The organism is Streptomyces sp. NPDC051822 (assembly GCF_044452745.1).
Taxonomy (GTDB): Bacteria; Actinomycetota; Actinomycetes; order Streptomycetales; family Streptomycetaceae; genus Streptomyces.
On sequence record NZ_JBITBZ010000006.1, the window covers coordinates 337,528 to 447,910 of the forward strand.

The 110,383-nt window shown below is 73.0% G+C and carries 102 protein-coding genes (2 of these 102 running past the window's edge); 40 read left to right on the plus strand and 62 right to left on the minus strand.

Annotated elements, in window-relative coordinates:
- Positions 1–367, minus strand: partial view of an acyl-CoA dehydrogenase family protein gene (locus ACIA8N_RS21175; protein WP_365783537.1) — the beginning only. It extends 791 nt beyond the left edge of the window; the window shows 367 of its 1,158 coding nt (coding positions 1–367); its start codon is at positions 365–367; its stop codon lies beyond the left edge, outside the window.
- Between the two features lie 70 nt (positions 368–437).
- Between ACIA8N_RS21175 and ACIA8N_RS21180 the strand changes: the two genes are divergently transcribed.
- The 3 genes from ACIA8N_RS21180 (at position 438) to ACIA8N_RS21190 (ending at position 2,859) form a co-directional block, all read left to right on the plus strand.
- On the plus strand, positions 438–1,121 hold the full coding sequence (locus ACIA8N_RS21180; protein ID WP_030551556.1) for a TetR/AcrR family transcriptional regulator: 684 nt from the start codon (positions 438–440) through the stop codon (positions 1,119–1,121).
- An 18-nt stretch (positions 1,122–1,139) separates the two neighbouring features.
- Positions 1,140–1,835 (plus strand): winged helix-turn-helix domain-containing protein, encoded by a 696-nt coding sequence (locus tag ACIA8N_RS21185; protein ID WP_365783540.1) that lies wholly within the window; start codon positions 1,140–1,142, stop codon positions 1,833–1,835.
- A 100-nt stretch (positions 1,836–1,935) separates the two neighbouring features.
- Positions 1,936–2,859, plus strand: coding sequence for a DMT family transporter (locus ACIA8N_RS21190; RefSeq protein WP_365783542.1), 924 nt, complete (start codon positions 1,936–1,938; stop codon positions 2,857–2,859).
- Positions 2,860–2,928: 69 nt separating this feature from the next.
- On the opposite strand, the gene ACIA8N_RS21195 is transcribed toward ACIA8N_RS21190, so the two are convergent.
- Both ACIA8N_RS21195 and ACIA8N_RS21200 read right to left on the minus strand, forming a co-directional pair.
- Positions 2,929–3,795, minus strand: coding sequence for an ABC transporter permease (locus tag ACIA8N_RS21195; RefSeq protein WP_365783544.1), 867 nt, complete (start codon positions 3,793–3,795; stop codon positions 2,929–2,931).
- 26 nt (positions 3,796–3,821) lie between these two features.
- The gene (locus ACIA8N_RS21200; protein WP_365783545.1) at positions 3,822–4,733 is read right to left on the minus strand and encodes an ATP-binding cassette domain-containing protein; all 912 of its coding nucleotides are present in this window, start codon (positions 4,731–4,733) and stop codon (positions 3,822–3,824) included.
- A gap of 158 nt (positions 4,734–4,891) precedes the next feature.
- Between ACIA8N_RS21200 and ACIA8N_RS21205 the strand changes: the two genes are divergently transcribed.
- Together ACIA8N_RS21205 and ACIA8N_RS21210 are read left to right on the plus strand one after the other, a co-directional pair.
- Positions 4,892–6,091, plus strand: a complete 1,200-nt coding sequence (locus ACIA8N_RS21205) for a sensor histidine kinase (protein ID WP_365783547.1) — start codon at positions 4,892–4,894, stop codon at positions 6,089–6,091.
- Complete coding sequence (locus ACIA8N_RS21210) at positions 6,088–6,795, plus strand: response regulator transcription factor (RefSeq protein ID WP_365783549.1); 708 nt, start codon at positions 6,088–6,090, stop codon at positions 6,793–6,795. Before ACIA8N_RS21205 ends, ACIA8N_RS21210 begins: the two co-directional genes overlap by 4 nt.
- Before the next feature lie 82 nt (positions 6,796–6,877).
- On the opposite strand, the gene ACIA8N_RS21215 is transcribed toward ACIA8N_RS21210, so the two are convergent.
- The gene (locus tag ACIA8N_RS21215; protein WP_365783551.1) at positions 6,878–7,540 is read right to left on the minus strand and encodes a helix-turn-helix domain-containing protein; all 663 of its coding nucleotides are present in this window, start codon (positions 7,538–7,540) and stop codon (positions 6,878–6,880) included.
- A gap of 121 nt (positions 7,541–7,661) precedes the next feature.
- Between ACIA8N_RS21215 and ACIA8N_RS21220 the strand changes: the two genes are divergently transcribed.
- Together ACIA8N_RS21220 and ACIA8N_RS21225 are read left to right on the plus strand one after the other, a co-directional pair.
- Entirely contained in the window at positions 7,662–8,600 is a 939-nt protein-coding gene (locus ACIA8N_RS21220; RefSeq protein WP_365783553.1) for a DMT family transporter, read from the plus strand.
- Between the two features lie 19 nt (positions 8,601–8,619).
- The gene (locus ACIA8N_RS21225; RefSeq protein ID WP_365783555.1) at positions 8,620–9,366 is read left to right on the plus strand and encodes a DsbA family protein; all 747 of its coding nucleotides are present in this window, start codon (positions 8,620–8,622) and stop codon (positions 9,364–9,366) included.
- Positions 9,367–9,470: 104 nt separating this feature from the next.
- Here ACIA8N_RS21225 and ACIA8N_RS21230 read toward each other — a convergent pair whose 3' ends face one another.
- Together ACIA8N_RS21230 and ACIA8N_RS21235 are read right to left on the minus strand one after the other, a co-directional pair.
- On the minus strand, positions 9,471–10,553 hold the full coding sequence (locus ACIA8N_RS21230; RefSeq protein ID WP_365783682.1) for a Zn-dependent alcohol dehydrogenase: 1,083 nt from the start codon (positions 10,551–10,553) through the stop codon (positions 9,471–9,473).
- A 121-nt stretch (positions 10,554–10,674) separates the two neighbouring features.
- Positions 10,675–12,066 (minus strand): aldehyde dehydrogenase family protein, encoded by a 1,392-nt coding sequence (locus tag ACIA8N_RS21235; protein WP_365783557.1) that lies wholly within the window; start codon positions 12,064–12,066, stop codon positions 10,675–10,677.
- A gap of 429 nt (positions 12,067–12,495) precedes the next feature.
- Here ACIA8N_RS21235 and ACIA8N_RS21240 point away from each other — a divergent pair, with 429 nt between their 5' ends.
- Entirely contained in the window at positions 12,496–15,882 is a 3,387-nt protein-coding gene (locus tag ACIA8N_RS21240) for an AAA family ATPase (protein ID WP_365783559.1), read from the plus strand.
- Between the two features lie 66 nt (positions 15,883–15,948).
- Here the strand turns inward: ACIA8N_RS21240 and ACIA8N_RS21245 are convergent, their stop codons facing one another.
- From ACIA8N_RS21245 to ACIA8N_RS21280, 8 genes are all read right to left on the minus strand, one after another.
- Positions 15,949–16,695, minus strand: coding sequence for a class F sortase (locus ACIA8N_RS21245; RefSeq protein WP_365783561.1), 747 nt, complete (start codon positions 16,693–16,695; stop codon positions 15,949–15,951).
- Entirely contained in the window at positions 16,682–17,335 is a 654-nt protein-coding gene (locus ACIA8N_RS21250; RefSeq protein WP_365783564.1) for a hypothetical protein, read from the minus strand. Before ACIA8N_RS21250 ends, ACIA8N_RS21245 begins: the two co-directional genes overlap by 14 nt.
- Positions 17,336–17,479: 144 nt before the next feature.
- Complete coding sequence (locus ACIA8N_RS21255) at positions 17,480–18,916, minus strand: citrate:proton symporter (protein ID WP_365783566.1); 1,437 nt, start codon at positions 18,914–18,916, stop codon at positions 17,480–17,482.
- Between the two features lie 167 nt (positions 18,917–19,083).
- On the minus strand, positions 19,084–21,324 hold the full coding sequence (locus ACIA8N_RS21260) for a molybdopterin-dependent oxidoreductase (protein WP_365783568.1): 2,241 nt from the start codon (positions 21,322–21,324) through the stop codon (positions 19,084–19,086).
- A gap of 74 nt (positions 21,325–21,398) precedes the next feature.
- Entirely contained in the window at positions 21,399–22,127 is a 729-nt protein-coding gene (locus ACIA8N_RS21265; RefSeq protein ID WP_365783570.1) for a TetR/AcrR family transcriptional regulator, read from the minus strand.
- A 130-nt stretch (positions 22,128–22,257) separates the two neighbouring features.
- Positions 22,258–23,550, minus strand: coding sequence for a hypothetical protein (locus ACIA8N_RS21270; protein ID WP_365783684.1), 1,293 nt, complete (start codon positions 23,548–23,550; stop codon positions 22,258–22,260).
- A gap of 26 nt (positions 23,551–23,576) precedes the next feature.
- Positions 23,577–24,440, minus strand: a complete 864-nt coding sequence (locus ACIA8N_RS21275; RefSeq protein WP_365783572.1) for a hypothetical protein — start codon at positions 24,438–24,440, stop codon at positions 23,577–23,579.
- Entirely contained in the window at positions 24,437–26,515 is a 2,079-nt protein-coding gene (locus ACIA8N_RS21280) for a right-handed parallel beta-helix repeat-containing protein (protein ID WP_365783574.1), read from the minus strand. The genes ACIA8N_RS21275 and ACIA8N_RS21280 overlap by 4 nt, the downstream gene beginning before the upstream one ends.
- Before the next feature lie 152 nt (positions 26,516–26,667).
- Between ACIA8N_RS21280 and hmgA the strand changes: the two genes are divergently transcribed.
- The 3 genes from hmgA to ACIA8N_RS21295 all read left to right on the plus strand — a co-directional run bounded on the left by hmgA (position 26,668) and on the right by ACIA8N_RS21295 (position 30,087).
- On the plus strand, positions 26,668–28,014 hold the full coding sequence (gene hmgA / locus ACIA8N_RS21285) for a homogentisate 1,2-dioxygenase (protein ID WP_365783576.1): 1,347 nt from the start codon (positions 26,668–26,670) through the stop codon (positions 28,012–28,014).
- Positions 28,015–28,054: 40 nt separating this feature from the next.
- On the plus strand, positions 28,055–28,804 hold the full coding sequence (locus ACIA8N_RS21290; RefSeq protein ID WP_365783578.1) for a GntR family transcriptional regulator: 750 nt from the start codon (positions 28,055–28,057) through the stop codon (positions 28,802–28,804).
- A gap of 68 nt (positions 28,805–28,872) precedes the next feature.
- Positions 28,873–30,087: a type ISP restriction/modification enzyme gene (locus ACIA8N_RS21295; protein ID WP_365783580.1), complete on the plus strand. Its 1,215-nt coding sequence runs from the start codon at positions 28,873–28,875 to the stop codon at positions 30,085–30,087.
- A gap of 15 nt (positions 30,088–30,102) precedes the next feature.
- Here the strand turns inward: ACIA8N_RS21295 and ACIA8N_RS21300 are convergent, their stop codons facing one another.
- Positions 30,103–30,831: a TetR/AcrR family transcriptional regulator gene (locus tag ACIA8N_RS21300; protein ID WP_365783582.1), complete on the minus strand. Its 729-nt coding sequence runs from the start codon at positions 30,829–30,831 to the stop codon at positions 30,103–30,105.
- A gap of 62 nt (positions 30,832–30,893) precedes the next feature.
- On the opposite strand from ACIA8N_RS21300, the gene ACIA8N_RS21305 reads away from it, so the two are divergent.
- The 3 genes from ACIA8N_RS21305 (at position 30,894) to ACIA8N_RS21315 (ending at position 33,863) form a co-directional block, all read left to right on the plus strand.
- On the plus strand, positions 30,894–31,832 hold the full coding sequence (locus tag ACIA8N_RS21305; RefSeq protein WP_365783584.1) for an ATP-binding cassette domain-containing protein: 939 nt from the start codon (positions 30,894–30,896) through the stop codon (positions 31,830–31,832).
- A complete protein-coding gene (locus ACIA8N_RS21310; protein ID WP_365783586.1) occupies positions 31,829–32,605 on the plus strand; it encodes an ABC transporter permease in 777 nt (258 codons plus the stop codon). The genes ACIA8N_RS21305 and ACIA8N_RS21310 overlap by 4 nt, the downstream gene beginning before the upstream one ends.
- Before the next feature lie 61 nt (positions 32,606–32,666).
- Positions 32,667–33,863 (plus strand): CaiB/BaiF CoA-transferase family protein, encoded by a 1,197-nt coding sequence (locus ACIA8N_RS21315; protein WP_365783589.1) that lies wholly within the window; start codon positions 32,667–32,669, stop codon positions 33,861–33,863.
- Positions 33,864–34,017: 154 nt separating this feature from the next.
- Here the strand turns inward: ACIA8N_RS21315 and ACIA8N_RS21320 are convergent, their stop codons facing one another.
- Positions 34,018–34,290, minus strand: coding sequence for a hypothetical protein (locus tag ACIA8N_RS21320; RefSeq protein ID WP_365783591.1), 273 nt, complete (start codon positions 34,288–34,290; stop codon positions 34,018–34,020).
- 312 nt (positions 34,291–34,602) lie between these two features.
- Between ACIA8N_RS21320 and ACIA8N_RS21325 the strand changes: the two genes are divergently transcribed.
- Positions 34,603–35,640, plus strand: a complete 1,038-nt coding sequence (locus tag ACIA8N_RS21325) for a protein kinase (protein ID WP_365783593.1) — start codon at positions 34,603–34,605, stop codon at positions 35,638–35,640.
- On the opposite strand, the gene ACIA8N_RS21330 is transcribed toward ACIA8N_RS21325, so the two are convergent.
- Entirely contained in the window at positions 35,624–36,430 is an 807-nt protein-coding gene (locus ACIA8N_RS21330; RefSeq protein ID WP_365783595.1) for an SGNH/GDSL hydrolase family protein, read from the minus strand. The genes ACIA8N_RS21325 and ACIA8N_RS21330 overlap by 17 nt on opposite strands.
- Positions 36,431–37,069: 639 nt before the next feature.
- Between ACIA8N_RS21330 and ACIA8N_RS21335 the strand changes: the two genes are divergently transcribed.
- From ACIA8N_RS21335 to ACIA8N_RS21350, 4 genes are all read left to right on the plus strand, one after another.
- Positions 37,070–37,900 carry a glycosyltransferase family 2 protein gene (locus ACIA8N_RS21335; RefSeq protein WP_365783597.1) on the plus strand — a complete coding sequence of 277 codons (831 nt, stop codon included), beginning with the start codon at positions 37,070–37,072 and terminating at the stop codon, positions 37,898–37,900.
- Entirely contained in the window at positions 37,897–39,006 is a 1,110-nt protein-coding gene (locus ACIA8N_RS21340; RefSeq protein WP_365783599.1) for a glycosyltransferase family 2 protein, read from the plus strand. The genes ACIA8N_RS21335 and ACIA8N_RS21340 overlap by 4 nt, the downstream gene beginning before the upstream one ends.
- Positions 39,003–39,797 (plus strand): polysaccharide deacetylase family protein, encoded by a 795-nt coding sequence (locus ACIA8N_RS21345; RefSeq protein ID WP_365783601.1) that lies wholly within the window; start codon positions 39,003–39,005, stop codon positions 39,795–39,797. The genes ACIA8N_RS21340 and ACIA8N_RS21345 overlap by 4 nt, the downstream gene beginning before the upstream one ends.
- 73 nt (positions 39,798–39,870) lie before the next feature.
- Positions 39,871–40,989 (plus strand): DUF5925 domain-containing protein, encoded by a 1,119-nt coding sequence (locus ACIA8N_RS21350; protein WP_365783603.1) that lies wholly within the window; start codon positions 39,871–39,873, stop codon positions 40,987–40,989.
- A 23-nt stretch (positions 40,990–41,012) separates the two neighbouring features.
- On the opposite strand, the gene ACIA8N_RS21355 is transcribed toward ACIA8N_RS21350, so the two are convergent.
- Positions 41,013–41,387 carry a GntR family transcriptional regulator gene (locus ACIA8N_RS21355; RefSeq protein ID WP_365783605.1) on the minus strand — a complete coding sequence of 125 codons (375 nt, stop codon included), beginning with the start codon at positions 41,385–41,387 and terminating at the stop codon, positions 41,013–41,015.
- 74 nt (positions 41,388–41,461) lie between these two features.
- Between ACIA8N_RS21355 and ACIA8N_RS21360 the strand changes: the two genes are divergently transcribed.
- Positions 41,462–42,385, plus strand: a complete 924-nt coding sequence (locus tag ACIA8N_RS21360) for a GNAT family N-acetyltransferase (RefSeq protein ID WP_365783607.1) — start codon at positions 41,462–41,464, stop codon at positions 42,383–42,385.
- Entirely contained in the window at positions 42,366–42,848 is a 483-nt protein-coding gene (locus ACIA8N_RS21365; protein WP_359207278.1) for a DUF402 domain-containing protein, read from the plus strand. Before ACIA8N_RS21360 ends, ACIA8N_RS21365 begins: the two co-directional genes overlap by 20 nt.
- Positions 42,849–42,864: 16 nt before the next feature.
- Here the strand turns inward: ACIA8N_RS21365 and ACIA8N_RS21370 are convergent, their stop codons facing one another.
- From ACIA8N_RS21370 to ACIA8N_RS21385, 4 genes are all read right to left on the minus strand, one after another.
- Positions 42,865–43,299: a DUF6299 family protein gene (locus ACIA8N_RS21370; RefSeq protein WP_365783609.1), complete on the minus strand. Its 435-nt coding sequence runs from the start codon at positions 43,297–43,299 to the stop codon at positions 42,865–42,867.
- 140 nt (positions 43,300–43,439) lie between these two features.
- The gene (locus ACIA8N_RS21375; protein ID WP_365783611.1) at positions 43,440–44,933 is read right to left on the minus strand and encodes a tripartite tricarboxylate transporter permease; all 1,494 of its coding nucleotides are present in this window, start codon (positions 44,931–44,933) and stop codon (positions 43,440–43,442) included.
- 3 nt (positions 44,934–44,936) lie between these two features.
- On the minus strand, positions 44,937–45,443 hold the full coding sequence (locus ACIA8N_RS21380; RefSeq protein ID WP_365783613.1) for a tripartite tricarboxylate transporter TctB family protein: 507 nt from the start codon (positions 45,441–45,443) through the stop codon (positions 44,937–44,939).
- Positions 45,440–46,423, minus strand: coding sequence for a tripartite tricarboxylate transporter substrate binding protein (locus tag ACIA8N_RS21385; protein ID WP_365783615.1), 984 nt, complete (start codon positions 46,421–46,423; stop codon positions 45,440–45,442). Before ACIA8N_RS21385 ends, ACIA8N_RS21380 begins: the two co-directional genes overlap by 4 nt.
- 134 nt (positions 46,424–46,557) lie before the next feature.
- Here ACIA8N_RS21385 and ACIA8N_RS21390 point away from each other — a divergent pair, with 134 nt between their 5' ends.
- Positions 46,558–47,226 (plus strand): response regulator, encoded by a 669-nt coding sequence (locus ACIA8N_RS21390; RefSeq protein ID WP_030221275.1) that lies wholly within the window; start codon positions 46,558–46,560, stop codon positions 47,224–47,226.
- 159 nt (positions 47,227–47,385) lie between these two features.
- Complete coding sequence (locus ACIA8N_RS21395; protein WP_365783617.1) at positions 47,386–48,402, plus strand: lytic polysaccharide monooxygenase; 1,017 nt, start codon at positions 47,386–47,388, stop codon at positions 48,400–48,402.
- 3 nt (positions 48,403–48,405) lie between these two features.
- Here ACIA8N_RS21395 and ACIA8N_RS21400 read toward each other — a convergent pair whose 3' ends face one another.
- Positions 48,406–49,287, minus strand: a complete 882-nt coding sequence (locus ACIA8N_RS21400) for an alpha/beta fold hydrolase (RefSeq protein ID WP_365783619.1) — start codon at positions 49,285–49,287, stop codon at positions 48,406–48,408.
- A 189-nt stretch (positions 49,288–49,476) separates the two neighbouring features.
- Positions 49,477–50,403 (minus strand): DNA polymerase thumb domain-containing protein, encoded by a 927-nt coding sequence (locus tag ACIA8N_RS21405; protein WP_365783621.1) that lies wholly within the window; start codon positions 50,401–50,403, stop codon positions 49,477–49,479.
- 99 nt (positions 50,404–50,502) lie between these two features.
- On the opposite strand from ACIA8N_RS21405, the gene ACIA8N_RS21410 reads away from it, so the two are divergent.
- Both ACIA8N_RS21410 and ACIA8N_RS21415 read left to right on the plus strand, forming a co-directional pair.
- A complete protein-coding gene (locus ACIA8N_RS21410; protein ID WP_026058749.1) occupies positions 50,503–50,712 on the plus strand; it encodes a helix-turn-helix domain-containing protein in 210 nt (69 codons plus the stop codon).
- Positions 50,712–51,266 (plus strand): Clp protease N-terminal domain-containing protein, encoded by a 555-nt coding sequence (locus ACIA8N_RS21415; RefSeq protein ID WP_365783624.1) that lies wholly within the window; start codon positions 50,712–50,714, stop codon positions 51,264–51,266. Before ACIA8N_RS21410 ends, ACIA8N_RS21415 begins: the two co-directional genes overlap by 1 nt.
- A gap of 38 nt (positions 51,267–51,304) precedes the next feature.
- Here ACIA8N_RS21415 and ACIA8N_RS21420 read toward each other — a convergent pair whose 3' ends face one another.
- Positions 51,305–54,763, minus strand: a complete 3,459-nt coding sequence (locus ACIA8N_RS21420) for a DNA polymerase III subunit alpha (protein WP_365783626.1) — start codon at positions 54,761–54,763, stop codon at positions 51,305–51,307.
- Positions 54,764–54,955: 192 nt separating this feature from the next.
- Here ACIA8N_RS21420 and ACIA8N_RS21425 point away from each other — a divergent pair, with 192 nt between their 5' ends.
- Entirely contained in the window at positions 54,956–55,993 is a 1,038-nt protein-coding gene (locus ACIA8N_RS21425; RefSeq protein WP_365783628.1) for a DUF3533 domain-containing protein, read from the plus strand.
- A gap of 100 nt (positions 55,994–56,093) precedes the next feature.
- Here ACIA8N_RS21425 and ACIA8N_RS21430 read toward each other — a convergent pair whose 3' ends face one another.
- The 10 genes from ACIA8N_RS21430 to ACIA8N_RS21475 all read right to left on the minus strand — a co-directional run bounded on the left by ACIA8N_RS21430 (position 56,094) and on the right by ACIA8N_RS21475 (position 66,818).
- Positions 56,094–56,990: a S1 family peptidase gene (locus ACIA8N_RS21430; protein WP_365783630.1), complete on the minus strand. Its 897-nt coding sequence runs from the start codon at positions 56,988–56,990 to the stop codon at positions 56,094–56,096.
- Positions 56,991–57,042: 52 nt separating this feature from the next.
- A complete protein-coding gene (locus tag ACIA8N_RS21435; RefSeq protein ID WP_365783686.1) occupies positions 57,043–57,957 on the minus strand; it encodes a S1 family peptidase in 915 nt (304 codons plus the stop codon).
- 151 nt (positions 57,958–58,108) lie between these two features.
- Entirely contained in the window at positions 58,109–58,897 is a 789-nt protein-coding gene (locus ACIA8N_RS21440; RefSeq protein WP_365783632.1) for a DUF1684 domain-containing protein, read from the minus strand.
- Between the two features lie 5 nt (positions 58,898–58,902).
- Entirely contained in the window at positions 58,903–60,183 is a 1,281-nt protein-coding gene (locus tag ACIA8N_RS21445) for an NtaA/DmoA family FMN-dependent monooxygenase (protein WP_365783688.1), read from the minus strand.
- A gap of 23 nt (positions 60,184–60,206) precedes the next feature.
- On the minus strand, positions 60,207–61,223 hold the full coding sequence (locus tag ACIA8N_RS21450; protein ID WP_365783634.1) for an LLM class flavin-dependent oxidoreductase: 1,017 nt from the start codon (positions 61,221–61,223) through the stop codon (positions 60,207–60,209).
- Positions 61,224–61,271: 48 nt separating this feature from the next.
- Positions 61,272–62,249, minus strand: a complete 978-nt coding sequence (locus ACIA8N_RS21455) for an ABC transporter substrate-binding protein (RefSeq protein ID WP_365783636.1) — start codon at positions 62,247–62,249, stop codon at positions 61,272–61,274.
- Positions 62,250–62,328: 79 nt separating this feature from the next.
- Positions 62,329–63,111 carry an amino acid ABC transporter ATP-binding protein gene (locus ACIA8N_RS21460; RefSeq protein ID WP_365783638.1) on the minus strand — a complete coding sequence of 261 codons (783 nt, stop codon included), beginning with the start codon at positions 63,109–63,111 and terminating at the stop codon, positions 62,329–62,331.
- Positions 63,108–64,073 carry an amino acid ABC transporter permease gene (locus ACIA8N_RS21465; protein WP_365783640.1) on the minus strand — a complete coding sequence of 322 codons (966 nt, stop codon included), beginning with the start codon at positions 64,071–64,073 and terminating at the stop codon, positions 63,108–63,110. Before ACIA8N_RS21465 ends, ACIA8N_RS21460 begins: the two co-directional genes overlap by 4 nt.
- 58 nt (positions 64,074–64,131) lie before the next feature.
- Complete coding sequence (locus tag ACIA8N_RS21470; RefSeq protein WP_399416747.1) at positions 64,132–65,973, minus strand: FAD/NAD(P)-binding protein; 1,842 nt, start codon at positions 65,971–65,973, stop codon at positions 64,132–64,134.
- Positions 65,970–66,818 carry an amino acid ABC transporter permease gene (locus ACIA8N_RS21475; RefSeq protein ID WP_365783642.1) on the minus strand — a complete coding sequence of 283 codons (849 nt, stop codon included), beginning with the start codon at positions 66,816–66,818 and terminating at the stop codon, positions 65,970–65,972. Before ACIA8N_RS21475 ends, ACIA8N_RS21470 begins: the two co-directional genes overlap by 4 nt.
- A 488-nt stretch (positions 66,819–67,306) precedes the next feature.
- Here ACIA8N_RS21475 and ACIA8N_RS21480 point away from each other — a divergent pair, with 488 nt between their 5' ends.
- Both ACIA8N_RS21480 and ACIA8N_RS21485 read left to right on the plus strand, forming a co-directional pair.
- Positions 67,307–67,786: a GNAT family N-acetyltransferase gene (locus tag ACIA8N_RS21480; RefSeq protein WP_365783644.1), complete on the plus strand. Its 480-nt coding sequence runs from the start codon at positions 67,307–67,309 to the stop codon at positions 67,784–67,786.
- Complete coding sequence (locus ACIA8N_RS21485) at positions 67,783–68,760, plus strand: ABC transporter substrate-binding protein (protein ID WP_365783646.1); 978 nt, start codon at positions 67,783–67,785, stop codon at positions 68,758–68,760. The genes ACIA8N_RS21480 and ACIA8N_RS21485 overlap by 4 nt, the downstream gene beginning before the upstream one ends.
- A 36-nt stretch (positions 68,761–68,796) precedes the next feature.
- Here the strand turns inward: ACIA8N_RS21485 and ACIA8N_RS21490 are convergent, their stop codons facing one another.
- Complete coding sequence (locus ACIA8N_RS21490) at positions 68,797–70,068, minus strand: DUF5685 family protein (RefSeq protein ID WP_365783648.1); 1,272 nt, start codon at positions 70,066–70,068, stop codon at positions 68,797–68,799.
- 311 nt (positions 70,069–70,379) lie between these two features.
- On the opposite strand from ACIA8N_RS21490, the gene ACIA8N_RS21495 reads away from it, so the two are divergent.
- Positions 70,380–70,814, plus strand: a complete 435-nt coding sequence (locus ACIA8N_RS21495) for a cell division protein SepF (protein ID WP_030221238.1) — start codon at positions 70,380–70,382, stop codon at positions 70,812–70,814.
- Between the two features lie 39 nt (positions 70,815–70,853).
- Here the strand turns inward: ACIA8N_RS21495 and ACIA8N_RS21500 are convergent, their stop codons facing one another.
- The gene (locus ACIA8N_RS21500) at positions 70,854–72,590 is read right to left on the minus strand and encodes an MFS transporter (RefSeq protein ID WP_365783651.1); all 1,737 of its coding nucleotides are present in this window, start codon (positions 72,588–72,590) and stop codon (positions 70,854–70,856) included.
- Between the two features lie 471 nt (positions 72,591–73,061).
- On the opposite strand from ACIA8N_RS21500, the gene ACIA8N_RS21505 reads away from it, so the two are divergent.
- Entirely contained in the window at positions 73,062–73,892 is an 831-nt protein-coding gene (locus ACIA8N_RS21505; protein ID WP_399416748.1) for a phosphatase PAP2 family protein, read from the plus strand.
- Between the two features lie 80 nt (positions 73,893–73,972).
- Here ACIA8N_RS21505 and ACIA8N_RS21510 read toward each other — a convergent pair whose 3' ends face one another.
- The gene (locus tag ACIA8N_RS21510) at positions 73,973–74,188 is read right to left on the minus strand and encodes an I78 family peptidase inhibitor (RefSeq protein ID WP_365783655.1); all 216 of its coding nucleotides are present in this window, start codon (positions 74,186–74,188) and stop codon (positions 73,973–73,975) included.
- A 308-nt stretch (positions 74,189–74,496) separates the two neighbouring features.
- Between ACIA8N_RS21510 and ctaD the strand changes: the two genes are divergently transcribed.
- Positions 74,497–76,209: a cytochrome c oxidase subunit I gene (ctaD, locus tag ACIA8N_RS21515; protein ID WP_365783692.1), complete on the plus strand. Its 1,713-nt coding sequence runs from the start codon at positions 74,497–74,499 to the stop codon at positions 76,207–76,209.
- Here ctaD and ACIA8N_RS21520 read toward each other — a convergent pair.
- The 4 genes from ACIA8N_RS21520 to ACIA8N_RS21535 form a co-directional block, all read right to left on the minus strand.
- On the minus strand, positions 76,148–77,134 hold the full coding sequence (locus ACIA8N_RS21520; protein WP_365783657.1) for a YafY family protein: 987 nt from the start codon (positions 77,132–77,134) through the stop codon (positions 76,148–76,150). The two genes, ctaD and ACIA8N_RS21520, sit on opposite strands and share 62 nt — an antisense overlap.
- A gap of 61 nt (positions 77,135–77,195) precedes the next feature.
- Positions 77,196–78,470: a glycosyltransferase family 4 protein gene (locus ACIA8N_RS21525; protein ID WP_365783659.1), complete on the minus strand. Its 1,275-nt coding sequence runs from the start codon at positions 78,468–78,470 to the stop codon at positions 77,196–77,198.
- A 67-nt stretch (positions 78,471–78,537) separates the two neighbouring features.
- On the minus strand, positions 78,538–79,830 hold the full coding sequence (locus ACIA8N_RS21530; protein WP_365783661.1) for an ABC transporter substrate-binding protein: 1,293 nt from the start codon (positions 79,828–79,830) through the stop codon (positions 78,538–78,540).
- Positions 79,808–80,332: a hypothetical protein gene (locus ACIA8N_RS21535; protein WP_365783663.1), complete on the minus strand. Its 525-nt coding sequence runs from the start codon at positions 80,330–80,332 to the stop codon at positions 79,808–79,810. The genes ACIA8N_RS21530 and ACIA8N_RS21535 overlap by 23 nt, the downstream gene beginning before the upstream one ends.
- 129 nt (positions 80,333–80,461) lie before the next feature.
- On the opposite strand from ACIA8N_RS21535, the gene ACIA8N_RS21540 reads away from it, so the two are divergent.
- Genes ACIA8N_RS21540 through ACIA8N_RS21550 form a run of 3 tightly spaced genes read left to right on the plus strand, consistent with a single transcriptional unit; the run spans position 80,462 to position 84,017 of the window.
- Complete coding sequence (locus ACIA8N_RS21540; RefSeq protein ID WP_365783665.1) at positions 80,462–80,878, plus strand: hypothetical protein; 417 nt, start codon at positions 80,462–80,464, stop codon at positions 80,876–80,878.
- Positions 80,878–83,376: an ATP-binding cassette domain-containing protein gene (locus ACIA8N_RS21545; protein WP_365783668.1), complete on the plus strand. Its 2,499-nt coding sequence runs from the start codon at positions 80,878–80,880 to the stop codon at positions 83,374–83,376. Before ACIA8N_RS21540 ends, ACIA8N_RS21545 begins: the two co-directional genes overlap by 1 nt.
- Positions 83,373–84,017 (plus strand): ATP-binding cassette domain-containing protein, encoded by a 645-nt coding sequence (locus tag ACIA8N_RS21550; RefSeq protein WP_365783671.1) that lies wholly within the window; start codon positions 83,373–83,375, stop codon positions 84,015–84,017. The genes ACIA8N_RS21545 and ACIA8N_RS21550 overlap by 4 nt, the downstream gene beginning before the upstream one ends.
- 7 nt (positions 84,018–84,024) lie before the next feature.
- On the opposite strand, the gene ACIA8N_RS21555 is transcribed toward ACIA8N_RS21550, so the two are convergent.
- Entirely contained in the window at positions 84,025–84,669 is a 645-nt protein-coding gene (locus ACIA8N_RS21555; RefSeq protein WP_365783673.1) for a transglycosylase family protein, read from the minus strand.
- 217 nt (positions 84,670–84,886) lie between these two features.
- Between ACIA8N_RS21555 and ACIA8N_RS21560 the strand changes: the two genes are divergently transcribed.
- Both ACIA8N_RS21560 and ACIA8N_RS21565 read left to right on the plus strand, forming a co-directional pair.
- A complete protein-coding gene (locus ACIA8N_RS21560; RefSeq protein ID WP_030551428.1) occupies positions 84,887–85,669 on the plus strand; it encodes a hypothetical protein in 783 nt (260 codons plus the stop codon).
- A gap of 218 nt (positions 85,670–85,887) precedes the next feature.
- Positions 85,888–86,160: a hypothetical protein gene (locus ACIA8N_RS21565; RefSeq protein ID WP_365783676.1), complete on the plus strand. Its 273-nt coding sequence runs from the start codon at positions 85,888–85,890 to the stop codon at positions 86,158–86,160.
- A gap of 81 nt (positions 86,161–86,241) precedes the next feature.
- On the opposite strand, the gene der is transcribed toward ACIA8N_RS21565, so the two are convergent.
- The 6 genes from der to ACIA8N_RS21595 form a co-directional block, all read right to left on the minus strand.
- Positions 86,242–87,690 (minus strand): ribosome biogenesis GTPase Der, encoded by a 1,449-nt coding sequence (gene der, locus ACIA8N_RS21570; protein ID WP_030221203.1) that lies wholly within the window; start codon positions 87,688–87,690, stop codon positions 86,242–86,244.
- Between the two features lie 70 nt (positions 87,691–87,760).
- Positions 87,761–88,348: a 1-acyl-sn-glycerol-3-phosphate acyltransferase gene (locus tag ACIA8N_RS21575; RefSeq protein WP_051874550.1), complete on the minus strand. Its 588-nt coding sequence runs from the start codon at positions 88,346–88,348 to the stop codon at positions 87,761–87,763.
- A gap of 53 nt (positions 88,349–88,401) precedes the next feature.
- Positions 88,402–89,076 (minus strand): (d)CMP kinase, encoded by a 675-nt coding sequence (gene cmk / locus ACIA8N_RS21580; protein WP_365783678.1) that lies wholly within the window; start codon positions 89,074–89,076, stop codon positions 88,402–88,404.
- Positions 89,077–89,251: 175 nt separating this feature from the next.
- A complete protein-coding gene (locus tag ACIA8N_RS21585; RefSeq protein WP_359207181.1) occupies positions 89,252–90,340 on the minus strand; it encodes a prephenate dehydrogenase in 1,089 nt (362 codons plus the stop codon).
- Positions 90,337–90,699 (minus strand): chorismate mutase, encoded by a 363-nt coding sequence (gene aroH / locus ACIA8N_RS21590; protein WP_030551418.1) that lies wholly within the window; start codon positions 90,697–90,699, stop codon positions 90,337–90,339. Before aroH ends, ACIA8N_RS21585 begins: the two co-directional genes overlap by 4 nt.
- Before the next feature lie 108 nt (positions 90,700–90,807).
- Entirely contained in the window at positions 90,808–91,311 is a 504-nt protein-coding gene (locus ACIA8N_RS21595; protein WP_399416749.1) for a YidB family protein, read from the minus strand.
- Positions 91,312–91,410: 99 nt separating this feature from the next.
- On the opposite strand from ACIA8N_RS21595, the gene ACIA8N_RS21600 reads away from it, so the two are divergent.
- Together ACIA8N_RS21600 and ACIA8N_RS21605 are read left to right on the plus strand one after the other, a co-directional pair.
- Positions 91,411–91,902 carry a Rieske (2Fe-2S) protein gene (locus ACIA8N_RS21600; protein ID WP_365787146.1) on the plus strand — a complete coding sequence of 164 codons (492 nt, stop codon included), beginning with the start codon at positions 91,411–91,413 and terminating at the stop codon, positions 91,900–91,902.
- Positions 91,903–91,912: 10 nt separating this feature from the next.
- Complete coding sequence (locus ACIA8N_RS21605; protein WP_365787144.1) at positions 91,913–92,602, plus strand: DNA polymerase beta superfamily protein; 690 nt, start codon at positions 91,913–91,915, stop codon at positions 92,600–92,602.
- On the opposite strand, the gene ACIA8N_RS21610 is transcribed toward ACIA8N_RS21605, so the two are convergent.
- From ACIA8N_RS21610 to ACIA8N_RS21670, 13 genes are all read right to left on the minus strand, one after another.
- A complete protein-coding gene (locus tag ACIA8N_RS21610; RefSeq protein WP_365787142.1) occupies positions 92,582–93,391 on the minus strand; it encodes a DNA polymerase beta superfamily protein in 810 nt (269 codons plus the stop codon). The genes ACIA8N_RS21605 and ACIA8N_RS21610 overlap by 21 nt on opposite strands.
- A gap of 3 nt (positions 93,392–93,394) precedes the next feature.
- Complete coding sequence (locus tag ACIA8N_RS21615; protein WP_365787140.1) at positions 93,395–94,417, minus strand: ADP-ribosylglycohydrolase family protein; 1,023 nt, start codon at positions 94,415–94,417, stop codon at positions 93,395–93,397.
- Positions 94,414–95,151, minus strand: a complete 738-nt coding sequence (locus ACIA8N_RS21620; protein ID WP_365787138.1) for an NUDIX domain-containing protein — start codon at positions 95,149–95,151, stop codon at positions 94,414–94,416. Before ACIA8N_RS21620 ends, ACIA8N_RS21615 begins: the two co-directional genes overlap by 4 nt.
- A complete protein-coding gene (locus tag ACIA8N_RS21625) occupies positions 95,148–96,212 on the minus strand; it encodes an AAA family ATPase (RefSeq protein WP_365787136.1) in 1,065 nt (354 codons plus the stop codon). Before ACIA8N_RS21625 ends, ACIA8N_RS21620 begins: the two co-directional genes overlap by 4 nt.
- 262 nt (positions 96,213–96,474) lie before the next feature.
- On the minus strand, positions 96,475–97,827 hold the full coding sequence (locus ACIA8N_RS21630) for a pseudouridine synthase (protein WP_365787134.1): 1,353 nt from the start codon (positions 97,825–97,827) through the stop codon (positions 96,475–96,477).
- Entirely contained in the window at positions 97,827–98,396 is a 570-nt protein-coding gene (gene scpB, locus ACIA8N_RS21635) for an SMC-Scp complex subunit ScpB (protein ID WP_051874548.1), read from the minus strand. The genes ACIA8N_RS21630 and scpB overlap by 1 nt, the downstream gene beginning before the upstream one ends.
- Before the next feature lie 32 nt (positions 98,397–98,428).
- Positions 98,429–99,460 carry a segregation/condensation protein A gene (locus ACIA8N_RS21640; RefSeq protein ID WP_365787132.1) on the minus strand — a complete coding sequence of 344 codons (1,032 nt, stop codon included), beginning with the start codon at positions 99,458–99,460 and terminating at the stop codon, positions 98,429–98,431.
- Between the two features lie 46 nt (positions 99,461–99,506).
- The gene (locus ACIA8N_RS21645; protein WP_365787130.1) at positions 99,507–100,013 is read right to left on the minus strand and encodes a hypothetical protein; all 507 of its coding nucleotides are present in this window, start codon (positions 100,011–100,013) and stop codon (positions 99,507–99,509) included.
- Positions 99,998–101,023 carry a ParA family protein gene (locus ACIA8N_RS21650; RefSeq protein WP_037631020.1) on the minus strand — a complete coding sequence of 342 codons (1,026 nt, stop codon included), beginning with the start codon at positions 101,021–101,023 and terminating at the stop codon, positions 99,998–100,000. Before ACIA8N_RS21650 ends, ACIA8N_RS21645 begins: the two co-directional genes overlap by 16 nt.
- 449 nt (positions 101,024–101,472) lie before the next feature.
- Positions 101,473–102,588, minus strand: coding sequence for an alanine dehydrogenase (gene ald, locus ACIA8N_RS21655; RefSeq protein WP_365787128.1), 1,116 nt, complete (start codon positions 102,586–102,588; stop codon positions 101,473–101,475).
- Positions 102,589–102,775: 187 nt separating this feature from the next.
- Positions 102,776–104,722, minus strand: a complete 1,947-nt coding sequence (locus tag ACIA8N_RS21660) for an NB-ARC domain-containing protein (RefSeq protein WP_365787127.1) — start codon at positions 104,720–104,722, stop codon at positions 102,776–102,778.
- Positions 104,723–104,987: 265 nt separating this feature from the next.
- Entirely contained in the window at positions 104,988–105,617 is a 630-nt protein-coding gene (locus tag ACIA8N_RS21665; RefSeq protein WP_365787125.1) for an NUDIX hydrolase, read from the minus strand.
- A gap of 78 nt (positions 105,618–105,695) precedes the next feature.
- Positions 105,696–107,345, minus strand: coding sequence for a CTP synthase (locus tag ACIA8N_RS21670; RefSeq protein WP_030551401.1), 1,650 nt, complete (start codon positions 107,343–107,345; stop codon positions 105,696–105,698).
- Positions 107,346–107,760: 415 nt separating this feature from the next.
- On the opposite strand from ACIA8N_RS21670, the gene ACIA8N_RS21675 reads away from it, so the two are divergent.
- Together ACIA8N_RS21675 and ACIA8N_RS21680 are read left to right on the plus strand one after the other, a co-directional pair.
- The gene (locus ACIA8N_RS21675) at positions 107,761–109,563 is read left to right on the plus strand and encodes a glycoside hydrolase family 15 protein (protein ID WP_030221146.1); all 1,803 of its coding nucleotides are present in this window, start codon (positions 107,761–107,763) and stop codon (positions 109,561–109,563) included.
- 97 nt (positions 109,564–109,660) lie between these two features.
- Positions 109,661–110,383, plus strand: the 5' portion of a protein-coding gene (locus ACIA8N_RS21680; protein WP_365787122.1) for an FAD-binding oxidoreductase. Its footprint extends 666 nt past the window's final position; only the first 723 of its 1,389 coding nucleotides appear in the window; the start codon lies at positions 109,661–109,663; its stop codon lies off the right edge, out of view.

Consider the following 110,383-nt stretch of genomic DNA (forward strand, 5'->3'; position numbering starts at 1 on the left):
AGCAGCCGAGCGCCTCGCCGGAGGCGAGCCGGGGCAGCCACTCCCGCTTCTGCTCCTCGCGGCCCCAGGAGGCGATCGTCTTGGCGACGAGGCCGAGGGAGACGGAGACGATGCCGCGCACGGAGGAGTCGCCGCGTCCGAGCTCCTCGGTCACCAGGCAGTACGTGAGGTGGTCGCCGCCGGAGCCGCCGTACTCCTCCGGGATCGTGAGTCCGAGGAAGCCGACGGCGCCGAGCTTCTTCACGATTCCCCGGTCGACCTCCTCGGCGCGGTCCCATGCCGTGGCGTGCGGGGTGACCTCGCGGGCCACGAAGTCCTCGGCGAGCCGCCGTACGGCTTCCTGTTCCTCGCTCAGCGCCAGATCCACCGTGCATCACCTCGTCCGGTCCCGTTAATTACCACTGCTAGTTTTTGAGCGCAGGCCTACTATGTGCGCCATGGCCCGACCGCGCAAGCCCCTGCTCAGCCGAGACCGCATCGTCGAGACGGCGGGCGCGCTCGTGGACGCGGAGGGCCTGGGCGCGCTCTCCACCCGCCGGCTCGCGGCCGAACTCGGCGTGAGCGGCCCCTCGCTCTACAACCACTTCCGCACGAAGGACGAGATCCTCGACGCCGTCGCCGACGCGGTGAGCGAGAAGATCGACCTGTCGATGTTCACGGAGGACGACGGCCGCGACTGGCTCTCGGCGCTCCACGACTGGGCCGTCTCCTACCGCGCCGCCCTCGCCGACCACCCCCACATCGTCCCGGTCCTCGCCCAGGGCCCCGGCCGCCGCCCGGCCGGCCTGCGGGTCGCGGACGCCGTCTTCGGGGCGATGGTCCGCGCGGGCTGGCCACCGGCCCAGGCCACCTCCATCGGTGCCCTGATGCGGTACTTCATCACCGGCTCCGCGCTCGGCTCCTTCGCCCGCGGGTTCGTCGACGACGAGTCGGCCTACGACCCGGCCGACTACCCCCACCTCGGCCAGGCGCACCTTCTCGCGGAACACCGCCAGAAGGTCGACGAAGGCGCCTTCGACACGGGCCTGCGGGCCCTGCTCGACGGGCTCAGGCTCCAGTACGAGACCCTCGGCCGACGCCCCCCGGCCCGCCCCGACACTTCGGCCGCCGCCGAAGCGTGAGCGCGGGATCCTTGACGCATGGCAGCCAGTGACCTCGCCGCCCTCGCGGCTCTCTTCGCGGACGAGACCCGCGCCGCGTTCCTGCTCGCCCTGCTCGACGGACGGGCCTGGACCGCGGGGGAACTCGCCCGGCACGCGGGTGTGGCGCCGTCCACCGCGAGCGAGCACCTCGGAAAGCTGGTCTCCGGCGGGGTCCTCGCGGAGGAGCGGCAGGGGCGCCACCGGTACGTACGCCTCGCCGACCCCGGGATCGCGCACCTCGTCGAGGACCTGGCCGTCCGGTCCGAACCGGCGGTGGCCGCGCCGCCCCGCTCGCTTCGGGCCGCGAACGCGGGGCGGGCGATGGCCCGGGGGCGGACCTGTTACGACCACCTCGCGGGACGGCTGGGCATCGTCGTCACCGAGGCGATGACCGCGCGCGGACTGCTTCGCCAGGACACCGGCTTCGCGCTCACGGACCGGGGCCTGGCCTGGTTCGACGACCTCGGCGTTCCCCTCGTACGCCGGGGCAGGCGGCCCGTCGCGCGCGGCTGCCTCGACTGGACCGAGCGGAAGCCGCATCTCGCGGGCGTCGCCGGCGCCGCGCTGTGCCGGCACGCGCTGGACGCCGGATGGTGCGTACGCATCGGGTCGGAGCGGGCCGTGAAGGTGACCGAGGAGGGCGAGGGCGCGCTGTACGCGTCCCTGGGCATCGCTCCGGCGGCGCTCCGGTGACGCGGGCGGGCGCACCATCGTGGGCGCGGGGTCGTGGGTCGCACGGGCCCGGGGCGATATTGCGGTGAACGCCGAAGCGTCCGCGCCCTACGGTCGAGCCATGCAGAAGCAATCCTCACGCCTTGCGCTCGCCGCCGCCGGTGTCACCGTGGTCCTCTGGGCCTCCGCCTTCGTCTCCATCCGCAGCGCAGGGACGGCCTACTCGCCCGGCGCTCTCGCGCTCGGGCGGCTGCTCGCGGGGGTCCTGGTCCTGGGGGCCGTCCTCCTGATCCGGCGGGAGGGGCTGCCGCCGCGAGCGGCCTGGCGGGGGATCGCGGTCTCGGGCCTGCTCTGGTTCGGGGTCTACATGGTGGTGCTCAACTGGGGCGAGCAGGAGGTCGACGCGGGCACGGCGGCGATGGTGGTGAACATCGGACCGATCCTGATCGCCCTGCTCGGCGCCCGGTTCCTCGGGGAGTCGCTGCCGCCCCGGCTGCTCGCCGGCATGGCGGTGTCCTTCGCGGGCGCGGTGACCGTGGGCCTGTCCATGTCCGCGGCGGACGACGGCTCCTCCGGCGGACACGCCTCGGTGCTCGGGGTGCTGCTCTGCGTCCTCGCGGCGATGGCGTACGCGGGCGGGGTGGTGGCCCAGAAGCCGGCGCTCGCTCACGGCAGCGCGCTCCAGGTGACCACCTTCGGCTGTCTGGTGGGGGCGGTGGCCTGTCTGCCGTTCGCGGGGCAGCTGGTCGAGGAGGCGGGCCGCGCGCCGCTGTCCGCGACGCTGAACATGATCTATCTGGGCGTGTTCCCGACCGCGCTCGCGTTCACGACCTGGGCCTACGCCCTGGCCCGTACGACCGCCGGACGGATGGGAGCGACGACGTACGCCGTACCCGCCCTCGTCGTGCTGATGGCGTGGATGTTCCTGGGCGAGCTGCCCGGGCTTCTCACCCTCGCCGGGGGCGCGCTGTGCCTGGCCGGTGTGGCCGTCTCCCGCTCGCGGTCCCGGGCGTCCGTCGGTGCCGGAGCGGCCGAATCCCCCTGACGGGCCGGGGCGCCGGGCCGGTGTCGCCCGACCCGACGCCCGCTCCCGTGGGCGCCGGGCCCCTGGCGCTCACACGTCCCGGCGCCGTACCACCAGCACCGCGGCGGCCACCGCGGCGGCGGTCCACGCTCCGTACACGATCCACGCCTCGGTGACGGTCAGCGGATATCTGCCGAGGTCGTGCGCCCGCTCCGGATTCGTCACGAGCCGCTGCCAGGCGCTGAGCGGCATGGCGTTGCCGATCTCCTTGACCCAGCGATAGCGCTCGCCCCCGAAGAGCGCCGGCAGCAGCAACAGCAGGCCGACGACCGTGACGACGGACCCGGCGGCGTGCCGGACCGCCGCACCCACCGCCATACCGACCAGCGCGCAGAGCGGGGCGAGGAGGGCGCCCGCGACCACGGCGCGCAGGGCGCCCGGGTCGCCGAGCGACAGGCCGCCGTGGTCGCGCAGAAGCATCTGGGTCACGCCGAAGGAGGTGGCGGAGACCAGTGTGCCGAGCGCGAGCATGACCGCCGACACCACGGTCAGCTTGGCGGCGACCACTCCCCGCCGGTCGGGGACCGCGGCGAAGGTCGTACGGATCAGCCCGGTGGTGTACTCGCCGAAGACCACGATCGCCCCCACGGCGGCGGCGATGATCACGAACAGCTGCCAGGCGGGATCGACGAACGCCGTGTGCAGCGGATCGAACAGGAAGAGCGGGCCGTCGTCCGGAGCCTCCGTCGGCGGCTCCGCCGACGACTGGCCCTGCCGCCCGAGCCGGTCCGCGTTGGACGCGGCGGAGTTCACGTTGATGCCGATCACGGTCAGCGCTCCGACGCCGAGCACCCATGACGTGGATCGCAGCGACCAGAGCTTGATCCACTCGGCGGCGAGGAGGTGCCGGGAGCGCGCGGGCGCCCCGGCCGGGGCGTCGTCGAGTACGGGGGTCATCGGGCGGCTCCTGCGCAGCACTGAGGTCATCGGGCTGTCCCCGCGGCGTACTCGACGCTCCCGGCGGTGAGTTCCATGAAGGCCTCCTCCAGGGAGGCGGCCCGCGGGCTGAGTTCATGCAGCCGCACCCCGTGCGCGAAGGCCAGCTCGCCGATGCGGTCGGCGGGCAGACCGGTCACCGTGTACGCCCCGCCGGGCTCCGCCCGTACCACCGCACCCTCTTCCGCCAGCACCCCGGACAGGGCGTCCGCGTCGGGCGTACGGAGGCTCACCCGCGGCTCCCCGCCGCGGGTCGCGAAGTCCCGCAGGCTCTCCGCCGCGATCAGTCTGCCGCGGCCGATGACGATCAGCTCCTCCGCGGTCTGCTCCATCTCACGCATCAGATGACTGGAGACGAGCACGGTGCGGCCCTCGCCCGCCAGGCGCCCGAAGAGGTTCCGCACCCAGCCCACGCCCTCCGGGTCGAGGCCGTTGAGCGGCTCGTCGAAGAGCAGGACGGGCGGATCGCCGAGCAGGGCGGCGGCGATGCCGAGCCGCTGCTTCATCCCCAGGGAGAAGCCGCCGATCCTGCGGCCCGCCGCGTCGGCCATGCCCACCTCCGCGAGGACCTCCGCCACCCGTCGGCGCGGCAGCCCGTTGCCGACCGCCAGCGCCGTCAGATGGGCGCGGGCGGTCCGACCGCCGTGCACGTCATGGGCGTCGAGGAGGGCGCCGACGTGGCGCAGGCCACGGGGACGGTCGCCGAACGGCCGCCCGTCGACGGTCACGGTGCCGCCGGTGGGCCGGTTCAGGCCGAGGACCATCCGCAGGGTGGTGGTCTTGCCGGCACCGTTCGGCCCCAGGAACCCGGTGACCACACCCGGGCGGACGGTGAAGGACAGGCGGTCGACGGCGGTGGTCCCGCCGTAGCGCTTGATGAGTTCGGTCGCTTCGATCACGGTGTCCACGCTGCCGGGGCGGACCCCCCGCGGGCATCGGGCCGCCGGCCACCGTCGGGGCGCCGGGGGTAGCCCACGGGATTACGCCCACGGGCCGATGCCCGGGCCGGACCGCCTCCCTATGATCGGCGCATGAAAGCCCCGCAGGTGAGCTGCGCATGAAGGCCCCTCAGGATGCTTCGCGGTCGCTCCTCGCCGAGGTCGCGGCCTGGTGCGCGGGCATCGTCTACGTCGTCCTGCTGTACGTCGTCACGTTGAACACCGGCACCGAACTGACCGGCGTGCGGCTGGTGACGGCCGCCCTGCCCGCCGTACTGCTCCTGCCCCTGATGCGGCGACGGCCGCTGCCCGCCCTGGCGCTCCTGCTCACCGCCTCCTTCACGGCGACCGTCCTGGCGAACTCGATCATGGCCGCGGGGCAGGGCTTCCACGGCGGCACGGCGGGCGCGCGGACACAGGCCTGGCAGATCGCGTATCTGCAGGCCGTGCTCACCGGTCTCGCCGTCGGACGGATCGCCGCCACCCGGTCGCGGCCGACGGCGGCCTGCGCCGCGCTCGTGGCGCTCGGAGCGCAGATCGGGGCAGCCGCCTACTACGCCTCGTCGTTCCTCACCGTCTCGGCCCTCCTGGCCCTGATGACGGTCACCGCCTGGACGCTCGGCCACTCGGCCGGCGAGCGCCGCCGGCACGCGGCCGCCCTGCGGGACCGGGCCTCGGAGCGGGCCGTCATCGCGGAACGGCTGCGGATCGCCCGGGAACTGCACGACATGGTGGCGCACAGCATCGGCGTCATCGCCATCCAGGCCGGGGTGGGGCGGCGCGTCATCGACACCCAGCCGGCGGAGGCCCGCAACTCCCTCGCCGCCATCGAGGAGACCAGCCGCGACACCCTGGCGGGCCTGCGCCGGATGCTCGGCGCGCTGCGGGAGGCGGACCCCGCGGACGGGGGCGCCCCGCTCGGCCCGGCACCGGTGCTCGCCGATCTCGACGGGCTTGCGGAGCGCACCCGCGACGCGGGCGTGCGGGTGCACATCGACTGGCGGGGCGAACTGCGGCCGCTGCCCGCGGAGATCGAGCTGTCCGCGTACCGCATCGTCCAGGAGGCCCTCACCAACGTCGTCCGCCACTCGGGCGCCGACGCCTGCCGGGTGACCGTCGAGCGCCGTGCGGACGACCTGTCCATCGAGGTCACCGACGAGGGCCACGGCCCGGCCGGCCTGCCCGGCGCCGCCGGCTACGGCCTTACGGGCATGCGGGAGCGCGCGGCGCTGCTGCACGGCGAGTTCACGGCCGGGCCGCGCGCCGGGGGCGGTTTCCGCGTGGCGGCCCGGCTCCCCGTACCGGCGGTGACCGGATGACGCGGGTGCCGCCCGACGACCTTCCCGGTGCCGGCGGAGACCGGCTGACCCGGGTGCTGTTGACCGACGACCAGCCGCTGGTCCGGCACGGGTTGCGGGTGCTGATCGCCGATCACCCCAGGCTGGAGGTGGCGGGCGAGGCGGCGAACGGCGAGGAGGCGGTACGGCTCGCGGAACAGCTGGCGCCGGACGTGGTGATGATGGACATCCGGATGCCGGGCATGGACGGCATCGAGGCCACCCGGCGGATCACCGCGAGCCCCGGCACGCCGCCGAAGGTCCTCGTCCTCACCACGTTCGACGACGACGAGTACGTCTACGGCGCGCTGCGGGCCGGTGCGAGCGGCTTCCTCGTCAAGGACATGGACATGGACCAGATCCTCGCCGCGATCGAGACCGTCGCGGCGGGCGACGCCCTCATCGCGCCGAGCGTGACCCGCCGCCTGATCGCGGAGTTCGCGGCCCGCCCCGCCGCCGCCCCGCCGCCGCGGCCCACGGAGGGGATCACCGCGCGCGAGCGGGAGGTGCTCACCCTGGTCGGACGTGGCCTGTCCAACGCGGAGATCGCCTCGCAGCTGCACATCAGCGTGGCCACGGCGAAGGCCCATGTGAGCAGGCTGCTGACGAAACTGGACGCCCGGGACAGGGTGCAGCTGGTCATCACCGCGTACGAGCTGAGGCTGGTCACCGCGCCTCAGGGATGACCCGGGACACGGGCATGAGCCGGGACACGGGCATGGCCCGGAACACGGGCATGGCCCGGAACACGGGGCGCTGCGGCCCCGCTCACTCTCCCGAGCGCAGCAGCTGGCGGGCGAAGTCGGCGAGGGACCGGCCGATGCGCTCGGTCGACAGCCCGAGTTCGTGCCGCTGGAACCGGAACACCTCGGGAGACAGCGGGCTGAGCACGATGTCGATCAGCGGGTCCGGGTCCCGGATCCCGTGGTCGACGAGCAGCGTGCGGACGTGGACGCGCCAGAAGCCGTAGGCGCCCGTCCGGAAGCGCACGGGGCCGGTCTCCGCCCCGAGCGCCAGCGGCAGATGACGTTCGAGCAGGTCGACCATCGCCAGACAGAACGCGGCGAGCCGCTCACCGGCGGGGGCGCCGGGGCCCAGCGGCGGCGGCCCGTAGATCAGCTGCCCCTGAAGCCGGCGCTCGTGTTCGTCGAGCAGGGCGACGGCGACCGACGACGGGTCGGGAAAGCTCCGGTACAGCGTGGCGCGGCCGACCTCTGCCGCCTTGGCGATCTTGTCCATGGTGACCGACCGGGGGTCCTGCTCGGCGAAGAGCCGCTCCGCGGCGGCCAGGATCTGGGCGCGGTTGCGTTCCGCGTCCGCGCGTCGGCGCGGGGCGACCTGCTGGTCGCCGGGCGCCTGGAGATCGCCGAGGAGCCCGCCCATCCGGTGCACGGAGGCGGCTCCACGTCCGCGCTGCTCGTCCTCGCTCATGGACCAGACCCTACTTCCCCGGAGAACAAGTGGACACCTTGTCCGCTTGGACAGGCACATGGCATGCTAAACGGACGCAGTGTCCATTTACAGCTCGCCATCCCGCCCCAGGGAGATCCAGATGCACCCCGCGCTCCTCGTCGCGGCCCTGCTGGTCGGCTGCCTCCTGGCCGTCCAGGCCTCGGTGAACCTCCAGCTCAACTCGGCCGTCGGCACGCCGTACGGCGCCTCGACCATCCAGCTCGGCGTCGCGACCGGTCTCCTCACCGTGCTCGCGGTGGCCGCCGGAGCCCTCGGCGCGCTCGGCAAGCTGCCCGACGTCGAGGTCTGGCAACTGCTCGGCGGACTGGCCAGTCCGCTCTACATCACCAGCGGCATCCTGCTCTTCCCACGCCTGGGCGCGCTCGCGGCCGTCGGACTCTTCGTCACCGGCCAGATGTTCGCCTCGCTCGCGCTCGACCTCTTCGGCCTCCTCGGCCTCGAACAGAAGGACCTGAGCGCCGGGATCGTCGGCGGCGCCGTGGCCGTCCTCGCGGGCATCGTCGTGATCGTCCGGGGCATGAAGGCCGCCGCCCCTCCCGGCGCCCCCAGGACGTCGAGCGCCGGCCGGACCGGCCTGCTCGCCCTCGGCGTCCTCGCCGGTGCCGCGCTTCCCGTACAGGGCGCGGTTAACGCCCAGCTGCGCGCGCAGCTCAAGGAGCCCCTCACCGTCGCCGTGATCAGCTTCGCCGTGGCGACCTTCACCATCGCCGTCGTCCTCCTCGTGCTCTGCGCGACCCGGCGGACGCCCAGGCCCAGGATCGCCCCGCTGAAGAAGATGCCCTGGTGGGGCTGGCTCGGTGGCGCCTGCGCCGCCGCCTACGTCACCGGCACCTTCCTGCTCATCCCCTCCATCGGGGCGGCCGTGACCATCGCGCTCACCGTGACGGGACAGCAGCTCACCTCGGCGCTGATCGACCACAAGGGCCTGTTCGCACTCCCGCGGCGTGCCCTCACGAAGCCGCGCGCCCTGGGTCTCGGCCTGCTGGTCGCCGGTTCCCTGACCATCCAGCTCGTCTGACCGACACCCGAGGAGAAGCATGTCCGGACCGAACAGCACCGCCGCTGACAGCACCACTCCGAGCAGCACCGACGCGAGCGCCGTCGACCTGATCCCACCGCGCGGGATCATCACCGTCTTCGCCGACATCTGGTGCTCCTTCGCGCACATCGCCGTCCACCGGCTGCACACGACCCGGGCCCGTCTGGGCCTGACGGAGCGGGTCTCCTTCGACCTGCGCGCCTTCCCGCTCGAACTGCTCAACGACGCCCCCAGCCCGCGCCCCGGCACGGACAGCGAGGTGGCCAGGATGGCCGTCCTGGAGCCGGACGCCGGATGGCAGCTGTGGCAGGCCAAGGACTGGCTCTACCCCTCGACGACCCTGCCCGCCCTGGAGGCCGTGCTCGCGGCGAAGGAGCAGGGCCTGAACGCGTCGGAGCAGCTGGACCTCGGGCTTCGCCGGGCGTTCTGGGCCGAGTCCCGCTGCGTCGCCAACCGGAGGGTGATCCTCGACGTGGCCGCGGACACCGGCGTGGTCGACGTCGACGCCCTCACCGAGGCGCTGGACGACGGGCGGGCCCGCCGGGCGCTCGCGGACCAGGCCGCGCTCGCCGGGAGCGACCGGATCGACTGCAGCCCGCACCTGTTCCTGCCCGACGGCTCCGACCACGCCAATCCCGGCATCGACGTGGGCTGGGCGGGCGATTACGGCATCGGCTGGCCGGTGATCGTCTCGGACGACCCGAAGGTGTACGAGGACATCCTGCGTCGGGCCGCCGCTGAATAGCCGCATGGCCGAAGGGCCGAAGGGCCGAAGGGCCGAAGGGCCACCGGCGACGGGCCCGCACGGGCCCGCACCGACGCGAGGTCGGTGCGGGCCCCCGGGGTCCGTCAGGGGAAGACGACCAGGGCGCGGCCGCCCTTGCCGGCGAGCATGTTGTCGAAGGCGCCCGGGATGCCGTCCAGGGTGATCCGCTCGGTGACGAGCGCGCCGAGGTCGAACCTCCCGGCCCTGATGTGTTCGGCGAGCACCGGCAGGTCCTCGGCCGGGTTCGAGTTGCCGTACACGCAGCCCGTGAGGGTACGGCCCCAGTGGAAGATCTCCAGGGCGTTGAAGGTGACCTGCTGGTCCTTGCCGCCGATGCCGACGACCGTGGTCCGACCGCCGCGCCGGGTGGACTCCCAGGCGGTCCTGATGGTGACGGCGCGGCCGACGCATTCGACGGCCACGTCGACGCCCTGGCCTCCCGTCAGCTTCCGGATCTCCCTCGCCGTGGTCTCCGAGGCGACGACGTACTCGGTCGCCCCCGCGGCCCGTGCGAGCGCCTCCTTCTCCGGGGAGACGTCGACGGCGACGATCGTGGACGCGCCCGCGATCCGGGCGGCCTGGAGGGTGGCCAGGCCCACCCCGCCGACACCGAACACCGCGACGGACTCGCCCTCCCGTACCCGGGCGGAGTGGTGGACGGCGCCCCAGCCGGTGAGGACGGCGCAGCCGAGCAGGGCGGCGTCGGTGAGCGGGATCCCGTCGGGGACGGGCAGGAGGCACTTCTCGGCGACGACCGTCTCCTCGGCGAAGGCGGCGACGTTGAGGCCCGGGTGGAGTTCGGTGCCGTCCTGGGTACGGGCGTGGACGTTCGCGGCTCCGGCCAGGGCGTCGACGCAGAGCCAGACCTCGCCGAGCGTGCAGGGGTGACAGTTCCCGCAGGACGGGGCCCAGTTGAGGACGACGGCGTCGCCCGGGGCGACCTGGGTGACGCCCTCGCCGACCGAGATGACGGTGCCCGCTCCCTCGTGCCCGAGGACGGCGGGGACCGGCAGACGCATGGTGCCGTTGGTGAGGGACAGGTCGGAGTGGCAGACGCCGGCGGCGGCGAGCCTGACCCGGACCTGTCCGGGGCCGGGCTCGGGCAGCTCGATGCCGGTGATCTCCAGGGGAGAGCCGACGGCGGGCAGGACTGCGGCACGGATCACGCTCACGTGCGGTGCTCCTCGGAACTCGGAACCGGAAGGACGCGGAACTGGAGGGACTCGGGACTGCGGCGATTCAGAACCGCAGGGACTCAGAACCGCAGGGAGTCAGAACTGCAGGGAGTCAGAACTGCAGGGACTTGGTCTGGAGGTACTCGGAGAGGCCGTGTGCGCCGAGTTCCCTGCCCACCCCGGACTGCTTGTACCCGCCGAAGGGGGCCCGCGGGTTGAACCGGCCGCCGTTGATGTCGACCTGGCCGGTCTCCATGCGGCGGGCGAAGGCCACGGCCTCCTCGGGCTCGCCCCAGACGGCCCCGGCGAGGCCGTACACGGTGCCGTTGGCGATGGCGAGCGCGTCGGCCTCGTCCTCGTACCGGAGGAGCGAGACGACGGGCCCGAAGATCTCCTCCTGGGCGATGGTCATCTCCGGGGTGACGTCGGCGAAGACGGTCGGGGAAACGTAGTAGCCGGTCTCGCGCGGCGCCTCGGGACCGCCCGCGACGAGCCGGGCGCCCTCCTCGATGCCCTTCTCGATGTACCCGCGTACGCGCTCCCGCTGCTTGGCGTTGACGAGGGGGCCGACGCGCTCGCCGGGGACGTACTTGGCGACGGCCTCGGCGGCGAGGGCCACCGCCTCCTCGTACCGGTCGGCGGGGATCAGCATCCGGGTCCAGGCGCTGCACGTCTGGCCCGAGTTGGACATGACGTTGGCGATGCCGACGGCGACGGCCTTCGGGAGGTCGGCGCTGGGCAGGATGACGTTGGCGGACTTGCCGCCGAGTTCGAGGGCGACCCGCTTGACGGCCCCGCCTGCGAGGGCGCCGATGCGGCGGCCGACGGCGGTGGAGCCGGTGAAGGAGACGAGGTCCACGTCGGGGTGTTCGGCGAGCGCCTGGCCGGCGACCGGGCCGAGCCCGGTGACCAGGTTGAAGACGCCGCCGGGGATCCCCGCCTCGTGCACGGCCTCGGCGAAGAGCTGGGCGGTGAGCGGGGTGTCCTCGGCGGGCTTGAGGACGACGGTGCAGCCGGCCGCGAGGGCCGGGGCGACCTTGGCGACGATCTGGTGGAGCGGGTAGTTCCAGGGGGTGATGGCGGCGACGACGCCCACCGGCTCGGAGTAGACGGTGGAGTTGCCGACCTTCTCCTCGAAGGGATGGGTGGCGGCCAGTTCCGCGTACGTGCCCGCCACGGCGATCGGCAGTCCCGCGTGGACGGCGGCGGCGAGCTGCGGCGGCGCGCCGAGTTCGGCGGTGACGGTGGCGGCGATCTCCTCCGCGCGGGCGGCCAGCGCGTCGCGCAGGGCGGCGATGCGGGCGCCGCGCCCGGCGGGCGGGGTCGCGGCCCAGTCGGGCAGCGCGGCGCGGGCCGCGCGTACGGCGGCGTCGACGTCCTCCGCGGTGCCGGCCGGGACGTGCCCGATGACCTGCTCGTCCGACGGGTTGGTCACGGCGATGGTGTCCGTGGAGGAGGCGGGTCGCCACTCCCCGCCGATGTACATCGCGTCGTGGGCCTTCATCCGCTGTCTCCTCACGTTGCCTGCCGAACCATTGCCTGCCGAGTCGGTGCGGGGCAGGTCGGACGTGCCGACCACTCTGCCGCACGGCCGGTCGCCGGGTCACCGGCCGGTCGCCCGGTCACCGGCTCCCTCGGTCCCGAGCTCCCAAACTAGCGCTGTTAGTTTTCTGGCGCCAGGGTCTGTCGGAGTGCCCCCGGTCTCACCCCGCGGCGCGTCCCCACGCCACCCGGTCGTGCCGCCCCGGCGCTCCAGGACGGCTCGACGCACGGCACGGTGACGGGCGGGCCCGCCGGCCGACCCCCGGGGGAACGGCTGACGGGTGGCCGGCCCGCGCGTGCGACCCGTCCGGACCGCCGGGCGAAGGTCTCCCGCCTACACCGGACGGCGCCGTTCCGCTGCACAGGGCATCCAATTACAGTGGGCGCACTCATGAGCGCAGACATACCAGCGAGCGGCGCACCTCCGGTGCTGCGGATCCATCTCCTCGGCGGGTTCCGGGTCGACCGGCACGGCGGGCCGCCCCTCGCGGAGCGCTGGCCGCGTCCGAGCGCCCGGACGCTGGTGAAACTGCTCGCGGTCTCCCCCGGCCACAGTCTCCACCGTGAGCAGGCGCTGGAGATCTGCTGGCCGGACGCGGATCCGCAGGCCGCGCTCGGCAGTCTGCGCGTGGCGCTCCACGCGGCCCGCCGGGCGATCGAACCCGAGCTGGCACCCCGGGCGGCGTCCTCCTATCTGACGGGTGAGGGTGCGCTGCTGCGCCTCGATCCGCGGACGGTACGGATCGACGCCGACGAGGCGGAGTCCCTGGCGGAGGCGGCGCTCGCCGGAGGCGGGCGCGCCGGACTGGCCGCCGCCCTGGAGGCGTTCACGGGCGAACTGCTGCCCGAGGACCGGTACGCGCCCTGGGCCGCGGCCCGCCGCGAGCGCCTCACCGCCCTGCGTGAACGCACCCTGGTGGCGCTCGCGGCAGCCCATCTGGCGGCCGGCTCCCCCGAGGAGGCGGTCGCCGCGGCCGAGCAGGTCCTCGTGGCGGCCCCCGCCGAGGAGGAGGCGCACCGGATCCTGATCGGGGCGTACGTCCGGCAAGGCCTGCGGCGCCGGGCCGTCGCCCAGTACCACCTGTGCCGGGAGGCACTGGACGCGGAGTTCGGCATGCGGCCCGGTCCGGAGACCGAGCGCCTCCACCGGGCGGCGCTCGCGGCCGCGTCCTCGCCCCCACCGGCCTCCCGGTCGGTGGGGCCCACGCTGCCTGCCGTGGTGCGTCAGCCGCCCGGCACTCCGCTGCGCGGCCGGGACGAGCTCCTCGCCCGGCTCCTCGCCGACGGCTCTCCGCCCGTTCTGCTGCTCACGGGGGAGGCCGGGCTCGGCAAGACCCGGCTGGCCGGTGAGGCGGCGCGGCGGGCAGCGGCGGAGGGCACCGTCGTGCTGTGGGGCGCGGGTCACGACGCGGAGGGCCACACGCCGTACGGTCCGTTCGCCGAGGCGCTGGACGGCTGGCTCGCCGGCCGGTCTACGGCGGAACTGGCCAGGACGGGGACGGAGTATCCCGAACTGGCGGCGCTTCTGCCGTCCTTGGGGCGGGTGCCTGTCGGGGGCGGGCGCAGTCCCGAGGAGGAGCGGGACCGGCTGTTCCGGGCGACGGCGGGGCTGCTCGGAGAACTGGCGGCGGAGCGGCCCGTGATGGTGGTGCTGGACGACCTCCACGCGGGGGACACGGGCTCGTTCCAGCTCCTCGGCCATCTTGCCCGCCGGGCCCGGGAGGGGGGAAGGGCTTGGCGATTTCTCGCCACCCTCCGCCCGGAGGAACTTCCCGCCGCCGACCCGCGCCGCCACGTGCTCGACCTGCTGCTCCGCCAGTCCCTCGCCGGCGCGATCGAGCTGCCCCGGCTCTCCCGCGAGGCGTGTCTGGCGCTGACGGCCGACGCGCTGGGCACCGGGAGCGCCGTTCCCGAGCGGGTGTGGGAGCTGTCCCTCGGCAATCCGCTGTTCGCGCTCGAACTCGCGCGCGCGGTAGGGACCGAGGACGGCCGGTCCTGCGCCCCGGAGGGCGTCCGCCAGCTCGTGGCCGAACGCCTGGGCCGACTGGGCCCCGCGGCCCGCCGGGTGGTCGACGCCGTCGCGGTCGCCGGCCAGGACGCGGCCCTCACCGAGGTCCTCGACGTCGCCAGGCGCGCGGGTCATCCACGGCTGTCGGCGGCCCAGGCGACGGAGGCCGTGGAGGCGGCCGTCGCCGCCTCGGTGGTCGAGGAGCGGCAGGTCGTCTCCGAGGGCCGGCCGGTCGCCGGTCTCGCCTTCCGTCACCCGCTGGTACGGCTGACCTGCTACGAGAGCCTGTCCGCGGTCCGGCGCCGGCTGCTGCACTCGGCGTACGCGGAGGCGGTGCTGCGCCGCCGCCCGGCGGCCGTGGACACGCTCGCCACCCATCTGACCCGGGCGGACGACCCCCGCGCCACCGCCTATCTGCGGCAGGCGGCCGAGCGGGCGGCGGCGCTCTACGCCAACGACACCGCGGACCGCTACTACGCCGAACTCACCGGCCGGCTCGACGCGCTGGCCGCCGACGCCGCGCGCGCCCGGATCGACCGCAGCGCCGTGCTGCGCCGCCTCGGCCGTTTCGACGAGGCGGCACGGCTGCTCGGCGAGGCGCTGGAGGAGCTGGGCCGGCGCGGGGACGCGGACGGCCGTGTCCTGGCCGCCGCGCGGCTCGCGGAGCTCGCGCCGAAGACCCGCGGGGCGGAGGACGGATTCCGGCTGCTCGACGCCTGCCCGCCCGGTCCGGACACCCCGGCGGCGGTGGCGAGCGCCCACCACCTGGCCCGCGGGGTGCTGTGTTTCGTCGCGGGCCGTTACGAGGAGGGTGTCGCCGCCGCGCGGACCGCGCAGGAGGCGGCGCAGGCGGTGACGGGGCCGGAGCGGCGCGGGCTGCTTGCCAGGGCGCTGGCCGCGCAGGCGACCTCGCTGGGTCTCGCCGGCCGGTTCGGTCAGGCGGGGCCGGTCGCGGACCGGGCGCTGCCGCACGCGGAGGCGTACGGCGACCCGCAGTTGCTGGCCTCGGTGCTCTCGGTGCTGCGCGAGACGGCCCGGCGGGCGGGGCGGCTGCGGGAGGCGATCGACACGGGCCGCCGGGCGCTCGCACTCGCGGAGCGCTCGGGCGACCCGACGGCGACGGTCTTCGAGCGGGCGAACCTCGCGGAGCTCCATCTCCTGGTGGAGGAGGTGTCCGAGGCGCGCCGGCTCGCCGAGACGGCGGTGCGGGACATCGGGTCGCACGCCGAGTGGTGCGCGCCGTACGCCCTGGTGGCGCTCGCCCGCGTACGGATGCGGACGGCCGAATCGGGCGGCGGCGGCGAGCCGGGCGGAGCCGAGCTGCTCGATCCCGCCGAGCGGACGGCCCTGGCCCAGGGGGACCACCAGGCGGGTTACGAGGTGCGGTCGGCGCGGGCCGAGCTCGCCGTCCGGGAGGGCAGGCCGGAGGAGGCGCTGCGGCTCCTCGCGGGGTACCGGGAGACCGGTGCCGCGCATCTGACGGCCTGGGCGCTCCTCGCGTGCGGCCGGGCCGGGGAGGCCGCAGATGCGGCGGGGGCGGAGGCGGCGCGCGCGGAGCGGGCCGGGGAGCGGCTCGCCGAGACCGAGGCCCGTACGGCGCACGCCGCCGCGCTCGCGGAACTCGGCCGGACCCGGGAGTCCGCCGCCGAGTTCGACCGGGCGACCGCCCTGGCGGAGGGGCTGCCGTACCCGGCGGGCGTCCGCCGGGTGGCGTGCGCCCGTGGGCCGGCCGCTCCGGACGGGAGCAGGGGTCGGCCCTGTACGAAGTGACGCCCGGCCGACGGAGCGGCTGGCTTCCGTCGGTCGGGGCGTGGTGCTGCGGGCCCGGGTGGCCGGTCAGATCTTCCGGGCGATGTCGGTGAGATGGGCGAAGACGACGATGTTCGATTCGTAACCCGCTTTGCGGTCGAAGGCTCCGCCGCAGGTCAGCAGCCTCAGTTCGGGCCGCCCCGTGGAGCCGTACACCTCCTTGTCGGGGAATTCGGTCTTGGCGTACGTGCGGACCCGGTCGACCGTGAAGACGGCGACCCTGCCGTCGGCGCGGGCGACCCGGACGGTGTTGCCGGGGCTGAGCGAGTCGAGGTTCAGGAAGACGGCGGGTCCGGTGCGGGTGTCACGGTGGCCGACGACCACCGCGGTGCCCCGCTCACCGGGCGTGGCACCGTTCGCGTACCAGCCGACGACCTGCGGGTTGTCGACCGGCGGCGTGGCGAGCCGGCCCGCCCCGTCGAGACCGAGATCGATCACGGGCGCCTCGATCGTGATGGCCGGTACGGCCAGGGCGGTGGGACGCGAACGGGCCAGCGGCGCGGGCGGCGGCGCCGGCCTGGGCGGCGGCGTGGCCTTCGGCCGCGCCTTGGGCTTGGCCTTGTGGTCGAGGGCGGCCGGCGCTCCGGCCGCCGCGACCGCCCCGGCCCCACCCGCGGCGCCCGGGGCGGCGGCGCGCGCCTGGTGGGCCGGCTCCTCGCCGCCGGCCCACCAGACCCCTCCGCCCACCAGGACCACGGTGACCGTGACGGTCCTGGCGAGCCGGAGCAGGCGCCGCCGCTTGCGCGTGAGGCGGGACGGCCTACGCGGCGCCATCGTTGCGGCGGCGCGAGCGGCGGATCATGACGAGTCCGGCCGTACCGGCGACGCCGGCGGCGATGGCCGCCCCGATGCCGAAGCTGGAGGTGTCCTCGGCGGCGATCTGCGCGCTGCCGCCACCGCCCGCGCCGACCGGGCCGTGCGGGGGCTTGCCGTGGCCGCCGGGGCCGCCCCCGGGGCCGCCGTTGCCGCCGGTGGTGGGTCCGTTGATCGGCAGGCAGGTGACCCGGAAGACCTTCTGCTTGGCCGCGCCTTGCTGGCCCTCCCACGTCCATTCGACCTTGTACATGCCGGTCTTCAGGAAGATGGGACCCGTGGCTCCGTCGCCGTTCGCGTTGACGGAGATGTCGCCGTCCCTCACCGAGTCGTCCTGGTTACCAGGCTCGCCCGGCTGCGGGAAGATCTCGTAGTGGAGGCTCTGCAGGCCGTCGAAGTTGAAGGCGGCGAGGCGGAACGGGCACCCGACGTGCGGCTCGTTGACCTGGCTGCTGTTGGGGGTGGTGAACTTGTGCACCTTGACGTCACCGTTGTCACCGGGGGCGGCGACGGCCGACTGGGCCCCGGCGAGGGTCACTCCGCCGAGCGCCAGCGTGGCGAGTGTGGCGCGGAGCAGGGTGCGGGTGGTGGGAGTGGTCATGGTGGAAGGTCCTCCAGTCGTGAGCAGATCGGACACTTACTGCGATAATCCGACTATCTGTCACGACATGGACACAGAGGGTGGCGACCCGGCCGCGTCGTTCCCTGTGTCCACCCGTCCGGCCCACTCACCCCTCACCAGGGGTCAGATGATCCCGAAGAGGATCCCGGCCGCGAGCACGACCAGCGAGGTCAGGGCGGCCCACTTCACCGTGAACCGGGTGTGGTCGCCGAACTCCACCTTCGCCATCCCGACGAGGACGTACACGGCGGGAACCAGCGGGCTCGACATGTGCAGGGCCTGACCGACCAGCGAGGCCCTGGCGATCTCCAGGGGGGACACGCCGTGGGCGGCACCCGCCTCCGCGAGGACCGGCAGGACACCGAAGTAGAAGCCGTCGTTCGACATGAAGTAGGTGAGCGGGAGGCTGAGCACACCGGTGACCAGGGCCATGTACGGCCCCATGCCCTCGGGGATGGCGCCGACGAGCCAGTCGGCCATGTGCTTGACCATGCCCGTACCGGTCAGGACACCGGTGAAGACGGCGGCGGCGAAGACCATGCCCGCGACGTTGAGGACGTTGTCGGCGTGGGCGGCGATGCGGGCCTTCTGCTCGGCCATGTTCGGGTAGTTGACGGTGAGCGCGAGCGCGGCGCCGAGGAGGAACAGGACCGGGATCGGCATCAGTTCGAGGATCATCGCGGTGAGCAGTGCGACGGTCAGGCCGGCGTTGAACCAGTACAGCTTGGGCCGGAGCGTCGCACGGTTCGGGTCGAGGCCCTGGAACCCCTCGTCCGCGCCGTCGTCCGCTGCCTTCACTGCTCCCGCTCCCGAGGGGGTGGGCGCGCCCGGGGCGTCACCGGAACCGCCGGCCGCCTTCCTGGCCGGGTCGGCACCCCCGCCGCCCGCCGCGACCAGCACGGTCCCGGTCCCGGGCTCCGGCACCAGGACCTGGTCGAGCGTGAGGTAGCCGATGCGCTTGCGCTCCCGGCGCCCGAGGACGTACGCGAGGGCGAAGACGAAGAGCAGGCCCGCGCCGAGCGCGGGGATCATCGGTACGAAGATGTCGGCGGCGTCCAGCTTCAGCGCGGTCGCGGCGCGGGCCGTCGGACCACCCCAGGGCAGGGTGTTCATCACGCCGTTGGCAGTGGCGGCGACACCCGTCATGACCACCAGGCTCATACCGAGCCTCTTGTACAGCGGATACATCGCCGAGACGGTGATCATGAAGGTCGTGGAGCCGTCACCGTCCAGCGAGACGATCGCGGCGAGCACGGCCGTGCCCACGACGACCCGGACGGGGTCGGCCTTGCAGAAGCGCAGGATGCCCCGGACGATCGGGTCGAAGAGGCCCACGTCGATCATGACGCCGAAGTACACGATGGCGAACATCAGCATCGCGGCCGTCGGCGCCAGCTTGCCGACGCCTTCGATCACGTAGTCGCCGAGCTGGGCCCCCTGCCCGACCGCGACGCAGAAGAGCGCCGGGATCAGCACGAGCGCCGCGATCGGCGACATCTTTTTCATCATGATCAGAACCAGAAAGGTCGCGATCATGGCGAAGCCGAGGACGGTCAGCATGGAGGACACCTCACGTTCACCGTTGAACTGCCGCCGAGCGGCGGTCCGGATGACGGTAGGTGTCCTCTTCTGCCGTTAACAAGATGTTGACGCGTGAGCAATACGAGCAAAACCCCAGGTCAGCGAAGGGGTCGCGATTGAGGGCGCGCCGATGGCCGCCCTGGGGGTCACGGCAGGGGCGACACCTCGACGGGGAAGCCGTTCAGAACGGCGGTCCCCGACAGCGGGTCGATCAGTGACCCGTCGAGCAGCTGGTTGACGTTGACGCCGGGGCGGGCGGACGCCACGGACAGCCGGGTGCCCGGCCGGTCGTGGCCCCAGCCGTGCGGAATGCTCACCACGCCCTCACGTACACCGTCGGTCACCTCCACCGGCACGTCGAGCTCGCCGCCCGCGCCCTTGACCCGGGCGAGGCCGCCGTCGGTCAGCCGCAGCCGGGCCGCGTCCTCGGGGTGCACCTGGAGGGTGCAGCGGTTCGAGCCGCCGCCGAGGGCCGGAACGTTGTGCAGCCAGCTGTTGTTCGAGCGCAGGTGCCGGCGCCCGACGAGCTGGAGGGTGCCCTCGTCGGGTACGGCGTCGAGCGCGGCGCGCAGCCGCGGCAGGTCGGCGGCGAGGGGTGCGGGCAACAGCTCGATCCGCCCGCTGCGGGTCTTGAGCACCTGGGGGAGGCGCGGCTTCAGCGGGCCGAGGTCGATGCCGTGCGGGTGCGCCCGCAGCTCGTCGAGGGTGAGCCCGTACGGTCCGAGGCGGAGCATCAGGTCGAGCCGGCGCTCGGCCCCGGTCTCCCCGGTGAGCCGGGCGGCGAACTCCTTGGGGTCGGCGCCGTACGCCGGCGAGTGCTCCTGGGTCACGGCCTTGGCGAGGGTGGTGTCGACGGCGAGGTCGTCCACGGCCGACGGCGGCGCGCCGTGCTCCCCCGAGCTCTCGGCTTCGCTCGACCAGGGGGCACCCCCATCGGAGACGGCGAGGATCAGCCGGGCGTGGATCTCGCACTCGTCCATGCCGTCCGCTTCGAGGGGGACGACCGCCGGGGTGTAGCGGACCTGGTCGCGGACGGCGAACCCGTTGAAGGCGAAGTCGAAGTGGGCGCTGCGGGACGGCGGGGGCGGCGGCAGCAGGACGTCGGCGTGGCGGGTGGTCTCGTTGAGGTAGGGGTCGACGGCGACCATGAGGTCGAGGGAGTCGAGGGCCCGGTCCAGGCGGTTGCCGTCGGGGGCGGAGAGCACGGGGTTGGCGGCGACGGTGATCAGGGCCCGGATCCGCCCCTCCCCCGGCGTCTCGATCTCCTCGGCGAGCGCGACGAGGGGCAACTCGCCCTTCACCTCCGGGTGGTGGGAGACCCGGCTGTGCCGGCGGCCGAGGTCGAAGCCCCTGCCGGGGCCCGCGGGGCGGGGGGCGGGCGTGGTGGCGGAGAGCGGGAAGAGGGCGCCGCCGGGCCGGTCGAGGTTGCCGGTGAGGATGTTGAGCACGTCGACGAGCCAGTTGGCGAGGGTGCCGTACGCCACGGTGGAGCTGCCCATCCGCCCGTAGACGGCGGCGGTGGGCGCGGCGGCCAGTTCCCGGGCGAGGGCGCGGATGGTGTCCGCGTCCACGTCGCAGGCGGCGGCGACGGCCTCGGGGCTGAACTCCGCGGTCGCCGCCCGTACTTCCTCGACCCCCTCCACCTGGTCGGCGAGCTGGCCTAGGTCGGCGAGTCCCTCCTCGAAGAGGGTGTGGACGAGCGCGGCGAGGAGTAGCGCGTCGGCGCCGGGACGGATGGCGACGTGCCGGTCGGCGAGGCGGGCGGTGCGGGTCCGTCGGGGGTCGACGACGGTGAGGGTGCCGCCGCGCCGGCGCAGTGCCTTGAGCCTGCCGGGGAAGTCGGGGGCCGTGCACAGGCTTCCGTTGGAGTCCAGGGGGTTGGCTCCGAGGATCAGCAGGTGGTCGGTGCGGTCCAGGTCCGGTACGGGGATGGCGAAAGGGTCCCCGTACAGCAGGCCGCTGGAGACGTGCTTGGGCATCTGGTCGATCGTGGACGCCGTGAAGAGGTTCCTGGTGCGCAACGCGCCGAGCAGCAGGGGCGGGTAGAGGGCGCCGGCCATCGTGTGCACATTGGGGTTGCCCAGGACGATACCCACGGCATCCGGCCCGTACTCCTCGACGAGCGGACGGATCCTGGCGGCGATCGTGTCGAACGCCTCCTCCCAGGTGGCCTCCTGGAGACGCCCGTCCTTCCGGACCATGGGGCCGCGGAGCCGTTCCGGGTCGGCGTCGACCTCGGGGAAGGCCGCGCCCTTGGGGCAGAGGAACCCCTGGCTGAAGATGTCGTCGCGGTCGCCGCGCGCACCGGTGACGCGGGTCCCCTCGATGGTCAGGGTCAGTCCGCAGGTCGCTTCGCAGAGGGGACAGATGCGCAGGGCGGTGGACATGGGGTCTCCCTGGGGCGAGGTCGGGTCGCCGAGCATACCGACCGGTAGGCACGTTCGGGAGGGGGTGCGGCAGGTTACGCGAGCCAGTGCGCCAGATAGGCGTGGAGCAGTTGGCGGGTCTCGTCGATCAGCGCCGGATCCCCGGCGGGATCCGTACGGAAGGCGAGCCGGACGAGGGCGTCGGCCGTCTCGACCCCGACCAGGACCTTCCGCCTCAGGTCGTCGTCGGCGGGACGGTTCAGGTGGGTGGCGAGGAGGGCGCAGAGGCGTTCGGCGACCTGCCGGTTGGGGTCCTCGGCGAGGCTCCCCGCGGAAGCCCCGGCGCCCTCCTCTCCGCCCGCTTCTCCGCCATCCCCTCCGGCACGGCCTCCATCCCCCTCGCCCTCGCCCGCGCCCTCGCCGGACGCGGTGGCCGGGACCCCGAAGTCGACGAGCGCGAAGCCGGGGACGGTCCGCTTCATCGCGATGAACTCGTCCAGGACGCTGTCGATGGCCCCGTAGGCGTCGAGGAGCGGCGCGGCGGCCAGGCGGTCCGAGACCCGCCGGGCGTACTCGTCGAGGTTGCGGTGCGCGAGGGCGGCGACCATCGCCCGCTTGTTGCCGAAGAAGCGGTAGACGGAGCCGATGGGAACGCCGGCGCGGCTCGCGACGGCTCGGGTGCTCAGCTGCTCGTAGCCGGTCTCGTCGAGCAGTTCGGCACAGGCGTCGAGGATGCGGGCGAGCCGCTCGGCGCTGCGCTGCTGGACGGGGGTCCGGCGGAGCGAGGGCGGGGTCTGCGGGCGGGTCTGGGGCACGGGAACCATGATGCCGCTCCGGTCGGGCTCGGGGCGATCGGCGGGCGAGGGCGACCGGGCCCGCCTCGGGTGTCGGGGTGACAGGCGGCGGGCGGCGGGCGGCGCGGCAGCGGGGCAGGGGGGCAGGGGGGCAGGGGGCTCAGGCGATCAGCAGGCCGATGCCCCCGAGGGTGTACGCGATCATCAGCGCGAACAGCGGGAGTTGGCCCGCGACGGCCCGGTCGGGCGGGAAGAGGCGCACGGACCGGTCGTGGGCGGCGACGACACCGAGAACGTGACCCGTGACGATCGCGGCGACCTGGAGGGTCGCGAGGCCGCCGGGACCCGGGAACGGGGCGGGCGCGGAGGCGTTGTCAGTGCCCCCTGCCATCATGACTGTGCGTGGTCCTTCGGTGACGAAGAGCGAGAAGTAGTGGGCGGCGAGATAGCCGACGGCGATGGGCAGGAGCGAGTGCGCGAAGGAGGTGAGAGGCGTGGTGAGTGTGCGGTTCACGAGGCGCAGGGCGCCCGCGCAGAGTCCGTAGCAGGCGGCGGCGAGGGCGACGACGGCGAGGAGGCCGAGTGTGGCGGTGGGGGTCGGGCCGAGGGGTGAGGTCTGGAGGGTGGTGATCCAGCGGGGGTTGTCGGAGAGGCCGTCGTAGGCGGTGGAGCCGAGCAGGACACAGACGGTGGCGACCAGGCCGGGGGTCTGCGGGGTGGCGTCGAGGCCGTGGAAGGGGGAGCGCAGGACGAGTCGGCCGTCGGAGCGGCGGCCGAGCGGTGAGAGGCGGGCGAGAAGGGAGGAGTACACCTCGAAGGGGTCGGCGTGGGCGAACCACCGGTCGCCGTAGCGGGCGGCGCCGAGGAGCTGGACGCCGACATGGAAGGCGAGCGCGGTCAGGAGGGTGGAGGAGGAGGTGTTGTCGGGGACGACGAGTTCGAGCCAGGTGAAGAGGAGGAGCCCGGCGGCGGCGGGACGGATGCCGAGTGCGGCGGGCACGGGGCGGGGGCTCCGGGGCGGGTGCAGGGAGAGGAGGGCGCGCAGGGGGTTGAGGAGGCGCCAGACGGGGCCGAGGAGGAGGGAGGCGGGCACGAGCCCGACCCAGAGCAGGACGTAGAGGGCGCCGGGCGCGGGGTTGCGGTCCGGGTCATCGGGGCCGAGGAGGAGGTGAAGGAGGAAGAGCAGGGCGGCGGCTGCACCGAGGAGGCGCAGGGCGGTACGGAGGGCCGGGGAGTCGGCCGTCCGCTGGAGGGCGGCGGGCAGCGGGCGCCCGGCCAGGTCGCCCCTGAAGCGGGAGGAGGACCAGAGCAGGCCGAGGGCGAGGAAGGAGACGAGGAGCGCGGCGAAGGCGCCGGCGTAGGCGTAGAAGGGAGAGAGGGGGAGGTCGTGCCGGGAGCCCACGCCGTGGGCGAGCGGAAGTCCGGGGGTGGGCGCGGGGGCGGCGGCGTGGATGGCGGCGTAGGCGGCGTGGATGGCGGTCACCGGACGACGAGTTGGGTCAGCACGAGGCCCGATTCATGGGTCTCCACCTCGAAGAGGCCGGTGCGGTCCGCGGTGAGGGTGAGGGTCGCGGGCGTTCCGGGAGAGAGCGGCAGCTCACGGTCGTAGCCGTGCACGTGGAGGGTGTCGGCGCGGTCGCTGGTGACACGGAGGGTGAGGTGCTCACCCTTCTTCAACTCGATGCGGGAAGGGGGTGGCGAGACGGTCTTTCCGGTGAGGGCGAGGGTGACGGTCCGGCCGGGACCGGGACCGGGACCGGGTGCGCGGGACCCGGTCGGACGCGGACTCACGGAGGTGGAGGGTGCGGGCGCCGTGGAGGCGGGGGCCGGCGAGGTGGGTGGGGACGAGGCGGGGGTGGTGTCCAGGCGGACGGTGGTCTGGACGGGGGCGCCGGCGGCGGCCCAGACCGTGTGGTCGTCCGCGTGGAGCCGGACGGTCAGGGTGCGGCCACCCGCCGGCACGTACCCCCAGGGGCCGTACAGGCGGGCGGTCTCCCGGCCGTCGACCAGGAGACGGGCGTGGCCACGGCCCGGGAGGGCCGCGCCGCCGGTGCTCTCGGGGGTGAACCGGAACCTCTCCACGGTGAGGTGGATGTTCCAGCCGCCCTCGCTGTCGGGGCGGGCCTCGGCCCGGACAGCGGGCGCGTCCGCCGCCGGGAGTTCCCGGAGCCGGTGCCCGCCCTCGTCCCGGGCCGGGAGCAGGGTGCCGCTGCTGCCGGTGGCCTCCTCGTGGCTGGTCCCGGGCTTGTGATGGGTGGTGGCCCGGCCGCCGCAGCCCACAAGGGCGAGTGCGGCGACGACCAGGACCACCATCAGCGGCGCGACGTCGCGAGGCCGCGTCATGCCGTTTCCTCCCCGTGTGCGGACACCGCATCGGTACGCGGGGCTGCCGGCGGCTCCTGTTCCGGGGAACCGGGTCCGCGGCCTCCCGCCGCCACCACCGCCCACAGGACCCAGACCACGCCGAGCAGGAGGCGGAGCCAGGCCGGGCTCACCGGGATGCCCGGGATCATCAGGATCGCCTTGTCGAAGGCGTCGAGCAGGGTGAGGGCGCCGAGGGTCACGGTGACCCGGGCGAGGACGGGGCGGCCGGAGCGCAGGGCGAGGCCGAGGAGGGTCCACCAGGCGCCGGTGAGGAGGAGCGCGAGGGCCGGGACGGCGGTGGGCGTGAGGGCGAGGGTGGAGCCGGCGACGTCGAGGGCCAGGCCCGCGAGGCCGAGGAGGGTGGCCGCTCCCGCGAGCCGGCTGTCGCGCAGTCGGCGCCACCAGAGGGCGAGGCCTGCCAGGGCCAGGACGAGGGCGCCCCCGAGGGCGAGTTGGGTCTCGACGCGCTGGAGGCCGCGGGAGCCGTACCAGTCGCAGCCGGTGGGGAGGCGGCGCGCCTGGACGCTGTAGTCGGCGCAGACGAGGAGCTGGGCGAGTTTGACGGGTTCGCCGATGAGCCGGTCGGTGTTCCCTGAGACGTCGCCGCGGTTCGGGCCGCAGGCGGGGAGGGCGCCGGGGGTGGCGGCGCCGGTGTCGGTCTGCCAGCAGTTGCCGCTGCCCTGGCCGTCCCACCACACGTCGCTGCGGTTGGGGCGGGCGGCGCCTGCCCTGTCGACGCCGAGGTGGTTGCCGGCGTAGCGGTTGCGGTGGGAGGTATCGGTCTGCTTGCCCCAGGCGGATTCGCCGCGGATGAAGGCGGGGACGGCGCTGAGGAAGAAGGCGGAGCGCTGGTGGCCGTAGATCCAGTTGTCCTCGTAGAGGTTCCAGTTGCCGCCCGCGGTGATGATGCCGGTGCCGGGGGGCATGGAGATCTGGGGACAGACGACGCCCTGTTCGTAGCCGCGCTCGACGGGCGGTCTGGCACAGGTGCCGTCGGCGACGTACGGGTAGTAGTTCTGGTTGTTGTCGTGGATGAGGTTGCGCTCGAACTTCGCGTGGTTCTGCGGGAGTCCGGGGTGGCCGGGGAAGGCGGAGTCCATGGAGGCGCCGCCCATGTTGTGGTCGAACTCGTTGTCGTGGACCCAGACGGAGTCTCCGGCGGTGCCGGAGTAGCCGACCATGTTGTGGTGGCTGCGGCAGCCGGTGATCTCGATGGAGTAGCGGGGGACGTCGTAGCCGCGGCCGTCGTTGATGTTCGAGGCCGAGCCGGGGTAGATGCCGGAGTCGCCGTTGCCGTAGGACTCGCAGTTCTTGTAGAGGCCGTGGTCGGAGGCGAAGGTGAGGAAGCCGTACTCGTCGTTCCAGCGGGTGAGGACGTCGTCGATGACGAAGCCGTCGGCGGCCAGGACGTACAGCGAGTTGAAGGTGGTGCGCTGGGCTGTGAAGTTGCGGAAGTAGACGCCGTCGGAGCCGTCGGCGCGCAGCGCGTTGAGTTTCCGGTACCCGGCGTCGATGACGACGTCGAGGCGGGAGGCTCCGGTGCCTTCGATCTGGAGGTTCTTCTTGCCGAGGATGGCGACGAGGTTCTGGTTGTGGGGGCACTGCCGCTGCTGCTCGTAGCTGAGGATCTGGTAGCCGAGGGCGGACTTCGGGGCCTTGAGGGTGGCGCAGGCGCCGGTGGGCGGGGGCTGTGAGGGCTCCTCCTCGTAGAGGCCGGGGAGGATCGCGATGGTGAGGCCGGGCCGGTCGACGGCGTCGACGGCCTGCTGGAGGTGGCGGTAGCCGCTCCGGGCGCAGCGCTCGTAGAGGGTGAGGTTGCGGGCCCTTAGGGCGGCGGGGTAGCCGGAGATCCGGCGCTCGAAGGCGGCGCGGTCGGTCTTGCAGACGAGCAGATCAGGTTCTCCCGTGCGGAGCTTCGGCACGCTGCCGGAGCCGTCGGGGAAGGAGACGGGCCGTTCCTCGTGGGCTTGGGCCACGGGGGCGGTGAGCAGGGCCGCGGCGAGTGCCGCGAGCACGACCGTGAGCGCGAGGACGAGCCTTCGGGTCCAGGACATGCGCGTGAGAGTAGAGCAATGTTCACCTTTTTTGACCCCCTCGCGCCGTGATCGATCGGAGGGGCTCGGGCCGGCACCCCGTTGACGTGAGCCGCGCGGAATCCTACGGTCACCCATAGGATTCCCTTTGAGGGCTAGGACAGGAGCGGTCGATGACCACGGAGCAGGCCAGGAAGACGGCCGAGGCGCTCAGCTACAGCACCGGTTTCGGCAACGAGCACAGCTCGGAAGCGGTCCCCGGCGCGCTGCCGCACGGCCGTAACTCACCGCAGCGGGCGCCCCTCGGCCTCTACGCCGAGCAGCTCAGCGGCAGCGCCTTCACCGAACCCCGGGCCCACAACCGCCGCTCGTGGCTCTACCGGATCCGCCCGTCGGCCGCGCACCCGCCGTACACCCGGATCGACAACGGCGCGCTGCGCGGCGCCCCCTTCACCGAGACCGTGCCCGACCCGAACCGGCTGCGCTGGGACCCGCTGCCCGACCCGGCTCCGGGCACCGACTGGCTGGCCGGCCTGTGGACCCTCGGCGGCAACGGCGACGCGGCCCAGCGCTCCGGCATGGCCGTGCACCTGTACCACGCGAACGCCTCCATGGAGCGGGTCTTCGGCGACGCGGACGGCGAGCTGCTCATCGTCCCGGAGCGCGGCGGACTCCTCCTGCACACCGAGCTCGGCCTGCTCGCCGCCCACCCCGGCGAGGTCGCGCTGATCCCGCGCGGGGTCCGCTTCCGCGTCGAGCTCCTCGAGGCTGCGTCCGATGGCGGGCAGAGCCCGACGGCCCGCGGCTACGTCTGCGAGAACTACGGCGCCCCGTTCCAGCTCCCGGACCTCGGCCCGATCGGCGCCAACGGTCTCGCCAACGCCCGTGACTTCCGGGCCCCGGTCGCCGCCTACGAGGACGTCGAGGGCCCGGTGGAGGTGGTCAACAAGTACTGCGGCAACCTGTGGTCGGCGACGTACGGCCACTCCCCGCTCGATGTCGTCGCCTGGCACGGCAATCACACGCCGTACGTCTATGACCTGCACCGTTTCAACGTCATCGGGACCATCTCCTACGACCACCCCGACCCGTCGATCTTCACGGTCCTCACCTCGCCCTCGGACACCCCTGGGCTCGCGAGCGTGGACTTCGTGGTCTTCGCGCCGCGCTGGCTGGTCGGCGAGGACACCTTCCGCCCGCCGTACTTCCACCGCAACGTGATGAGCGAGTACATGGGCCTGATCGAGGGCGCGTACGACGCCAAGACGGCCGGAAAGGGCGGTTTCGTGCCGGGCGGCGGCTCACTGCACAACATGATGTCCGCGCACGGTCCCGACCGGGAGACCTTCGACAAGGCCAGCGCGGCCGAGCTGCGGCCGCAGCGGATCGACGACGGCCTGGCGTTCATGTTCGAGACCCGCTGGCCGGTGACCGCCACCCCGCAGGCCGCGGAGGCCGACCATCTGCAGAAGGGGTACGACGACGTATGGCAGGGTCTGGAGCGCCACTTCCGGCCGTAGAGTCCCGGCCGTAAGACCGTAGCCTTCGTACGGAGAAACCGTGACCGCCTTCGCTCCCGACTCGCTGGTCCTGAACCGCAAGCTGCCGCTCTGGTATCAGGTCTCACAGTCGCTGCGCGCCTCGATACTGGGCCGCACGCCCGACGCCTCCCTGCGGCTGCCCACCGAGGAGCAGCTGGCGGCGCACTACGGCGTGAGCGTGCTCACCATGCGCCAGGCCCTCAAGGAGCTGGAGGAGGAGGGCCTGATCAGCCGGCACCGGCGGCGCGGCACCTTCATCGAGCCGGGCGCCCGGCGCTCCACCCCGCGCCGGCTGCTCGGCTCGATCGACGCGATCGTGGCCCAGCAGTCGGGCGAGCGGACGACGGTCCTCGGGCACGGCACCGCGCCGGTGCCGGGCGAGCTCGCGGAGTACTTCCCCGACGTGACGGAGGTCGTGGCGTACCGGCGGCTGCGCCGCGACGGGGAGAGCGGCGAGCCGACGAACTGGGCGGAGAACGCGGTGCGTCCCGAACTCGCCGCGGCCATCGACCCGGCGGATCTGGAGCGCTGGCCGATGACGAAGGTGCTGCGGGACGTCGTCGGGGTGCGGATCAGCCGCATCACGGACACGGTCGAGGCGCGCCTCGCCGACCCGGAGACGGCGGCGCTGCTCCAGGTCCCGCTGCTCTCGCCGATCCTCCACTACACCGGTGTGACCTACGACGAGGACGGCCGGGTCGTGGACGTGGCCCGCATCCGCTACCGCGGCGACCGCTTCTCCTTCACGGTGACGGTGGAGGCCCAGTAGGGACAGGAAGCCCCGTAGGGACGGCGGAAGCCCAGGAGGACGGTGGAGACCTCCTCGCGGTCGTTAGCATGCGGGGCGTGACGGATTCCCCCGGAGCGGACGACGACGACCTGCCCCTCCTCGACGAACTCATGCCGTGGTCCGTCGCGCCGCTGCGCTTCGGCCGCTCGTGGATCGTGGCGCCGGACGCGCGGACGCTGCGGTCCCGCTGGGACCGCGCCCTGGCCGCCGAGGGCGCCGAGCGGGAGGCCCTGTTCCGGCCCAGCCGGGCGCGGACCGCGGCGAGTGCGGTGGCCGCGCTGCCGGGGCAGCGGACCGGGACCGTCCGCTGGTCCCGCGAGTCGGGTCCTTGCCCCGAACCCGTACGGGTCGCGCGGGGGCCGTTCGACGAGCAGTGGCTGCTGCCCGACCACCGGCTGATCGACACCGCGCGCCCCGAGCTGTGGCGGGTGCTCGGGCAGCCGCAGCTCTTCGCCGTCGAGCAGGGGTACGTGCCGGGGGCGGCGGGGCCCGCCCTGCTGGTGACGGCCGTGCTGCCGGAGGGACGTTCGCCGGCGGGCAGGCCGGGCCGGATCCGCCCGCTGTTCCGGCGCCCCGGGGGCCGGGAGCCCAATCTCGCGCCCGGCCTCCTCGACCATCTCGGGGAGCGGTACGGGCACGAGGTCGACGCCCTTGAGTGGCTGGCGTGGACGGTGGCGGCGGCCCGCCCCTCCCCCGCCGGGTGCCGGGTGCCGCTGCCCGTGGATCCGGAGGTGTGGGCGGCGGGCGTGGCGCTCGGCCGGGAGCTGACGGACATCCAGGTGCGGGGCGCCGTGAGCGGCACGAAGCCGCGGCTGCCGGGCGGTCGCCGTCCCTATGTGCGGGCGGCGGTCCCGGCACGGCCGGAGGCGATGACGTACGACGACGGGGACGAGGCGCTGTGTCTGGACGGCGGCCGGATCTCGCCCGTGCCTGAGGAGGCCTGGGAGTACCGGGTGGGCGGGGCGCGGGTCCTCGAGCAGTGGTTCGCGCACCGGACGGCTCCTGCGGAGCCGGGTTCCCTGGAGGCGATCGGCCCTGCGGACTGGCCTCAGGAGTGGACCTCGGAGCTGCTCGACCTGATCACGGTGCTCGCGCTGCTCGGCGCCCGTGAGCCGGAGCGGGCCGCCTTCGCGGCGGGGGCGGCAGGCCGGGAGGAGCTGCGTGCGGCGGGCGTCCTTCCCCCGCCGCCCGGGGCGCGCCGTCCCGCGTCCGTCCTCGACCATCAGGAGGAGGGCCCCGAGGGGCAGTTCATGCTGCTGTGACCGGGGAGGCGCGGTTCACGCCCCCGTGACCGGGGGAGCGAACGAGTCGAGGAGCCGGCCGATGGTCATGTCGAAGATCACGTCCGGGTCGACGGGGGCAGCGGGCGCCTCGGCCAGCAGTCCGGCGAGGTGCGGGTACCGTCCGGTCGCGACCTGCCCCGCGAGGTAGGCGCCGCGCACGGCCTGCTCCTCCTCCTCGGACCAGGGCAGCCCGCGGGCGCGCTCGGCGACGGCGTGCTCGTTGGCGACGGTGGCCATGACGGTGCCGTTGACCATGGCGATCAGCTGCATCTTCAGTCCGGCCGGGATGTCCAGGGGCTCCAGGCAGCCGAGGCACCACTCCAGGAAGCGCAGGGCGTTGGGGCTGAAGCCGTAGGCGGTGGTCATGATGCGGGCGAGCCAGGGGTGCCGGTACATGATCGCGCGGCCCTGGTGGGCGATGGCGTTCATGTCGGCGCGCCAGTCGCCGCTGGGTTCCCCGGGAAACTCGTACTCGCCGCTGACGGCGTCGACCATCAGCTCGTACAGGTCCTCCTTGCGCGGGACGTAGTTGTAGAGCGACATGGTGCCGCAGCCGAGTTCGGCGGCGATGCGGCGCATGGAGACGGCGTCGATGCCGTCCGCGTCCGCGATGCGCACGGCGACGGCCACGATGTCGGTCCTGCTGTACGCCGGCTTGGGGCCTCGGCCCGCGCGCTCGGGGCGCGCCCAGATCACTTCCGGTTCGGCCGTTCGGCCCGTCATGGATCATCACCTCGCCTCCATCCTAGTTACGTACACCGTACGCAGTGGGGTAGGGTCATGCCATGACTACTACGTACGCCGTACTTAGTGAGGGTCTCCAGAAGCGGTACGGCGAGGTCCACGCCCTCCGCGGCCTCGACCTCGCCGTCCCCGAGGGCTCCGTCTGCGGCGTCCTCGGGCCCAACGGCGCCGGCAAGACCACCGCCGTCCGCGTCCTCACGACCCTCGTCACCCCCGACGCGGGAAGCGCGCGGGTCGCCGGACACGACGTGGTGCGCGACGCGGCGGGGGTACGGAAGCGCATCGCGGTCACCGGGCAGTACGCCTCCGTCGACGGCGACCTCACCGGCGCCGAGAATTTGCGGCTCTTCGCCCGGCTGCTGCGCGCCCCCCGCGCCCGGGCCGACGAACTCCTGGAGCGCTTCGGCCTCACCGCCGCGGCCGGACGGCCCGCCCGCACGTACTCCGGCGGCATGCGGCGCCGGCTCGACCTGGCGGCGAGCCTGCTCGTGACGCCGCGGGTCCTCTTCCTCGACGAGCCCACGACCGGGCTCGACCCGCACAGCCGCAACGGGATCTGGGACGCCGTGAGGGAGTTGGCGTCACAGGGCACGACCGTGCTGCTGACCACGCAGTACCTGGAGGAGGCCGACCAGCTCGCCGACGGCATCGTCCTGATCGACGAGGGACGGGTCGCCGAACGCGGCACCCCGGCCGAACTCAAGGCCCTGGTCGGCAGCTACGCCGAGGTCGTGGTGGCGGAACCGTCCGCCCTCGAAGCCGCCGCGGCCGTCCTCGACCGGCTGACCGGCTCGGCCCCCGCCCTGGACGCCGAGCGCCGCACGGTGGGCGCGGTGGCCACGGACACCACGCTCACCCTCCCCCGGATCGTCCGCGAGATCGACGCGGCCGGGGTCCTCATCGTCGACGCCTCGCTGCGTCCGCCCACCCTCGACGAGGTGTTCCTGCGCCTCACCGACCGGAAGGGGCTCGTCGCGTGAACGCCCTCGTCCACGACGGGACCGCCGTCCTCGGCCGCCATCTCCAGCGTGTCCGGCACGCGCCCGCGATCACCGTCATGACGCAGACGATGCCGATCGTGTTCCTGCTGTTCTTCGGGTACGTGTTCGGCAGCGCGCTCGCCATGCCCGGCGCCGAGTACCGGTCCCAGCTGGTGCCCGGCCTGCTCGTCGCGACGGCGGCGGGCGGCCTCATGACCGGCATGTTCCAGGCCGCGCAGGACACCCACCGGGGCGTCGCGGACCGCTTCAGGACCCTGCCCGTGAGCCGGGCCGCCGTCCCCCTCGGACAGGCGCTCGCCGACCTCGCCACGAGCGCCGTCGGCACGGTCCCGCTGATCCTGGTCGGACTCGCGATGGGCTGGCGCATCGAGGGGACGGCGCCGGAGGCTCTCGGCGCCTTCGGCCTGCTGCTCCTCTTCCGGTTCGCGACGACCTGGATGGGCATCCTGTTCGGCCTGGCCTCCGAGAGCGAGGAGGCGGCGGGACAGCTCGGCAGCGCCACGTTCATGCTGCCGCTGCTGTCCAACGCCTACCTCCCGACGGAGAACATGCCCGGCTGGCTGCGCACGGTCGCCGAGTGGAACCCGATCTCGGCGGTCACCACGGCGGTACGGGTCCTCTTCGGCAACGCGCCCGTACCGGCGGACGCCGCCTGGCCGGTGGCCCATCCGGTCGCCGGGGCGCTGCTCTGGTCGCTCGCCCTGATCGCCCTCTTCGCTCCGCTCGCCGTACGCCGCTATGCCCGGGGCTGACCCGGTGGCGTGACCCACGTCCCGATGACAAGGACCGGCCCGCAGGGTAGGCAGGGCTTCCATGAGCACTCAGCCACTCCCCCTCGAAGGGGTCACGGTCGTCGCCGTCGAACAGGCCGTCGCCGCCCCCTTCGCCACCCGGCAGCTCGCCGACCTCGGCGCCCGCGTCGTGAAGATCGAGCGCCCCGACGGCGGGGACTTCGCCCGGGGGTACGACACGGCCGCCCGGGGCCTCGCCTCGCACTTCGTCTGGTGCAACCGCGGCAAGGAGTCCGTGGCGGTCGACCTCAAGGACCCGCGCGGTCTCGCCCTCGTCCGCCGGATGGTGGCCGGCGCCGACGTCTTCGTACAGAACCTGGCGCAGGGCGCGGCGGCCAGGCTCGGTCTCGACGCCGCCACCCTGTGCGCCGCGCACCCGTGGCTGATCGCGGTGGACGTCTCGGGGTACGGGGCCGAGGGCCCGTACGCGCACAGGCGGGCGTACGACATGCTCGTCCAGTGCGAGGCCGGCCTGGTGTCGGTGACCGGCACCCCGGAGCAGCCGGTCAAGTCCGGCATCCCGGCCGCCGACATCGCGGCCGGGATGTACGCCTTCTCGGGCGTCCTCGCCGCCCTCGTGCGGCGCGGCACGACCGGCCGGGGCGGACCGGTCGAGGTCTCGCTGCTCGACTCGCTGGCCGAGTGGATGGGGCATCCGTTGCATCACGGGATGCATGGAGGCACGCCCCCGGCGCGTACGGGGCTCGCGCACGCGGTGATCGCGCCGTACGACGCCTATCCGACGGCGGACGGCGGCATGGTGCTGCTCTCCGTGCAGAACGACCGGGAGTGGCGGCGGCTCGCCGAACAGGTCATCGGCCGGCCGGAACTGGCCGACACCCCGGCGTTCGCGACGAACACGGCGCGGGTGGCCGGGCGCGCGGCGACGGACGCGGTGGTCGCGGCGGCGCTGGCCCCGCTGACGGCGCCCGAGGCGCTCGCCCGGCTCGACGCGGCGGGCGTCGCCTGCGCCCGGCTCAACTCGGTCGCGGAGCTCGCGGACCATCCCCAGCTGACGGCCCGTGACCGCTGGCGGGAGGTGGAGTCGCCGGTCGGGCCGCTGCGCTCACTGCTGCCGCCGATCGTGTTCCCGGACGCGCCGGAGCCACGGCCGGCCCGTATTCCGGCGCTCGGACAGGACACGGACGAGGTACTCGCCGAGCTGGGGGTGCCGAAGGCGGGGGTGGAGGAACTGAGGAGCGCGGGCGTGATCGCCTGACACTTCGGGTGTCCGGCCTGGCACCTTCGGGCGTCATGCCCGCCGTCGGGGATGACTGAACGCCGGACGGGCGGGGACACGTCCGGCGGTGTCGCAGTCGGAGTCGTACGGGCGACCGGGGTCAGCGGGCGGGACCCTCGGGAGGCCCCAAGCCTCAGCGGCGCGTACCGAAGAGGGAGCGGCGCAGTCGGCGGAGCGGGGCGAAGAGCGAGACCCGCGCGCTGCGGCTGCGGTGACCGTGCACCGGCGCCTCCTGCGTACGCGTCGTCAGCTCGCGCATCAGCAGCGTCGCCTCGGCGACCTCACGCTGGGGCACGGCGGGACCGCCGAGCACCGCGAGATGACGGTCGAGCCGCGAACTGGTCGCGCTGCTCCCGCAGGTGATGGCAGGCACTCGAGGCCTGCTGCGCATTGCTATCTGTTCCATGTCACTCCCCACCCGTACAAGGGCACCCGACCCAGGGCAGGTTAACCCTATCGCCCCGCCATGACACCCGTGTATCCCGGCGGCGGGATTCACGCACGCGTACGGGGGTTGACGGTTACCGTGCGAATCCATCTGATTCCAGGGTGAGTTGGACAGGATTTCGAACACCTGCCGAACCGTCACGAACCATCCTGCACTCCGGACCCTCCCCCGCGGACACCCGGGTCGGTGTGATCTCCACCACCAAGATCGTCGCCTCCGCCTCGCCGACGGAGCGGAGCCGCGGGGACGCCCCTCGGCTACCGTGGATCCATGACGGTGATCGCGGGTCGTTACCGGCTTCTGGACGTCCTCGCCGAGGGGACGGCGGGCACCGTCTGGCGTGCCCTGGACGAGACGAGCGGTCACGACGTGGCCCTCAAGGAGTTCCGCGCCCCGGCCGGACTCCCCGCGGACGAGCTGCCGCTGCTGTACGCGCGGCGCGAGCGCGAGGCGCGGGCCGCGGGCCGGATCACCCACCCCTCCGTCGTACGGGTCCTCGGGGTGGCCACCGAGGACGGCCGACCCTGGGTCGTGACGGAGCTGGTACGCGGCCTCACCCTCGCCGAGACGCTGGAGGCCGGTCCGCTGCCGCCGCGCGAGGCCGCCCGCGTCGGCGCCGAGGTCCTCGCCGCGCTCCGGGCGGGCCGGGAGGCGGGCGCCCCGCACCGGGGGGTGGGACCGGAGCACGTCCTCCTCGCGAACGACGGACGGGTCGTCACGACCGGCTTCGGAGCGGCGCCGGAGGACGATCCGGGGCCGGAGGCGGAGCTGCGCTCCCTGGGAGCGCTGCTGGGTGCGGCGGCCTCGTCACTGCCGTCGGCGGACGGCCGGACGGAGGTGCTCCGGGCGGTGATCGACGAGCTGTCGCACCAGGAGCCGTCCGGGACCCCGGCGGACGGGGACACCGAGCGGGCCCCGATCACCGAGCGGGCCGGGCGGGCCGAGCGGGAGCTGCGGCGGATCGCCACGGGCGGGGCGCGCCCGGTGCGGAGGGAGGTCTCCTCCACCCCGCCAGGTGCCGGGCAGGACCGACGGGAACTGCCCGGCGACGACCATCACCAGGGAAACGCCCCTACCGGCGGCGGGAGTTCGGCCGCTCCGGCGCGCGGGACGCGACCGCCGCGCCGGGGTCATGTCCTGCTCGCCGGCGCGATCGGCGCGCTGCTGATCGCGGGCGCGCTGACGTATCAGGCGGTACGGGACGACGAGCGTGGCCCCGGTCCCGGCCCGGGCGGTGTCACGAGCACCGCTCCGACCGGTCCCGGCGCCACGGGCACGGGCATCGGCGCGGTTACACCACGTTCCTGAAGGAGGGCAGGTACCCGCCGGACTGGCCGGCGGCGGTCGGGTGGTAGGACTCCCCGATGTTGAGCCAGTTGACGCTGTGCAGCCAGGCGGAGCCGGAGCAGATCTCGTGTCCGGTGAAGGCCGGGACGACACTGGAGTAGGTGTAGCCGTGGTCGGCGGCGCGTTTGGCGACGGCCGCGTTGAGGTAGTCGGAGGCGTCGTTGATGGCCCTGCGCTCGTTCTCGCTGAGGCCGGCGACGCAGCTGCCGCCCAGCTGGTAGAAGCGCGGGTAGCCGAGGACGACGACGCGGGCGGCGGGAGCCTTGCTCCTGATGGCCGTGTAGACGGAGTCGAGCTTGCCGGGCAGCGTGGTGTCCACGTAGCTCTTGGCCTGATTCACACGGCTGATGCAGGTGGACTCGGACTGCAGCACACAGGTCGTCATGACGTCGGCGAAACCGGCGTCATTTCCCCCGATCGTGACGGAGATCAGATCGGTGGCGGCGGAGAGCGGGCCGAGCTGATTGGCGGTCACATCACCCGTTCGGGCGCCCGAGCAGGCGGTGAACGCGAAGGAGGAAGGGGCGTTCGCGTTCTTCCAGAGCACCGGAAAGGCCTTCGTGGAGCGCTTGCAGTCGCCGCTCGCGCTGTCGTAACTGCCTGCGCCGACACCGGAGGAGTACGAGTCCCCCAGGGCCACGTAGTCGAGGGCGGCGGTTTCGGCCGCCTGGGCGGCGCCCGCCCCGGTGAGGGCGAGGACGGCACCGAGCAGGAGCGAGGACGAAAGCGCGGTGAAGCGGGACAGTCTCATGGAACCTCCCTGTAGCAGGATCTCTGCGTTACCAGGTAGTAGCATCGGATCCGCTCCGCCGGAAGTGTTCATGTCAAAACTGGGGGTGAACGTCTCCCGATCCTCCGTCAGGAACCGTCGATATCCGGCCACCACAGGAACCGGAGGCTCCGGTCCCGCTCGGCGGTCGAACGCGGTCGCGACACATTCACACAACAATGCACAGAAGCGTGATCCTGTCCCACCGCCCCCCGGGTTCAAACGGATTGATCGAATCCGATCGGGACGGTTACGCATCTGACCGTCGAAGCTTCGCCAAACTACGGAAAACCGGGTCACACAAGCGGGACTTGCCATACAGTCCCATTCATCAATACCGTCGTACATCTCACCCGCACCGGTCCATCACGCAAAGCGGCTCAGGGGAGGGCTCTAGCGTCGCTGATGGTCCCCGGAGCGGGGCGCGGTAGGGGGGTGCCGTGCTCGGTGTTCGAACCTGCGCCGAGGCGTGGGTACCGCGCGGCCGGATATGCCAACTCGCCGATCCCGCAAGGAGATCATCTCCGTGCGGGCGGGGCGTGAACCCCCCTTTCGAACCGGACACACCATCGGGCCGCCCAAGGGGTGGGCGGCCCACCGGACGAGAGGGAAACCAGACCCATGAGCTCGTTCCTGCGCCCGACCGCCACGGGCCGAGAATTGACCGAGCCGAGTCGAATAGCCGCCCAATACCGGGCCATCACCTCGCATCTGGCGATCACACCGCCGGTAAGTGTCGTGATTCCCGCGATGAACGAAGCCGAAAACCTTCCGTACGTCTTCAAGACGCTGCCGGAATGGATTCACGAAGTCGTTCTCGTGGACGGAAATTCCACCGACAACACGGTGGAGGTCGCCCGGGAACTCCGACCTGACGTCAAGGTCGTCAAACAGGTCGGCAAGGGCAAGGGCGACGCCCTGATCAGCGGCTTCGCCGCATGCACCGGCGACATCATCGTCATGGTCGACGCCGACGGATCGGCCGACGGCCAGGAGATCGTCTCCTACGTCTCCGCCCTGGTCGGCGGCGCCGACTTCGCCAAGGGCTCCCGCTTCGCCAACGGCGGCGGCACGGACGACATGACGACCATTCGCAGACTCGGCAACTGGGCCCTCTGCACCCTCGTCAACCGCAAGTTCGGCGCCCGGTACACCGACCTCTGCTACGGCTACAACGCCTTCTGGCGCCACTGCCTCGACAAGATCACCCTCGACTGCACCGGATTCGAGATCGAGACCCTGATCAACATCCGGGTCGTCAAGGCCGGCCTCAAGGTGCAGGAGGTGCCGAGCCACGAATACAACCGCATTCACGGCGTCAGCAACCTCAACGCCGTACGCGACGGCATCCGCGTCCTGAAGGTCATCCTCAGGGAGAAGTCCCCCGCCAAGGCGTCCCGCCGCCGGCCCGCCCCGTTCTCCGTCAACGTCCCCCGGGGAGAGGTGTCTTGAACCACCGCACGTCCCCGGACGGCTTCTCGGTGGTGATCTGCGTCTACACGGAGGAGCGGTGGGAGGACATCCTCGCCGCCGTCGACTCCGTTCGGAAGCAGTCGCTGCCGCCGCTGGAGACGCTGCTCGTCGTCGACCACAACGAGCGGCTCCTCTCCCGGCTCACCGAGGAGTACGCGGAGCGGCAGCCGCCCGGACAAGGGGCGGAGGTGCGGGTGCTCGCCAACGCGGGCCCCCGCGGCCTCTCCGCCGGCCGCAACACCGGAATCGCCGCCGCGCGTGGCCGGTTCGTGGCCTTCCTCGACGACGACGCGGTCGCCGAGCGGGACTGGCTCCACCACTTCGCCGCCGCCTACGACGACCCGCGTGTCATGGCCGTCGGCGGCCGGACCCTGCCCGTCTGGGCGTCCGGCCGCCGCCCGGCCTGGTTCCCCGAGGAGTTCGACTGGGTCGTCGGCTGTACGTACCGGGGTCTGCCCCCGGGCCGCGTCCCGGTGCGCAACGTGCTCGGCGGCAACGCCTCCTTCCGCCGTACGGCCTTCGACGCGGCGGGCGGCTTCGCCACCGGCATCGGGCGGGACGGCGACCGGCGGCCCCTCGGCGGCGAGGAGACCGAGCTGTGCATCCGGCTCTCCAAGGCGCTGCCCGAGGCGATCCTCCTCATCGACGACCGGGCGGTCATCCACCACAAGGTGCCCGCCGTCCGCGAGCGCTTCGGCTACTTCCGCACCCGGGTCTACGCCGAAGGGCTCTCCAAGGCGCTCGTCGCACGCAGTGTCGGGGCGCAGAAGGGCCTGGAGTCCGAACGGCGCTACTCGACACGGGTGTTGCCCGCCGGGGTCCTGCGCGGAGTCCGCGACGCCCTGCGCGGCCGCTCCGGCGGCGCCGGCCGGGCCGGGGCGATCGTGACCGGGGTGACGGTCGCCGCCGGCGGCTACGCGCTCGGCACGCTCCGGGCCCGCCGGAACGGGACGACCTTCTCGTGGGGTCCGATCGAACGGGACGGGAGCGGGGCGGTGGGCACCGGGGACGAGGGCGGATCCGGGGACGGTGCCGCCGCCGGTCGCGGCAGTGGTTCCCGTACCGCCGAGGGAGCGGACCGATGAGCGCGACCTCCGCCGTGCCGATCCTCATGTACCACGCGGTCGGCCACGACCCCGCCCCCGCGACCCTCGGGCTCTCCGTCACCCCCGAGGCGTTCGCGGCACAGATGGAGGTGGTCGCCGAGCGGGGGTTCACCCCGCTGACCACCGCCGGGCTCGCCACCGCCTGGCGCACCGGCGCTCCGCTGCCCGCCCGGCCGCTGCTCGTCACCTTCGACGACGGCTACGAGGGCGTGCACCGGTACGCGCTGCCGGTGCTCGCCAAGCACTCCTTCGCGAGCACCGTCTTCGTCTCCACCGGCTGGCTGCCCGGCAGGCACACGACCGGCGGCGCCCTCGACACCATGCTCGACTGGGGCCAGGTGCGCGAACTGGCCGACACGGGAACCGAGATCGGCGGGCACAGCCACACCCACCCGCAGCTCGACCAGCTCGACGCGGCACGGCTGCGGTTCGAGACGCTGCGCTGCCGCGAGATCGTCGGCGAGGAGCTGGGGGCCGCCCCGGTGTCCTTCGCCTACCCGTACGGGTACTCCAGCCGCCGGGTCCGCCGTACGGTCCGGGAGGCCGGGTTCACCCAGGCGCTCGCCGTCGGCAACGCGCTCGCCAGGCGTCGTCAGGGCCCGTACGCCCTGGAGCGGGTGACCGTCCGCAGGTCGACGGGGATCGGCGAGTTCACCCGCCTCGTGGAAGGCCGGTCCGTCGGTCGCAACTTCGCGGCGGACCGGGCCATGACGAAGGGGTACGCGCTCGCGCGCCGCGCCCGGGGCGCCGTGCGGGGCCACTGGATCTGACGTACCGCGGGACCTGCGACAAGGGGGGCGTCCCGTTCAAAACCCGGTGCACGCCATGCCCGGTTGCCGGATCATGGGCGCCATGGCTGACACCCCAGCGGTACCGTCCGAGCCCCAGCGGTCGCTGCCCATCCGGCTCAACCTCGACGACAGCGACTCGCCGTCGGACGTCGTCGACGCGCTGTTCCTCGGCCGCTTCGCGACCGGGGAGCAGCCGCACTCGCACAGCACCACCCTGGACCGGGTCAAGCCCGAGGCGACGCTGCTCCCGGCGGGCGCCACCGTGCTGCGGGCCGCGAAGGACGACGACCGCAGCGCCCTGCTCGCCGAGGGCGAGGGCTGGACGCTGCTCGTCTCCCGCTGGAGCCGGGGCGCGGACGTCACCGTCACGGCCGCCGACGCGGAGCTCGCCGAGCGCGTCCTCAAGGAGGCGACCGACGGGGCGAAGGACGAGCCCGAGCCGCAGCCGGAGAACGTGACGATGGGGTTCTGGTACGTGTCGCCCCGGCGCGGCCCGCACCGGACGACCCGGCAGATCAGCGCCGGGACGTGGGACGAGGTCCGGGCCAACTACAGCGCGCCGGTGGCCGAGTCCATGGACCGGCTGATGAAGGTGACGCCCGACACGATCGCCGGCCGGCTCCTGCTGCTGCACGGCCCGCCGGGGACGGGCAAGACGTCCGCGCTGCGGACCCTTGCGAGGTCCTGGCGGGACTGGTGCCAGGTGGACTGCGTACTGGACCCGGAGCGGCTCTTCAACGACGTCGGCTATCTGATGGACATCGCCATCGGGGAGGACGAGGGCACGGCGAAGGGGCGCTGGCGGCTGCTGCTCCTGGAGGACTGCGACGAGCTGATCAGGGGCGAGGCGAAGCACACGGCGGGGCAGGCCCTGTCGCGGCTGCTCAACCTGACGGACGGTCTGCTGGGCCAGGGCCGCAACGTGCTGGTGGGGGTCACCACCAACGAGGACCTGGAACGGCTGCACCCGGCCGTCGTCCGGCCGGGCCGCTGTCTGGCCCGTATCGAGGTGGGGCCGCTGACCCGGGCCGAGTCGGCGGCCTGGCTCGGCCGCGAGGAGGACGTGCCGCGCGAGGGCGCGACGCTGGCGGAGCTGTTCGCCCTGCGCCGCGGCACGCCCCCGACGGGACTTCCCGAACCACGCACGGCGGGGGCCGGCCTCTACCTGTAGCCGGTCGGTCCCGCCCTGAGCCGTCAGCTGTCGTACGCGGCCCGCAGGGCCTCGCTCATCGCCGCCTCCGCGGCCTCCCTGCTGAGACCCAGGCGCCGGGCCTCCTCGGCGTACTGGGCGGCGGCTGTCGCGGCCCTGCGGGTGGCGGCGTCGCCCGCCGCGGCGACGAAGGTCCCGTGCCGCCCGCGGGTCTCGATCACCCCGTCCGCCTCAAGCGCCTTGTACGCCTTGGCGACCGTGTTCGCGGCGAGGCCCAGCTGCTCCGCGAGCCCCCGCACCGTCGGCAGCTTGTACCCGACCGGCAGTTTGCCCGACCGGGCCCGCTCCGAGATCTGGGCGCGCAGCTGTTCGTAGGGAGCGGTGGTTGATTCATGGTTCACGGCGATGGTGAGTGTCACCCCGCCGATTCTGCCCCCACCCCACCGGAAAATGGGAGGCGGCTGCGCCCCCCGCCCCCGTACCGTGCGGCCACATGACTGTGATCGCCCGTGACGTGACGTCCGAGGACGCCGACGGTTTCGCCCGGGTCCGCCGGGCCGCGCTGCCCTTCATGCTCGCGACCGCCGAGCAGCTCACCTTCGACTGGGCGCACGCCCACCCCGAGAGCCACTACCGCCCGCTCGTGGCCGTGACCGAGGACGGCGGGATCATCGGGACCGCCCAGGTGGGGATCGCCCATGACGCCCCGGAGCCCGGCATCGGCTACGTCAACGTGTACGTGGACCCGGCGCACTCGGGCCGCGGTGCGGGGACGCTGCTGCTGCGCGCCGCCGAGGAGCACCTCGCCGAGCGGGGCGCGCGGACGCTGTACAGCTGGGTCCTGGACGCGCCGGAGAACCGCTCGTGGGCCGTGCGCCGTGGGTACGCGCCGAGCCGTTCCGCGCACTTCCTCCGCCTCGACCTGACCACGGCCGAACTGCCGCCGCTCCAGGCGCCGCCCGCCGGGGTGGAACTGCGCACGGCCGAGGACTTCGCGGCCGACCCGCGGCCGCTGTTCGAGCTGGACGCGGTGACGACGGCCGACGAGCCGGGCGACGTGGGCGCGGAGCTCGCCGACTACGCGCACTGGCTGGCGACGACCTGGGAGCATCCGCTGCTCGACCGCGCGCTGACGACGGTCGCGGTGGTCGACGGCGTTCCTGCCGCGTTCACCGCGGCGCAGACGGACGGTCTCGGCCGGTACGCCTCGGGGATGACGGGTACCTCTCCGGCGTACCGGGGGCGCGGTCTCGCCAAGCTCGCCAAGAACACGTCGCTGCACCGGGCGCGGGCCGCGGGCTGCACGGAGGCGTTCACCGGGAACGACGCGGGCAACGGGCCCATGCTGGCGATCAACGAATGGTTCGGTTACGAGATCGGCGCGACGGAGGTGCGGCATGTCCGGACGATCGGTTGAGGTCACCCTGACGAAGGCGGGACGGACGAAGATCCGCTATCCGGCCGAGGTCCTCACGGAGGACGGCGCCCGGCTCTCGGTGCGCGCCCCGTGGGCGGCCGAGGGGGTGCGGGACTTCGGTTTCGTGCGGTTCGAGCCGGGCGACGTCTTCGTGGAGCACTACTGGCGCGACCGCTGGTTCACGGTCAAGGAGGTGTGGTCCGCCGACGGCGCCCTCAAGGGCTGGTACTGCGACATCACCCGGCCGGCCGTCTTCGACGGCTCCGGGGTGGTGATCGAGGACCTGGACCTGGATTTGTGGGTGTCGGCGGACGGCAGCGAGGTGCTGCGGCTCGACGAGGACGAGTTCGCGGCGAGCGGGCTCACCGCCTCGGATCCGGAGGCGGCGGCGCGTGCCGTGGTCGCCCTCGACGAGCTGGAGGTACTGGGCCGCGAGGGCCTGATCGAGCTGCTGGGCCGATGAGCTTCCCGGGCCGGCGTCAGCGGAGTTCGACGGCCGACTCCTCGACCGCGAGGAAGTCGGGCGTCGGCAGTCCCGCCTCGCCCGCGGTGAGCTGCATGAGGGTGGCCTGTACCCGGGCCCTGCCCGGCTGGTAGGCGGGGTCCTTCACGACGGAGGTGTTGACCCACTCGTGGAGGTGTCCGTCGCAGACGGCCCGGGTGCCGCCGATCCCGGCGGAGCGGTCGCCCTGGACGAGCGTGGAGCTGACGAAGACGGGGCCCGCGCTGTCGTCGAGGCAGCGGTACGAGCCGGTCAGGGTCACCGTGCTGTCCTCGCCGACGCTCCCGAACCCGTGGACGGAGAGGTCGTCGACCCCTCCCAGGGGGGCGGGAGGGGTGCCTTCCGCGTGGGCGAGCGGGGCGAGGGCGGAGGCGAGCAGGACGCCTGTGGCGATGACGAGTCGGACGCGCATGAGCGGGGTCCCTTCGGAGTGGGGGGAAGGTACTGCCCGCCAGGGATACCGGATCCGGCCGCCACCTGTCCGAAACTCACTCCTTCGGGGGCGAGTTGGACGGACCGCCGCACATACCGTCGTACGGTCCGTCCGGACCTCTACCTCGTCCCCGCGCGCCGGATGACCACCTTCCTCAGCAGCGGCCAGGCGAGCAGGATCACGACGACCGCGTACACGGTGACGGAGAACGGGGTGTCGACCAGACCGGTCACCGAGCCGTCGCTGATCTGCAGGGCGCGGCGCAGCTGCTGTTCGGCGGCCGGGCCGAGGATGACGCCGATGACGGCCGGCAGCACCGGCAGGCCGTAGCGGCGCATGCCGAGCCCGATCAGGCCGATGACCAGCAGGATGACCAGGTCGAGCGCCTCCCCGCCGACCGCGTACGCGCCGACGGCGGCGAAGAAGAGGATGCCGGCGTAGAGGTACGGGCGCGGGATGCGCAGCAGCTTGGCCCAGACGGGCGCCAGCGGCAGGTTGAGCGCGAGCAGCAGCACCATGCCGACGAACAGCGAGGCGATCAGGCCCCACACCAGGTCGGGCTCCCGCTCGAAGAGGAGCGGGCCGGGCTGGATGCCGTACTGCTGGAACGCGGCCAGCATCACGGCGGCGACGGCCGTCGTGGGGAGCCCGAGGGTCAGCATCGAGACGAGCGTCCCCGCCGCGGAGGCGGAGGCCGCCGACTCCGGTCCGGCCACCCCCTCGATGGCGCCCTTGCCGAACTGCTCCTTGTGCTTCGAGAGCCGCTTCTCCGTCACGTACGAGAGGAACGTCGGGATCTCCGCGCCGCCGGCCGGGATCGCGCCGAACGGGAATCCGATGAGGGGACCGCGCAGCCAGGACTTCCAGGTGCGCTTCACGTCCTCCCCGCCCAGCCAGGGGCGCCCGACCGGGATGGCCTCGCCCGCCGTCCGGCGCAGGTGCGCGGCGACCCACAGCGCCTCGCCGATGGCGAAGAGGCCGACCGCGACGATGACGACGTCGACGCCGTCGGCGAGCTGGAGGGAACCGAAGGTGAGGCGCTGCTGTCCGGTCATCTGGTCGAGGCCGACCAGGCCGATGGTGAGGCCGATGAGCAGGGAGGCGAGGCCCCGGATGCGGGAGGAGCCGAGGACCGAGGTCACCGCGATGAACGCGAGGACCATCAGGGCGAGGTAGTCGGGGGCGCCGATGTCGACGGCGAGCGCGGCGACGGTCGGGGCGAGGACGACGAGCAGGATGGTGCCGATCATGCCGCCGGCGAAGTGGCCGATGGCCGCCGCGGCGAGGGCCTGCGCGCCGCGGCCCGCCTTGGCCATCGGGTTGCCCTCGATGGCGGCGACGACGGCCGCGCTCTCCCCGGGGGTGTTGAGGAGGATCGAGGTGGTCGAGCCGCCGAACATGGCCCCGTAGTAGATGCCGGCGAACATGATGAACGCGCCGGTGGGTTCGAGCCCGTAGGTCACCGGGAGCAGCAGGGCGACGGCCATGGCGGGGCCGATGCCGGGCAGGACGCCGATGGCGGTGCCGAGGAGCACGCCGATCGCGGCCCACAGCAGGTTCATCGGGGTGAGGGCGGTCCCGAAGCCGTCGATGAGGGAGTTCAGGGAATCCATGGGTCAGATCACTCCCATCAGCGGGCCGCCGGGCAGCGGGACGCCGAGCAGCTTGTCGAAGACGACGTAGGTGAGGAGCGAGAGGGCGGCGGCGATCAGCGGGTCGCGGTGGAGATGGCGGCTGCCGAGGGCGTAGGCCGAGCCCCAGAAGAGGAGCGCTCCTGCGACGGGGAAGCCGACGGGGCCGATGAGGACGGCGAAGGCGAGGAAGACGCCCGCGAGGAGCAGGACCGTACGCCAGTCGGCGGGCTCGCTCAGGTCGACGTCCTCGCCGGCCTCGGCCTCGCCCCGGCCGCCGCGCAGGACGTCGACGGAGAGGAGCACGGCGACGAGGACCAGTCCGCAGCCGACGACGAGGGGGACGGTGGCGGGGCCGACGGGGCCGCGGCCCGTGAGGTCGGCGTCGAGGGTGAGGGCGTCGGTGAGGACGAGGACGCCGAGGAGGAAGAGGAGGGCGCCGACGCCGAGTTCGGAGCGCTCACGCAGCCAGGTCTTCACGGTCGTCCTCACAGGCCCAGCTCCTTCAGTACGGAGCCGACGCGCCGGTCCTGCTCCGCGAGGAACGTGCCGAACTCCTCGCCGGGCAGGAAGGCGTCGTTCCAGCCGTGGGTCTTCAGCGACTCGCGCCACTGCGGGGAGTCGTGCAGTTCGGTCACGAGGGTGACGAGCTTCTCGCGCTCGGCGTCGGAGAGGCCCGGCGGGGCGACGATGCCGCGCCAGTTGGTGAACTCGGTGTCGAGGCCGGCCTCGCGGAGCGTGGGGGCGTCGAGCCCGGGAACCCGCTTCGGGCCGGTGACGGCGAGGAGGCGCAGCTGCCCCGCCTTGATCTGGTCGAGGTACTCGCCGACGCCGGAGACGCCGAAGGCGACCTTGTCGCCGAGGATGGAGGCGAGGAGCTCGCCGCCGCCGTCGAAGGGCACGTAGTTGACGTCCTTCGGGGCGATCCCGGCGGCCTGGGCCATCAGCATCGGGGCGAGGTGGTCGGGGCCGCCGGGCGAGGAGCCGCCGCCGACGGGCAGCTTGCCGGGGTTCTCCTTCCAGGCGGTGAGCAGGTCCTGGATGGTCTTGTACGGGGAGTCCTTGCCGACCACGACGATGTCCTGCTCCTCGGTGAGCCGGGCGATCGGGGTGGTGTCGGCGAGGGTCCTGGGCGTCTGGTTGGTGTGGACGGCGCCGACGACACCGAGGCCCATGGACATGGCGAGACGGCCGTTGCCGCGTTCGCCGACGAGCCGGGTGAGGCCGACGGTGCCGCCCGCGCCGGGCAGGTTGAAGACCTCGATGTCGCCGGTGAGACCGGCCTCCTCGGCGTTCTTGGCCGCGGTGCGGGCGGTGATGTCGTATCCGCCGCCGGGTGTGTTGGGGACCATGAAGCGCAGGCCGGGTATCCGGGTGCCGGTGTCGGTGCCGCTGCCGGGGCTGAGCAGCGGCGGACCCACAAGGACGAGCAGCGCGGCCCCGAGGAGGGCGAAGGGGGTGCGCAGACGCACGTGTGCCGCCTCTCAGGTAGGAGGGAAGGGGGATGTGAGGTGGCCCACATGTTGCCCGCGCGTTAAGAAGCTGTCTCCCTTCCGCAACCAACGGACGTTGTGGTCGTTGTGGTCGGGACCTAGCGTGGGTCGTCGTGACGAACGTGCTGGTGGTGGACGACGACTTCATGGTCGCCAAGCTGCACTGCCGCTATGTGTCGGCGGTGGCGGGCTTCTCGGTGTCCGGGGTCGCGCACAGCGGCGCGGAGGCGCTGCGGGCCGCCGAGCGGCTCCGTCCCGACCTGGTGCTCCTCGACGTCTTCCTGCCCGACATGGACGGCATCCAGGTGCTGCGGGAGCTACGCGCGGCGGGCCTGGGCATGGACGCGCTCTTCATCACGGCGGCGCGGGACGTGGGCACGATCCGCGCGGCGCTGCGGGCGGGGGCGCTGCACTATCTGATCAAGCCGTTCAGCCAGGCGGCGCTGCACGAGCAGCTCCGCCACGTGGCCTCGCTGCGCAGCCGCCTCGACGAACTGGACGAGGCCCGCCAGGAGGACGTCGACCAGATCTTCGGCACCCGCCCGCGCGGCTCCCGCGAACTCCCGAAAGGCCTGGCCGCCCACACGGCCGACCTGGTCGACTCGGTGCTGCGCGCCCACCCGGAGGGCCTCTCGGCCACGGAGTGCGCGGAGGCGGGCTCCCTGTCCCGGGTGAGCGCCCGCCGCTACCTGGAGTACTTCGCGGAAACGGGCCGCGCGGAGATCACCCTGCGGTACGGGGGCACGGGACGCCCGGAGCGGCGCTACCGGCGACTGGGATAGGCGGCGGCCGGAGCCTGTTTCTCAGGCGCTTCTTACGTCTGCCTTAAAGCGGTCCTAAGGATCGGCGTTCCGCCTTCTTCACGGGCTCTTTCGCGGACATCGGCGGCTAGCTTCCTTGCAACCCCCCGCGTCCCACCCTCGTGAAGGAGCTGTCCCCCCATGACGTCTCGCCGTACGGCCTCGGCCGTCACCGCCACCGCGGTCCTCGCCCTCTCCGGGCTCGCCTCCGCTCCCGCGTTCGCGCACGGGTCGATGACGGATCCGGTGAGCCGGGTCTCGGCCTGTTACGCGGAGGGGCCGGAGTCCCCGCGGTCGGCGGCGTGCAAGGCGGCGGTGGCGGCGAGCGGGGCGCAGGCGTTCTACGACTGGAACGCGGTGAACATCGCCAACGCCGCTGGTCAGCACCGGCAGTTGATCCCGGACGGCAAGCTGTGCAGCGCGGGCAACGACAAGTACCGGGGGCTCGACCTGGCGCGGGCCGACTGGCCGGCGAGCGGCATGAAGTCCGGTGCGCACACCTTCCGTTACAAGGGGACGGCGCCGCACCGGGGCACGTTCGCGCTGTACGTGACGAAGGACGGGTACGACCCGTCGAAGCCGCTGGCGTGGTCGGACCTGGAGGAGAAGCCGTTCGCGACGGTGACCGACCCGCGGATGGAGAGCGGTGACTACGTCTTCGAGGGCACGGTGCCCAAGAGGTCCGGGCGGCACCTGATCTACTCGATCTGGCAGCGCTCGGACTCCCCCGAGGCGTTCTACACCTGCTCGGACGTGGTGTTCGGTGAGGACGGCGGCGGTACGGCCCCGGCGCCGAGCGCGTCCGCGCCGAGCGACGAGCAGATCGAGGCGGGCCAGGACGAGTCCTCGGTCGAGCACGGCGGGCACGGGGACGGCGACCCGGCGACGGGTGCCGGGGAGACGGCGGCGGCCCCGGCCCCGGCGGCCACCACGGCCGCTCCGGTCCCGTCGGCCACGGCCACGGCCGCCACGGCGCCCGCGCAGGAGACCGCCCCCAACGTGCCCGCGCCCGCCGCCGGTTCGGGCTCCGGTGTGGAGCTGGCCGAGACCGGGGGCGACACCGTCACCCCGTATCTCGCGGTCGGGGGCGCCGCCGTGCTCGCGCTCGGTGCGGCCGTGCTGTTCGGGGCCGTCCGGCGGGGCCGGACGGCCCGATAGGCCCTAGCCGATCACCGAGAGGCAGGTGGTCGGGGTCGCGTGGGCCGGGTCGAGGGCGTTGGCCACCTCGTGGAAGGCGACCCGGTCCACCGTGCCGATCGCCACGTGCTCGGACAGGTCGAGCGCGCACTTGTCCTGGATGAGGACGTTGGTGACGTTGGGTCCTGACAGGTACTGGGAGCGGTACGGGGTGACGACCTCGTCGTACTGGGTGGCGATGACGTGGTAGCGGACGCCGGGCACGGTGTCGCCGCCCTCGTTGAGCTTGGTGAGGAAGGGCGAGCCGGCGATCTGGTCGGCGAGGCCCGGGGTGGCGGCGCTGACGAGGTCCTCGGCGCCGGGGAAGTACGGCAGGAGCTTGGTGAGGCCGAGGAGGGTGGTGCCGTGGTTGTCGGGGGCGATCCCGACGAGCGCGTTCACCTTCTCGGCCCCGCCGAGGAACTTGAGGTACCAGCGGGGCATCATGCCGCCCTGCGAGTGGCCGACGAGGTCGGCCTCGGGGGCGCCGGTGGCGGCGAGGACCCGGTCGACGTAGGTGTCGAGCTGTCCCGCGGAGGCGGAGATGGGGCCGAGCCCGTGGAAGAACGGCACGTTCGGCAGCTGGCCGTAGTCGAGGGAGAAGACGCAGTAGCCGCGGTTGACCAGATACGGCGCGAGGCCGAGCCAGTTGTCGACGGAGTTCCCGAAGGTCCCGTGGACGAGGACGACAGGGCGCGGGTGTGCGGCGGAGGGCTTGCAGGAGAAGTCGTTCCAGCCACGGCTGGCGGCGGTGACGGTCTCGACCTGGGCCGAGGCGGCGGTGGTCGGGGCGAGGGTGGCGGCGGCGGCCAGGAGCAGGACGGACAGCGCTCTGACCGCGTGCTTCCAGGGGTTGCGGGGCAGCATCGGGCGATCTCCTTGCGGCTCAAGGGGAAGGTGGGGTGCTGTGCCCTGCGGTCCGGACCACAAGTGGGGGCGCGCGATGGGGATGCGCTTCAGCCAAGCTACGCACCGGTAGCCTCGGCTGGGAAGTTACGCGTCGGTAAAAAGTGATGTGGCGTCAAGGAGTGTCGGAGGTCTGGCCGTCAGCGGCCGTCAGGCCGCGAGCGATCCCGGGAGGATCGCCCTGGGGCCGAATCTCGCCCGTGCCCGGTCGGCCACCGCCTCGATCCGCCGGGCCTTCTCGTCCGTCGGGTCGAGCGACAGCTGGTGTCCGGCCCCTTCGGCGCCCGTCAGGCCCTCGGCGCGCAGGGCGATGCCCCGGACGCGGGCCCGCTGGAGGCCGAAGGAGTCGTGGACGGCGTACGCGAGGGTGGTGAGCGCCGCCGAGTGGGCGGTGGGTTCGGGCAGGGTGCGGCTCCGGCTGGTCGTGGTCCGGTCGGCGTACCGCACGGTGACGGCGAGCCCGCGGCACACCTGCCCCTCGGTCCGCAGCCGGGCGCCCAGTTCCTCGGCGAGCGAGAGGAGGGCCCTGCGCTGTTCCGTACGGTCGGTCTCGTCGCGCGGGAAGGCGCGTTCGGCGGCCACCGACCGGGAGGCGGCGTGCGGGACGACCGGGGTGCGGTCGATGCCCCGGGCCCGTTCCCACAGGTCGCGGCCGGTCTTCGCGCCGACGAGCCGCTGGAGTACGGCGAGCGGCGCGTCCGCGACGCGGCCGGCGGAGTCGAGCCCGTAGCCGCAGAGGGTGCGGGCGGTGGCGCGGCCGACGCCGTCGAGGGCGGCGACCGGCCGGTCGCGCAGGAAGGCCCTGGGGTCCTCGACGACGAGGGTGACGCCCGGCCGGGCCTCGCGGGCGGCCATCCGGGCCAGCATCGGGTTGGGCCCGGCACCGATGACGCAGTCGACGCCGTACAGGGCGAGCGCCCTGACCCGGATCACCGAGGCGAGTTCGGCCGGGGTCCGGTCGAAGTAGCGCAGCGCGCCCCGGACGTCGGCGAGCGCCTCGCCGGGCGGGGCGGCCTCGACGGTCGGCGTGAAATCGCCCAGGAGGTCGACCAGTTGGGGGAAAAGGGCTTCCCACATCGGTTCGATCCTGAACCGCACGCAGAGGATCACGTCACCCTCCTTCGGGGCACGTCAACCAAGGTTGACACAAGAGGGGCGTCAACGTAAGTTGACAGCATGACCGATGCGACCGATCTCGCCGCACGGGCGGGCGACCGCGACCCACGGGTCGGACTACGGGCCGTCTCCGCCCTGCGGCGACTGCTGGAACAGCTGGAAGCCGTCCAGGTGCGCAGCGCGCGCAACCAGGGGTGGTCGTGGCAGGAGATCGCGGCCGAACTGGGAGTCAGCCGACAGGCCGTCCACAAGAAGTACGGGAGGCAGTGATGTTCGAACGGTTCACGAAGGCCGCACGCGCCGTGGTGAAGGGCGCGGCCGAACACGCGGAGCGGGGCGGGGCGACGGCCGTCACCCAGGAGCACCTGCTGCTCGCCCTGCTCGACGGGGAGGGCACCCGGGCGACGGAGGCCCTGCGCGCCCTGTGCCCGCCCGACCGCAGGTCGTCCCTGGTGGCCACCCTGACCGACGCCCGGCGCCGGGCGGGGCTCTCCCGGGCGGACGCGGAGGCCCTGGCGGACCTCGGCATCGACGTCGGCGCGATCGTGGCCCGGGTGGAGGAGACCCACGGCGAGGGCGCGCTGGCCGGCGACCGCAGGGACTCCGGCCGGCGGTCGGGCCGCCGCCCCTTCTCGCGGGAGGCCAGGAGCATCCTGGAGAAGTCCCTCCGGGTGGCGCTGGCCCGCAAGGACCGGGAGATCGGCGACGAGCACATCCTCCTGGCGCTCACCACGACCGGGGGGGTCGTCGCGGAGGCCCTGGCCGACCACGGCGTGACGTACGCCTCCGTCGAAGCGGCGGTCGCCGGCGCTCCGGCGGCCTGACCGCGACGGCTGCCGGAGGCGGTCACCGGAGAGGGGGCTCATCCCGCGCTCCCGGGGCTGCTGTGCCACAACTTCCGTCCGCTCGGCGCCCCTTCGCCCGCCGGCTTCAGGTCGGCCCAGGGGTTCATCTCGTAGCCGGTGGGCATCGTGATGCGGCGGCCGGAGTCTCCGCTTCCGCCGGACGGCGCGGCTTCGGGTCCAGGTTCGGCGAGGCGCTCCCCCACCGCGTCCAGGCCACCGGACGCCCGCAGTCCGGCCAGTTCGGCGAGGTTCCAGGCGGCGGTGCCGACCACGCTGACGCTGCGGGGGCCGCGCCGCTGCACCACGCCCCTGACCAGCAGCAGCCAGGAGTGGAAGACGGTGTGGGCGCAGCGCTCGTGGGCGTCGTCGAAGAAGGCGAGGTCGACCAGACCCGTGCCGTCGTCGAGGGTGGTGAAGATGACCCGCTTGCCGGAGCGGATCGGCGGAGTCTGGGTGGCGGCCTTGGCGCCCGCGACGAGGACGGTCCTGCCGTGCGGGGTGTCGCGGAGGCGCTGCGCGGAGACAACTCCGAGTTCGTCGAGGAAGGCGCGGTGGTCACTCATCAGGTGGCGGGAGGCGTCCATGCCGAGGATGCCGAGTTCGGCGCTGAGGCGTTCCGTCTCGTCGAGGTCGGGCAGGCCGACGGGGGCGGTCTTCCCGCCCTGGGCGAGCGGGAGCTGTCCGCCGTGGGAGGCGGCTCCGCGCTGGATGCGCCGGAGTTCGGTGAGGTGGAGGAGGAGGTCGCGGCGGTTGGCGCCGAAGGCGTCGAGGGCTCCCACCTGGGCGAGCCGTTCGGCGACGGGGGTGCGGGGGCGGGCCCTTTCCCAGAAGTCGAGGAGGGAGGCGTAGGGCTGTCCGGCCTCGATGCGGGCGCTCTCGGTCTCGCTGATGCCGTGGACGTCGGTGAGGCCGAGGCGGAGTCCCCACCGGGCACCGGAGAATGAATCAGACACCAGTTCGATACGGTGAGCGACCGCCGACCGGTTCACGTCGAGCGGCAGCACCGGCACCCCGCGCCGCCGCGCGTCCGCGAGCAGCAGCCGCTTGGGGTACATGCCGGGGTCGTGGGTGAGCAGCCCGGCGTAGAAGGCCGCCGGGTGGTGCGCCTTGAGCCAGGCGGACTGGTACGTCGGTACGGCGAAGGCCACCGCGTGCGCCTTGCAGAAGCCGTACGAGCCGAAGGCCTCCACGATCTCCCAGGTCCGGGCGACGACCTCGTCCGCGTATCCGCGCGCCGAGGCCTGCCGGGCGAACCAGAGCTTGATCCGGCCCTGCAGTTCGGGGTCCGAGAGCGCGCGCCGCACCTGGTCGGCCTCGTCGCGACGGCAGCCGGTCATGATCCGGACGATCTCGATGATCTGCTCGTGGAAGACGACCACGCCGTACGTCTCCCTCAGCGTCTCCTCCAGGTCGGGGTGCGGGTAGCGGACGGGGGCGCGGCCGTGCCGGGCCTCGATGAAGGGGCGGACCATGTCGGCGGCGACCGGGCCCGGCCGGAAGAGCGAGATGTCGACGACCAGGTCGTGGAAGGTGGCGGGCTGGAGCCGGCCGACCAGGTCGCGCTGGCCCGGCGACTCGATCTGGAAGCAGCCGAGGGTCTCGGTGGAGCGGATGAGCCGGTACGTCTCGGGGTCGCCCTCAGGTACCGCGTCGATGTCCGGACGGGTGCCGGTGGCCCGCTCGACCTCGGCGACGGCGTGGGCCATCGCGGACTGCATCCGCACCCCGAGGACGTCGAGCTTGAGCAGCCCGAGGTCCTCCACGTCCTCCTTGTCGAACTGGGACATGGGGAAGCCCTCCCCGCTGGTCGGGACCACGGGGGTACGGCTGAGCAGCGAGGCGTCCGAGAGCAGCACTCCGCAGGGGTGCATGGCGATGCCGCGCGGGAGGGCGTCGAGCGCCTCGACCAGCTCCCAGAGCCTGCCGTACTTCTGCTTCTCCCCCGCGAGCGCGCGCAGCTCGGGCAGTTCGTCGAGGGCGGCGAGCGCGTCCCTGGCCCGGATGTGCGGAAAGGCCTTGGCGATCCGGTCGGTCTCGGCCGGGTCCAGGGAGAGGGCCGCGCCCACGTCCCGTACCGCGTGGCGGACCCGGTAGGTCTCGGGCATGGAGACGGTGGCGACGCGGGCGGTGCCGAAGCGGTCGATGATCGCCCGGTAGACCTCCAGGCGGCGGGCGGACTCCACGTCGATGTCGATGTCGGGCAGGACGGTGCGGCGCTTGGAGAGGAAGCGTTCCATCAGCAGGCCGTGCTCGACCGGGTCGGCGTGGGCGATGCCGAGCAGGTGGTTGACGAGGGAGCCGGCGCCCGAGCCGCGGGCGGCGACCCGGATGCCCATGCCCCGTACGTCGTCGACGACCTGGGCGACCGTCAGGAAGTAGGCGGCGAAGCCGTGGTGGGCGATGACGTCCAGCTCGCGGTGCATCCGGTCCCAGTAGTCGCGCCGCTTCTCGTACCCCTTCAGGACCATGCCGGCGGCGGCCCGGGAGGCGAGGACGCGCTGGGCGGTGCGGTGCTCGGCGCCGACGAGGTGGGGTTCGGGGAAGTGGGCGGAGCCGATGCCGAGGTCGTCCTCGGGGTCGACCAGGCAGGCGGCGGCGACCGCCGCGGTCTGTTCGAGGAGCCGGTGGGCGGTGTCCCGGCGGAAGCCGGCGGCCTCGACGATCCGCTCGGCGGCGGCCGTCATCCCGTCGGGTCCTTCGGCGCCCTTGAGCCAGGCCTGGCCGCTGTCGAGCTCCCTGCGGGGGTCGATGGGGACAAGCCGGCGGGCGGAGTCGAGGACGTCGGCCACGGGGCCCTGACCGGAATCGGCGTAGCGGACGGCGTTGGTCAGGACGGGCCGGACGCCCTGTTCGGCGGCGAAGCCGACGGTACGGGCGGCGAGCCGCAGGGAGCCGGGGCCCGTGCCGGTGCGGCCGTGGTCGACGGCCGTCAGGCGCAACGCGTCGCCGTACCGCTCGCGCCAGGGGGCGAGCAGCCGGGCGGCCCGGTCGGGGCGGCCCGCGGCGAGGGCGCGGCCGACGTCGGAAGCGGCGCCGAGCAGGACGAACACGTCGTCGCCCAGGGCGGACCAGGGCAGCAGGGGCTGCTGCCCGCCTCCGGCGTGGGCGGCGGTGATCATGGAGCAGAGGGAGGCCCAGCCGGTGCGGGAGCGGGCGAGGAAGAGGGCACGGGGCGCGGACTCGTCGACGAAGGCCCCGCCCCGGACGGGCACCCGCCGTACGTCCTGCGTGCGCCCGGGACCGCCGCGCCCGGACGCCTGCGCCTCGTACGCCAGGTCCACGCCGAACAGGGGGCGGATGCCCTCCTTCGCGCAGGCCTTGGCGAAGCGGATGGTGCCGGAGAGGGTGTCGCGGTCGGTCAGGGCGAGCGCGTCCATGCCGCGTGCGGCGGCGCGGGCGGCGAGGCGTTCGGGGTGGGAGGCGCCGTAGCGCAGGGAGTAGCCCGACGCGGTGTGCAGGTGCGTGAAACCCGGCATGGCGCACCTCCCGCACTCCCGCATCGATTCGTACGCATGTTCCCACCCCCCCGTTCTTCACCTTAACTCATTTCGAACGTCCGTACGATAACCCGTGCGGGCCTGCCTCCGCTCCGGCCCGCGCCCCGCCTCCGTCAGCCATTCGGGCGCCTCCCACCTGCGGGAACACCCCCTGCCCCGGAGCGTGGGGGCATGAGTCTCGTCGATGAACTGAAAAGCGCCGTCACCCCCCGAGCAGCCCTGCTCGTCGTCGGCGTCCTCGCCCTCCAGCTCCTGTTCATCGCCTCGTACGTCGGGGCCCTGCACCACCCGAAGCCGCGGGACGTGCCCTTCGGCGTCGTCGCGCCGCAGCAGGCCTCCGCCCGGCTCGTCGGGCAGCTGGAGAAGCTCCCCGGCGACCCGCTCGACCCCCGCACGGTCACCGACGAGGCCGCGGCACGGCAGCAGATCCTGAACCGGGACATCGACGGCGCCCTGATCGTCGACCCGACCGGCCGCACCGACACCCTGCTCGTCGCCTCCGGCGGCGGCACCGTGCTCTCCTCCGCCCTGCAGACGATCTTCACTCAGGTGGAGGGAGCCCAGCAGCGCACCCTGCGGACGGTCGACGTGGCCCCGGCCTCGGCGGAGGACTTCGACGGACTCTCGGCCTTCTACCTGGTCGTCGGCTGGTGCGTCGGCGGCTACATCTGCGCCGCGATCCTGGCGATCAGCGCGGGCTCGCGGCCCGCGAACCGGGAACGCGCGATCATCCGTCTCGGCGCGCTCGCTGTCTACTCGGTCCTCGGCGGCCTCGGCGGCGCGATCATCGTCGGCCCGATCCTGGGCGCCCTGCCCGGCAGCGTCGCCGCCCTGTGGGGGCTCGGCGCCCTGGTCGTCTTCGCCGTCGGCTGCGCCACCCTCGCGCTTCAGTCGGTCTTCGGGATCGTCGGCATCGGCCTGGCGATCCTGCTGATCGTGATCGCGGGCAACCCCAGCGCGGGCGGCGCCTTCCCGCTGCCGATGCTGCCCCCGTTCTGGAACGCGATCGGCCCGGCCCTGCCGCCGGGAGCGGGCACCTGGGCGGCGCGCTCGATCGCGTACTTCAAGGGCAACGACATGACCGGCTCGATGCTGGTCCTCTCCGCCTGGGCGGTCGTCGGCGCGGCGGTCACCCTGGTGATGTCCTCGCTGAAGCGCAAGCCCGAGGCGGAGCCGATCGCGGGAGAGCTGGACGAGGTCCGCGCGTAGGACACACGAAGACGGCCCCCACCGAAGCGGGGGCCGTCGGTCGGAGGATCAGCAGACGCCGACCCCGTACACGGTCAGCGTCTGCCGACCCCGTACGCGGTCAGTAGACGCTGACCCCGTACGCGCTCAGGGCCTCCGTCACGGGCTGGAAGAACGTCGTCCCGCCCGAGGAGCAGTTGCCGCTGCCGCCGGAGGTGAGGCCGATGGCGCGGCTGCCGGAGTAGAGCGGGCCGCCGGAGTCGCCGGGCTCGGCGCACACGTTCGTGCGGATCATGCCGTAGACGATGTCCCCGCCGCCGTAGTTCACGGTGGCGTTGAGACCGGTCACCGAGCCGCTGTGGGTGCCGGTGGTGGAGCCGCGACGGGTGACCGACATGCCGACCGTCGCGTTGGCGGCGCTGGTGATGTCGACGCTGCCGACGGTGCCGGACTTGGTGACCGTGCTGTTGGTGTAGCGGACGATCCCGTAGTCGTTGACCGGGAAGCTCGATCCGGTCGTGCTGCCGAGGACGGTCGACCGGGAGGAGTTGGAGTACCAGGTCCCCGCGCCGTCGGTGCAGTGGCCGGCGGTGAGGAAGTAGTAGTTGCCCGCGCTGTCCCGGACGTTGAAGCCGAGCGAGCAGCGCCAGCTGGAGGCGTAGATCGCGTCGCCGCCGGAGATCAGCTTGGTGAACTTTCCGGGAGTCCGTTCGACGCGGATCGCGCCGGCGTTGGCCCCCGCCTGCTGTCTGATCTTCGCGATCTCGGCCGGGGAGACGGTGGAGTCGGCGGTGACGACGACCTTCCCGGTGGCGGCGTCGACGTGCCAGGCGGTGCCCGCCACGTCGGCGGCGAGCACGGCGTCGCTCGCGGCGGAGAGCTGGGAGGCGCCGAAGGTCTGCGTCGTGCCCGCGCTCGCCGTGGGGACGGCCAAAGCCGCGGCGGCGGCGAGCCCGGCGGCGACCGCGAGCGTCCGGATCGTACGGGTGCGGGTGCGGGTGGTGCGCTGGTTCCTCACTTCTCGTTCCTCCTGAGTGGGGGGGGGAAAGGTGCGGATCGGTGCGCGGGGATCAGTAGAGGCTGACCCGGTACTTGGCGAGCGCCTCGGGCACCGGCTGGTAGAACGTGGTGCCGCCGGTGGAGCAGTTGCCGCTGCCGCCCGAGGTGAGGCCGAGCGCCTTGGTGCCGTCGTAGAGCGCGCCGCCGGAGTCGCCGGGCTCGGCGCAGACGTTGGTCTGGATCATGCCGCGGACGGTGCCGCCGCCGGAGTAGTGCACGGTGGCGTCGAGGCCGGTGACGGTGCCGCTGCGGGTGCCGGTGGTGGAGCCGGAGCGCTTGACGGACTCCCCCACGTAGGCGTCGGCGGCGGTGAAGCCCCCGGTGTGGGCGAGCGAGGCGTTGTCGTAGCGGACGAGCGCGTAGTCGTTGCCGGGGAAGCTGGACCCGACGGTGGCGCCGATCAGGGTGGACTGCGCCGAGTTGGCGTACCAGGTCTTCACGACGTTGCCGCAGTGGCCGGCGGTGAGGAAGTAGTACGTGCTGCCGCTGCGCACGTTGAAGCCGAGCGAACAGCGGTAGCCGCTGCCGTAGATGGCGTCGCCCGCGCCGAGCAGGGGCTTGAAGACGCCGGGGGTGCGCTGGACGCGGAGGGCTCCGGCGTCGGCACCGGCCGCCGCGCGGATCTTCGCGATCCCCGCGTCGGTGACGGTGGAGTCGGCGGTGACGACGACCCGGCCGGCCGCTCTGTCCACGTACCAGGCGGTGCCGCCGACCCCCGCGGCGTCGACGGCGGCGTCGGCGCGGGCGAGCTGGGCGGCTCCGGCCGGGCCGGGGGCGGGGGCGGCCTGGGCTCCGGGGAGTCCGATGGCCGTCACGGCCGCGATTCCGGCGACGAGGGCGAGCAGACGGGTGCGGGTGTTCCTCACTGTGCTCCTCACGATTCTCCTTCTGGGAAAAGCGGAGGGGCCCGTGGATGGCGGGCCCATGAGCGCTATCAGGTGACGTGTTCCTGACATGCACCGTGAGTGATAGTGGCCCTCCCGGAGCGGACGCACAAGACCGCCGAACGGACGGGTGCCCCCGCCGTCCCGGCCGGGGGGCACCCGTCATCCGTGCCGCATCGGGTCAATGCCCTGCTCAGGCGCGGCTCGGCAGCCGCTCCCCCGCCGGCACCGCGGTGTCGAGCGTGTTCCCGGGCGGCGGGAACGGGCAGATGAAGTGGTCGGCGAAGGCGCACGGCGGCAGCAGCGCACGGTTGAAGTCCACCGTCACCGAACCGTCCTCGGCCGGAGCCGCCGGGCGGAGGAAGCGGAAGCGGTAGCTGTCCCGGCCGCTGGTGGCGTCCGCGAAGACCGCCCACAGGGAGCCGTCGTCCTCGACGGCCACCTGCAGGGTGTGCTCGCCCCCGTGCAGGTCGAAGACCAGCTCCCCGGACAGCCCGAGACCGCGCTCCCTGCCGTCGGCGTTCTCGACCCGCACGCTGCGGGTCTCCTCGTACGGTCGGAACACGCCGGGCACCACCCAGCGGTCGTCGTACGGGGTGGCCTCGATGCCCCGGAACGCGCGGCGCGCCTCCGACTCCGGGTCGAAGTCCCTTACGGCCCACAGCCCTTCGCGCCGGAGCACCACGAGCCGCCGGCCCGCCGACTCGACGCGGGACTCGTGGATCGGGCCGTGGTCGGCGGTGAGCCGGACCGTGCCGATGAGGGGCTTGCCGTCGACGGTGACCGCGTCCTCCGCGCCCGCCGACAGGAGGACCTCGTCGCCGTCCTCCCGCCACTCGCCGGGAACGCCAGGAAGCCGCCCCTCAGGGAAGTCCGCGAGCCAGTGGGTGCCCGTGAGGGAGAGCGGGCCGTACGAGGAGGAGACCGCGGCCTCCCGCTGCTCGTGCCAGTGCTGCCAGTCCTGCTGGGGATCCGTACTCATGGTGCTCAACCCTTCCATACGGGCTCGGGCAGCCCGAGGTGCGCCCTGAGCGTCGTGCCGGCGTACTCCGTACGGAAGACCCCGCGCTCCTGGAGCAGCGGGACGACCCGGTCGACGAAGTCGTCGAGACCGCCGGGAGTGAGGTGCGGGACGAGGATGAAGCCGTCGGCGGCATCCGTGGCCACGAACTCCTCCAGGGCCGCCGCCACCGTCGCCGGACTGCCGACGAAGGACTGCCGCCCGGCGGACTCGATGACCGTCTGCCGGATCGACAGGCCCTTCGCCTCGGAGAGCGCCCGCCACTTCCTGGCCACCGCCACCGGGTCGGCGACCCTCACCCGGCCCTGGACGAGCGCCGAGTCGGGGTCGGGATCGACGTCCGGGAGCGGCCCGTCGGGGTCGTAGCCGGACAGGTCGCGGCCCCAGATCTGCTCCAGGGCGAGGATCGCGTTCTGCGGGGAGACCTGGAGGCGGCGGATCTCGGCGGCCTCTTCCTGCGCCTCGGCGTCGGTGTCCCCGAGGACGTACGTCACCCCCGGCATGATCTTCAGGTCGCCCGGCTCCCTCCCGTACCGGGCCAGCCGCCCCTTCACGTCGGCGTAGAACTCCCGGCCGGCCTCCAGGGTGGAGTGCCGCGTGAAGATCACGTCGGCGGCCGAGGCGGCGAACTCCCGGCCCTCGGCGGAGTCTCCGGCCTGGATGACGACCGGATGCCCCTGCGGGGAGCGCGGGACGGTGAACTCGCCCTCGATCCCGAACTGCGGCCCGTCGTGGGCGAAGGGCCGCGGGCGGCCGTCCGGGGTCCAGGAGTCCCACAGCTCCCGGGCGGTGGCGAGGAACTCGGCGGCCCTGGTGTACCGGTCGGCCCGGTCGAGGTAGCCGCCGCGCCGGAAGTTCTCGCCGGTGAAGGCGTCCGACGAGGTGACGATGTTCCAGGCGGCCCGCCCCGCGCTGAGGTGGTCGAGCGAGGCGAGCCGGCGGGCCAGTTCGTACGGCTCGTTGAAGGTGGCGTTGACCGTGCCGGCCAGGCCGAGCCGGTCGGTGACGGCGGCGAGCGCGCTGAGGACGGTGATCGACTCAGGCCGGCCGACGACGTCGAGGTCGTGGATCCGACCGTTGTGCTCGCGCAGCCGCAGCCCCTCGGCCAGGAAGAAGAAGTCGAAGAGACCGCGCTCCGCGGTTCTCGCGAGGTGCTCGAAGGAGGAGAAGTCGATCTGCGACCCGGAGCGCGGATCGGACCAGACGGTGGTGGAGTTGACGCCGGGGAAGTGGGCGGCGAGATGGATCCGCTTCCGGGCGGGGGATGTGCTCACGCGCCTGCTCCCGTCGTGGCGTACTGGCCTGCGGGGCGGACGAGCCCCAGGTGGTCGCGGAGGGTGGCGCCCTCGTAGGCCGTACGGAGGAGGCCGCGGTCCCGGAGCCGGGTCACGGTGTCCGCGGCGAACCGCGCCAGGTCCCGTTCGGGCACGGCGGGGACGAGGTGGAAGCCGTCGACCGCGCCGCCGCCGTGCCAGCCGGCGATCAGCTCGGCGAGCGCCCCGGGCCCGCCCTCGTACGCGTCGAGGTCGACGGTCGCCGAGAGCAGCACGCGCAGCTGTCCGGGGTCGCGGCCGTGGGCGCGGGCCGCCCGGTGCAGTTCGGCGCGGAGGGCCGCGGCCTCCTCCGCGGAGCCGGCCCGGATCAGGACCACGTCGGCGTGGTGGGCGGCGGTCTCCCTGGCCGCGGGGCGGGTGGCGTCGACGACGGTCACCGGATTGCCCTGCGGGGGCCGGGGGACGATCGAGGGGCCCTTCACGGAGAAGGTCGAGCCCTGGAAGTTCACGTGGTGCAGCTTGCGGCGGTCGACGAACCGGCCGGTCGCCACGTCGCGGATCTCGGCGTCGTCCTCCCAGCTGTCCCACAGCTTGCGGGCGACCTCGGCGACCTCGCCCGCCTCCTGCCAGAGTTCGGCGGCGGGCGGGACGGGGCGGCGGCCGAAGAGCCGGGCCTCCGCCCCGGTCGGGGAGACCGCGATCCGCCAGCCGGCCCGGCCCCTGCTCACCCAGTCGAGGGTGGCGACGGCGGCCTGGACGTGGAACGGCTCGGTGTGGGTGGTGGTCACGGTCGGTACGAGACCGACGGACCGGGTCTCGGGGGCGACTCGGGCGAGGACGGCGAGCGCGTCCAGGCCCGGCCGGGCGAAGGAGTCGTCATGGGTGAGGAAGTCGAGCCCGGCGGCCTCGGCGAGGCGGGCGAGCGCGACCGTACGCGCGGCGGAGGTGGAAGGGGGGCCTTCGGGTCCGGGGGCGAGTTCGGCGGCGAGGTGGAGTGTTCGGATGCTGGTCATGCGGTCTCTCTCGGAACGGGTGCGGTCTCCCGGCACGGACGGGGTGGGTCAGTTCCCGGTGCGCGGCAGGCCCGGCGGGTTGATCTCCGACTTCTTCACGGCCTCGTCGTCGAGGCCCCACCGCTTGAGGACCTGGGCGTAGGTGCCGTTCTCGATGACGTGGTCGAGGGCGGCGGCGTAGGCGGCGACGAGACCGCTGTCCTTCTTCGTGGTGGCCGCGATCTTGCCCTGGAGGCCGGCGCCCGCACCGGAGAACTTCCCGACGATCTCCGTCTGGCCGGCGGAGAGCACGTGGTAGGCGGCGACGGGGTTGGGGCCGAGGTAGCCGTCGATCCGGCCGGACTGGAGCGCCAGGTAGTAGTCCGAGGTGTTCTGGTAGTACGTGATGTCGACCGGCTCGCGGCCGGCCTTCTCGTTCTGCGCGGACCAGTCGACGAGGATCTTCTCCTGGTTGGTGCCGGAGCCGACGGCGATCTTCTTGCCGGCCACGTCCTCGGGTCCCTTCACCGTCCAGCCGGAGCCCTTCTTCGCCTCGAAGGCCAGGTCGTCGAGGCGGTAGGTGGCGAAGTCGTACTTCTCCTTGCGCTCCTCGGTGACGGTGACGTTGGAGAAGACGGCGTCGTACTTGCCGCTGTCGAGGCCGACGAAGAGGTTCTCCCAGGCGACCGGGTTGAACTCGGGCTTCAGACCGAGGGCGTCGGCGACCAGGGTGGCGAGGTCGACCTCGACGCCGATCAGCGTCTTGTCGTCGGTGGCGCGGAAGGCGAGCGGCGCGTTGCTGGTCGCGGAGACGCCGAGGACGAGCGTGCCTCTCTTGCGGACGGCCTCGGGCAGCAGGCCGGCGAGGGCGTCGACCTTGGGGGTGTGGACGCGGTTCTGCTCGTGCCTCAGATTGAGGCCGCCGCTCCGCTTCCCGTCGGCGGGCGCGACGCTGTCGACGGCGGCGTCACCCGAGCCGCAGGCGGTGAGGACCCCGAGGGCGGTGAGCGAGGCAAGGGCGGCGAGGAGGCTACGACGGGTCTTCACGGTGGTGCTCCTGTGGGAGAAGAGAAAGGAGAGGAGAGAGAGGAGAGAGTGGAGAGGAGGAAACGGAAAGGCGGGAGGGTCAGAGGACCTTGGAGAGGAAGGCGCGGGTGCGCTCGTGCCGCGGGGCGTCGAGCACCTGGGCGGGCGGCCCCTGCTCGACGATCCGGCCCTCGTCCATGAAGACCACGGTGTCGGCGACCTCGCGGGCGAAGCCGATCTCGTGGGTGACGACGATCATGGTGGTGCCGGAGGCGGCCAGGTACTTGATGACGTCGAGGACCTCGCCGACCAGTTCGGGGTCGAGCGCGGAGGTCGGCTCGTCGAAGAGGAGCAGGCCCGGTTCGAGGGCGAGCGCGCGGGCGATGGCGACCCGCTGCTGCTGCCCGCCGGAGAGCTGCTTGGGGTACGCCTCCGCCTTGTCGGCGAGTCCGACCCGATCGAGGAGCTGCCGGGCCGCGGCCTCGGCGTCCTTGCGGCGGCGCTTCAGGGCCGAGACGGGCGCCTCGACGATGTTCTCCAGGACGGTCAGGTGCGGGAAGAGGTGGAAGTTCTGGAAGACGAAGCCGATCCTGGTCCGCTGCTTGAGGATCTCCCGCTCGCGCAGCTCGTACAGCTTGTTCCCTGAGCGGCGGTAGCCGACGAGGGTGCCGTCGACGCTGACGGTGCCGCCGTCGACCTTCTCCAGGTGGTTGACGGTCCGCAGCAGGGTGGACTTGCCCGAGCCCGAGGGGCCGAGGACGACGGTGACCTCGCCGGCCCGGACGTCGAGGTCGATGCCGCGCAGGACGTGGAGCGGGCCGAAGTTCTTGTGGACGCCCCGTATCTCGACCTTGGGCCTCGGGTCTGCGGTGACGGAGCTCATCGGACGCTCCCCTTCGCGTAGTGGCGTTCGACGTAGTGCTGGACGACGGAGAGCGCAGTGGTGAGCAGGACGTACCAGGCGGTGGCGACCATCAGGAGCGGGACGACCCGCCCGTTGCGGCCGTAGACGACCTGCACCTGGTAGAAGAGTTCGCCGATCGCCATGACGGAGACGATCGAGGTGCCCTTGAAGAGCGAGATGATCTCGTTGGCGGCGTTGGGCAGGATCGAGCGCATCGCCTGCGGCAGCACGATCCGCCGCACCTGCCGGAGCCTCGGGATGCCGAGCGAGGCCGCGGCCTCCGACTGACCGTGGTCGACGGAGAGCACCCCGCCCCGGACGATCTCCGCCGCGTACGCCGCCTGGTGCAGGGCGAGGCCGAGGACGGCGGCGCTCATCTCGCCGACCAGACCCATGGTGTCGAAGGCGACGAAGCCGGGCCCGAAGGGGATGCCGATGCTCAACTCCTTGTACAGATAGGCCAGGTTGAACCAGAAGAGGAGCTGGACGATGAGCGGGATCGAGCGAAACGCCCAGATGTAGCCGAACGCGACGGACCGCAGGAACGGGCTGGCCGACAGGCGCATGAAGGCGAGCACGATGCCGACGGCGAAGCCGAGGGCGGTGCCGTAGAAGGTGAGCTGGAGGGTGACCCAGACGGCCCGGAGGATCGTCTCCGCGGTGAAGAACGCGGCGAAGACGTCCCATTCCCAGCCGGGGTTGGTGACGAGACCGTGGGCGAACTGGACGAGCAGGACGGCGGTGACGACGACGGCCACCCAGCGCCAGGGGTGACGTACGGGGACGATCACGAGGTCGGCGGGTGCGGGCGCCGCGGTGCGCGGGCCCTTCACGGCACTTTCGGCGGCGGGCGGATCGCTGGTTTCGGTGGTCGGCGGATCACTGGTTTCGGCGGGCGGCGGATCGCTGGTTTCGGCGGGTGGATCGCTGGTGAGAGCCATGGCGGTTCCTCGGAAGGGGCGGGAGGGTGGAGCGGAGGGAGGGGTGGGCGCGCGGGGGTCAGGCGCTCAGCGGGACCGTGGACCGACACGCACGGTCGCGCAGGAAGGTCAGCGCGGCCCGCGCGGTGACGTCGTTCTGCCGGAAGGCGAACCCGCCCGTACGGGGCCGGGTGAAGGCGCCGCCGGCCCGTGCCGTGGTGTGCGGGCCGAGGGCGAAGCGGCGCGGGTGCGGGCGGCCGTCGTGCTCCAGGATCCGGCCGTCGACGGGGTCGACGACGAGAAGGCCCTCGACGGTGGCCCGCGCGCCGTCCTCGTGCAGGGCGCGCAGGAGCGGGCTGCCGGTGTGTTCGAGGGTGGGGTCGGGGAGGCGGGCCTCGACCAGGGCGCGGGCCTCGGTCCACTCCCCCGGTACGGCGGGGGACCGGGCCCGGAAGAGTCCGCGTTCCTCGTCGGCTTCGACGGTGACCTGGGGGCCGAGGAAGCGGACGACGCCGGCGCGGGAGAGCGCGAGGAGCTGGTGCAGCCGGGGGCCGGGCGGCCCGGAGGCGAGGTAGCTGAAGAAGCCGTGCCACCAGCCGTCGGACCCCAGGCGCGTGCCGAGCCGCAGGAGCTGGCCGTAGACGGAGAGCAGCGCGTCGAAGACGGCGGCGTCGGCGCTGTGGGCGGGGTCGTGACGGCGGGTCAGGTCGTCGTGGACGTAGTCGCGCAGGCCTTGCTGGAGGGCTTCGGCGGAGCCGAAGCGGAGGCCGTCGAGGGGGTGGTCGAGGGCGTCGAGGTCGAGCCGGTCGGCGGGGTCGGGGACGGCGGCGGCGACGACCGCGGCGAGTTCGGCCCCGTGCGGCGGTGCCTGCGCGTAGGCCTTCTCGAAGTCGCTCCAGGGGAGCGCGGTCCGCTCGGGGTGGGCGGCGAACAGCCGGTGGTAGTGGGCCCAGCCGAGTTCCTTGTCGACGAGGGGCCACACGTCGCGCCGGAAGTCGAGGGGACCGGTCCGCCTCAGCAGGGCGTCGGTCTGCTCGGGGCCGAGGAAGCGGGGCAGCGGGGGCCGTTCGCCGTCGAGGACGTAGCCGAGCTTCGAGTGGTACGGGACCCCCCGCCGCGACCCGACGTACAGGACGGGTTCCCTGCCCGAGGGTACGTAGACCAGCGCGTCGCCCTCGCCCTCGTACCGTCCGCCGCGGCCCTCGGTGAGCAGCGCCATCAGATCGACGAAGGCGAGTCCGAAACCGCGCACGAGGACGGGTTCGCCGGCGGGCAGTGCGGTGAGGTCGGTGTCGGCGGTGAAGTCGGGCGGCAGGTGGACGAGGCCGTGGCGGGCGGCGAACCCGGCCAGGGCCCGCTGCTCCGCGTCGGGTTCGGCGTCGAGGTGTCCGACGGTGAGGACGACGAGGTCGGCGAGGAGGGGTGCGGCGGCGTCCCGCAGCCAGACCCGCTGGCGTCCCTCGCGGGGGCCGCCGACGCGCAGGGCGGTGGTGCGGTGTTCGTGGACGGTGACGGAGGCGGGCAGGGAGGCGCGGGCCCGCTCGTACGTCCAGCGCAGATAGGCGCCCTGCTCGGGACGGGTGGGGAAGGCGCGTCCCTCGATGCCGGACCATTCGGCGAGGGTGGGGCCCGGGCGGACGGGTCCTTCGAGGACCACGGTCTCGTCGGTGAACATCGTGACGTCCTCGGCACGGGAGTTCATCCAGAGCAGCGGGGACTGGCCGGTGCGCCAGATGCGGCCGGGGCCCGCCGGGTGCGGGTCGACGAGGTGGAGGTCGAGGGGGCGGTCGCCGTACAGCTCGGGCAGGTTGGCGGCGAGGCGTTCGAGGACACCGGTCCCCCGCGGCCCGGCGCCCACGATCACGATCGACGGGGTGGGCGGCACGGCGGGCGAGGGAACGGCCGCCGGATGGCCGCTCATCGCGCACCGGCCGTTCCGCGGGCGTAGTGCCGCTCGATGTAGTGCTGGCCGATGCCGAGGACCGAGGTGACGGCGACGTACCAGAGGGTGGCGACGAGCAGCAGCGGGATGATCTCGTACGTGCGGTGGTAGACGAGCTGCGTCGAGTAGAGCAGGTCCTGGACGGCGATGACGGAGACGATCGAGGTGCCCTTGAGGGTGCCGATCAGCATGTTCCCGGCGGGCGGGACGATCGCCCGCATGGCCTGCGGCAGCACGATCCGGGAGAGCCGGCGCCGACGGCCGAGACCGAGGGACTCGGCGGCCTCGATCTGGCCCCGGTCGACGGAGAGGATGCCGCCGCGCACGACCTCGGCGGCGTAGGCGGCCTCGTGCAGGGTGAGGCCGAGGACGGCGACGGCGACGGGTCCGAGGAGGTTGACGGTGTTCACGCCGAGGATCTGCGGGTAGAGCGCTCCGATGTTGAACCAGAAGAGCAGCTGGACCAGGATCGGAGTGGACCGGAAGAACCAGACGTACCCCCAACTCACGGATCGCAGAACGGGGTTGGCGGAGAGCCTCAGCACCGCGAGCAGGGTCCCCAGGGCGAAGCCGAGGACCATGACGAGGGCCGTGAGCCACAGGGTGAGGCCGAGGCCGCGCAGGACGGACGCGGAGGTGAAGTAGGCGGCGACCACGTCCCACTGGAAGGCCTCGTTGCGGACGACCGAGACGAGACCGAAGGCGAGCAGGACGAGGACGAGACCGGCGGCGGTCCACTGTCCGGCGCGGCGGGCGGGGACGATGCGCGGAGGCGGGTCGGCCGGCGGGGCCGTGGCGGGGGTGGTGGCGAGGGTCGCGGACATGCGAAGGCTCCGTGGATGCCAGGGGGCGGATCGAACACGGGGGTGCGCCTTCACACGCGCTGAGTCGCGGATCCGGGCCCCTCAGCCCGATCCGCCCTTCGAGGCTATGCGGTCAACACGGGCCGCTGTCAAGGCTGTCCGCACTGTGAGCCGTACGTCTCATCGTGGTTGACGGGGGAACGGATGCCTGTTCCACTGGGGCCATGCATCCGCAGCAGCTGGTCACGCGCTCCCACATCGACTTCGGTCGCGTGTGGTCCTCTTCCTGTTGAGCCGACCCGCTGTTCCGCCCCACCCGCGTGCTGTTCTCCGCGGCGCCTTCACATCCAGGCCCCTCGCCGGCGCCTGAGCTCTCCCCTCCCCTCGCCCTGCCCCTGTGTCCTCCTTCGTCCTGAAGGAAGCCGCGGCCTGCCTTCGCTCCGGAGGAGACCGCCGTCCTTCCTCGTCCTGAGGGAAGCCTCCTCCTGCCTTCGCCCCGAAGGACCTTCATGACCTTCGCGTTGTCCGTGCACCGGACCACGACCACCGACGCCCTGGCCCGCCCGCTCCTCGACGAGCTGGCGCACGAGTACACGACCCGGTACGGCTCCGCCCACGACCTGAACCGCTACCCGGCGGAGGAGTTCGCTCCTCCCCACGGCGCCTTCCTGCTCCTCCTGGAGCAGGGCCGGCCCGTGGCCGGGGGCGCCTACCGCCGCTACGACGACCACACCGCCGAACTCAAGAGGATCTGGACCCACTCGGACCACCGCAGGCGCGGCCTCGCCCGCCGCGTCCTGACCGTGCTCGAACGGGAGGCCGCCGCCTGCGGCTACTCCCGGATCTTCCTGACGACCGGCCCTCGCCAGCCCGAGGCCCGAGGCCTCTATCTGGCGAGCGGCTACCGCCCGCTGTTCGACGTGACCGCAGAGCCCGAGTCGATCGGCCCGCTGCCGTTCGAGAAATTCCTGGAGAACCCGAAGCCATGAGCACGCGTACGAGTACCGGCACCGCGCGCACCACCCTCGCCTTCGCCCTGATCACCGCCACCGCGCTCACCCTCACCGCCTGCGCGGGCGGCGAGCCCGCGACGGCCCCCGCCGCGGTCTCCGGCGCACCGGGCGCCTCGAAGAACGCCCTCCCGACCGAGGACGTGGTGTCGGCGGTCGCCAGGAACGAGGCCGCGGCGAAGCTGCTCCCCGCCGACGTACGGCGCCGGGGCAGCCTCACGATCGCCTCCTCGGTCGCGACGCCGCCGAGTTCGGCCTATCTGCCGGACGGCAGGACCGTGGTGGGCGTGGACGCCGACTTCGCCGGCGCCGTGGCGAAGGCCCTCGGTCTTGAGCTGAAGCGCGAGGTGGTCGGCTTCGAGGCGATCCTGCCGGCGCTGGGCAGCGGCAAGTACGACGTCGGCACAGGGAACTTCGGCGTGACGGAGGAGCGGCGCAAGGCCATCGACTTCGTCACGTACATCAACGACGGCCAGGGCTTCGCGAGCCGGGCCGACAGCCCGCTGAAGGCGGTCACGGACCTCACCCGGCTGTGCGGTCTGAAGGTGGCCGTGAACGCGGGCACCACCTTCGAACGGACCCTGGAGCAGAACAAGGGCCGGTGCGCGGAGGCCGGCAAGAAGCCGTACGAGGTGAACGTCTACAGCGAGACGGGGGCGATCTGGATGTCGCTCCAGCAGGGCCGCAGCGATGTCGTGATGAACACGATCAACGGTCTGCGGTACGCGGTGACGCAGCAGCGGAACGTGAAGTTCCTCAACGAGTACCGGCGGCTCGACGTCGGCTTCGCCTTCAAGAAGGGCACCCCGCTCGCGCCCGCCTTCCAGGCGGCGGTGAACGGCCTGAAGGCGGACGGGACGTACGACAGGATCCTGCGGAAGTGGGGGGTCACGGGGTCGGGCATCCCCACGTCGCGGATCTCCCCGCCGGAACTCCCGGCACCGAAGAAGTGAGGGGGTGCCCGGCGGGGGCGTCGGGCCGACGGGACGTCAGCAGCCGTCGCAGGGACAGCAGCAGTCGCAGTTTCCGCAGCCGGAGTCGCAGTTGCAGTCACAGTCGCGGCAGCAGCCCTCGCGCTTCTTGCGGGACCAGGGACCCTCGTACTCCTTGGCGCAGCAGATCTGGCAGGTGCAGAAGAGCCAGGTGAACATGGCACACCCGGCGAGGAAGCCGCGCGGCTTGGGAGCCTGGGGCGCCCCGCCGCCGAACTGCGGCGGCAGCCCCCCGGGCCCACCGGGCCCACCGGCGCCGCCCGGACCGCCCGGACCGCCCGGACCGCCCGGACCCATGGACCCGCCCCCGTAGGGGTTCCCCCCGTACGGGTTGTACGGGCCCGGCGTCCCGCCCGCGTATGGATTGCCCGGCACCGGGCCCTGCCCCGGTCCCGGCGCCCCGTGCGCGCAGGTCGTCGTCCCGAAGGCGCGGTTCACCGAGGTGCGCAGCTCGTGCGCGAGCAGGACGTGGACCAGCTTGTCGTCGGTGAACTCGGCGTCCCGCAGGGCGAGCCGGATGCCGTGGAGCGCGTCGTCGGCGAGCCGGCGGGCCTCCTCCCGGGTGGTGCCGGTGGCGGTGAGCGGGTTCCAGGCGCCGGCCTCGGTGTCGGCGGTCTGGTCCTCGACGGCGTCGAGGAGATGGGCGAGGCGGCCGAAGAGCCGGCCCGCCTCGGCGAGCGGCTCCGCGTTCTCCGGCCGTCCGGCGAGGACGGCGGTGTGCGCGAAGGCGGCCGCGGTCGCGGTCTCGGTCGGTTCGGTGACGGCGAGCAGGGAGGTGCCGGGCCCCGCGAGGGCCTCGATGCCGGTCTGGCGGTCGACGGCGTCGACGAGGACGGCGGTGTCGAAGCCGAGGGAGCGGCCGGTCCTGGCCCCGGCCTTGTCCCAGGAGCGGGCGACGCGGCGGGCCGCGGCGGCGACGGGCCGCCGCGCCAACAGGCCGTCCCGGTCGGCGACGTGGTCGCGTACCTTCGCGGAGGCGAGGACCAGGGAGACGGCGGCGGCGAGCCTGGCACCGTCGCCCCGGGCCACGGGGGCGGTCCGCATCGCGCGCAGCGGGCAGGGTCCCGCGGTGCGCCGTCCGCTTGCCACCGGGCCCGTCTGAGCCTCCGTCAGGACGGAGACGATGAGCCCGTCGTAGTTGGTGACGACCCGGGCGAACTGCCCGTGGTCGGCGCGAAGCGCCAGGCAGAGGCCGCAGAGGTGGGCCATCCACTCGACCTTCAGGCCGTCCGTGAGGCGGTGGGTGCAGGGCCTGACGATTCCGAACAAGAGACTCCCCCGTGGACTGCGCGCGATGCCGCGGAGCGGCCTCGCGGCATCGTAGCGAGCGGGCGCGTTCACCCGTACGCGCCCATCGTCACCCTTCCGGCCCGACTTTCATATTTTCAGCTACATGGCCCTCCCTCAGGCCCCGCATACCGCAAGTTTCCTGACGAATCGCCAGGAAACGGTGCTCACGTTCTGCACCAGTCCCGTCACGAACCCCCTGCGCGCCGTCTATCCACTTGGCGCGCGATCGGCATCATGAAGGACGATAGGGATTGCGGAACCACAAGTGACCGCGCTGAAAGGAGGCGTCCATGGGATCGGTGCGCAAGGCGAGTGCCTGGCTGGGACTCGTCGAGGACAACGACGAGCGTTACTACGACGACGAGTACGCCGACGGTGCCGAGGGCGGCGACGCCTGGGTGACGGACCCCCGGGTCCGGGTCGCCACGGACACCGCCGAGGACCGGGGCCGCCGGATCGCCACCGTCTCGCCCGACGGCTTCCGGGACGCCCGCGGCATCGGCGAGCTCTTCCGGGACGGTGTGCCGGTGATCGTGAACCTGACCGCGATGGAGCCGAACGACGCCAAGCGCGTGGTGGACTTCGCCGCCGGCCTCGCCTTCGGTCTGCGCGGTTCGATCGAGCGCGTGGCGACGCGGGTCTTCCTGCTGACCCCCGCCGACACCCAGATCGTCACCGGTGAGACGGGCCGGCGCCGGCAGGACGGTTTCTTCAACCAGAGCTGAGCGGGTCCGCCGGTCCGGCCGGGCACCCGAAGGATCGGGTCAGTGCGCCGGACGCCCCGAGCCGGCGGGCTCGATCGCTTCCCGGGTCGCGGGCACCCGCGGCTCGGACGGCCGGGCGAGCAGGGACGGCTCCACGGTCGCGACCGCCTCGGGGGACCCCGAGGGCCCCGGGCACTCCGCCCGCTTCGAAAGACCCCTCACCGCGGAATCGGCCGCCACCGGCTCCGCCGACTCCTCCGGGCACTCCATCATCCGGGGCAGCCGCCGGGCCATCACCGCGCCGAGCAGCAGCAGCCCCGCGCTCACGAAGAGCGTGACGTGCAGCCCGTTCACGAAGGCGTGCCGGGCGGCCTGGTGCAGCGCGCCGCCCGCCGCGCCGCCGAGCTGGTCGGCCACCTGATAGGCCTCGCCGAGCGAGTTCGCCGCGGCCCTGCTCGCCTCCGCGGGCACCCCGGGAACGGCGGCGAGCCCGGGGGCGTACGCCGCGTTCATCACACTGCCGAGCAGGGCGATGCCCATGCCGGCGCCGAGCTGGTACGAGGTCTCGCCGATCGCGGCGGCGCCGCCCGCGCTGCGCTGCGGCGCCTCGCTCAGCATCGACTCGTACGCCGAGAAGAGCGTGGTCTGCAGACCGAAGCCGAGCAGCACGAAGCCCACCGTGAGCAGCAGCGGCCGGTCGTGCTGCCCCATGAAGGTCAGCAGCAGCACGGCGGCGGCGGTGAGCACGAAGCCCCAGCCGACCATCCGGCGCGGTCCGATCCTGCGCAGGGTGTACGAGCCGGTGGCGCCGGCGGCCATGGCGGCGAAGGTGAGCGGAAGCAGCCGGAGCCCGGTCTCCAGGGGGCCGAGCCCGAGGACCAGCTGGAGGTACTGGACGGCGATCAGCTCCAGGCCGACCAGGGCCAGCATGCCGATGACGATGCAGCCGACCGAGGTGGTGAAGGCCGCCCGGGAGAAGAGCCCCATGTCGATCAGCGGGTGCGGGCGCCGCCTCTGCCGCCGTACGAAGAGGACGAGGAGCGCGGCTCCGAGCAGCAGCGGCCCCGCGGTCGGCAGGGCGAGGAGCGGGTCGCCGGCACCGGCGCGCTTGACGCCGAGGACGCAGCCGAGGACGCCGGCGGCGGCCATGAGCGCGCCGAGGACGTCCCAGGGTCCGTCGGCGGCTCCCCGGGACTCGGGCAGGAGGCGGCGGCCGAGCGGCAGGATCAGCGCCATCAGGGGGATGTTGATGAGGAAGACGGAGCCCCACCAGTAGTGCTCGACGAGGAAGCCGCCGAGGACGGGTCCTGTGGCGGCGCCGACCGCGGCGACCGCGGTCCAGACGCCGATGGCGGTGGCGCGCTCCCGCCGGTCGGGGAAGACCGCCCGGAGGATGGAGAGCGTGGCGGGCATGATCATGGCGCCGCCGACGCCGAGCAGCGCGCGGGCCGCGATGAGGACGCCGGGTTCGGTGGCGAGCGCGGCGACCGCGGAGGCGACGCCGAAGAGCGCGTATCCGAGGAGGAGGACCCTCCGCCGTCCGACCCGGTCGCCGAGGGTGCCGAAGAGGATGAGGAGCGAGGCGCAGACCAGCGGGTAGGCGTCGACGATCCAGAGCAGCGCGGTGGAGCTCGGGCGCAGGTCCTCGGTGAGCGAGGGCACGGCGACGTGGAGGATGGTCGCGTCGAGGGCGACCAGGAGGAGACTCACGCAGAGGACGAGGAGGACGACCCAGCGGTTGGCTCCGGCGCCGGTGGCGGCGGGCGTTCGCTCTTGGGCCGTGTTCGTCCGCGACATGTGCGTACCTCCCAGTGAAGCTCTCGCGCTCGGCGGCCCCCGACCAGGACTTATGCCCCTGGGGCGGCCCGGCATCGACGGGCGAGTGAGCCGTCAGCGTACGCGAGTCCGAGCCCCGAGCGCGTGGTGCAGCTCTCACACCGGCGGGGCTCCGGGTGTGGCGTACGCCACTCCGGCCGGTGCGCGCGTCGCATGGAATTCCGCACGGACGTCTGTTTGGAGCAATTCCCCGGCACTCAAACACTCTTCCGACAATGCCCCTCCCGCATTAGGGCGGAAGGTCATCGGATTTCCCGACGGACGTCGCGAATAGGCCGGTCACTGAGACCTACTCCACATCACATCAACATCACGAAGGGAGCGGATCGACCGGGTCTGCTTCTCACTCCCTGTAACGTCGATTGGGTGCGTACCGACATCTTTGCCCGGCTGGACCGGGAGCCGGAACCGCCGAAGATAGAGGTCCCGCGGATGACCCGCACGCGTCTCGCCCTCTTCGGCGGGACGTCGGCGTTCTATCTGGCCATCGTCGTGGCCGTGCTGCTGTCGACCTGGCTGGTGACCCTCGACTGGAAGATCATGCTCTTCCGGCCGTACCAGCAGTGGCCCGGGATCCACGGCTTCCTCGACTACTACGTCGTCCTCGGTCAGCGCGGCCCCACGGCCGTCATGGTCGCCGCCTGGCTGGGCTGGCGCTCCTGGCGCCAGCACACGCTGCGGCCCCTGCTCTGCCTCGGCGCCGCCCTCCTGCTGCTCAACGTCACGGTCGGCGCGGTCAAGCTCGGACTGGGCCGCCTCGGGCCCCACTACGCGACGCAGGTCGGCTCGGCCGAGCTCTTCGCGGGCGGTGACATATTCCCCTCGGGTCACACCGCCAACGCGGTGGTGACCTGGGGCATCCTCGCCTATCTGGCGACCACCCCGCGGGCCAGGCGCTATCTGTCGGCGCTCTCCGCCGTGGTCGCGCTCGGCGTCGGCCTCACGACCGTCTACCTGGGTACGCACTGGCTGAGCGACGTCCTCCTGGGCTGGGCCGCCGGGCTGCTCGTCCTCCTCGCGCTCCCCTGGTGCGAGCCGGTCATCGCCGTGGCGGAGGCGTGGATCCTGACTCTCCGCGACCGGCTGCGCGAGCGGCTGCGGGACCGTCGCCGGCTCGTGCCCTCGCTGCCCGTGGCCTCCGGCGGCCCGCGCCCCGGCCTCTTCCCGCCGCGTCCGGCCGGCTCGGAGGAGCCCGCCAGGGAGCCCGCCCGGGAGCCGGTGGGGGTGGCCGGCGGACGGCGCACCCCGGTCGCCCGCGGCTGACCGCCCCCGACCGTCGCACGTACGCGAAAGGCCCCGGCCGTCATCGGCCGGGGCCTTCGCCGTGCCCGGGGACGCGCCCGTCAGCCGACCCAGCAGCGGGTGACCGTACCGTCCTCGACCTCGAAGTTGATGCGTCCCACCAGGTACTCCATCGTGATGATCGAGCCGGGCGGCAGTGCTCTGACGGTGCTCCAGCCCCGCGTCCTCGCGAGCTGGGCGGCGCCTTCCGCGTCGAGGCCCACATAGGACTCGGGGGCGTCGCGGGGCGGTTCGGGAGTGCGCGATGTGGGTGCCATGACCCTCACGTTAGTACCTTGACGGTCACGCTTGTGTCACAAGTTCTCGACATATGTTTGGCATGATCACCTTCACCCGGGGAGACGGTTTCCGGCCGTTTCTCCAGTAATTCCGTAGCACCTCCATCAGTTCACACGAAGGGGCCGGAAGAGCCGATAACCCGCACGCAATTCCCGCTTCCCGCACGTCCGACCCGAATTGGGCCGGCGACGCGCACCCGAGCCGCTCACTGTTCCCTTACACAATGCTTACGCTGTCCCAACGCCCGGAGACGCGGAGCCGGGACGACGGCGAGGCGGAGGAAGCGATGGGCAACGGGACAGCGACCGCGACCGCCGAATCGACCCGGCACCGGCACGGCCGCGTGCTGATCGACTGGCTGACCACGACGGACCACAAGAGGATCGGCCACCTCTACCTGGTGACCTCGTTCGTCTTCTTCCTGGTGGCCGGCCTCATGGCCATGCTGATGCGGGCGGAGCTGGCCCGCCCCGGACTCCAGATCGTCTCGAACCAGGAGTTCAACCAGGCCTTCACCCTGCACGGCACGATCATGCTGCTGCTCTTCGCGACGCCCACCTTCGCCGGCTTCGCCAACGAACTCGTGCCGCTCCAGATCGGCGCGCCCGACGTCGCCTTCCCCCGGCTGAACATGTTCTCGTACTGGCTTTTCCTCTTCGGCAGCCTGATGGTCCTCGCCTCGCTGCTCGTGCCCAGCGGACCGCCCGCCTTCGGCTGGACCGCGTACGCGCCCCTCAACAGCCTCGAACGCTCCCCCGGCGTCGGCGCCGACCTGTGGATCATGGGCCTCGCCCTCTCCGGCTTCGGCACCATCCTCACGTCCGTGAACTTCCTCGCGACGATCATCGGGATGCGGGCGCCCGGCATGACCATGTTCCGCATGCCGATCTTCACCTGGAACGTGCTCTTCACCGCGGTCCTGGTCCTCATGGCCTTCCCGGTGCTCGCCGCGGCCCTGCTCGTCCTGGAGTCGGACCGGCGCCTCGGCTCCGTGGTCTTCCAGCCCGAGAACGGCGGCGCGCTGCTCTGGCAGCACCTCTTCTGGTTCTTCGGACACCCCGAGGTCTACATCATCGCGCTGCCGTTCTTCGGGATCGTCAGCGAGATCATCCCCGTCTTCGCCCGCAAGCCGATCTTCGGCTACGCGACGCTGATCGCCGCCACCATGGGGATCACCGGTCTCTCGGTGGTCGTCTGGGCCCACCACATGTTCGTGACGGGCGCGGTGCTGCTGCCGTTCTTCTCGATGCTGTCGTTCCTCATCGCGGTGCCCACCGGCGTCAAGTTCTTCAACTGGACCGGCACGATGCTGCGGGGCTCGCTCTCCTTCGAGACACCGATGCTGTGGGCCGTCGGCTTCCTGGTGTCCTTCCTCTTCGGCGGACTCACCGGAGTGATCCTCGCCTCGCCGCCGCTGGACTTCCACGTCACCGACTCGTACTTCGTGGTGGCCCACTTCCACTACACGGTGTTCGGCACGGTCGTCTTCGCGACCTTCGCGGGCTTCTACTTCTGGTGGCCGAAGTTCACCGGCCGGATGCTCGACGAACGGCTCGGCAAGGTCCACTTCTGGACGCTGTTCGCCGGCTTCCACCTGACCTTCCTGGTGCAGCACTGGCTCGGCGCCGAGGGCATGCCCCGGCGGTACGCCGACTACCTGGACGCCGACGGCTTCACCGCCCTCAACACGGTGTCGACGATCGGAGCCTTCCTGCTCGGCGCTTCCACTCTGCCGTTCCTCTACAACGTGTGGCGGACCCACCGGGACGGCGCGAAGGTCGACGTCGACGACCCGTGGGGCTTCGGGCGCTCCCTGGAGTGGGCGACCTCCTGCCCGCCGCCCCGGCACAACTTCGTCGAGGTGCCCCGGATCCGCTCCGAGGCGCCCGCCTTCGACCTGCACCACCCGGAGTTCGCCGACTACGAGCGGATGCGGCTCACGAGTCCGCCGCCGGAGCGCCGGCCGGCCGGTCGAGAGAGCGGGACAACAGGTCCCTGAGCGCCCGCACCCGGTCGACCAGCTCCGGCGGGTCGAGCACCTCGAACTCGAAGCCGATCAGCGACACGTGGATCACCATCAGGTCGAGGCTGTGGGCCCCGGTCCGCAGCAGGCAGGCGTCCTCCCCGTCCGCCGTGAGGATGCCGTCGACGGCTCCGACGGCCGCCGCGGCCTCGGCGAGCGGCACGTGCAGCCGGACCGTCGCCTCCGTGGCGTACGCGGCGGTGGACACGCCCTTCGCCACGTAGGCGGCCAGGTCCTCGGCGGGCGGCTCGCGGGGCGTGAAGCGGGGGCCGTGCGGAGGTGTCGGCACGATCCGGTCGGCCCGGAAGGTACGCCAGCCGGCCCGGTCCACGTCCCAGGCGACCAGGTACCAGCGCCGCTCGCTGCACACCAGGCGGTGCGGCTCGACGGTCCTGCGGGTGGCCGCCCCGCCGTGGTCGCGGTACTCGAAGCGCAGCCGCTCGGCGTCCCGGCAGGCGTGGGCGAGTTCGGTGAGCACCGCCGGGTCGATCCGCTCGCGCGGGGTGCGCAGCATCGGGACGGTGAAGGCGTTCAGGGCGCTCACCCGGCGCCGCAGCCGCCCGGGCAGGACCTGTTCCAGCTTGGCCAGGGCCCGTACGGAACTCTCGCCGATGCCCTCGACGCCCTGCCCCGCGGCGGCGCGCAGTCCGACGGCGACCGCCACGGCCTCCTCGTCGTCGAGGAGCAGCGGCGGCAACTCGGCGCCGGCGCCCAGCTGGTACCCGCCGCCGGTCCCGGGGCTGGCGTGGACGGGGTAGCCGAGCACCCGCAGGCGGTCGACGTCCCGCCGTACGGTCCGGGGTGTGACCCCGAGCCGCTCGGCGAGGTCGGCGCCGGACCACTCCCGGTGGGCCTGGAGCAGCGAGAGCAGACGCAAGAGCCGTGCGGAGGTCTCCAACATGGCGCCGAGTCTGCCAGCCCTCGCGGACGGCTTCTGTCCTCGATGGGCGGGATCCGGGGGTTCAGCGGAGGCGGCGGACCAGCCGGCCCGCCTTCGCCTTCAGGGTGTAGACCGCGTCGACGGCCCGGCCGACCTGCCGGTGGCGCGTCTCGCGGCCCTGGGGGTGGGTGCGCCGGCCCGCGCCCCGCTCGACGAGTTCCGTCCAGAGGGCCTCGTGCCGGGCGGCGATCCTGGCCGGATCGAAGCGCTCGGCGGCGGCGAGCGCGGCCCGTGCCGTCTTGGCGCGCAGTTCGTCGTCCTCGACGAGCCGGCGCAGGGCCCGCGCGAACGCGGCCACGTCGTCGACCGGCACCAGGAACCCGTCGACCCCGTCCTCGATGATCTCGCGCGGCCCGTGCGGGCAGTCGGTGGAGACCACCGGGAGTCCACAGCGCATCGCCTCGACGATGGTCATGCCGAAGGACTCGCGCTGCGAGGTCACGGCCGCGATCGAGCCCTTGGCGAGCTCCGGTTCGAGCGGGGTCACCGAGCCCATGAGGAAGACCCGCTCGCCGAGGCCCCGGTCCTTGATCTGGCGGGTCAGCGGTCCCTTGAGGTCCTGGACGGCGTCGCCGGTGCCGTAGATCCGCAGTTTCCAGTCGGGGTGGTCGGCCGCCACCTCGGCGAAGGCGTCGATCAGCAGGTCGTACCGCTTGACCGCGGTCAGCCGGCCCGCCGAGACGACGGTCTTCGCCGCGGGGTCGGCGGACGGTCCCGGGGGCGCGGGCACGCTGTTGGGCACGGCCTCGATCCGTACGCCGGGCAGCCCCAGCTTCCGGTAGGCGCGGGCGTCCGCCTCGGTGACCGTGGTGACGGCGTCGAGGAGCGCGTACTCGTGGCCGATGTCCCGGCGCAGCCGGTAGCTGTGGCCGTCCAGGATCAGGTGCTCCTGGCCGACGAGGACCGGGCCCCGCCGGGCCTGCCGGACGAGGTGCACGTTGAGCCCGGGGCGGGTGCCGACGAGCACGTCGGTCTCGACCCCGCGCAGGTGCTCCCCGATCCGGGCGTCGGTGAGGGCGCTGTACTGCTTCCAGCGTCCGTCGCCGCGCGGGAAGACCTCGGCGGGGCGGTGGAAGTCGGGGTGGTCGCCGTCGTACCCGGGGCTGTCCTTGCGCAGGTCGACGAGGTGGCGCAGGGTCACCCCCGCGGGCAGGCCGAGGAGCGGGCGGTCCCGGTGGCGGAACACCGAGACGACCTCGACCTCATGACGTTCCGCCAGTTCCTCGGCGAGGGTGAACGTCGTCCGGATCGTGCCGCCGTAGTGGTAGCCGTTGTGGAGCAGAAAGGAGATACGCATCGCGCTGCCGGTTCCCCCCGGTCAGTTGATCGGTCGCCCGACTGTACTGCCGGTGAAGCCCCGGTGTTCACGGCCGGTAGCCGAGCTGGGGCACGGTCGCGCAGTTCCGCGTCATCTCGCCCTGGCTCACCCAGCCCCGGCCGTCCTGCCAACGGGCCACGGAGAGACAGGTGTTCCGGGTCGCGGGCGGCCGGTCCAGGTGCTCGAAGCGGACGGGCAGCAGCAGCCCCCGTGCGGTGTACGGCTCGGGGCGGTTCATGTACTTCTCGACGCACGCCCGGGTGAGTCCGTCCCCGGCGAGGCAGGAGCGGGCCGCGTCGGTGAACCACATGGCCGCCGCCCAGCCCTCCAGCTGCCACTGGGACAGCGGCCGGTCCCCCATCGCCGCGCGGAACTCGCGGACGGCCGGGTGCCCGGTGTCCTGGTGGTTGCGGCTGGAGCCGGTCACCCAGAGGGCGTCCCGGCAGCCGGGGGCGCGGGCGAGGTCGCGGGCGACGGACGAGGACCAGTTCTGCACGTGGGTGACCTTGGCGTCGACCCGGACCCCGAGGGTCTCCATCGCCTCGCACAGGCGCACGTTGCCGTGGGTGTCCATGGCGTCGAAGAGGACGTCGACGTGCTGGGCCCTCAGGTCGGCCGCCACGGCGCGGAAGTTGGGCAGGGCGAAGTCCACCTGCTCCTCGACGACCCGGTAGCCCTCGGCACGCAGCCCCCGGGTGACGAGCCGGGCGTACGCGGCGGACGCGGCCTGGTTGTAGGAGACGACGGCGGCGGTCCTGGCGCCCCGCTCCTGTGCGAACCACCGGTAGGCCTCGGTCCCGCCGTACAGGGTCCCGTCCCAGCCGGGCTCCTCGCCGGTACGCGGGGCGGAGCTGCCGTAGATCCCGTAGAGGTGCGGATGGGTGTCGTACGCGGGTGTGAGGGGCTGGCCGCCGATGTCGGGGACGCCGGCGCGGGCGACGAGCGGCGCGCCCTCGTAGTCGAGGGCGGTGGTGGCGACGAGGGCGAAGACCCGGCGTTCGTCGATCAGCCGGTGCACGCACGTGTTGTTGCCGACGCCGCTGCCCCCGTCGTCGCAGGTCTCCACCTCGATCCGGCGCCCGTCGAGACCGCCGCGGGCGTTGAGCGCGTCGAAGTAGGCGCGGGCTCCGTCGCGCGGCCCGGTGAGGGCCTGCCCGCCGACCGGGCTCGTGGCGCTGGTGATGATCCCGACGCGGAGCGGCTCACCGCCGGAGGGGTGGACGGCGGGCCGCGTCTCGAAGGCGCGCTCCGGGAGCCGGCTGCCGCAGGCCGTGAGGAGGAGCAGTGCGAGGGCCAGGAGCAGCCCGGCTGCCGCCTCAGCAGCCCTGGACGGTGACACCGCTCATCTCGACCAGGCCGCACAGGGTCCTCACAGAGACCTTCCAGGTGTCGTCCTGGAGGACCGAGGTGCCCTGGGCGTCGGGCAGGGCCGGGTTTCCGCCGACCAGCAGGTCGTACGTCACGTTCGCCTCGGTGTCGGAGGTGAACTCGACGCCCGTGACCTTCGCCGAGGTCAGGGCCGCGTTCTTGTCACCGGCGAAGGCCCCGAGGACGCCCCGCATCTCCTCCCCGTCCTCCAGGAGCCGCACCTTCTCGTCCACGGGGGTCTTCGGGTCGAAGAACGCCGTCCAGTTCTCGGTGATCTCCGCCTCGGCGGCGGCGGGGTCATCGGGCTCGTCGGCGTCGGGGGGCGTCGTCCCGGGCGGTGCCGAGGTCTCCAGGTCCGCCGAGCGCCCTTCGCCGTCGTCGGAGCAGCTCGCCACGGCGGGCGTGAGCACCAGGACGGCGGCGGCCACGAGTGCCGCGAGCCGGGGACGTCGGCCGGGTCGTTCGAAAACCATCTGGCTCACCACCGGGTGTCCCTCGGGGGCCGTACGGCCGGGATGCTTCCAGGGTGGGACGGATCAGGGCACAACGCAATATACAGGGGCATAGTGCAAGGAGGGAGGGAAGAGGACGAGGGAGGCCCCGTGCCGACATCGCGCATCCTGCTGTGGGCCGGTCTCGCGGCGGCCGCCGGAGGCGCGGTGCTGTGCGTGCTCGGCTGGTACGGGATCTCCGGCGAACGGTTCGCGGAGCGGCAGCTGCCCTATCTGGCCTCGTGCACGGTGCCGGGAGCGGCCCTGATCGTGGCGGGCGCGGTGCTCGTGTCGACGGCGTACGCGCTTCCCGTACGCCCTGCGGAGCGGGGGCGCCCGGAACCCGGGACTCCGCCGGAACCTCCGGCCCCGTCCGCCGACGGGCCGCTGCTCCGGGTCCCCGGCGGAACCCTGGCGCACCGGCCGGACTGCCCCCTGGTGGCGGGCAAGGCGGAGGCGGTGGAAGTGGTGGAGGCGGGAAAGGCGTCCCTGGCCCCCTGCCCGGTGTGTGAACCCCGGCCGTCCTGATGGCCTCCCTGACGTACGAGCTGACGCTCGCCGGTCTCGCGGTCGGCAGCGCGGCCGCGCTCACCGGCATCGGCCTCGTCGTCACCCACCGGGCGACCGGCGTGCTGAACCTGGCGCACGGCGCGGTGGCCATGATCTGCGCGTACGTACTGCGCCAGCTGGTCGTCGTCTGGCACTGGCCGCTGCCCGTGGGCGCCCTCGTCACCCTCCTGGTGATCGCCCCCGGCATCGGGCTCGTCCTGGACCGCGCGGTGTTCCGGCCCCTCGCGCGGCGCGGGGCGAACCCGGCGCGGACCCTGGTGGCCTCGATCGGCGTCTTCGTCCTGCTCGTGGGCGCGGCGGTGCTCCTGTGGGGTCCGGGGGCGCGGGACGACGCTCCGGTGCTCCTCGGCGACGACCCCTGGGCGCAGCTCGGGGCGGTGGTCGCGCTCGCCTGTCTGGTGGGCGCGGTGACCCGGTGGACGCGGTTCGGCCGGGAGCTGCGGGCCGTGATCGACAACCGGCCGCTCGCGGTGCTGTCCGGGATCGACGCGGACCGGGTGGCGGCGGCCGGGTGGGCGTTCGGCTCGTTCACGGCCGGGCTCACCGGAGTGCTGCTCGCCCCGTACGTGCGGCTCGACCCGTACGGGATGCCGCTGCTCGTCGTCGAGGTGATCGCGGTCGCGGTCATCGCCCGGATGCGGTCGCTGCCGGTCGCGGTGGCCGCCGCGCTCGCGATCGGCGTGGCGCAGGCCCAGCTGACCCGGCTGCACCCGGAGGGCTGGGCGGGCCCGCTGCTCCAGGCCGTCGGGGCGAACCTGTTCGTGGTGGCGCTCCTGGTGGCGGCGCTCGTCCTGCCGGGGATCGGCGGCAAGGGCCGGGACGCGCTGCCGCCGCCGGTGCGCTCCGGCCGGGTGCCGGGGGGCGTGTGGCTCGTCGTGGGCGTGCTGCTGCTCCTCCCGCTCGGCTTCGCCGGCTCGGACCTGCACACGGCGGTCCAGGTCCCGGCGCTCGCCGTGATCCTCCTGTCCCTGGTCGTGGTGGCGGGACGGGGAGGCCAGATCGCGCTGGGGCAGGCGGCGTACGCGGGTCTGGGCGCCCTGTTCACCGCCCTCCTGACGTCCCGTGGGGTGCCGGGCCTCGTGGCGCTCGGGCTCGCGGTGCCGCTGGTGGCAGCGGTGGGCCTGCTGACGGGCCGCCCCGCCATCCGCAGGCACGGCCTGGCGCTCGCGCTCGTGACCCTCGCGACGGGGGTGGCGGTGAGCCGCTTCGTCCTCACCCAGCCGTACGCGACGGCCGGCCTGTCCCTGGGCCGCCCGGCGGGCTTCTCCGACGACCGCGCCTTCTACGCCCTCGAACTCGTCGTCCTGGCGGGCTGCCTGGCCCTGGTGGCGGCGCTCCGCCGGGGCCGTACGGGCAGGGCGCTCGCCGCCCTGCGGGACCACGAGCCGGGCGCGGAGGCCTCGGGCGTCCCCGTCCCCCGCCTGAAGCTCCTGGCGTTCGTCCTGGGCGCGGCCCTGGCGGCCCTCGGCGGCGGCCTCCTCGGCATGGGCCTGCGCGCCTTCGAGCCGGAGGCGTACGACCCGGTACGGGGTCTGCTGTGGTTCGCCGCGGTCCTGGTCCTGGGCGCCGACAGCCTGCTGACCCCGCTGGCGGCGGCCACCCTCCTGGTCACCCTGGACGCGGGCCCGCACGCGGGCGCGGCAGCCCTCCTCCTGGGCCTCCTGGCGGCACTGACGGGCAGGATCCCGCCGCTGATGAATCTGCTCCCCCGGAAGGTCCCCTCACGGAAAGCCGCCGACGCCGCCGAGCCCCCCACGGGAAGACCCGCACGTCTGTCGCACCCCCTCCGCGCCGCACCGGCCCGCCCCGCACGGCTCCACGCCCACCACCTCACCGTCACCTACCCCGGAGGGGTCACCGCCCTGAGCGACGTCACCCTCCCCCTCGCCCCCTCCCGCGTCACCGCCCTCGTCGGCCCCAACGGCGCCGGCAAGTCCACCCTGTTCGACTGCCTCGCCGGAACCCTCCGTCCCCATCACGGCCGGGTCACCCTCGACGGCACCGACATCACCTCCCGCCCCGCCCACGCCCGCACAGGACTCGGCATCGCCCGCACGTTCCAGCGGCTCGCCGTCTTCCCCTCGCTCACCGTCGAGGAGAACGTCCGCCTGGGCCAGGAGCGGGGCAGGATCCGTACGGACCCCGCCGCCGTCGAGCGGAGCCTCCGGCTGCTCGGGCTCGCCGGAGCCGTACGGCACGAGCCGGCGGCGGACCTGCCCACCGGGATCCTGCGCCGGGTCGAGCTGGCGCGCGCCCTCGCGGGGCGGCCGCACACCCTGCTCCTCGACGAGCCCGCCGCCGGTCTCGACACCGCCGAGTCGGCCGCGCTCGCCCGGATCCTCGCCGCGCTGGCCGCCGACGGCCTGACGGTCCTGGTCGTCGAGCACGACCTGGACCTGGTCGCCGGGATCGCCCACACGGTGCACACCATGGAAGGCGGCCGGATCGTGTCATGACCCTCGCCATGGCCCTGCGCGGCGCACGGGTCCGCTACGGCCCGCTGGAGGCCCTGCACGGCCTGGACCTGCCCGTGCCGGCCGGCACGGTCACCGTGCTCCTTGGCAGGAACGGCTCAGGGCGTACGACGGCCCTGCGCGCCCTCGCGGGCACGGTGCGCCTCTCCGCGGGCCGGGTCCTGTGGCACGGCGCCGACGTCACCCGGCTGCGGGCCCACGAGCGGGCGCGCCGGGGGCTGTGCTTCGTACCCGACCTGGAGGCGGTCTACGCGGGCCTCACGGTCGCCGAGAACCTCGCGCTCTGCGCGCCCGGCGCCGCTCCCCCGTACCCGGAACTCGTCCCCCTGCTGTCCCGGACCGCCGGCACCCTCTCCGGTGGGGAGCGCCGCATGCTGGCGCTCTCGCGCGCCCTCCTGGCGGCCCACGCGCGCGTGGTGCTCGTCGACGAGCCGTCGCTCGGTCTGGCCCCGCCGGTCGCGGCCCGGACGTACCGGCGCCTGGCGGCTCTCGCCGTGGAGGGCGGGGCCGCGGTGGTGCTCGCGGAGCAGCGCGTACCGGACGGGCTGCCGCCCGGCTCGCTGGTGCACGAGCTGCGGCGCGGCTCACTCGCGTTCAGCGGGGAGCCGGCCGAGCCGAGGTGACGGCGGATCAGAGCGGGGCGATCCGCAGCATGGTCCCGACGACGACCCGGTTCGGGTCGGCCCCGATCAGGTCGCGGTTCGCCTTGTACAGCGCCTGCCAGCCGCCCTTGATCGCGAAGCGGCGGGCGACCGAGCTGAGCGTGTCGCCGGGCCGGACGGTGTGGACGCGCCCGCTCAGCCCGTATCGCTTGGAGCAGACCGGCCAGGCCTCCCAGCCCTGGGTGCGGAGCACCTCCTCCGCGACGGCGATCTGCTGCGGCCGGGTCGCCAGGTCGGCGCGCCCGGCGTACGCGAGGCCGCCGTGCTCGACCCAGGTCGGGTGCCAGAACTGGAGGCCCCCGTAGAAGCCGTTGCCGGTGTTGACGTGCCAGCGGCCGCTGCTCTCGCACTCGGCGACGCAGCCCCACGGCCACTGGTCCTTCGCGCAGGGGTACGAGGGAACGGCCGCGGCGGCCCGCAGCCCGTCGGACAGGTCACGAAGCCCGTCGGAGGCGTCCCGGAGCACGGCGGGTACGTCCCGGAGCACGGTGGAGGTGCTCCCGGGTCCCGTCGGCACGTCCTTGGCCACGGCGGGCGCCGTGGCCAGGGTCAGCAGCGCGGCCGCGGACGCCACCACGAGGGAACCGGTCGTCCAAAATCGGATCTTCGACATCGGGGCAGGCTAGGCAGCCCGCCGGCACCCCCGGCCCGTGCCGCGCGGAACACTGTCAACACCCCACCCGGTCGGAGTCACGGGACCCCGCGCACGAGCCGGAGGCAAGTTGCCTCGCTTCCGCGCGTGACCCCGGCCGAGCCTGACCCGTTGAACTCGGCATGAGACGACCGGGAACGGCCCGGCGTCCCCCCGTACCGAGTCCAGGGAGCCCCCCGTGCCGCGCATGCTCGACGTCAGCGAGGACGTACGCGCCGAGATCGGCGACGAAGAAGCGGACCGGCTGCTCGCCGGCGACAACGCCCCGGGCAGCTACGACTGCACCTCCTGCCGCACGCCGGGGGACTCCGACCAGGAGCGCACCAGCACCGTGCTGTTCGTCGGAGAGGAGACCGCGGTCCTGGCGTTCGCCCACGCCAGCTGCATTCCGTCGCAGGTCGTCCGGGTCGCGGAGGAGCAGCTCCAGGGAGCCGTCGCCTCCATCACGGCCACGGACACCGCCGCCGCACTCACCGCCGCCCACCCCGAGCAGGCCGTGCTCGGCGTCACGAGCGGTCTCGTCCTGATCGAGGGCGAGCTGCACCCGGCGCTCGTCGTGGAGCCGACCGCCCCCGTGGCCCGCCCGGGTTCGGACGGCCTCACCGACGAGTTCCTGCCGCTCCTCGCCGACCAGGGCTTCCAGCAGGTCATGGACCTGAACGAGAAGCCGGCGGCGCTGCCGGGCTGGTCGGTCCTGGTCGCCATGGGCCAGCTGCACTCCGTCCTCCAGCCGGGCCCCGGCGGCGCCGGTCAGGCCGCCTGGTGGCAGGCGCACCAGCCGCTCCAGGTCACCGAGGGCTGGCGCGCGGCGGCCAACAAGTCGCACACCGTGCTGGTCTTCGCCGCCCCGGTGGGCTCGATCGGCCAGCAGCCGCGCGAGGATCTGCTGCGCGACGCGTTGGAGAAGGCGGCGGCGAACGGGCGCCTGGTCGCCGCCGCGATGCCGCTGGCCGGTACCTGATGGACGACGGCCGACCGGGCATAGGGTGGACGCGGGTCCCCGGTGTTCCCGTGGGACCGGCCGGTCCCGGGGGCGTGCCGGGGGCTCCGGCCGTGCCGCGTCCCCGGCGGGCACCCCATTCGGAGAGCCGCCCGCATCCGACGGGCGGCGGGGTCGTTGGCACCTACGTGCACGCATACGACCCCTTCCCCCAGCCGTATCCGAGTCAGATCCCTTCGATGCGCCCCGCGCAGGACGTCACGGCGGGCCCTTCGGCCACGCCGATCTACGACGCCCTGTTCTCGGAGTACCGCAGGTCGTTCCGCACGCTGCCGGGCGACCGCAGCGGCGAGGAGGGGTTGAGCTTCCGGGCCTTCGGTACGGCGGTGAGCACGGGCGTACACGGACACGCGCAGCGGTACGCGGCGGCGTATCCCCCGGCGTGGACGGCGCAGCACTCCCATCCGCCCGCGCAGGCGGCGCTGCCACCGGGACCTCGCAGGGGCCTCTAGGCGGGACCACCGGGGACACGGCTGAGGGCCGGGGCGCTGATCGCCCCGGCCCTCAGCCGTGTCACGCCTCGGAAGGCGGTTCTACTTCTTGCGGCCGCGCTTCTCGCGGACCCGGACCGAGATGTGGATCGGGGTGCCCTCGAAGCCGAACTCCTCACGGAGGCGGCGCTCGATGAAGCGGCGGTAGCCGGCCTCCAGGAAGCCGGAGGCGAAGAGCACGAACCGGGGCGGCTTGGTGCCCGCCTGCGTACCGAAGAGGATGCGGGGCTGCTTGCCGCCGCGGATCGGGTGCGGGTGGGCCGCGACGATCTCACCGAGGAAGGCGTTGAGCCGGCCGGTGGGGACGCGGGTCTCCCAGCCGGCGAGGGCGGTCTCGATGGCCGGGACCAGCTTCTCCATGTGGCGGCCGGTCTTCGCGGAGACGTTGACCCGGGGCGCCCAGGCGACCTGCTGCATCTCGGTCTCGATCTCGCGCTCGAGGTAGTAGCGGCGCTCCTCGTCGAGCTCGTCCCACTTGTTGTAGGCGATGACGATGGCGCGGCCCGACTCGACCGCCATCGTGATGATGCGCTGGTCCTGTACCGAGATGTTGTCGGTGGTGTCGATGAGGATGACGGCCACCTCGGCCTTCTCGACGGCGGCGGCCGTCCGCAGGGAGGCGTAGTAGTCCGCGCCCTCCTGGAGGTGGACCTTCTTGCGGATGCCGGCGGTGTCGACGAACTTCCACGTCACGCCGCCGAGCTCGATCAGCTCGTCGACCGGGTCACGGGTGGTACCCGCGAGCTCGTTGACGACGACGCGGTCCTCGTTCGCCACCTTGTTGAGCAGTGAGGACTTGCCGACGTTCGGGCGGCCGATGAGGGCGATGCGGCGCGGGCCGCCGACGGCGTTTCCGAAGCGCTGCTCGGGAGCCTCGGGCAGCTTCCTCAGGACCTCGTCGAGGAGGTCGCCGGTGCCGCGGCCGTGCAGCGAGGAGACGGGGAAGGGCTCGCCGAGGCCGAGGGACCAGAGCGTGGCCGCGTCGGCCTCGCCGGACTGGCCGTCGACCTTGTTCGCGGCGAGGACGACCGGCTTCCCCGCACGGCGGAGCAGCTTGACGACGGCCTCGTCGGTGTCGGTGGCGCCGACGGTGGCGTCCACGACGAAGAGGCAGGCGTCGGCCGCCTCGATGGCGTACTCGGCCTGGGCGGCGACGGAGGCGTCGATGCCGAGGACGTCCTGCTCCCAGCCGCCGGTGTCGACGACCTTGAAGCGGCGCCCGGCCCATTCGGCCTCGTAGGTGACGCGGTCGCGGGTGACGCCCGGCTTGTCCTCGACGACGGCCTCGCGGCGGCCGATGATGCGGTTCACCAGGGTCGACTTGCCGACGTTCGGGCGGCCGACGACGGCGAGGACGGGAAGGGGGCCGTGGCCGGCCTCCTCGATCGCGCCCTCGACCTCCTCGACGTCGAAGCCTTCTTCCGAAGCGAGCTCCATGAACTCCGCGTACTCGGCGTCGCCAAGTGCTCCGTGGTCGTGCTGGTCGTTCATGAAGTCCGTTCCTTGATCATTCGTGGTCGGTGGGTCCCCGGGCCGCGGGGCCCACTACTCAAAGTCTCGCTCAGCGCCCGGTGAGGCGCCTGGCGTTTTCCAGGTGGTCGGTGAGCTTCCCCTGGATTCGTACGGTGGCCTCGTCGAGGGCCTTGCGGGTGCGGCGGCCCGATCCGTCCCCCGCCTCGAAGGCGTCACCGAAGACGACGTCGACGCGGCCCCTCAGCGGAGGCGCCGCCTTGACCAACCGTCCACGGCGCTCGGTGCTTCCCAGGACGGCCACCGGGACGATCGGGGCACCGCTGCGGACGGCGAAGTAGGCGAGTCCCGCGCGCAGCGAGGCGAAGTCGCCCTCGCCCCGGGTGCCCTCGGGGAAGATCCCGAGGACGCCGCCCTGCTGCAGGACGCCCAGGGCGTTGCCTATCGCGTTCCGGTCGGTGCTCTCGCGGTCCACCTTGACCTGCCCGATGCCCTCCAGGAAGGGCCCGAGGGGCCCGACGAAGGCTTCCTTCTTGACGAGGAAGTGCACGGGCCGCGGTGCGGTGCCCATGACCATGGGGCCGTCGATGTTGTGCGCGTGGTTGACGGCGAGGATGACGGGGCCGGCGGCCGGCACCCGCCAGGCACCGAGGACGCGCGGCTTCCAGAAGCCGTACATCAGCCCGATGCCGATGCGACGGCCGACGGCGGCGCCCTTCAGGGAGGGCAGGGTCACTTGGCCGCCGCCCTCTTCTCGTCCACGAGGGTGACGACGCACTCGATGACCTGGTCCAGGGTGAGGTCGGTGGTGTCGACCTCGACGGCGTCGTCGGCCTTCGCGAGCGGGGAGGTCTTACGGCTGGAGTCGGCCGCGTCCCGCTTGATCAGGGCTTCCTTCGTCGCGTGCACGTCGGCGCCCTTGACCTCGCCGGAGCGGCGGGCGGCACGGGCCTCGGGCGAGGCGGTGAGGAAGATCTTCAGGTCGGCGTCGGGCAGGACGGTGGTGCCGATGTCCCGGCCCTCGACGACGATGCCGTGCTCGGCGCCCTTGGCGATGGTCCGCTGGAGCTCGGTGATGAGCGCCCGCACCTCGGGGACGGCGCTGACGGCGCTGACCTTGGAGGTGACCTCTTCGGTGCGGATGGGGCCCGCCGCGTCGGCGCCGTCGACGGTGATGGTCGGCCGGGCCGGGTCCGTACCGGAGACGATCACCGGCTTGGCGGCGGCGTTGGCCACGGCTTCGGCGTCACTCACGTCGACACCGTTGCTGATCATCCACCAGGTGATCGCCCGGTACTGGGCGCCGGTGTCGAGGTAGCTCAGCCCCAGCTTGGCGGCGACCGCCTTGGAGGTGCTGGACTTGCCCGTGCCGGAGGGCCCGTCGATGGCGACGATCACGGATTCCACGGTGGGAACACCTTCCTGGGGTGAGTGGCGGGACCCGGCGGAGATGCAAGGGACCTCCACAAGGTTACCGAGTCCCCGCACCCGTTCGGCCCAGCCGGTCCCCGGCCCCGCCGGACGGGGCCCGGAGGCCCGCCGGCGCGGGCCCGCGGCCGCGGGCCCGCGCCGGCCGTTCCCGTCAGCCGGTGCGCAGCGCCCAGCCCCGCTCCTGCAGTGCCTTGCCGAGGACCGGGGCCGCCGAGGGCTCCACCATCAGCTGGACGAGACCCGCCTGCTGGCCGGTCGCGTGCTCGATGCGGACGTCCTCGATGTTGACCCCGGCGCGGCCCGCGTCGGCGAAGATCCGGGCCAGCTCGCCCGGCCGGTCGCTGATGAGGACGGCGACGGTCTCGTAGACGGTGGGGGCGGCGCCGTGCTTGCCGGGGACGCGGGCGCGGCCGGCGTTGCCGCGGCGCAGGACGTCCTCGACGCCCGAGGCGCCGTCCCTGCGCTTGTCCTCGTCGGCGGACTGCAGCGAGCGCAGGGCGCGGACGGTCTCGTCGAGGTCGGCGGCGACGCCGGAGAGGACGTCGGCGACGGGGCCGGGGTTGGCGGAGAGGATCTCGATCCACATCCGCGGGTCCGAGGCCGCGATCCGGGTCACGTCGCGGATGCCCTGCCCGCAGAGGCGTACGGCGGACTCGTCGGCCTCCTCCAGGCGGGCGGCGACCATCGACGACACGAGCTGCGGGGTGTGGGAGACGAGGGCGACGGCCCGGTCGTGGGCGTCGGCGTCCATGACGACGGGGACGGCCCGGCAGAGGGCGACGAGTTCCAGGGCGAGGTTGAGGACCTCGGTGTCGGTGTCGCGGGTGGGGGTGAGGACCCAGGGCCGGCCCTCGAAGAGGTCGGCGGTCGCCGCGAGCGGGCCGGAGCGCTCCTTGCCGGACATGGGGTGCGTACCGATGTACGAGGTGAGGTCGAGGCCGAGGGCCTCGAGCTCGCGCTTGGGGCCGCCCTTGACGCTGGCGACGTCCAGGTAGCCGCGGGCGAGCCCGGCGGTCATGGCCTCGGCGAGGGTGGCGGCCACGTGCGCCGGCGGCACGGCGACGATCGCGAGGTCGACGGGCCCTTCGGGCGCCTCGTCGGTGCCTCCGCCGAGCGCGGCGGCCGTGCGGGCCCGCGCGGGGTCGTGGTCGCGCAGATGGACGGTGACGCCCCGGCCCGCGAGGGCGATCGCGGCGGAGGTGCCGATCAGACCGGTTCCGATGACGAGCGCTGTTCTCACTGGGCGATGTCCTTGCGCAGGGCGGCCGCGGCGCCGAGGTAGACGTGCGCGATCCGGGACTTGGGCAGATCGGTCTCGACGTGGGCGAGGAGCCGGACGACCCTCGGCATCGCCCCTTCGATGTCGAGCTCCTGTGCGCAGATCAGCGGTACGTCGACGATGCCGATGCCCCGGGCCGCGGCGGCGGGGAAGTCGCTGTGCAGGTCGGGCGTGGCCGTGAACCAGATGCTGATGAGGTCCTCGGTGGTGAGGTCGTTGCGCGTGAGGACGGCGGTGAGCAGTTCCTCGACCTGTTCGCGCATGTGTCCGGCCTCGTCCCGCTCCAGCTGGACGGCTCCTCGGACCGCTCGTACCGCCACGTCGTGCTCCTTACCTGCGTCAGTGCTCCGTTCAGCCTAGTCAGCGGCAGGGGCGGCGCGCCCCGGCGCCCGCCCTCCGAGACGGGGGGCGGGCGCGCGGGGCGGTCTTCAGAGCTGCTGCTGCCGGATGATGTCCTCAAGGGAACCCTGGGGCACCGAGCCGTTCGGCGTCAGCTTGTCGACGGCCTGCGGCAGCACCTGCGCGATCCGGTCGGCCGCCTCCTCCTCGCTCACGCCCGCGTCCGCGGCGACCTTCCGGAGGGCGTCGCCGGGGAGGGCCTCGGCGATCTGGGGACCGCTGACCGGCTGGTTCCGACCGGTGCCGACCCAGGACTGCGCCTGGTCGGCGAGGCCCGACCTCGTGAGCATGTCGATGAGTCCGCCGAGCGGGTTCGAGCCGTTGCCGCCGACACCCGCGCCACCGCCGGCGCCACCGGCGAGGGCGCCGATCAGGGAGCCGAGGATGCCGCCGGCACCACCGCCGCTGCCGCTCTGTCCGCCGCCTCCGAGGAGGCCTCCGAGGAGACCGCCGAGGTCGTTACCCGCCATGGTCCTGCCTTTCGTCCGGTTCGGAACAGGCCCAATGTCACCCGAACCGGAGTGCTCCGCCACTCGGCGTACACGCCGGGCGGGACCGCCGTGCGGGGGAGCCGGGCCCCGGGTCCAGGCGTGTTGCGGTCCCCCGGCGGGCAGCGCGGCGAAGCTGACGGCATGACTTCACGTGCCACCCCTCGCCGTACCGTCCTGTTCGCCGCAGCGGCCCTGACGACGGGCTGCGGCTCGGACGACGGGGGTGACGGCGGCACGAGCACCAGCGCGCCGGCGACGCCCAGCGCCCCGGCCGCCACCCCGCCGGCGGACGCCACTCCCTCGGCGGGCGGCACTCCCTCGGCGGGCGGCACTCCCTCGGCGGGCGCGGCCCCGCTGGCCACGACCTCCGAGATCCCGGTCGGCGGGGGCACGGTCTTCGCGAAGGAGAAGGTGGTCGTCACCCAGCCCACGGCCGGGGATTTCAAGGCGTTCTCGGCGATCTGCACCCATCAGGGCTGCACGGTGAACAAGGTCGCGGACGGCACCATCAACTGCCCCTGTCACGGCTCGAAGTTCCGCGTCGCCGACGGCTCGGTCGCGGCGGGACCCGCATCCCGGCCGCTCCCGGCCGAGCAGATCATTGTCTCGGAGGACACGATCACCCTCGCGTAATCTGCCGGGCATGACTCCGGACGAGCTGGTGCGCGAGCACACGATCTACTCCTGCGTGATGGGCTCGCGCGCCTTCGGTCTGGCGACCGAGGGCAGCGACACGGACGTCCGGGGCGTCTACCTCGCCCCGACGCCGCTGTTCTGGCACTTCGACAAGCCTCCCGCGCATGTGGAGGGGCCGGGTGAGGAGCAGTTCAGCTGGGAGCTGGAACGATTCTGCGAGCTGGCCCTGCGCAACAACCCCAACGTCCTGGAGTGCCTCCACTCCCCCGTCGTCGAGCACGCCGACGATGTCGGCCGCGAACTCCTCTCGCTGCGCGGCGCCTTCCTCTCCCGGCGGGCCCACCAGACCTTCGTCCGCTACGCGGGCGGCCAGCGCCGCAAGCTGGACGCCGACGTCCGCCAGTACGGCCACCCGCGCTGGAAGCACGCCATGCACCTGCTGCGGCTCCTGACCAGCTGCCGCGACCTGCTGCGCTCCGGCGAGCTCCGCATCGACGTCGGCGAGGAGCGCGACCGTCTCCTGGCGGTCAAGCGCGGCGAGGTCCCCTGGCCGGAGGTCGAGTCCTGGATGAACCGCCTCCAGGAGGAGGCCGATCGCGCCCACGACTCGACCCCCCTCCCGGCCGCCCCCGACCACGCGCGCGTGCAGGACTTCCTGATCCGCGCCCGCCGGTCCTCAGCCCTGGACGACCTCTAGACGTACGCCGGGGTCCGTCGTGACGGCAGACCCCAGCCGGGCGCGCACGACGACGTCGTGCAGCGCGTCGTGGACGCGCACCGAATCCGGAAGCCCCGAAGCCGCCTGGGCCTCGTCCAGAAGCCCGTGCAGGGCCTCCGTCTCGGCCCTTACGTCCTCGACCGGCACCTCCGCGAGCCCGTGCTCCGCCGCCGCCTTCGCCGCGACGAGGTCGGGCAGCCGCGCGGGCGCCTCGGCCACCTCGCCGACCAGGGTCGGCAGATGGGCCTGCACCTCGCCCGAACGCATCAGGTGGATGCCGGTGAGCAGGGCCCGGTAGGTGTAGAGCAGCGGCTTGAGCTCGCCGCTGCTCCCGAAGAGCCGCCACTGCGTCCCGGCGAAGCCCCGGTAGTGGTGCGCGTGGTGGCGGGTGAGCAGCTCGGGCACGAGGGAGACCAGCTCCGCGTGGGTCTCCGTGGTGTGCGCGACCAGCGGGGAGGTGAGCTGCTCCAGGACGTAGCCGTTGCGGCGCAGCATGAGCCGGGCGAACTTCCGCAGGTCGTGGGTGACGAGGTCCATCTCGACGCCGTCGCGGTCCCACATCCTGCTGCGGGTCTCCTCGGGTTCGCGCAGGCCTATGAGGGCGTCCACGGGGAGCAGGTGCGCGCCGCGCAGGTCCACGTCCGAGTCTCGGGACGGGAACCCGTACAGGTGCGCGCCGGAGACGGTCGCGAAGAGCAGGGGGTCGAACTGTTCGGCCACGACGGCGGCCAGCTCGGCGTCGAGCGCGGACTCCAGGGTGAGCGTCATGGATCAAGCGTCCCAGAGCGCGCCGAAGGTCAGCAGGTCGCTCCGGTACTCGATGTGCTCCTCCCACTCCTTCGGCCAGGCGTCGGCGCCGAGGTGCGCGCCGGCGAACGCGCCCGCGAGGGCCGCGATCGAGTCGGAGTCGCCGCGGGTGCAGGCGGCGCGGCGCAGCACGGTCAGGGGCTCGCCGGGGAAGAGGAGGAAGCAGAGCAGCCCGGTCGCGAGCGCCTCCTCGGCGATCCAGCCGTCACCGGTGTACGTGCAGGGGTCGAGCTCCGGGTCGGCGGTGCGCTGGACGGCGTCCAGGCGCTCCAGGATCGCCAGGCACTCGTCCCAGCCGCGCCGGATGAAGGAGAGGGCGGAGGGGTCCTGGGAGCGGGTCCAGAGGTCGCCGAGCCAGTGCTCGTGGTAGCGGGAGCGGTTCTCGTACGCGTACGAGCGCAGCTGTCCCACCAGGCCTGCCGGGTCGACGCCCTGGGCGAGGAGGTACACGGCGCGGGCGGTCAGGTCGGAGGCGGCGAGCGCCGTCGGGTGACCGTGGGTCAGGGCCGCCTGGAGCTGCGCGGCACCGGCCCGCTGCTCCTCGCTGAGGCCGGGGACGAGGCCGATGGGGGTGACCCGCATGTTGGCGCCGCAGCCCTTGGAGCCGATCTGGCTGGCGTCCTGCCAGGGGGTGTCGAGCGTCAGGAGCTGGCAGGCGACCATGCAGGTCCGCCCAGGTGCCCGGTTGTTCTCGGGCGACCGGTACCAGTCGACGAACTCGTCGCGGACCGGCCTGGCAAGCCGCAGCGGGGCAAGCACGCCCCGGTCCATCGCCGTGCGGATCCCCCGGGCGAAGGCGAGCGCCATCTGGGTGTCGTCGGTGACGCGGGCCGGGTCGGGGAGCTTCATGTCCCGCCACGGGCCGTACCAGCTGATGGCTCGTGGTACGTCGATGAACTCCGTGGGGCGTCCCAGCGCGTCGCCGAGCGCCAGCCCGATCAGGGAGCCGGTCGCGGCCTGCTTGGTCGCGGTGCGTGTGAGGTTCATGCGGGGCGTCCTTCCGGTCGCAGCAGGGGCGGGTGGAGGGTGGTGGCCCCGCCCGCCCGGTAGAGAGCGGCCGGTTTCCCCCGTCCGCCGGTGAGGCGCGGAGGCCCTTCCACGGCCTGGACGAAGCCGGGCGTGGTGAGGACCTTGCGCCGGAAGTTGGGGCGGTCGAGTTCGACGCCCCAGACCGTCTCGTAGACGTGCCGCAGCTCGCCGAGGGTGAACTCGGGCGGACAGAAGGCGGTCGCGAGGCAGCTGTACTCCAGCTTGGCGCCGACCCGTTCGTGGGCGTCGGCGAGGATCCGGTCGTGGTCGAAGGCGAGATCCCGGACGGTGTCGTACGGCATCCACCGCGCCTGGGCCGCGTCGCCGCCGCCGCGTGGCTCGGGAGGATCGGGTACGAGCGCGGTGAAGGCGACGGAGACGACCCGCATCCTCGGGTCGCGGTCCGGTTCGCTGTAGGTGCGGAGCTGTTCGAGGTGGAGTCCGGCGACGGTGGCGTCGGAGAGCCCGGTCTCCTCTGCGAGTTCGCGGCGGGCGGCCTGTTCGGCGGACTCGCGGGGCAGCACGAATCCGCCGGGGAGCGCCCAGGACCCGGCGTACGGCTCCTGGCCCCGCTCGACGAGCAGCACGTGGAGGCGCTCCTCGCGGACGGTGAGGACGGCGAGGTCGGCGGTGACGGCGAACGGCTCGAAGGCGTACGGGTCGTACCCGTCGGGCACCCGGCGGCCGGTCATCGGCCCGCCGCAAGGCGGTCTGCGAGGCGGTGGTCCTCGGCGAGCAGGGCGTCCACGGCGGCGACGGCCGCCGCGAGCCGCTCCTCGTGGGGGCCGCTGAGGACGGCCGTACGACGGCCGGAGTGGGCGAGCTGGGTGAGGAAGCGGGCGGTCATCCAGGGCCGCAGCTGCTCCCCGTCCCCCACCCTGTCGTCCTCGGACGCGACGCCCCGGTGGTCGGTGAGCAGCCAGAGGTGGTGCCGTCCGCGGGCGGCGATCTCGCCGGTGGCGGGGCTGGTGGTGCCCATGTACCGCTCGTGCCAGATGGTGGCGGCGAAGGCGTCGGTGTCGCAGAAGAGCACGGGCGAGCCGGCGCGGGCCGCCTCCTCCTCCAGTTCGGCCTGGCGCTGGGCGATGACGGGGAAGTCGGTGGAGTGGAAGGTGACGTCGGCCGAGCTGGCGCCGGGGCGGTCGGCGCGGAGTTCGGCGAGCTTGAGGTCCCTGTACGCGCGCGCGTACTCCGGTACGTAACGGGTGCGGGCCCAGACCCCGCCGCGCCGCCGGTAGTGGTCGGCGAGGGCGAGGGCCATGGTGGTGGCGCCGGTGGACTCGGCGCCGAGGACGACGACCCGCCGGGTGAGCGCGGCCCGTACCGGCGGTTCCAGGTACTCCCAGCAGCCGGCCGGATCCGCGAGGACGTCGGCACTGGAGACCGGGAAGCGGGTGTGCCCGGGGTCTACGCAGACGCTGTCGGCGCCGAAGTGGCGGGCGAGCTCCACCCCGTACGGCTCCGAGGTGAAGACGGCGTCGACGGGTTCGGGCACGGCGGCCCGGAGCACGGCCGTGCGCGCGTCCCACCCGTCGGCGGGAGCGTCGTCGGGGGCGCCGACGACGAGGACGTCGGGGTGGATCTCGCGCATCCAGGTGACCCTGTCCTCCAGCGGGAGGCTGTCCACGGAGGAGGCGCGGACGAGCACGGTGAGGCGCTCGCAGCGGGCGGCGGCGGTGCGGACGAGGTGGTGGTGGCCGGCGTGCGGCGGACAGAACCTGCCGGGGACGAGGCCGTGGCCGTATCGCTTCATGCCGTCACCTCCGCCGTGTACAGGACCCCCGCCGTGTGCGGCCGGAGTTCGGAGCCTGGTCCACCCCCGTGGGTCCAGGTCCGCCGGCCGTACACGGCGAGGCTCATGCCAGCTCCTTTAAGAGTCACCTTGACTATAAAGGAGGACGACCTTCGGCCACAAGGCCGGAAAGGACAGCGGCGACAGCGGCGACAGCCGGAACGCGGAGAAGCCCGCGACCGCCGGGCGGTCACGGGCTTCCTCGTACGACAGACGCGGGGCCTTACATGTTGACTTCCTTCATCAGCATGCCGACCTCGGTGTTGGTGAGCCGGCGCAGCCAGCCCGACTTCTGGTCGCCCAGGGCGATCGGGCCGAAGGCCGTCCGGACCAGCTTCTCGACCGGGAAGCCCGCCTCGGCCAGCATGCGGCGCACGATGTGCTTGCGGCCCTCGTGCAGCGTGACCTCGACAAGGTAGTTCTTGCCGGTCTGCTCGACCACGCGGAAGTGGTCGGCCTTGGCGTAGCCGTCCTCCAGCTGGATGCCGTCCTTCAGCCGCCTGCCGACCTCGCGGGGCAGGGGCCCCGTGATGGCGGCCAGGTAGGTCTTCTTCACGCCGTACTTCGGGTGCGTGAGGCGGTGGGCCAGCTCACCGTGGTTGGTGAGGAGGATGATGCCCTCGGTCTCCGTGTCGAGCCGGCCGACGTGGAACAGCCGGGTCTCACGGTTGTTGACGTAGTCGCCCAGGCACTGGCGGCCGTCCGGGTCCTCCATGGTGGAGACGACGCCGGCCGGCTTGTTCAGCGCGAAGAACAGGTGCGACTGGGTGGCGACGGTCAGGCCGTCCACCTTGATCTCGTCCTTCTCCGGGTCGACGCGCTTGCCCTGCTCCAGGACGATCTCGCCGTTGACCTCGACGCGGGCCTGCTCGATGAGCTCCTCACAGGCACGCCGCGAGCCCATGCCGGCACGGGCGAGGACCTTCTGCAGCCGCTCGCCCTCCTGCTCGGCGCCGGGGAAGGTCTTCGGGGTCTTGATCTCGGGCCGGCCCTCGTACCGCTCCCGGTTGCGCTGCTCGATCTTGGCCTCGAGCTCGCGCGAACGGGCCGGCGCCTGCCGCTGCCCGTGCGGGCCGCGACGGGGCGGCACGCCCTGGGGGGCCTTGGGGCCGCCCTTGGCGCCGCCGCGGGCCGCGGCGCCGCGGCCCTTCTTCGGGGGCTCGGAGGGGCCGCCTACGTCGTAGGAGCGCTCCTCGGGGCGAGGCCGGCGCGGGTTGCCCGGGCGCTGGTCGTCACGACCGCCGCCGCCGGCACCGCGGTAACCGCCACCGCCGCCGGAGCCGCCGGAGCCGCTGCCACCGCGGTAGCCACCGCCGCCGGATCCACCGCTGCCACCGGAGCCACTGCCGCCACGGTAGCCACCGCCACCGGAGCCGCCGGAGCCACTGCCGCCACCGGAGCCCCGGTAGCCGCCACCGCCGCCGCTGCCGCTGCCACCGGAGCCGCGGTAGCCACCGCCGCCGCCGGAGCCGCTGCCACCACGGCCGCCACCGCTGCTGCCGCCGCGGCCGCCGCTGTTGCCACCACGGCTCCCGCCGTTGTTTCCGCTGCTGTTCCTGCCGCTGCTGCTTCGCATCAAACTTCCGTCTTGTCGTCGTCGTCCTCACGACCCGGTGCATCCGGATCGAACGAGGGAACCCCTTCCAGCGAGTCCGGCTCGACCGCCTCCGCCTCGGGGAGGAAGGGCGCCAGCTCGGGGAGCTCGTCCAGGCCACGCAGGCCCATCCGCTCCAGGAAGTAGTTCGTCGTCCTGTACAGGATCGCACCTGTTTCGGGTTCCGCGCCCGTCTCCTCCACCAGACCCCGCTGCAGGAGGGTCCGCATCACCCCGTCGCAGTTGACCCCGCGGACCGCCGAGACCCTCGAACGGCTGACCGGCTGGCGGTACGCGACGACCGCCAGGGTCTCCAGGGCCGCCTGGGTGAGCCGGGCCTGCTGCCCCTCCAGGACGAAGGCCTCGACGGCCTCGGCGTGCTCGGGGCGGGTGTAGTAGCGCCAGCCGCCGGCCACCAGCCGCAGCTCGAAGCCGCGGCCCTGGGCGGTGTACTCGTCGGCCAGCTCGCGCAGGGCGTCGGCCACCTCGCGGGGGGCACGGTCCAGGACCTTGGCGAGGTGCGCCTCGGTGGCGGGCTCGTCGACGACCATGAGGACGGCTTCGAGGGCGGGCTTGAGGTCGCTCACGCGGGGTCCTCCTGGTCGAATTCGTCCGTCACGGCTCCGGCAGGGTCCGTCTCCCCGCCGGTCCAGGAGACCGTGAGGTCTCCGAGGGCGGTCTCCTGGTCGAGGGCGACGGCCTTCTCGCGGTAGAGCTCCAGCAGCGCGAGGAAGCGGGCGACGACGGTGAGGGTGTCGTCGCCGACGTCCTCGATCAGCTCCCGGAAGAGCGCCGCGCCGCGCTCCCGCAGCAGCGCGACGACCACGGCGGCCTGCTCGCGGACGCTGACGAGCGGGGCGTGGATGTGGTCGACGTACACCTGCGGCTCGGCCTTCGGCTGCATGGCCTTGGCGGCCAGCCTGGCGAAGCCCTCGGCGCCGATGGAGATGACGACCTCGGGGAGCAGCTCGGCGTGGTGCGGTTCGAGTCCGACGGTACGGGGGTGGCGGCGGCCCTCGGCCTCCCAGCGCTCCTCGAAGATCGCCGCGACGCGTTTGTACGCCCGGTACTGCAGGAGCCGGGCGAAGAGCAGGTCGCGCGCCTCCAGGAGCGCGAGGTCGGCCTCGTCCTCCACCTCTGCGGCGGGCAGCAGCCGGGCGGTCTTGAGGTCGAGCAGGGTGGCGGCGACGACGAGGAACTCGGTGGTCTGGTCGAGGTCGCCGTCGGGGCCCAGGGCGCGCAGATGCGCCATGAACTCGTCGGTGACCTGGGAGAGGGCGACCTCGGTGACGTCGAGCTTGTGCTTGGTGATCAGCTGGAGGAGCAGGTCGAAGGGACCTTCGAAGTTCGAGAGCCGCACGGTGAACCGTCCGTCACCGCTCGCATGGCCCTCAGCGGCCCCGTCCTGGGCCGCCACCGGCCCGACGTCCGGCAGGGGCTCCAGAGCCTCTGCGGGCTCCTCCTCGCCCCGTGGAGGCTCTTCCTCGCCCCGTGGGGGCGTTCCCTCGCCCCGAACGGGCCCCGGCTCGCCGCGTATGGGCTCCGCCTCCCCCCGGCCGCGGCCCAGGAGGCGGCGGCGCGGCGGGCGGGACGTTTCGTCGGAGGCGTGGTGCATGGAGGTCCAGGGGGAACGGAGAGCGCGGGCAGCCCGCAGGCTACCTTCAGCGGCCGCGCAGACGGCGGACGAGGATGCTCGCGTCGCCGCGGGACTCCAGGTCCGCCAGGACGACCGCGACGGCCTCCCGGACGATCCGGCCCCGGTCGACGGCGAGGCCGTGCTCGCCCCGCAGTACGAGCCGGGCGTGCTCCAGGTCCATCAGCTCCTCGGCGGAGACGTAGACCGTGATCTTCTCGTCGTGGCGCTCGCGGCCGCTGGGCCGCCGGTTCGGGGCACGGCCGCCGCGCCGCCGCGCCGCCGGGGCGGGCACCGGTGCGGAGGGCGCGGACTTGGCCGCGGCGCCTTCGGGCTCCGCCGTCCGGGCCCGCGGTTCGGCCGTGTCCGAGTCCGCCGTCGTGTGCTCCGCGGAGCCGGAGCCCTCGGCGGCCGCCGGGGTGCTCTCGCCCGCCGGTGCCGGGACGGCCCGGCGGGGTGCGGACGCCTGGAGCGCCATCCCCCCGGTCGTACGGAAGAGTTCGTCGGCGCCGGGCAGACTCACTCGGCGTGACACCGGGCGAGCACCTCCCTGGCGAGCTGGCGGTAGGCGGCGGCGCCCACGGAGTTGGAGGCGTACGTGGTGATGGGCTCGCCGGCGACCGTGGTCTCCGGGAAGCGCACGGTCCGCCCGATGACCGTGTGGTACACGTGGTCGTCGAAGGCCTCGACGACGCGCGCGAGGACCTCACGGCTGTGCACGGTGCGGGAGTCGTACATCGTGGCGAGGATGCCGTCGAGCTCCAGGTCGGGGTTGAGCCGCTCCTGGACCTTCTCGATGGTCTCGGTCAGCAGGGCCACTCCGCGCAGCGCGAAGAACTCGCATTCCAGCGGCACGATGACCTTGTGAGCCGCCGTCAGGGCGTTCACGGTCAGCAGGCCGAGCGAGGGCTGACAGTCGATCACGATGTAGTCGTAGTCGTTCATCAGCGGCTTCAGGGCGCGCTGGAGCGTCGACTCTCGCGCGACCTCGCTGACGAGCTGGACTTCGGCGGCCGAGAGGTCGATGTTGCTCGGCAGCAGGTCCATGTTGGGCACGGCGGTCTTGAGGAGGACCTCGTCGGCCGACATGCCCCGCTCCATGAGCAGGTTGTAGACGGTGAGGTCGAGCTCCATCGGGTTCACGCCGAGGCCGACCGACAGGGCTCCCTGCGGGTCGAAGTCGACGAGCAGCACCCGTCGTCCGTACTCGGCGAGCGCGGCACCCAGGTTGATGGTCGACGTGGTCTTGCCGACGCCGCCCTTCTGGTTGCACATCGCGATGATCTTCGCGGGTCCGTGGTCGGTCAGTGGACCCGGGATCGGGAAGTACGGAAGGGGCCGTCCGGTGGGGCCGATCCTCTCGCGGCGCTGGCGTGCAGCGTCGGGTGCGAGGGTGGCCGCGTACTCCGGGTCGGGCTCGTACTCGGCGTCGGGGTCGTAGAAGTGCCCCTCGGGCACCTCGTCAAAGGCGGCGAAGTGGGTGGACTCTCGGCCCATCTCGTTGCCGGCCGTGGCGTTCACGTGTAGGCCGTCCATCGTCTTCATCGTGTGGGCTGTCGTCATGGGCTGGTGCGTCGCGAAGGTCCGCACCGCGACGGAGCCGATCGGAGCACCTGGCGCACCGCTCCCGGGAGTAATTGTCGACTCATTCACAAGTCGTCTTACCTCCTTGGATGTCACCAGGAACATTTATCGATAGGTCAGCGTGGCACCATGCCGACGGTTGGCGACTCTATGGCGTGTCACCGCTCCGCAGCAACACAATCCGCCGGACCCGGCCGGATGTGTCGGCAACCGAACACGTCTCTGTCAAGGGTGCGCAGGCATGCATCCACACGTTTCAGGGGTGTGCGAAACGGTTAAAGGGTTACGTTCGAGGCGAGTTGACCGAACGTTTCTCCGGGCCCGGACACGCGTCCGGCCGGACCTTGTCGAACAAGGTCCGGCCGGGCGTGTGGCATTGACGGCACGCGTTGACGGCGGTGCCGCGGGGATCAGCCCAGGAGGCTGTTCAGCTCCAGGTGCTCGAGGCCGTGCGCCTCGGCGACCTCCTTGTAAACCACCTTGCCGTCATGGGTGTTGAGGCCCAGGGCGAGCGCGGAGTCGCGGCGCAGCGCCTCGACCCAGCCGTTGTTCGCCAGCGACACGATGTAGGGCAGCGTGGCGTTGGTGAGGGCGTAGGTGGAGGTGTTCGGGACCGCGCCGGGCATGTTGGCGACGCAGTAGAAGACCGAGTCGTGGACCTGGAAGGTCGGCTCGGCGTGGGTGGTCGGGTGCGAGTCCTCGAAGCAGCCGCCCTGGTCGATCGCAATGTCGACAAGGACACTTCCGGGCTTCATCTTGGCGACGAGCTCGTTGGTGACCAGCTTCGGGGCCTTGGCGCCCGGGATGAGGACGGCGCCGATGACGAGGTCGGCCTCGACGACGGCCTTCTCCAGCTCGAAGGCGTTGGAGACGATCGTCTTCACCTTGGTGCCGAAGATCTTGTCGGCCTCGCGGAGCTTGTTGATGTCGCGGTCGAGCAGGGTCACGTGGAAGCCCATGCCGACGGCGATCTGGGTGGCGTTCCAGCCGGAGACGCCGCCGCCGATGACGACGCACTCGCCGGCGTGGGTGCCGGGGACGCCGCCGGGGAGGACGCCACGGCCGCCGACCGAGCGCATCAGGTGGTAGGCGCCGACCTGCGGGGCCAGCCGGCCCGCGACCTCGGACATCGGGGCGAGCAGCGGCAGGGCGCGGTTCGCGGTCTCGACGGTCTCGTACGCGATCGCGGTGGTGCCGGACGCGAGGAGCGCGTCCGTGCACTCGCGGGAGGCGGCGAGGTGCAGGTAGGTGAAGAGGGTCTGGTCCTTGCGGAGGCGGTGGTACTCCTCCGCGATGGGCTCCTTGACCTTGAGCAGCAGGTCGGCGGTGGCCCAGACCTCGTCGGCGGTGGCGAGGATCTCGGCGCCGGCGGATACGTACTCCTCGTCCGTGATCGAGGAGCCGACACCGGCGTTCTGCTCGACGAAGACCTGGTGGCCGTGGCGGACGAGCTCGTGGACACCCGCAGGGGTGATGGCCACGCGGAACTCGTTGTTCTTGACCTCGCGGGGGATGCCGACCTTCATCGTCGATCACGGTCCTTGAATCAGGGAGGGATATCTGGGGCACTGCGATACATACCCGGATGCACTGCGGCGCACCGGGGCAGACCACGTTCGAACGCGGCGCACCCAGTCTAATGAAGGAGTTCCCGGTGTCTAGCCTTTCAAAGTACTAATCTTCGACGAACCCACTACGGATTTCGTAGGCGGATCATTCCGTTTCCAGCAGCCTCTCGGCTGCGGACCGGTGCAGCCGGGCAGCGGCCGGGTCACCGAGCCGGTCGAGGGTGTCGGCGAGCCGCAGCCGGAGCGCGGCCTGCAGCCGGGTGTCCTCGGCACGCCGGGCCCACTCCACCGCCTCCTCGCAGGTCCGCAGCGATTCCTCGGGCCGCCCGGCGTACTCCTGGACCCGGGCGGCCTCGCTCAACGCCCGCGCGTAGCCCGGGAGATCGTCGAGCCTCCGGTGGCCGGCCGCGGCGGCCCGCCAGTTCCGCAGGGCCTCGCCGTACCGGCCCGCGTAGGTCTGCACGGCGCCGAGGCGGGCGTACAGCCGGGCCTGGTCGGCCTGCTCGTCCCGCGCGAGACGCTGGGCGAGCGCCCGTCCGTACCAGTCGCCGGCCCGCGGCCAATCCCCCAGCTCCTGATACGCGCCACCTACGGATTCCATCGCGCGACCGGTCGCGTACGGATCATTTGCTGCGCGTCCGGCATCCAAAGCCAACCGATATCGCAGCAGAGCGTCCTTGGTGCGCCCGGTACGGGCGTCGAGATCGGCCAGGTTGAGCAGGGCGGCGGCCCGCTCCCGGTGCAGTCCGCGCCGCTCGGCCACGTCCAGGACCAGCTGGTGGAGGCCGTACAGCTCGGGGGCGGCGGCCTCGGCTCCCCGGTGCGCGGCGAGCGCCCTCACCAGGGAGGCCACCAGGCGCCGCGCGAGGGTGTCGAGCTCCCCGTCGGCGACCGCGAGCCGGGCGGAGGCGAGCAGGAAGGGCTGCCGGGAACGCAGCCACGCGGCGCCGGCGGCGGCGTTCGGGAAGCGCAGGGCGCGCGGCAGACCGGCCAGCTTCCGGCGGGCGGCCGAGTCCTCGGGTTCGGTGACCGCACGGCAGGACTGGAGGAGCCGTACGGTCCGCTCCAGCATCCGGGCCCGGGCGAGCTGCACCTCGGCGGGCCGGTCGCGCTCCTCCAGCTGGGCGCGAAGGAGGGGGACGAGGTGGCCGGGCACCTCGTACTGCCCGTCCTCGCCGCCGGAGACGAGCCCGAGGGCGGCGAAGTCGGCGAGGGTGGTCGTGGCGGCCGAGACGGAGCAGCCGGCCAGGGCGGAGGCGATGTGGGCGTCGGCCCGGCCGAGCGGGGCCAGGGAGAGGTAGCGCAGTATCCGGGCGGCGGTGGCGGGCAGCGCCTCGTGGGCGAGCGTGAAGGTCCGGGTGAGCGGATCGCCGCTGAGTCCGCGCAGCCGCTTGGCGAGGTCGGCGACGGAGAACGTCGGCTGGGTGGAGAGCCAGCCGCCGGCGAGGACGACCGCGGCGGGCAGCCCGCCGCACTCCTCGACGAGGGTCTCGGCGGCCTGCGGGTCGACGGTGATGCGTACGGAGCCGGTGAAGGCGGTGAGCAGCTCGATGGCCGACTTGGGGTCGAGCCCGCCGAGCGTGCAGGGCCGTACGTCGGGGATGCCGGTGAGCGGTCCGCGGGAGACGCCCACCACCAGGACTCCGGGGTCGTCGGGGATCAGCGGGTCGGCCTGTGCGGCGTCCACGGCGTCGTCGAGGACGAGGACGGCCCGGCGTCCGGCGAGGGCGTCGCGGACCAGTTCGGTCAGCTCGTCCTCGGCGGCGCCCGGGGGTTCGGCGACCCCGAGCGCGGCGAGGAGTTCCCGGGCGACCTGGGCGGTGGGGACGGGGTCGCCGCCGGGCTCGGTGAGCCGGGCCCGGAAGATCCCGTCGGGGTAGCGGTCGGCGACTCCGGCGGCCAGTTCCTCGGCGAGCGCCGTGCGTCCCGAGCCGGGCTTGCCCGCGATGAGCAGGACCCGGGCGCGGGGGGCCTTGCGGCCGGTGAGGGTGTCGAGGCCGGTGCGCTCGATGTCGGCACGCAGGGCCTTCAACTCCCGCTGCCGGCCGAAGAAATGCCGGCTGCCGGCCGCCGCCACCGCCTGATCCGTCACGGGCCACGCTCCCGTCCACCTGCGCACACGCCGATCCCGCGGGGGTCTCCTCACGGGCGATTCCGAGCGTAGTTCAGGGCACGGTACGGACCCGGCGGAGCGCGGCGGACACGTCCCCCGATCGGATCAGCGGATGGTCACACCGGTTCTGTACGAACAGGCCCCTGATACCCGTACGAACCGGCCCTCGCCTCCCGCACGAACGGGCCCCGACACCCGTACGAACGGGACCGCCGGGACCCGTACCGGCCCAGGGGCGCCGCCCCTACGACTCGAACGGCCGGGCCGGCCACGGCGCCTCGGCCGGGCGCAGGGCGTCGAGCCCCTCGCCCGCCCGCGCGGCGGCCAGCGACAGGACACCCACGACCAGGCAGTTGTTGTGCAGCTCGCCCGCGAGCACCTTCCGTACGAGGTCCGCGAGCGGCACGCGCGCCAGCTCCATGTCGGCCTCCTCCTCGGCGACCTCGAAGCGCTCGCCCTCCGCCTCCGCGAGGTCCCGGGCGAGGAAGATCCGTACGGCCTCGTCGCAGCCGCCCGGCGTCGTGTAGACGTCGGCGAGGACCCGCCAGTCCTCGGCCTTGACGTGCGCCTCCTCGTACAGCTCGCGCTGCGCGGCGTGCAGCGGGTTCTCCCCGGGCACGTCGAGCAGCCCGGCCGGGATCTCCCACAGCCTCTGCCGCACGGGGTGCCGGTACTGCCGGAGGACGACCACACGGTCCTCTTCGTCCAGGGCGAGCACGGCGACCGAGCCGGGGTGGACCTGGTAGTCACGGCGGTGGACGGAGCCGTCCGGCATGACCACGTCGTCCGTGCGGACACTCGTCTTGTTGCCCGTGAAGGGGGTCGCGGTCGCGACGACCCGCCACTCCTCCGGGGTGTCCTGCACCTGCTGCATGAGCTGTCCTCCCACATACGAAAACCGGGGTACGCGTCCCGGAAGGGACCCGTACCCCGGCAACGTTAACGCGCCGTACTACTTCGCCGTCTTGCGCTCCACGGCCGCCTTGACCAGGCCCGCGAAGAGCGGGTGCGGGCGGGTCGGGCGGGACTTCAGCTCCGGGTGCGCCTGGGTGGCGACCAGGTAGGGGTGGACCTCGCGCGGGTACTCGACGAACTCGACGAGCTTGTTGTCCGGGGAGGTGCCGGAGAAGACCAGACCGGCCTTCTTCTCCAGCTCCGCGCGGTAGGCGTTGTTCACCTCGTAGCGGTGACGGTGGCGCTCCTCCACGTAGGGCTCGTCGCCGTAGGCCTCGCGGACGACGGAACCCTCGGCGAGCTTCGCCGGGTAGAGACCCAGGCGCATCGTTCCGCCGAGGTCGCCGGCGCCCTCGACGTACGCGAGCTGCTCCTCCATCGTCGAGACGACGGGGTGCGCGGTGGCCGGGTCGAACTCGGTGGAGTTCGCCTCGGGGATGTCGGCCAGGTTCCGGGCCGCCTCGATGACGATGCACTGCAGGCCGAGGCAGATGCCGAGCAGCGGCACCTTCTTCTCTCGGGCGAACTGGATCGCGCCGACCTTGCCGCTCACACCGCGGTCGCCGAAGCCGCCGGGGATGAGGATCGCGTCGACGTCGCCGAGCTGCTTCTCCGCGCCGGCCGGGGTCTTGCAGTCGTCGGAGGTGACCCACTTGACCTTGACCCGCGCCTTGTTGGCGAAGCCGCCGGCCCGCATGGCCTCGGTGACCGAGAGGTAGGCGTCGGGCAGGTCGATGTACTTGCCGACGAGCGCGACCGTGACCTCGTGCTCCGGGTTGTGGACGCGGTCGAGGAGGTCCTCCCAGACGGTCCAGTCCACGTCGCGGAACGGCAGGTCGAGCTTGCGGACGACATAGGCGTCCAGGCCCTCGGTGTGCAGGACCTTCGGAATGTCGTAGATCGACTTGGCGTCGATGGCGGCGACGACCGCGGCCTCGTCGACGTCGCACATCAGCGAGATCTTGCGCTTGATGGCGGTCGGGACCTCGCGGTCGGCGCGCAGCACGATCGCGTCCGGCTGGATACCGATGTTGCGCAGCGCGGCGACGGAGTGCTGGGTCGGCTTGGTCTTCAGCTCGCCGGAGGGGCCGATGTAGGGCAGCAGCGAGATGTGCACGACGAAGACGTTGTCGCGGCCGACCTCGTGGCGGACCTGGCGGACGGTCTCCAGGAACGGCAGGGACTCGATGTCGCCGACCGTGCCGCCGACCTCCGTGATGACGACGTCCACGTCGTCGGTCGCCATGCGGCGGATCCGGGACTTGATCTCGTTGGTGATGTGCGGGATGACCTGCACCGTGTCACCGAGGTACTCGCCGCGCCGCTCCTTGGCGATGACCTGCGAGTAGACCTGGCCGGTGGTGACGTTGGCCGAGCCGTCGAGGTCGACGTCGAGGAAGCGCTCGTAGTGGCCGATGTCCAGGTCGGTCTCGGCGCCGTCGTTGGTGACGAACACCTCGCCGTGCTGGAAGGGGTTCATCGTGCCCGGGTCGACGTTGAGGTACGGGTCGAGCTTCTGCATCGTGACCCGCAGGCCCCGGGCCTTGAGGAGCGCACCCAGGCTGGAGGCGGTCAGGCCCTTGCCGAGGGAGGAGGCGACACCCCCGGTGACGAAGATGTGCTTGGTCGTCGTGGTTTTGGGCGGCATCGCCAAGAGGGGGCTCCCGTGGTCGCGTTCTGGAGGTGCGTACCGGCGTCCCCTCCGGAAGAATCGGGGGGTGCCGTCGCTGCGGTTTCGGGGTTCTCGGCTGTCGCCGTTTCCCACCGGTCCACGGGGTACCAGGGTATCAGCGACACGGAGAGACCGCTTCCGGCCACACGCGGCAGTCGGGTGTACACGGAGGGCGACACGAGGCGACAGGGAGGGCAGGGGAACGGCGGGGAACGGGGAGGAAGATCCGTTCACCTGATCGGAGCAACGCCGTTACCGGCGTGATCAGCGCGTCAGCAGCGTGCGACGTATCCTTCTCGGACATTGCCCGCCGACCCGGCCGAGACCAGCCGGAGCATCTGGAGCAAGCGCCCCGCGGGGCGGACATGGCCGTTCGACTGGAGTGAAGCACGTGGCCGGGCGCATCGAGGATTACGCACTCATCGGAGACATGCAGACAGCAGCCCTGGTCTGCCGGGACGGCAGCGTGGACTGGCTGTGTCTCCCCCGCTTCGACTCGCAGGCGGTCTTCGCCGGACTGCTCGGCACCGAGGAACACGGCTTCTGGCGGGTGGCGCCCGCCGGGCCCGCCGACGCCGAGCCGCTCCCGGCCGACCGGCGGCGCTACGTCGGCGACTCGCTGATCCTGGAGTCCGAGTGGGACACCCCGCGCGGCACGGTCCGGGTGACCGACTTCATGCCCCCGCGCGAGGGCGCCCCGCAGCTCATCCGGATCGTGGAGGGCGTCTCCGGCCGGGTCCGGATGCGTTCCTCGCTGCGGATGCGCTTCAGCTACGGCCGGATCGTGCCGTGGGTCCACAAGGTGGGCGAGCGCACGGTCGCCGTCGCGGGACCCGACTCGGTCTGGCTGGACACCGAGGTCGAGACCCACGGCAAGGACCTCACGACGTACTCCGAGTTCACGGTGAATCCGGGGGACCGGATCACGTTCACGATCTCCTGGCAGCCCTCGCACCGGGAGCCGCCCGCGCTGCCGGACCCCGAGGGCGCCCTGGAGGCGACCGCCGACTTCTGGCGCGAGTGGGTCGAGCACTGCACGTACCACGGGCCCTACCGGGAGGCCGTGGTCCGCTCCCTGATCACCCTGAAGGCCCTGACGTACGCGCCGACCGGCGGGATCGTGGCCGCGCCGACCACCTCGCTGCCCGAGGAGATCGGCGGCGTCCGCAACTGGGACTACCGCTACACCTGGCTGCGGGACGCGGCGATCACCCTCTCCTCGATGCTCCGCACCGGCTACCGCGAGGAGGCCCGCGCCTGGCGGGACTGGCTGCTGCGCGCGGTCGCGGGCGACCCGGAGAACCTCCAGATCATGTACGGCATCGCGGGCGAGCGGGAGCTCGGCGAGGCAGAGCTCGACTGGCTCCCGGGATACGAGAACTCGGGCCCGGTCCGGGTCGGCAACGGCGCCGCCAACCAGCTCCAGCTGGACGTCTACGGCGAGGTCACCGAGGCCCTCCACCTGGCGCACATGACGGGCCTCTCCCGCAACGACTACGCCTCGCTCCTCCAGATCAAGCTGATCAACTACCTGGAGAAGCACTGGGACCAGCCCGACGAGGGCATCTGGGAGGTGCGCGGCCCCCGCCGCCACTTCGTGCACTCCAAGGTGATGGCCTGGGTGGCCGTCGACCGCACCATCAAGCTCATCGAGTCCGGGGACGCCGACGGCCCGCTGGAGCGCTGGCAGGAGCTGCGCGACGAGATCCACAGGGACGTCTGCGAGAAGGGCTACGACCAGGAGCGGAACACCTTCACCCAGTCGTACGGCTCGAAGGAGCTGGACGCCTCGCTGCTGCTGATCCCGCAGATGGGCTTCCTGCCGCCGGACGACAAGCGGGTCATCGGCACCATCGAGGCGATCCAGCGGGAGCTGTCCACCGAGGACGGCTTCGTGCTGCGCTACCCGACGTCCGGCGAGGAGGCCGGCGTCGACGGCCTGGAGGGCGACGAGGGCGCGTTCCTGGCGTGCTCCTTCTGGCTGGCGGACGACCTGGCGATGATCGGCCGGGTGGACGAGGCCCGCACGCTCTTCGAGAAGCTCCTCGCGCTCCGCAACGACCTGGGGCTGCTCGCCGAGGAGTGGGACCCGAGGCTCCAGCGGCAGGTGGGCAACTTCCCGCAGGCCTTCAGCCACGTCCCGCTGATCGACACGGCCCTGCGGCTGACGGCGAGCGGGGCGTACGGCGGCTGACGGAGAGCGGGGGGCGTACGGCTGCTGAGGCGACGGGAGCCGTCCGCGGGAATACGCTGGGAGGGTCCTGTCCCCCCTCGGAAAGGGGGGCTTCCTGATGGCTCCCCAGATCAGCGTCCCGCAGACAGCTCTCGCCGGACTCCGCGAGGATCTGGCCGGTGAGGTGTTCGTACCCGGTGATCCGGGCTACGACGAGGCCAGAGTGGTCCACAACGCCATGATCGACCGGCGTCCGGCCGTCATCGCGCAGTGCGCGACCCAGGAGGACGTCTCCAACGCGATCCTGTTCGGCCGCGAGACGGAACTGCCCGTCGCGGTCCGCGGCGGCGGGCACAGCGTCGCCGGCACGTCCGTCGTGGCCGACGGCCTCGTCGTGGACCTGCGCCGGATGCACGCGGTCGTCGCGGACCCGGAGCACATGACGGTACGGGTCGAGGGCGGCGCCACCATGAGCCATCTCGATCACGCGACCCAGCCCTTCCGGCTGGCCACCACCGGGGGGCGGGCGTCCACGACCGGCGTCGGCGGGTTCACCCTGGGCGGCGGATCGGGCTGGCTGGAGCGGAAGTTCGGCCTCGCCAGCGACAACCTCCTGGCGGCGGAGCTCATCACCGCCGAGGGCAAGCACGTGCACACCGACGCGGAGGAGAACCCGGACCTGTTCTGGGCCCTGCACGGCGGCGGCGGCAACTTCGGGGTGGCCACCTCGCTCACCCTGCGCCTGCACGAGCTGCCGGAACTGAGCTGCTCGATGCTGTTCTTCATGCCGGAGAAGGCTCCCGAGGTGGTGCGCACGTTCCGCGACCTCATCGAAACCGCT

What these genes read in the sequence shown, in the direction of transcription:
- ACIA8N_RS21180 (WP_030551556.1), top strand. Translation starts at nt 438, where the DNA reads ATGGCCCGACCGCGCAAGCCCCTGCTCAGCCGAGACCGCATCGTCGAG.
- ACIA8N_RS21185 (WP_365783540.1), top strand. Translation starts at nt 1,140, where the DNA reads ATGGCAGCCAGTGACCTCGCCGCCCTCGCGGCTCTCTTCGCGGACGAG.
- ACIA8N_RS21190 (WP_365783542.1), top strand. Translation starts at nt 1,936, where the DNA reads ATGCAGAAGCAATCCTCACGCCTTGCGCTCGCCGCCGCCGGTGTCACC.
- ACIA8N_RS21195 (WP_365783544.1), bottom strand. Translation starts at nt 3,795, where the DNA reads ATGACCCCCGTACTCGACGACGCCCCGGCCGGGGCGCCCGCGCGCTCC.
- ACIA8N_RS21205 (WP_365783547.1), top strand. Translation starts at nt 4,892, where the DNA reads ATGAAGGCCCCTCAGGATGCTTCGCGGTCGCTCCTCGCCGAGGTCGCG.
- ACIA8N_RS21210 (WP_365783549.1), top strand. Translation starts at nt 6,088, where the DNA reads ATGACGCGGGTGCCGCCCGACGACCTTCCCGGTGCCGGCGGAGACCGG.
- ACIA8N_RS21215 (WP_365783551.1), bottom strand. Translation starts at nt 7,540, where the DNA reads ATGAGCGAGGACGAGCAGCGCGGACGTGGAGCCGCCTCCGTGCACCGG.
- ACIA8N_RS21220 (WP_365783553.1), top strand. Translation starts at nt 7,662, where the DNA reads ATGCACCCCGCGCTCCTCGTCGCGGCCCTGCTGGTCGGCTGCCTCCTG.
- ACIA8N_RS21225 (WP_365783555.1), top strand. Translation starts at nt 8,620, where the DNA reads ATGTCCGGACCGAACAGCACCGCCGCTGACAGCACCACTCCGAGCAGC.
- ACIA8N_RS21235 (WP_365783557.1), bottom strand. Translation starts at nt 12,066, where the DNA reads ATGAAGGCCCACGACGCGATGTACATCGGCGGGGAGTGGCGACCCGCC.
- ACIA8N_RS21240 (WP_365783559.1), top strand. Translation starts at nt 12,496, where the DNA reads ATGAGCGCAGACATACCAGCGAGCGGCGCACCTCCGGTGCTGCGGATC.
- ACIA8N_RS21245 (WP_365783561.1), bottom strand. Translation starts at nt 16,695, where the DNA reads ATGGCGCCGCGTAGGCCGTCCCGCCTCACGCGCAAGCGGCGGCGCCTG.
- ACIA8N_RS21250 (WP_365783564.1), bottom strand. Translation starts at nt 17,335, where the DNA reads ATGACCACTCCCACCACCCGCACCCTGCTCCGCGCCACACTCGCCACG.
- ACIA8N_RS21255 (WP_365783566.1), bottom strand. Translation starts at nt 18,916, where the DNA reads ATGCTGACCGTCCTCGGCTTCGCCATGATCGCGACCTTTCTGGTTCTG.
- ACIA8N_RS21260 (WP_365783568.1), bottom strand. Translation starts at nt 21,324, where the DNA reads ATGTCCACCGCCCTGCGCATCTGTCCCCTCTGCGAAGCGACCTGCGGA.
- ACIA8N_RS21265 (WP_365783570.1), bottom strand. Translation starts at nt 22,127, where the DNA reads ATGGTTCCCGTGCCCCAGACCCGCCCGCAGACCCCGCCCTCGCTCCGC.
- ACIA8N_RS21275 (WP_365783572.1), bottom strand. Translation starts at nt 24,440, where the DNA reads ATGACGCGGCCTCGCGACGTCGCGCCGCTGATGGTGGTCCTGGTCGTC.
- ACIA8N_RS21280 (WP_365783574.1), bottom strand. Translation starts at nt 26,515, where the DNA reads ATGTCCTGGACCCGAAGGCTCGTCCTCGCGCTCACGGTCGTGCTCGCG.
- hmgA (WP_365783576.1), top strand. Translation starts at nt 26,668, where the DNA reads ATGACCACGGAGCAGGCCAGGAAGACGGCCGAGGCGCTCAGCTACAGC.
- ACIA8N_RS21295 (WP_365783580.1), top strand. Translation starts at nt 28,873, where the DNA reads ATGCGGGGCGTGACGGATTCCCCCGGAGCGGACGACGACGACCTGCCC.
- ACIA8N_RS21300 (WP_365783582.1), bottom strand. Translation starts at nt 30,831, where the DNA reads ATGACGGGCCGAACGGCCGAACCGGAAGTGATCTGGGCGCGCCCCGAG.
- ACIA8N_RS21305 (WP_365783584.1), top strand. Translation starts at nt 30,894, where the DNA reads ATGACTACTACGTACGCCGTACTTAGTGAGGGTCTCCAGAAGCGGTAC.
- ACIA8N_RS21315 (WP_365783589.1), top strand. Translation starts at nt 32,667, where the DNA reads ATGAGCACTCAGCCACTCCCCCTCGAAGGGGTCACGGTCGTCGCCGTC.
- ACIA8N_RS21320 (WP_365783591.1), bottom strand. Translation starts at nt 34,290, where the DNA reads ATGGAACAGATAGCAATGCGCAGCAGGCCTCGAGTGCCTGCCATCACC.
- ACIA8N_RS21325 (WP_365783593.1), top strand. Translation starts at nt 34,603, where the DNA reads ATGACGGTGATCGCGGGTCGTTACCGGCTTCTGGACGTCCTCGCCGAG.
- ACIA8N_RS21330 (WP_365783595.1), bottom strand. Translation starts at nt 36,430, where the DNA reads ATGAGACTGTCCCGCTTCACCGCGCTTTCGTCCTCGCTCCTGCTCGGT.
- ACIA8N_RS21335 (WP_365783597.1), top strand. Translation starts at nt 37,070, where the DNA reads ATGAGCTCGTTCCTGCGCCCGACCGCCACGGGCCGAGAATTGACCGAG.
- ACIA8N_RS21345 (WP_365783601.1), top strand. Translation starts at nt 39,003, where the DNA reads ATGAGCGCGACCTCCGCCGTGCCGATCCTCATGTACCACGCGGTCGGC.
- ACIA8N_RS21350 (WP_365783603.1), top strand. Translation starts at nt 39,871, where the DNA reads ATGGGCGCCATGGCTGACACCCCAGCGGTACCGTCCGAGCCCCAGCGG.
- ACIA8N_RS21360 (WP_365783607.1), top strand. Translation starts at nt 41,462, where the DNA reads ATGACTGTGATCGCCCGTGACGTGACGTCCGAGGACGCCGACGGTTTC.
- ACIA8N_RS21365 (WP_359207278.1), top strand. Translation starts at nt 42,366, where the DNA reads ATGTCCGGACGATCGGTTGAGGTCACCCTGACGAAGGCGGGACGGACG.
- ACIA8N_RS21370 (WP_365783609.1), bottom strand. Translation starts at nt 43,299, where the DNA reads ATGCGCGTCCGACTCGTCATCGCCACAGGCGTCCTGCTCGCCTCCGCC.
- ACIA8N_RS21375 (WP_365783611.1), bottom strand. Translation starts at nt 44,933, where the DNA reads ATGGATTCCCTGAACTCCCTCATCGACGGCTTCGGGACCGCCCTCACC.
- ACIA8N_RS21395 (WP_365783617.1), top strand. Translation starts at nt 47,386, where the DNA reads ATGACGTCTCGCCGTACGGCCTCGGCCGTCACCGCCACCGCGGTCCTC.
- ACIA8N_RS21400 (WP_365783619.1), bottom strand. Translation starts at nt 49,287, where the DNA reads ATGCTGCCCCGCAACCCCTGGAAGCACGCGGTCAGAGCGCTGTCCGTC.
- ACIA8N_RS21405 (WP_365783621.1), bottom strand. Translation starts at nt 50,403, where the DNA reads ATGTGGGAAGCCCTTTTCCCCCAACTGGTCGACCTCCTGGGCGATTTC.
- ACIA8N_RS21410 (WP_026058749.1), top strand. Translation starts at nt 50,503, where the DNA reads ATGACCGATGCGACCGATCTCGCCGCACGGGCGGGCGACCGCGACCCA.
- ACIA8N_RS21415 (WP_365783624.1), top strand. Translation starts at nt 50,712, where the DNA reads ATGTTCGAACGGTTCACGAAGGCCGCACGCGCCGTGGTGAAGGGCGCG.
- ACIA8N_RS21420 (WP_365783626.1), bottom strand. Translation starts at nt 54,763, where the DNA reads ATGCCGGGTTTCACGCACCTGCACACCGCGTCGGGCTACTCCCTGCGC.
- ACIA8N_RS21425 (WP_365783628.1), top strand. Translation starts at nt 54,956, where the DNA reads ATGAGTCTCGTCGATGAACTGAAAAGCGCCGTCACCCCCCGAGCAGCC.
- ACIA8N_RS21435 (WP_365783686.1), bottom strand. Translation starts at nt 57,957, where the DNA reads ATGGGCCCGCCATCCACGGGCCCCTCCGCTTTTCCCAGAAGGAGAATC.
- ACIA8N_RS21440 (WP_365783632.1), bottom strand. Translation starts at nt 58,897, where the DNA reads ATGAGTACGGATCCCCAGCAGGACTGGCAGCACTGGCACGAGCAGCGG.
- ACIA8N_RS21450 (WP_365783634.1), bottom strand. Translation starts at nt 61,223, where the DNA reads ATGACCAGCATCCGAACACTCCACCTCGCCGCCGAACTCGCCCCCGGA.
- ACIA8N_RS21460 (WP_365783638.1), bottom strand. Translation starts at nt 63,111, where the DNA reads ATGAGCTCCGTCACCGCAGACCCGAGGCCCAAGGTCGAGATACGGGGC.
- ACIA8N_RS21465 (WP_365783640.1), bottom strand. Translation starts at nt 64,073, where the DNA reads ATGGCTCTCACCAGCGATCCACCCGCCGAAACCAGCGATCCGCCGCCC.
- ACIA8N_RS21470 (WP_399416747.1), bottom strand. Translation starts at nt 65,973, where the DNA reads ATGAGCGGCCATCCGGCGGCCGTTCCCTCGCCCGCCGTGCCGCCCACC.
- ACIA8N_RS21475 (WP_365783642.1), bottom strand. Translation starts at nt 66,818, where the DNA reads ATGTCCGCGACCCTCGCCACCACCCCCGCCACGGCCCCGCCGGCCGAC.
- ACIA8N_RS21480 (WP_365783644.1), top strand. Translation starts at nt 67,307, where the DNA reads ATGACCTTCGCGTTGTCCGTGCACCGGACCACGACCACCGACGCCCTG.
- ACIA8N_RS21485 (WP_365783646.1), top strand. Translation starts at nt 67,783, where the DNA reads ATGAGCACGCGTACGAGTACCGGCACCGCGCGCACCACCCTCGCCTTC.
- ACIA8N_RS21495 (WP_030221238.1), top strand. Translation starts at nt 70,380, where the DNA reads ATGGGATCGGTGCGCAAGGCGAGTGCCTGGCTGGGACTCGTCGAGGAC.
- ACIA8N_RS21500 (WP_365783651.1), bottom strand. Translation starts at nt 72,590, where the DNA reads ATGTCGCGGACGAACACGGCCCAAGAGCGAACGCCCGCCGCCACCGGC.
- ACIA8N_RS21505 (WP_399416748.1), top strand. Translation starts at nt 73,062, where the DNA reads ATGACCCGCACGCGTCTCGCCCTCTTCGGCGGGACGTCGGCGTTCTAT.
- ACIA8N_RS21510 (WP_365783655.1), bottom strand. Translation starts at nt 74,188, where the DNA reads ATGGCACCCACATCGCGCACTCCCGAACCGCCCCGCGACGCCCCCGAG.
- ctaD (WP_365783692.1), top strand. Translation starts at nt 74,497, where the DNA reads ATGGGCAACGGGACAGCGACCGCGACCGCCGAATCGACCCGGCACCGG.
- ACIA8N_RS21520 (WP_365783657.1), bottom strand. Translation starts at nt 77,134, where the DNA reads ATGTTGGAGACCTCCGCACGGCTCTTGCGTCTGCTCTCGCTGCTCCAG.
- ACIA8N_RS21525 (WP_365783659.1), bottom strand. Translation starts at nt 78,470, where the DNA reads ATGCGTATCTCCTTTCTGCTCCACAACGGCTACCACTACGGCGGCACG.
- ACIA8N_RS21535 (WP_365783663.1), bottom strand. Translation starts at nt 80,332, where the DNA reads ATGGTTTTCGAACGACCCGGCCGACGTCCCCGGCTCGCGGCACTCGTG.
- ACIA8N_RS21545 (WP_365783668.1), top strand. Translation starts at nt 80,878, where the DNA reads ATGGCCTCCCTGACGTACGAGCTGACGCTCGCCGGTCTCGCGGTCGGC.
- ACIA8N_RS21550 (WP_365783671.1), top strand. Translation starts at nt 83,373, where the DNA reads ATGACCCTCGCCATGGCCCTGCGCGGCGCACGGGTCCGCTACGGCCCG.
- ACIA8N_RS21555 (WP_365783673.1), bottom strand. Translation starts at nt 84,669, where the DNA reads ATGTCGAAGATCCGATTTTGGACGACCGGTTCCCTCGTGGTGGCGTCC.
- ACIA8N_RS21565 (WP_365783676.1), top strand. Translation starts at nt 85,888, where the DNA reads ATGCGCCCCGCGCAGGACGTCACGGCGGGCCCTTCGGCCACGCCGATC.
- der (WP_030221203.1), bottom strand. Translation starts at nt 87,690, where the DNA reads ATGAACGACCAGCACGACCACGGAGCACTTGGCGACGCCGAGTACGCG.
- ACIA8N_RS21575 (WP_051874550.1), bottom strand. Translation starts at nt 88,348, where the DNA reads ATGTACGGCTTCTGGAAGCCGCGCGTCCTCGGTGCCTGGCGGGTGCCG.
- ACIA8N_RS21600 (WP_365787146.1), top strand. Translation starts at nt 91,411, where the DNA reads ATGACTTCACGTGCCACCCCTCGCCGTACCGTCCTGTTCGCCGCAGCG.
- ACIA8N_RS21605 (WP_365787144.1), top strand. Translation starts at nt 91,913, where the DNA reads ATGACTCCGGACGAGCTGGTGCGCGAGCACACGATCTACTCCTGCGTG.
- ACIA8N_RS21610 (WP_365787142.1), bottom strand. Translation starts at nt 93,391, where the DNA reads ATGACGCTCACCCTGGAGTCCGCGCTCGACGCCGAGCTGGCCGCCGTC.
- ACIA8N_RS21615 (WP_365787140.1), bottom strand. Translation starts at nt 94,417, where the DNA reads ATGAACCTCACACGCACCGCGACCAAGCAGGCCGCGACCGGCTCCCTG.
- ACIA8N_RS21620 (WP_365787138.1), bottom strand. Translation starts at nt 95,151, where the DNA reads ATGACCGGCCGCCGGGTGCCCGACGGGTACGACCCGTACGCCTTCGAG.
- ACIA8N_RS21625 (WP_365787136.1), bottom strand. Translation starts at nt 96,212, where the DNA reads ATGAAGCGATACGGCCACGGCCTCGTCCCCGGCAGGTTCTGTCCGCCG.
- ACIA8N_RS21630 (WP_365787134.1), bottom strand. Translation starts at nt 97,827, where the DNA reads ATGCGAAGCAGCAGCGGCAGGAACAGCAGCGGAAACAACGGCGGGAGC.
- scpB (WP_051874548.1), bottom strand. Translation starts at nt 98,396, where the DNA reads ATGGTCGTCGACGAGCCCGCCACCGAGGCGCACCTCGCCAAGGTCCTG.
- ACIA8N_RS21640 (WP_365787132.1), bottom strand. Translation starts at nt 99,460, where the DNA reads ATGCACCACGCCTCCGACGAAACGTCCCGCCCGCCGCGCCGCCGCCTC.
- ACIA8N_RS21650 (WP_037631020.1), bottom strand. Translation starts at nt 101,023, where the DNA reads ATGAAGACGATGGACGGCCTACACGTGAACGCCACGGCCGGCAACGAG.
- ald (WP_365787128.1), bottom strand. Translation starts at nt 102,588, where the DNA reads ATGAAGGTCGGCATCCCCCGCGAGGTCAAGAACAACGAGTTCCGCGTG.
- ACIA8N_RS21665 (WP_365787125.1), bottom strand. Translation starts at nt 105,617, where the DNA reads ATGCAGCAGGTGCAGGACACCCCGGAGGAGTGGCGGGTCGTCGCGACC.
- ACIA8N_RS21670 (WP_030551401.1), bottom strand. Translation starts at nt 107,345, where the DNA reads ATGCCGCCCAAAACCACGACGACCAAGCACATCTTCGTCACCGGGGGT.